We start from the raw sequence: 115,343 nt of genomic DNA on the forward strand, positions 1-115,343 counted from the left end.
GCGCTGCGGCGAGGTCGCGCATTGGTGCCGCAGCGTGGCCTGGCGTTCTCGGCGGACGCCTTCGGGGTCAATCTTCCACAAAACGGGGCGGTCCCAGCGCCTGCAAGCTCCCGTTCGCGCTGGTGGAACCGTGCGGGCGGCCTGGAGTAGATCCGTAGGGAATCGATCCGCTTTCGCTTCAACGGGTTCGATCGTACGGCGCGGCCCAGACAGGACCGGAGACAGGCGCGCCCGGCACCGTGCCGGGGTGTCGGCTCGTATTCACTCCGAATGGCATCCCGACGCCAAGGACACGGGGAGACAGGATGCTGGCCCGGCGCTCGTCGGATGTCCGATCGCCCCCGCAGCCAGGCAGGCAATACACCGGCGATGCACCCTGAAAAAGGCAAAACCACGTACGGTAGGCTGTTGGTCGTATCCGCTTGCGGACCTGTACTGGTGCGCGGCTGCCCACAGCGACGCCCTTCAGCACCGCCTACCCGCTCTGGCCGCCAGGGGGCCTCCAGTCCATGAGGTGCCGCAGTCCGTTTCGAGCACGACCTCACACTCTTACGATGCGCTCGGTCCACGTAAGCCCTCCCGGCCGGTACGCGAGGAGTTCCGGACCGGTGGGAACGCCCGGCTCGTATGAGGCACGCTCGCGAATGTTGACGTCGGACGCTGACCGGCTCGCTGCAGAGGCATTACCGGCTTGATGTACAGGGCGGTCGCTGCGGCCTTCTCCGTTCCCCCGCCGGCGCCTCCCAGGCCTGGCTAGGATGGGCAGCAGTGGGTCGCCAAGGCCAGAGATCGACTGTACATCGGCCAGTGAAGGTCCGTCTAGCGGCTGAGGCTGCACTGTCTCGTTGGCATTCACCGATCGGTTTCACCGAATGCAAAGCGCCCGCCGGCGTTCACTTCCAGCTCCCGGCGCGAAGCCCAGGCTCGACCTGGGAGAAGTTCAGTGCGCAGCATCCGCGGCCAACTCCTACGGAAACAGGCCGCGGCGCTGGAGCCGCAGGACTTCTATGACCGGGTGATGGGCCTGCCTGGACGGCTGGATCCGGCTATCGCAGTGCGCCTCATGCTGGAACGGCGAAGGGGTCACTCGATCACCGACATCGATTGGGTACCACCGGGGGCCGTGTTAAGCTCTGCGCCCGAGCACGGGAATCAGCTTTGGCATAGGCCCGGCGCGCGGTCAGGGAATGCCAGGACACCGGCCTGCGCGGGTTTTCGTCGAGGCTTCGGCGGCACAGGGGAGGCCGCGGGCACGGTAACCGGCTGAGGCTTGCGACGTAAATTGGTTCTTGATCGCCTTGGCGGGTGGGGCGGAACTGCATCGCCGTCCCATGTGGTCATTCGCCTGATTCCAGGTGGCGGCACGCCTGCTGCGATCCGTCTCCTGCTTGCAGAGCTGCATCTGGCGTTTCGGCGACGCAGGTTCCAGGGCGACGAACTGCGGGCGTAGGTGCCGGCCGGGCGGCTGCTGGCGGCGCGGGCGTACTGTTGCAGGCGGCTCGGTGGTGGTCGCCGAGAGTACGAAGACCTTGCGCGTGCCGCGTAGTGCACGCGACGCCTCCGGCGGTCCCAAGGCCAGCGCCCAGAAGGGCAACTTCGTCCGCGCGGTCCCTGCGCGCGGCGGCTCAGCAGGGCGCGAGCGCTGTCGGCTCTCGGGAGGGCGGGGCGGGGCCTGCCGGCTTGGGCCAGCGTATTGGGCGTCGACGACACCGGAATGAGCGCTTCGGTTCTGGCCGCCCACTTGCCTTGGCCGGGGTTTCAGGCCGTGCCTCGGCCAGCGGCCAGGCAGTGCTCGGGCCGGGGAGAGCTTGAGCCGCTGCATGGCCATGGTGCGCGAATACGAACACGTCGTTGCCACGGTGATGCCGGGACTCGGCGGCCAGGGCGTAGGGACTGGAGGTAGTGCGGCTGGGCAGGCCCTGCTGTCCCGCGCGTCCAAAGGCCTTCCAGCCCAGCGGTTGCAACGCCCGGGAGGCGGCCGAGAGCATCTGCGGCGGGCTTCTTCGGTGCGGGAACCGGCCCCGGCACAGGGCGGAGTCGTCTACAGGTACCGGACAAGGGGCGCTGCGGCCGTGCTGAATTCGCCGTGGCGCCTCGTCCATCTCCGACAGAACGCGCCCATGTCCGCACGGCGCGGTGAACGTCGGGCCCCTGCATGACGGTGCGGGGCCGGTGCGGGCCGCTGCGCGGTGCGGGCGACATCTCCCGCACGTGGGAGACGGGCAGGGCGGCGGCGGGCCGAACCGAGTGACGGGCTACGCGGGTTCAGGAAGTTGTGTCGCCCGCTCCAACTCGTGCTGCCACATCGCCAGCAGATTCGTCCACCGGTATCGGCCGGAGTCCAGGCCGATCCGTGATCCCTCCCCGGCGCCGTGTCCGGCAGGCCAAGGTCTTCCTCGGTGGAGGGGGGCCCAGCTTCCGTGGACGAACGCCAGGGCGAGGGTGGGCGGCCGGTGTTCCCGCGGGACGCGCCCCGACAGCCAGTGCCCTGCGACGGGTGGACTTGTGTCGGCCGCAGCCGTCCTCGCCGCTGCGTCGGCGGCCACCGACCCGCACCTGCCTTCGCGACGGGCCGCATAACGTCCACCCGGCCTAGTCGGATTCAGCTGCTTGAGCTGGGTGTTCGGGGTTGTGCGCTTGGCCATAGAGACCGTCCCCGTATACCCGATATACCATCCGCCTCCCCACACCGTAGCGCAGAGAGTGCCTGCCCGGTTGACTGTTTGGTCAGGGCCGAGCGCGCGATCTCGTCTTCTTGGCAGCCGCCTGCCGGCAACGGGTGCTTGCCCCCTCTGCCGGTGCCCGATTCCGGGGGCATCGGGAGGCACGAACCGATAGAGGTTATTGGATTCATGGAGCAGACCGTCACACCCCTCGCCGCCGAGTAGACGGTCGCGCCGCTTTCACACCACGCCGGTGACGGTTCGTCGGGTGGGCTGCAGGCACTGAATTCGCCTGCACTGCACTCCTGAAGCCTTCAAGGGGCCGTCGTCCCCCGCGTGCGGGCGCGTGCTTCACCGAATGCCGGTCCGCGAGGTCCTCCAACCCACGCCGTGGATGGTGGGTCAGCTCGGCCGGTACCCAGCCTTGCGCGTGGCCGCTGCAGCCCGCCTCCTGATCGGTCCCTGGCGCTGGCCCGCCAGAGCCACGTCGGCAGGCGCCACTCCTGGCCTCCCGCTCCCGGCCCGCTTTCAATACTTCACCAGGGAAGATGCCTATGCCCGCCAAGCTCACCCGACGCTGAACGATCGCCGGCGCTGCGCTCCACGCGAGCAGAAGGTTGCCGCATGCTGATTCGCCGGCCCGGCAGCATCCGCCCCGGCAGCAGCCGAGACGCTGGAGTGAAGCGCCCGCATACGGTGACCGGATCACCTGAACTCATCGGGTGGAAAGACGCCACACTACCAGTCATGCGCCAGATCCCCACCGTGGTCCGTCGCCATACGGCAGATTGATCCGCCCATGAGTGGCGCGGCCGGCACCCTCGACTTCACCAGCGCTCGAGCTGCAGTGCTTGCTCCGGCTCGTCGCCGAACCTCCGAGAACCGTCGCATACGCCGCGGCCTCGGGTGTGCCACTGGCGATACGTGAGGCCGGTTGTCTCTGTTTGGTGCCTGCGGTTCATCTGCGGGAGAAGGGCGGGCTGCGAGCACCAGACGCTCACCTGGTCGGCTTGGGCCAGCCTAGGGGGCTATTCGGCCCGGGAACCAGTCGGGTGACGGCAGGCAGACAGCGACGCTCCTCCCACCAGTCCTGAGCGTCACGCCCAGATTGCCAACAGTCCGCTGGCAAAGCGACCGGACCTGCTCAGCCGCCCCCCAGTCTCCCAGCTGCGCGTGCGGGTCTACCGGTGCCGAGGCGGCGCGACGAAGGGAATGTCCCCTGTGCGTTCGGGTTGGTGGGGGACGACACGTGCGTATCCGCGGCCGTGCACTGCTGGGTCCGCACTCGGTCCGGGCTGCTTGCCAGCACTCGACCGGAAACCTGTACACCGTCGCGTAGGCTGGCTCGAACGACCTCGTGGGCACGGAGTGGTCGTCCGCTGGATCTGCGCGAGGGGCGACCGCACGTCGTCAACCCTCGGCCCGCAGGGGAACGCCGTGTGGTGGGGATTCATCGGCAGCCCCACCCCTGTCACGGCTTGATGTTGGATACGCCAGGCGAGACAACGCGGACACCCTCGTGCACACCCGTCTCGAACCACGTCGGCGGGCAACCGGCCCCCCGAAACGGACACCGTCTGGCACGCTGGTCCGCGCCCGGTTGCGTCGCCCCGCCGAGCCGGCCTGCAAGGCCGGCGGACATTCCTCTCCGCACGAGAACGGCAGAGAGGTACTCCGGCGCATGCAGTCCGCCATCGGCACCCGACAGTGCCCCTGCCTTGAAGACGAACCCCCGGCGCGGCCCTACAGGCCGCGGCCCCTCGTGCACCACCTTTGCCGCGCTGCGGGCCGAGCCGCAGCACACTCTCCATCCTGCGTTTCCCCGCCCACGGCTGGCCGGAGCGCACCGCACCGAACGGGACGAAATTTCATGGCCGGCCGCATCCGAGGATTACGCCACTCATCGGGGACATTGGCAGACGCCCCTGGGCTGGCCGGACGGGCTCGATGGCACGGCTGTGTCTGCCCCGGTTCGCACTCGCACGCCGTCCTTCGCCGTGGCTCATGGGCACCGAGGAGACGGCTTCTGGCGCCTGGGGCCCCGCCCTACCCCGCCGGCCAGGAGCCGCGCCTGCCAGCCGCCGCTGCTTACCGGCGGGGCGATTCCCTGGTCTGCGAGTTCCAGGAGGACACCCCGCGCGGGACGGTGCGGTGATCGACTTCGAATGCGCCGCGCGAAGCCTACCAACGCGCCGCAGCTGCATCCCGCATCGTCGGAGGGCGTCCAGCGGCCCGCGGTGCCGATGGCGCTCGGCGCTTGCGGATGGCGGTTCTCCTACGCGCTGGGTGGTGCCGTGGGTTGCACACAGGTGGACGGTCCGACCGTTCCGCCGTCGCCGGCCCCCGATTCCGTGTGGGGTGGACTCCCGCAGGCCCGACACCTAACGGGAGGACCTGACACCTACGCCGACTTCACCGGTCGCGCGGGCCGACGGGTGGCGACTGATCCAATTCAGGGCTGGCAGCCCTCGCACCTAGGCTTCCCCCGGGCGCCGGCGGAGCCCGGAGGCGTCGCCTGACGGCGACCGAGGACTTTGGCGCGACTTGGTGCGCCAGTGCACCTACAGGCCCCTACCGGGAGCGGTGGTCGCTCCCTGATACGGCTCAAGGCGCTCACCTACGCGCCGACGGCGGCATCGTCGGGCCCACCACCCTCGCTGCCCGAAGCACATCGGCGGTGTGCGGCACTGGACTACCGCTTTACCTGGCTGCGGCGACGCGGGCGATCACCCTGTCGTCGCTGCCGCGCACCCGTGCTACCGTAGCGAGCGGTAGGCCTGGCGGCCTGGCTGCAGCGCGCGGTCGCCGGACCCGGAGAACCTGCAAGATCAATGGTACGGCAATCGCCGGCGAGCGCGAGCTGGGCCGAGACGAGCTGTCCTGGCTGCCCGCTACGAGAACGTCCCAGCCGGCTGACGGGCTCGGCAAACGGCCGCCGCCTCCCAGCTCCGATGCTCGAACCGCTCTACGTGCGAGGGTCATCGGAGCCCTGCACCTGGCCCGCCAGGCAGGGCTGAGCCCTCAGGAGACGCGCCGCCGTTCCGCTGCAGACCGAACTCAATCACCTACCTCGATGCAGCACTGGACTGGAGCCGGACGAGGGGAATATGGGAGGTGCGCGGCCCCGCGCCGTTCACTTCGTCCCTCCATGAGGTCATGGCCTGGACGGCGGTGGACCCGCACGCTCCGCCTGATCGAGTCCGGGCGACGCGGACGGCCCCGGCTGGAGCGGTGGCGGCCGCGTGCGCCGACGAGATACACCCGGCGACGTCTGCGAGACCAGGGCTACGACCCGAGCGCAACACCTTCACCCAGTCCTTACGGGTTCCCAAGAGCCTGGACGCCTCCCTGCCGCTTGGAATCCCGCCAGGTGGGCTTCCTGCCCGACGACAAGCGGGTCATCGGCCCTTGATCGACGGCCATCCAGCGGCGAGCTGTCACACCGGACGGTTCGTGCTGCGGCTACAACCCGACCTCGGGCGAGCACGCGGGCTGGAACGGGCCTGGAGGCGACGAGGGCGCCTTCATCCTGGCTGCTCCTTCTGGCTGGCCGCCGACCTGGCGACTGATCGGCCGCGTGGCAGGAGGCCGGCGGCTCTTCGGAAGCTGCTCTGCTCCGCACGACCTGCGGACTGCGCCTCGCGTGACGGAGTGGGACTGCCCGGCTGGGACGCCAGGTTGGGCAACTTCCGCAGGTTCAGGCCCACGTCCCTCCTGATCGATCACGCCCTGCGGCTGACCGCCTCGGGCGCCTACGGAGGAGCACTGTCCTCTCCGCGCTCCTCTCTGCGAAGCGGGCACGTCGGTTCGCGTGAGGCAGCGGTGCTGTTCTTCGAGCATCCCAGGACAGCGTCTGTGCCATCGCCCACGATCTCCGTGGCTCCGGAAATACGGCGCCGAGCGGGAGCCACCGGGCCGTAGGCCAGGGTTTCGACGCGGAGTGCCCTCTGCCGCATAGCTCCCTCACTTCTGTTTGCCGATTTCGGGGCCCGACTCATCGCCTGCCTTTTCGTGGACCGGGCGGTCAGCGAAACACATCCCCCTTCTTTCAACGCAGGAGGTATGACGTGGTACGAACGAGACGGTCGACCATTCCGGTCGGCGACGGCGTGGCGCTGTACGGGCCGCCTGCCCGGACAGCGCCACTGGACGGACCGCCGACATACAGGCGCTGGACGTCGCTGCTGATCGATCCGGCCGCCTGGCGTACCCCGCCTTAGGAGGAAGCAACCCTGCGGCGGCGCACAGGCGGCGCGGGTGCGGTGGCGGGCACGCTGTGACGCGACGTTCTGGTGACGGCTGCAGGAGGCCGGGCGGTGGCGACGGCTGGAGGCGTGCTGACTGCTGTCCGCGCCTGACCGCACGGCACCCGTCGCCTGGCCGGCGGGACCGGCGCCGGGTCGGAGTATCGCCGATCCCCGACTCGTGGGGCCTGTCGCCGGTCCTGCTCACAGACGAGGCGCGCGGAGCGGCCGGAGAGCGAGCCCGGATCGGTGCTGCTGGCCGCGCTCTCACCCACCCCGAGCACCTTTCCCGCTGCCCCGCATTCCGCTGGGATCTCCGATGTGGCGCGGGCCGCGCGGAGCACTCTCATGGGCACGCGTGACCCTGACCGACATGCAGTTAGGCGCCACCCTGGAGGGTCTGGCCGAGCAGATCACCGCCGCCCCGCCGGACATCCTGGGCATCTCGGCGACGTTCGGGCAGCACGATCTGATGACCGCGCTGCTGGATGCGGCGTTCGCGCTGCCGGCCCCGCCGATGGTCGTGGTCGGGGGCAGCCTGACCGCCCGCAACGAGGGCCTGCTGCTGGAGCGCTACCCGGATCTGCTGGTCGCCCGGGGCAGCGGCGAGGCCACCGCCGAGGGGCTGCTGGCCCACTGGCACGGCGACCTCGACCGCAGCGAGGTGCCCGGCCTGGGATTCAACGGCGCCGCACGCGGCGGGGCCCTGGCCATCGGCCGGCCACGCCGGACGGCCAAGCCCGTCGCCCGCGAGACCGCCGATGACATCCTGCCCGAGCTCGATCTGCTGCCCGCCACGTTCGAGCACCACGGCGTCGCCCAACTGGAGACCAGCCGGGGCTGCACGAACTTCTGCAGCTTCTGCCCGCGGGGCCACAAGGGCAGCTGGGCCGGCGCCGCCCCGCAGAAGCTGCCGTGGATGCTGGAGCAGATGCGGGCCGTCTTCGACCGCTACCCCGACGTCTCGCGGACGTTGTACCTGGTGGATGAGGAGATCATCGGCCGCGGCGACGGGGCGGTGGAGCGGGTGCTTGAGCTGGCCCGTCTGGTGCACGGTGCCGGCTTCCGGTGGGAGTCCAGCTGCCGTGTCGACCAGGTGGCCGACCTCGGCCGGGATGAGGACTGGCATGTGGAGCGGGCGCAGATGTGGCGCACACTGCTCGCGCGGGGGCTGCGGCGGATGCTGTTCGGTGTCGAGTCCGGCGTCGACTCTGTCCTGGACCGGTTCAACAAGGAGACCAGCGGCGAGCAGAACGCGCTGGCGATCCGGACGCTGTCCGTGCTGGGCATTCCGACCCGCTACACCTACATCACCTTCGATCCGCTGATGAGCCTGGCGGAGCTGAAGGCCACCTACGCCTTCCAGGGCCGCACCGACCTGCTGCTGCGCCCTCAGCCCGGCCTGCCGGCGGTGGAGGTGGTGCGCGGGGTGCGCGATGCCGCGTGGGTCGCCGAGCACGCCGCCGGGCGGCCGCTGCACACCGGGATCTCCTACATGCTGGTGTCCATGGAGTGCCTCGTCGGCGCCGCCTACACCCGCACTGCGGAGCGGGCCGGGCTGACTGGTGAGGTGGAGCCGCTGATGGGGCGGGTGGCGTGCCGGTACGCCGACTGGCGGATCGGGGTGGCCAGTAGCTGGGCGCAGCGGTGGATCGACCGGCACTTCGCGCTGGACTACACCCTCAAGAGCCTGGAGAAGGTCCTCGACGGCGCCCCCCGGCACGCGGTGCGGCAGGCCCGGGTGGTGCTCAAGGACGCCGCGTACGCGGTGCTCGGCGACATGATCGCCGCCATCGAGGGCTTCGCGCCGGGCCGCCCCGGTGCCGGGGAGCTGTCGAGCCGGATCCAGACGGCGCTGGAGGCGCGGGTGGAGGTGCTGCGCGGCCAGATGGCGCCGGTGGTGGACCGGGTCGGGCGGCAGCTGCGCGGCGACCAGGCGGTGATGCTGCGCCGGGAACACCAGCGGTGGGAGTTGGCCGCGGCGTGGTACCTGATCAACGCGGCGGACCCCTGTGGCACGTGAGCGGGTGCCGGTGCCCCGCCGACCGGGCGGGGCACCGGCTGGATCAGGCTCCGGTCTTCTCCGGGATCGGCACCCAGTTGAACTCGTCGCAGAAGCGGGCGTAGGTGACCAGCTTCCAGGCCGCGTACTCCTCCAGCCGGCCCGAGGAGCGCAGCAGGTGCTTGACCCAGGTGTGGGCGATGCGCTCTTCGCGAGTCATGGTCTGGTCGATCTGGTCCAGCATCCGGCAGGCGACGGTGAAGTCGTCGACCGTCAGGGCGCTGAGGTCGATCTCGATGCCGTCGAGGGTGAAGGAGAAGACCAGGCGGGAGGTGGCAAAGCTGGTCTGGCGCTCGCCGAGGAAGGTGGTGTGGCTGGCCAGGGCCTCCTTGAGCCGGTCGCGGTCTTCGACCGGGTAGCCGATGCCCAGGTCGAGGTCGGAGGTTTCCAGGTTCAGCCGGGTGCCGAAGGAGCCGACGTCGCGGGGGGCGTGGCCGGTCCACTGCTCGATCCGGTCCGCGGCGGCGGCCCGCACGCGGTGCAGCCGCTCGTCGTGGGTGCGCATCGCGTTGTAGAAGGCGGTCGCGCGGGCGAACTCGGCGTCGGAGAAGTCGCCGCGGTCGGCCCAGCCCTTCCGCGTGATCGCGGTCAAATCCAGCTCGGTGGCGGGGTGTTGTGTCTGTCACGTCCGGCACCTTAGCCACTCCCGCTCCACTCTCGCCCCTGTTTGTGATGGAAAGAGAAGAAAGAGGTGATCGTTGTGGGTACTGCGTCACCCGGTGTGCCGCGCCGCACGCTGGCCGGCGGACTGCGCGTGCACCCGATCGGGGTCGGCGGCTGGGCCCTGGGCGGGCCCGGCCACAACCTCGGGCTGCCGATGGGGTGGTCCACCGCCGACGACGCCGCCTCCCGCCGCGGCCTGGAGGTGGCCTACGAGCGGGGGGCGAACCTGATCGACACCGCGGACGTGTACGGCCACGGGCACTCCGAGCGGATCATCGGGGACTTCGCCGCCACCGTGCCCCGGGAGAGCCTGGTGCTCTCCAGCAAGGTCGGCTACTTCCGCGGCACCGCGCCACTCTTACCTGCCTGCGGCGATGCGCCGCCAGCTGGAGACCAGCTTGGAGAACCTGCGCACCGACTACCTGGACATCTACTTCTTCCACCACTCCGACTTCGGCCCCGACGACCGCTACCTGGAGCCGGCCGTTGCGCAGATGCGTGCCTTCCAGCGCGAAGGGCTGATCAAGACCATCGGGATGCGCGGCCCGCACCGCTTCGCGACTGAGCGCCTGACCGTCCCCAAGCAGCAGCGCGACGACAAGTACGCCCGGTTCGCGCACCTGGCCGAGGTGATCCGGCCGGACTACCTGGCGGCCCGGTTCAACGCGCTCACCCCGCCCCCGGCCGGCGGGCGGCCGGACATCTTCGCCCTGGCCGCCTCGATGGGGGCGAGCGTGCTGGTCAACAAGCCCCTCGCGCAGGGCCTGCTGACCGGCAAGCACCACCCCGGCCAGCCACCGGTCTTCGGCGTTGGGGACCACCGGCTGCGCAAGGCCTGGTTCACCCCGGGCGCCCTGGCGATCATCCACGACCACCTGGCGCCGCTGCGGGACCGCTTCGGCCACGCGCCCGGGCAGCTGGCCCGCGTCTTCGTGCACTACTGCCTCCACCAGGCCGACCATGCCGCCGTCCTGGTGGGCTTCACCCGCCCCGAACAGACCGCCGAGAACCTCGCTCCCCTCGACGCCGAGCTCACCGCCGACGACCTGGCCTTCATCAGCCAGATCACCGGCCGCCTCCAGCAGGCCCTGGACGCCCACACCGAGGTCTTCGTCGACGAGAAGGGCACCGAGCGATGACCACCGCAGACCGGCAGCTGTCCCTCCTGAACCCCGGCGCCCCGCCCCGCCCGGGCGCCACGGATACCGCGCAGGTGCTGCTGTTCAACACCCAGCACGCCGCCCCGGCCCGCGCCCGCCGCCAGGTGGCGTGGATCGCCGCCCAGGACCGCGCCGACCTGGTCGTCCTCACCGAAGTCAGCTCCACCGCCGGCGGGGGCGCCCTCATCCAGGCCCTCACCGACCACGGATACGCCACCATGCTCGAACCCAGACCCGCCGCCCCGGACTACCGCACCGTGCTGGCCTCCCGCACCGCCACGATGCGCGCGCTGCCCAGCACGGTGGAGTACCTGCCGCACCGCGCGCCGGCCGCCGCCATCACGATCGGCGGCCACACCCTCGGTCTGCTGGGCCTGTACGTGCCCTCCCGCGGACCGAAACAGCGCCGCAACGAGGCCAAGCGCGCCTTCCAGGAGGCGGTCACCGCCGCGCTCCCCGCCCTGGTGAAGGAGTGCGGCGGACTGGTCATCGTCGCCGGCGACCTCAACGTGGTCGAGCCCGGCCACACCCCGCACCACGCGGTGTTCGGGGCGTGGGAGTACGCCTTCTACGACTCCTTCGCCGCCGCCGGCCTGACCGACGCCTTCCGGCACCTGCACCCGCAGGCGGCCGACCACTCCTGGTTCGGCCGCTCCGGGAACGGCTTCCGCTTCGACCACGCCTTCGTCACCACCGGCCACCGCGACCAGATCACCCACTGCGCCTACGACCACACCCCGCGCCGGGAGGGATTGAGCGACCACGCCGCCCTGACCCTGACCGTGCGCCTGACGCCCAGAGAGCAGCCCGCCTGATGAGCTCTGTCGCCCACACTCCGCCCGCCGTCGCGGCCATCCCGCGCCAGCCCGGCCCCGCCGCGCCCCGGCCCACCGTCCCGGTGCACACCGTCGAGGTCCGCACCCACCCGCAGGACGTCCCGGCCCTGCCCGGGCAGGTGATGGACGCCATCGGGCAGGTGGTGCCGGTCGCCGCGGTGGAGCCGATGCCCGGCGGCCTGACCGCGCACCTGGCCGACGGGGCCCGCCTCCGTGTCCTGGCCGGGCCGCCGGCCCAGCCCCGCTCCCGCCCAGCCGGCACCGTTCAGCTCACCGTCCTGCTGGAGGACTCCGGCCGACTGCCCCAGGAGACCGCCGACCGGCTGATGGGCGCGGTGGAGCGGATACCGTTCACGGCACTGGAGTGCGCGGAGCTAGCCGGGCAGATGCCGCTCACCCACCACCTGCCCGAGCACCTGCCCTCCGGCGCCCTGACCGGTATCGCTCCGGTGCTGACCGTCCACCACATGTCGGATTTCCTGGTGCTGGTCGACGCCGTGATGCGGCTGGGCGTGCCGGCCCAGGCCATCACGGTGCTCGACAAGGGCTACCGCTACCTGCACACCGCCCGGGTCGACGCGCATCTGGCCGCGCTGGGGGTGCGGGTGTGGCCGTGGGAGCAGGCCGCCGACGCGCTGGCAGACCACACGCGGCGGGCCCGGGAGATGGGGCTGCGCGGCCTGCTGGTCGACGACGGCGGCTACACCCTGCCGGTGCTGATCGAGCAGCGCCCTGACCTGCTGGATATCTTCTGCGGGCTGGTGGAGCAGACCATGTCCGGCATCACCAAACTCCAGCCCTACGGCGACCGGCTGCCGGTGCCGGTGTTCTCCGTCGCGCAGTCCCAGCTGAAGGCCACGATCGAGCCGTACGGGATCGCGGACGCGGCCTGGCGCAACCTGGTCCGGCTGCTCCCGCAGGAGAAGTTCGAAGGTCAGGCGGCTCTGGTGCTGGGGTTCGGGCGGATCGGCGCCCAGCTCGCCGAGGTGCTGCGCACCCGCCGCATGCGGGTGGCCGTCCACGACCGCTCCACCGCCGCGCTGGTGGCGGCGATGGAGCACGGGTTCACCACCGGCCCGGTAGTCACCGAGCTGCTGGAGGAGCACCGGCCGCTGCTCATCGTCGGCTCCACCGGCCGGACCTCTCTGTCCGGTGAGCACACCGCCTCCCTGCACCGCGACTGCTACCTGGTGTCGGTCACCTCCCGCGACCGGGAGTTCGCGCTGGAGGAGATGCGGCAGGCCGCCACCGCCGTCAGCGACGCCGGCCGGCTGGGGTTCCGTCTCCACCTGCCGCAGCAGATCACCGCCACGGTGATCGCCGACGGCTACCCGATCAACTTCCACTACGCCGAGTCGCTGCCCAACAAGTACGCCGACCTGGTGCTGGCCTCCCTGATCGTCGGCGCGGCCACGCTCGCCGCCGACGGTCACGGCTTCACCGCCGGGCACAACGTGGCGCGCACCGACCAGGTGCTGGAGGGCAGCGGGCTGCTGGAGCGCTACTACACCCGTTTCGGCCCCCAGGAGGGCAGCCGGTGACCGGCGAGCGGCGCTTCGCCCTGGCCGACCTCGGCCTGATCCTGCGCGATGCGCGGACCGGCCCCGGCTACGCGGTCGCCTGCGACCAGGCACCGGAGGGCGCCGACATGGCCGGGTTCCGGCCCCGTACCGAGACCGCGGTGTGGTGGATCCCCTGCTACGGCGTGGCCGAGGCCGCGCAGCGCGCCCTGGCCGCATCCGCCTCACCCTCTGGTGCGGTGGCCTTCCCTGCCCGCCCCGGGGGAGCGGTCCCGCACGAGATCGGGCTGGCACTGGCCTTCGCCGACCACCTCACCGCCTGCCGCGACGGCCGTCCGGTCGGGCCCTGCAGCCCCGGCCTTGCTCCGCCGCCGGTCCCAGACAAGGCGGTGCGGCTGCCGCACCTGGTGTGGGCCGCCCGGCCGCCCCACGGGCATGAGAGGGCCACCGTGGTGTGGGAACTGCTGCCCCGCCTCGCCGCCGAGCAGTGGCTCGGCGCGCCACTCCCCCGCGATCAGGCCTTTTTCGAGGAGCGTCTGACCGGGCTGCTGCACCTGAAGCAGCGCGCCCGCTACGGCCTGCCCTCAGAAGCAGCGTGGCGGCCGCTGGCCGACCTGCTGGCCGGCGGCCGCTACCTGTCCATCCGCCTCGTCTACCAACACCCCGACCTGTTCCACGACCTGCTGACGGAGACCTCTGCGTGAACTCCTGGACCACCGGCGGCGATCTCGCCGCCTCCTACACCGAGCACAGCGAAGACCTGCGCGGCGCCCTGCGGCACGCCCTGGTCACCCGCGCCCTGGCCCACCACCTGCCCGCCCGGCCCCAGCGGATCCTGGACGTTGGCGGCGGCAGCGGCATCCAGGCCCGCGCCCTGGCCGCGCGCGGCCACCACGTCACCATCCTCGACCCCGACCCGGCCATGCTGACCCGCGCCGAACACGCCTGGGCCGCCCGCTCCGAGGACACGGCCGGCACGCTCCGCCTCCTTCACGGCCGCGGCGAGGACGCCCCCCGCCTGGCCGGGACCGGCTGGGACGCGGTGCTGTGCCACGGGGTGCTGATGTATCTGGAGGATCCCGCCCCGCTGGTGGAGGCGCTGGCCGCCTGCACCCGCCCCGGCGGAATGCTCTCGATCCTGGCCAAATCGGCCGAGGCGATGGCGATGCGGCCGGCACTGGAGCGGCGCTGGGCCGACGCCCGCCGCGCGCTGACCGACCAGGCCGAGACCGGCCGGCTGGGCGCGGTCAGCCGCGGCACCCCGCGCGCCGCCCTCCAGGACTGGCTGGCCGACCAGCAGGTGACCACGGTCGCCTGGTACGGGGTGCGGTGCTTCACCGACCACCTCGGTGAGGAGCCGGTCGGCGCCGACTTCGCCGAGATCCTCGACCTGGAATGGGAGGCCGGACGCCGTTCCCCGTACCGGGACATCGCCCGCCTGTTCCACCTGATCGCCCACCGCGAGCCGTGAGGTGACCGCCCCCATGCCCTTCTCGTTGACGCTGCCCGCGGTCGTGGCCACCGCCCGCCGCCACTGCACCGAGCGCTGTTTCGCCTACCACGCGAGCTGGCGCATCTTCCGCCGTGCCGGGCTGAAGGGGCACCCCGGCTGGCACACCGGCTTCTACCGCCGCGCCCTGACCACCCATCCCCTGCCCGCACACGGCCGGGTGCGGGTACTGATCTGCGGCGCCTCGGATGAGGCGATGCTCGCCACCCTGGCCCGCCTCCTGCCCCCCGAGCAGTTGGAGGTGCACCTGATCGACGCCTGCCCCACTCCGCTGCACCTGGCCGCCGCCTATGCCCGCCGGACCGGTATCACGCTCACCACCGGGCTGGACCGCGCCCCGGCCCTGACCGGATGCGCCGGACCGTACGACGTGATCGTCACCGATGGGCTGCTGTCCCTGCTGCCCACCCCCGGCGACCGCGCCGCCCTCCTGGCCCGGCTGGCCGACCTGCTGGCCCCCGGCGGGCTCGTCCTCTACACCGCCCGGATCGCCGGAGCGGCCGGAGTGCTGGAGTACGACCGCATCGGCCGCCGTCTCCAGGCCGCCACCGCCCGCGCCCTGTGGCCGGCGCCCGCCGACCAGCGGCGCGACCTGGCCGGCCAGATCCTCACCCGCCCCTCCCGGCCCAGCCCCTTCGCTGCCCCCGGCCAGGTCCGCGCCGCCTTCACGGCCGTGTTCGGCGACGTGCGCTGCTGCCTGCGCCGCACCCCGCCCACTCTCGCGCTCGCCCTGGCTCCCACCGTGCGCGCTGGGCAGGGCAGTGCCTGCGTCGGCATCGCCGCCCGAGCTCCCCGGAGCCTGCCATGACCTACCCCGCCCCCCGGCTCGCCGCCTACCGTCCCGGCACCGGCCTGGACGACCAGCTCGCCGCCCTCGGCTACGCCTGCATCCACGGCTGGCCCGACCAGCGCCCCATCACCCCCGCCCTGGTCCGCTCCCGGCTCCGCCCGCCCGGCGAGGCGGCCGCCCCCACTCTGCTCGCCACCGTCCACGCCACCGGTGGGGAACTGATCGCGGCCGCGGCACTGCGCCACCCGCCCGCCCCCGGCGGGACCGGGCGCCTGTGGGGCCCGGTGGTCCACCCCGCCCACCAGCGCCGCGGCCTGGGCACCCGGCTCCTTCACACCCTCGCTGAGCCGCTCGCCGCCTTCCCCGGCACCGCGGCCACCGCCGAGATCCCCGCCCAGCGCACCGCTGCCGGCGCCTTCTTCACCCGCCACCGCTGGCAACCCACTGCCGGCGCCACCCTCCTCAAAGCCACCCTGCCCCTGCCGGCGGCGCCCGCCGGCCCCGCCACAGTGGCCCTACGCGCTCCGTGCCCCGGGGAGGACCTGACCGAGCCACTGGGGCTGTTGTACGCCGCCGCCCGGCCCGAGGAACCCGCCCCGGCGGCCACCGGGGCCTGGGACCGCTGGCAAGCCGACGAGCGCTACACCTCCCACTGCCTGACCCTCGCTCACAACCACGACGGCCGCCTCTTGGCCGCCGCCCTGGTCTATCCCTTGGCTCACACCGCCCCCGGCGAGCCGGCCGAAGCCCTCCTCGGCGACCTCCTGCTCCGGCCACCCCTGGCGCCCGACCGGCTCGACACCGGCCGCCGGGCCGCCGCCCACGCCGTGGCGGCCGCCCACCGCCTCGGCGCGGCCACCGCCCGCGCGGTCATCCCCGACCACCACCAGCCGGTCGTCGACTGCCTGACCGCCCTGGGCTTCACCATTACCGCCCCGATCGGCTACTGGCACGCCCCGACCGCAGCCCGAACCTGGCCGCACCGCGCGACCGCGGCCGCCCTGAGGTCTGCTTCCCGCCAGCCGAAGGACGGCACGGCCACCGGGACAGGAGCGAGGAGCGCCGATGAGTAACCCCACCGACCTGCTGGGCAAGCGACGTCTCATTGCCAGACGCATCGGCGCCGCGTTGAGCGCGGCCGTCCTGGTGCTGCTGCACCTGGTGGCGGTGTACCTGGTCGCCCTGGCGTACGCGGCCGGGCACGCCTCCCCGTGGGAGCGGGACGCCGCCGCCCACTCCAGTGTCCCGGCAGGCCTCACCCTGGTGGCTGCCGCCACCTCCGCCCTGCTGACCTGGTCAGGCGTCAAGAGCCGACGGCTGCGTCGAGGGTGGTATGCCCTCCCCGTCGCCCTGGCCGCCGCCGCTCTCCTGCGGCTGACCCTCCTCGCCCCAGACCCCTGACACCTGCAGCACGGCGGGCGCCGCGCCGAGATGACCCCACCACCTCACGACTTGAATCCGAACACGTGACCGGAGTTGCGCCTCTTGGTGGCGTGACAGGCCCGGACGGACCCTCGTTAACCGATCACCTGCACGAACACGCCGCTCTAGGAGACCCCTTTGGCCATCACCCCCAGTGTCATTGGCGCGCATCTGCTGTTCGAACGCGACGGATACATCCTGCTGGGCAAGCGCGTCCCGGACGCGCTCTACGCCCCCGACACCTGGCATGTACCGGCAGGCGGTGTGGAGTACGAGCCCGCCACCGCCGGTGCGGCCCGCGAAGGCTTCGAGGAACTCGCCGTCACCATCCGTGAGAAGGACCTGGAGCTGGTCCACACCGTCCACATGCTCGACCCCGGCGGCGACGGCGTGCCGAAGCTGCAGATGTTCTTCCGCGTCCATGCCTGGCAGGGCAGCCCGTACATCGCCGAGCCGGACAAGTGCTCCGCGCTGGACTGGTTCGCCTGGGACTCGTTGCCAACGCCGCTGGTGGACTACACCCGCACCGCGCTGGACGGCGTCCGGGCCGGCCGCGCCTTCACCGCACTGGGCTGGCCGGCCGCCGAAGCCCCGTACCCGGCTGTCGCGATGCCCACTTCCGCGCCAGTCGAGGAAGGAACTCGGTGACGGTGCGCGAAGGGAGTACAGCGCCCACCGTTCAGGGAACCGGCCGGTGCGAGATCACCAGGCCAAACACCGGGACGGCCATGCCGCAGGACCTACGCAGGTGGGTGATGGCCCAGTGCGGCCAGGCGGTACAGATCACTGATGTGTCCTGGCCGCGGGCCACCTCGCGGGTCTGGCGCGTGTGGCGCGGCGACACCTCCACCGCGGGCTACGTCAAGATCGCCCCGACCGCCCGCCACTTCCAGCGCGAGATCCGCACCTACCGCAGCGCCCTGGCCGGGCTGCGGCCCGGAGGCGCCCCGCTCCTGCTCGCCGACGAGCCGCGGCTGCACGCGCTGATGATCTCCGCCGTGTCCGGCACCCTGGTCCACCATCTGCCTCCCGCCGGCGCCCACGCGCGCGTCATCCACCGCGCGGCGGGGCGACTGCTGCGCCGGCTGCACGACGCGGCGCTGCACGTACCTCAGGCGCGGCGGCAGGCGGACGCCGTCGCGCACCGCGCCGTCACCCGTTCCGCGGTGCACCTGGAGCGGGCAGGGCAGTTGCTCACCCGCGAGCAACGGGAGCTGGTGCACCGCAGCCGGCAGATCGTGGGCGACCTGGCCGACCGGCTGCCGGTGGCCTGGCGTCACGGCGACTTCCGGCCGCGGAACTGGCTGTGGCAGGCCAGCAGCGAGAGCTTGGGCGTGATCGACTTCGAACGGTCCGAGATCGGGATCGCGGTGGCGGATCTCGCCGCCTTGGCAGCCGGCCCGTGGGCGGCCCGGCCCGGGCTGCGGGAAGTGTTCCTCGACGGCTACGGACGCCCGCTGACCGGCGAGGAGGCCCGGGCGCTGCCCGCGTTCACCACGCTGGCCGCCCTGGACGACCTGCAGTGGGCCGAAGCCTGCGGCACCGCGCACGAGGCAGCCCAGGCCCACGACGCACTGGCCCGGCTGGCGGACGCCCACCGGCGAGCCGCCCCCACCGCACGACACCCCCACGCCCGAAGACGCCCGACCTGACCGCCACACCGCCCCCCTGCCCGCACCCGTTCCTCACCTTGCCGGAGGCCTGCCCGTGCACCCCTGCCCACCACCCGCTCCACCCGCCGACGAGAACCACCCCACCCCTGCGGCTTCAAGCTGCCCGGAGGCCGCAGCCGCCAGAGCCGACATGGTGGCCCGCCTGGAAACCGACGGCCAGTTGCACGACCCAATGGTGCGCGCCGCGCTGCTGGCCGTGCGGCGCGAGGTACTGCTGCCACGGGCGTACGTGCGCCGCAACACCCCCGGCGCGCAACCGGGCGTGTGGCAACTGCTGGACGGCACCCACCCCGAGGACCACGCCGAGTGGCTGAAAATGCTCTACGACGGCGGCTCGGTACTCGTCCAACACGACGGCGAAGACCTGGCCGCCCAGCGGCGCGGGACGGTAACCGGCGGGGCAATCACCGGACTGAGCAGCACGGTGGCCATGACCGCCCACACCCTCCAGCGCCTGGAGCTACGGCCAGGACTGCGCTACCTGGAGCTGGGCACCGGCGCGGGGATCACCGCCGCCTTGGCCGCCCACCTCCTCGGCCCCGGCGCGGTGGTCACGGTCGAAGCCGACCCACACCTGGCCACCGCCGCCCGCCGACGGCTCGCCGAGCACGGCCTTCCGGTACGGGTGGTGGCCGGTGACGGTCTGGACGGCTGCGCCGACGGCGGCCCCTACAACCGGATCCTGTCGACGTTCGCCGTCCCCTCCATCCCACCCGCCTGGCTGGAGCAGCTGGCCGAGGGCGGGCGGCTGCTCACCACGATCACCACCGCCTCGCCCGGCTGGCCCGGGGAGTGCCTGGTGCGGCGCACCGGCAACGACTTCGAGGCGGTCCTGGAGGGGCGGGAGTGCGGGCACCGGCCAGTGGCCGGCCACCGCTGGCTCTCCGTCCAAGACCACCGCCACCTGGCGAACCAAGAGCCCGCTCGGCGCCGCACCACCGACGTGCCCCCTCCAGAGACCGACGCGCATGGCTTCTGGCTGGCTTTTTCTTACCTCGCCCCCGGGGTGGTGCGGGACTTCACCGCCGACCACCTCACCCTGATCGCCCCAGGCGACGCCTCCTGGACCCGGGCCGTTCCTGACGGACCCGGCACCTGGCGCATCGAGGAAGGCGGCCGGCGGGAGATCTGGGCCGAGGTCGAGGAGGCCCACCGGCGGTGGGTGCGCGCCGGGCGGCCGGACACGTACCGGCTGGAGTTCTCTGGCGGTCGCCAGCGCGCCGAGGCCGGGCACGGCACGGACACCATCGGCTGGGACCTGCCGACCGGATCGGTCTTGTCGGCGCCGCGGGACGGGGGCCGGGCATGAGCGACAACGAGACCCCCTCCCCCGCCGCGGAAGCACCCGGCGTTCCGCGTCAGCGCGGCGGGGCGTTGCCGCTGCCTCCGGTCTCCATCCCGCCCGGCCCGGACGGTGAGGGCCTCACCGGCGGCATGAAGGAGGCGTACTGGTCGGTGTACGACGGGGCCGCGGCCCAGGCGAGCGTGCGGCAGCTGCTGGGGCGGCTGCCGCGCATCACCGGCCAGGTCGGCGCTCTGGCCTGGCGGGCCGACCCCCGGGCGATGGTGGCGGTGGTGGCGCTGCAGCTGGCGTCCGCGGCCATGGCGGCCTTCGGACTGATGGCGTCGGTGGCCGTGCTCCAGGAGCTCTTCGCCCACGGACCCACTCCGGAGCGGGTGCGCGCCGCCGCTCCCCAGCTGCTGGTGGTGGTGGCGTTCTTCGCCGCCCGCGGGCTGCTGGAGAGCGGGGTCGCTCTCGGCCAGGCCCGGCTGACGCCGAAGATCCGCACCGCGCTGGAGGCGGAGTTTCTGTCCCTGACCGCGCGGGTGCGGCTGGAGATCATCGACGACGCCGACTGGCACGACGAGGTCTACCGGGCCTATGACCGGGGTCTGTTCTACGCCCGGCAGATCGTCGGCCAGGTCGTCTCCCTGGCCTCCGCGTCCCTGGGCCTGCTGGGCACCGCCTCGGTGCTGGCCGTGCTGCATCCGGTGCTGCTGCCGCTGTTGCTGCTGTCGGTGGTGCCGGTTGGTGCGGCCGCCATCCGCGCCTCCCGCGCCCGGTTCGTCTCCTTCAAGCGGTGGAACGCCATGCAGCGCCGGGTGCGGCTCTTCTCCTGGCTGCTGCTGGACCGCGACACGGCCGCCGAGCTGCGCTCGGACACCGCCGCCCCGGCCCTGCTGGCCGAACACCACCGCATCACGGGCCTCATCGCCGCCGAGGACACCCGTCTGGGCACCGGCGCCGCCGTCACCAACCTGCTCGGCCGGGCCCTGGGCGGGATGGGCACCGGCCTGACCTACCTCGCGCTCGGCGCCATGCTGATCGCCGGCTGGCTCCCTCTGGCCGCCGGCGCCGGGGCGGCCCTGGCCATCCAGACCGGCCAGCGGGCCCTGACCCGGCTGGTCGACGTCGCCCACCTGGTCTACGAGCACGCCCTGTGGGTCGACGACCTACTGTCCACGGTGGAGCGCTGCCGTGCCCTGCTGCCCCGCCGTACCGGCCGGCTGGCACCCCCTGCCGTGCGGGAGATCACCCTTACCGACGTCTCCTACACCTACCCCGGCAAGGACACCCCCGCGCTGAATGGCGTCTCGATGACCCTGCGGGCCGGCCAGACCGTGGCATTCGTCGGCGCCAACGGCTCGGGCAAGTCCACCTGCTCCCGCCTGATCGCCGGGCTCTACAACCCCAGCGAGGGCACCATCGACTGGGACGGCACCGACGTGAGGGAGCTGGACGCCGAGTCCCTCCAGGCCCGCGTCGCCGCCGTCCTGCAGGACCCGGTGCGCTTCCCCTTCTCCGCCCTGGCCAACATCACCGTCTCGCGCGGCACCCTCACCGACGCCGACCCCGAGCGCGCCCACACCGCCGCCGTCGCCTCCGGCGCCGACCAGGTCATCGCCGCCCTCCCCGGCACCTGGACCGCGCTGCTGTCCAAACGCTTCAAGGACGGCCAGGAACTCTCAGCCGGCCAATGGGCGAAAATCGCCGTCGCCCGCGGCCTGTACAAGGACGCCCCCGTCCTGCTGCTGGACGAGCCCACCGCCAGCATGGACCCCCGCGCCGAACACGCCGTCTACCAAGCCGTCCTCCACGGCCGGCGGCACCCGGGCCGCATCACCGTCCTCATCTCCCACCGCCTGGCCTCGGTGGTCGACTGCGACCACATCTACGTCTTCGACGGCGGCCGGATCACTGAATCCGGCACCCACCACGAGCTGATGGCGCTGGGCGGCGAGTACGCCCAAATGTTCGCCCTCCAAGCCGCCGCCTACCAGACCGAAGCCTCTGCCGCCGACCACCGCTGACCATCTCTCGCCTGGGCCTGGTTCTGGGAGCGGCCAGTGGTCAGGGCAGGTCGTACTGAACCGCCCCGGGACCGGCAGCGCCTGCCGGAAGCTGCCCGGCCCGCGGGGAGTTCGGCTCACGCCTTCGGGCGTGGGGACGAGCTGGGAAACGTGCTCGCACGTCACGGCCTGGTCGGCTCGATGGGCCGAGGCGGTGCGGCCGGCGACAATGCGGCCGTGGAGAGCTTCTTCGCACTGTTGCAGAAGAAGGTCCTCGGCCGCCGCACCTGGCGCACCCGGCACGAACTGTGGATTGCGATCGCGACCTGGAGCGAACGCACCTACCACCGCCGACGGCGCCGGAAACGCCCGGCCCGATTGCCCCCGCCGAGTACAGAACCATCAGGACCCCACCCGCGGCGCTCGCTGCGTAAACCCCGACTGTCGCCCGATCATGCAGCAGCCCCTCACGCGCCGTTGTGAACTCGCCGAGCGAGACGATGTCGTGCTTGTGGCTATTGGTGACAGGATATTTACGAGTTGGTGCGTGATAGCGGGTGAGGCGTCGTGCCAGGCAGGTGGCATGATCCGGCTGTGGCGATCACGGTCAATCGGGCGGTGCTGACGCACCAGCTGTTCACGGGGATCACTCGGCGCCACCTCACGCGCCTCGTTGAAGAGCTGGCAGTGCCGTGGCAGGCCGCTGTGGAGGGGCGCCGCCACGAAGCCCGAGGCGGAGCCCGGACGCGGGCCGCGGGTGCCGGCGCCCGCCACCAGCTGGTCTTCGTCGACCGGCTGGTGGCCACCCTGATCCATCTGCGACACGATCTGCCGCACTCGGTGCTGGGCCTGCTGTTCGGCGTGGACCGCTTCACCATCACCCGGGCCATCGGCGAGATCCGCGCCCTCCTGGCCGAGCGGGGGTGCGCGGTCCCCGACCGCCCCGGCCTGCGCCTTCGGACCCTGACGGACGTGTTCGCCTACGCCCAGGCCGAAGGCGTCGAGCTGCGGCTGGACGCCACCGAGATTCAGGTCCGCCGGCCGCCGGCCAACCGCGGCGGACGGCGCGCGTTCGTCTCCGGCAAGAAGAAGCAGAACACCATGAAGGCCACCGTCATCGCCGACCGGCGTGGCCGCACGCTGTGGACCGATGCCCTGCGACCTGGACGTATGCACGATGCCACGGCTGCCCGCAGCGAGGGCATCGCCGTGTGCTTCCAGCACTTCCCCGACGTCGAGGTCCTCCTGGACGACGGCTACCTCGGCCTGAGCCGCGACCACCGCGGCCAGGCGATCACACCGCCCAGAAAGCCCAGGCCGGGAGCACTGCCCGGCAGAGTCCAGCAATGGGAACGCGACCGCCACGGGCACTCCTCCGACCGCATCACCGTCGAACACGCCCTCGCCGACCACAAACGCTGGAAGCAACTGATGCGCTGGACCCACCACCGCGACTGGCTGCCAGACACCTACCGCGCCATCGCCAGCCTCGTATCCGACCGCACCACCAACGCCTGAAGACAGGCCACGACCAGGCCAAACACGGCCCACTCGCTATCACGCACCAACTCGTTACAAGCCATCTCATTTGGTGAGTCGGCGGTAGCAGATGAGGGTGCAGGCGATGCTGGTGAAGGCGAGGAAGTGGCTGGCCTTGCGTTCGTAGCGGCGGTGGAGGCGACGGCAGCCGGCCAGCCAGGACACTGTTCGCTCCACCACCCAGCGGTGGCGGCCCAGCCGGGTGGAGGAATCGACGCCCTTGCGGGCGATGCGGTGGCGGATGCCGCGGCGACTGAGCCATCGGCGCAGGTGGGCGTAGTCGTAGCCCTTGTCTCCGTAGAGCCTGCCGGGCCTGCGGCGGGACCGGATGGGTGGGATACCGCGCACGAGCGGGACGAGGGCCTGGCTGTCGTGGGTGTTGGCCCCGGAGATTCCGACTGAGAGGGGCAGACCATTCCGGTCGGTGATCAAGTGGATCTTCGAGCCGTACTTGCCTCGATCGACAGGATTCGGGCCGGTCAGCTCCCCCTTTTCAGGGCTCGCATGTTCACCGAGTCGATCGCGCAGCGGGTCCAGTCCAGCTCGCCGCGGGCGCCGAGTTCGTCCAGCACCAGGCGGTGCAGCCTGGCCCACACCCGCGCCTGGGTCCACTCGGCGAACCGCCGGTGCGCGGTTGCCCCGGACGGCCCGAACGACGCGGACGGCAGCTGCTGCCAGGTACATCCCGAGGTGGCCACGAAGATGATCGCGGCCAGCACCTCCCGGTCACCGTGCCGGCGGCGGCCGCCGCCCTGCGGTCGTGTCGGAGCAGGCGGTACCACCCGCTGGAACAGCTCCCACAGCTCATCCGGCACCAGTCGTTCCACGATCGTCACGCCCGCAGACTACCGACTACGCCAAATGAGATGGCTTGTTATTCGGTCTTGACCCGCCAGTACGGCTCGCTGTTACATGCCTCCCATGTTCCGGAAAGAGCTTGCTCCGTCCCCTCGTGGCGCAAGAGCGGTCGAGTTGCACTTGGTCGAGTTGTCGAGGATGCAGAGGGCTCTCGACGGAGCGGGGGACGTCCGGCAAACCGATGCCGCACTGGCGGCGGACATCATGCGGCAGTTGTGGGCGTTCTGCCGTGGGATCACGGACCCCGCCGTGGTTCGGTCCTTGGAGGCGATGCCGGAGTACCGCACTGTGCGCGCGGCCCTGTCAGGCCACTGGGCCGCACATCTGCGCCAGGAGGAGGCGGCCGCGAGTCGCCGGGTGCTGTCCGACCCCCTGCGCACCGGTCTCGGGGACACCTCGATGCTCGCGCTGGAGGACTACCGGGGGACGACGGGGGAGTTGGCACTGTTGCGCCGCCGGCCCGCCGTCCGCGCTGCGGTGGTCGGTTGCGGTCCTTATCCCGAGACGCTCGTGGCCCTTCAGACAAGCGGTCTGGCGCGGCGGGCCGTGGTCGGCGTGGACCGGCACGCCGAGACGGTCGCGCTGGCCACCGCAATGGCGGATCGGTTCTGCGCTCCGGAACCCCACGCGCGGATCGTGTGCGAGGATGCCGCCGCCGTCGACTACTCCGGCTACGACTTGGTCGTTGTGGCCAACGGCCTGGTGGGCAAGGCCCGACTGTTGGACCGGATCCACCGGACCGCGCCGATCGGGGTGCGCGTGCTGATGCGCAGCCCCATCCTCATGGGTCGACTGTTCTACGAGCACGTCCAACCCGATCTGCGCCCGGGCTGGACGGTCACTGGCCGCTACCTCGGAACCCCGTTGAGTGAAACCCTGCTCCTGGAGAGAGGTGAGCACGCGTGACACCCAGTGTGACCGAGGCATTCATCCGTCAGGCCCGCAGCGCTCCCGGCGCCGACGCCGTCGTCGACGGAGCCGACCGGCTCACCTACGGTCAACTCCTGGACGCCGCCCGCGCCCTCGCGGCCAGGCTGGGAAGCGGCCCGGAACAGGGCGTTCCCGTGGCCATCTGCCTGAACCGTTCCCCATCGCTCGTGACGGCCGTTCTGGGTACGCTGCTGGCCGGTCGACCGTACGTACCGCTCGACCCCGCCTATCCGGACGCGCGGCTGCGCCACATGCTGGCGGACTCCGGAGCCCGGGTGGTGCTGTGCGACCGTCGCACTGCGGAGGAGGTGCCCGCCCTCGCCTCGGCCGGTGAGCAGGTCCGGCTCCTGCACCTGGACGACGCCGAGCGGCCCGCAGCCGACGAGGACCCCGCCCTGCCCCAGGTTCGGCCCGACGACCTCGCGTACATCCTCTACACCTCGGGTTCCACCGGCCTGCCCAAGGGCGTCGCCATGGCGCACGGCTCGCTGTCCCGGCTCATCGACTGGCACGCACGCACCGACGAGCCGCAAGACGGCCTCGCCACCGCTCAGTTCGCCCCGATCAGCTTCGACGTCTCCTTCCAGGAGATCTTCGCCACCCTCTGTACCGGCGGCACACTCGTACTGGTGGACGTGGAGTCCCGACGCGACCCGGACCGGTTGTTGGCGCTGCTGACCCGGCACAGGGTCACCCGCCTCTTCCTCCCGGCCGCCGCACTCCACCAGATCGCCCAGCGCGGCATACGGCAGAACGAGCAGCCCGCCCTGCGCGACATCGTGTGCGCCGGGGAGCAGCTCCAGGTCACCCAGGCTGTGGTGGACTGGCTGCGCGCCATGCCCGGCTGCCGGCTGCACAACCACTACGGGCCGACCGAGTCCCACGTCGTCACCGCGCACGTCCTCACCGGCGACCCGGACCGGTGGCCGCGACTGCCTCCGATCGGGACGCCGCTGCCGCACGTGGAGACGCGGCTCCTCGATTCCGCGGGCCGACCGGTACCGGACGGCGAGCCCGGGGAGCTCCACCTCGGCGGCCCTTGCCTGGCCACGGGCTACCTCGGGCGTCCCGACCTGACGGCGGAGCGCTTCGGGGTCGCCGCCGACGGGACCGGGCGGTGGTACCGGACCGGCGATCTGGCGCGCCGGCTTCCGGGGGGAGTGTTGGAGTACCTCGGCCGCAACGACCGGCAGGTCAAGATCCGCGGCCACCGCGTCGAGGTGGGGGAGGTCGAACTGGCCCTGACCGCCCACCGGGACGTCGCCGAGTGTTGTGTCGTGACCACGACCGACCAGGCCGGCCAGCAACAGTTGGCGGCCTACCTCGTGCCGGCACCCGGATCAGCGGAGTACGGCACGGCGGAGCCCGTGACGCTGCGCTTCGTACCGAAGTGGCATCACCACCTGAGCGAGCGGCTTCCGGAGTTCATGGTTCCCACCACCTACGTGGTGATGGACCGGCTGCCGCTGACGCCCAGCGGCAAGGTCGACCGGGCGGCCCTGCCCGCGCCCTCCACTGCACGTCCGGCCCTGGCGGTGCCGTTCGTGGCCCCGTCGACCGAGAGGCAGGAACTCATCGCCGCAATCTGGCGGGAGACGCTCCAGCTCGACGAGGTCGGGCTGGACGACAACTTCTTCGACCTGGGCGGAAACTCGTTGCTGGTCACCCACTTGCACACCCGGCTGACCGACGCGATCGGCCGGCGCTTCCCCCTGGTCGCGGCCTTCGACCACCCCACCATCCGTTCCCTGGCAGAGTACCTCGATCACAACGCGGCCGGATCGGCCCGCAAGCGGCCGGCCCAGCGCCGATCCCGTCGTGAGCGGCCCGTCAGGCGTGGCTCCGCCGTCGTGAAGAAAGACACCAGCGCATGAACGACCATCCGTCGCCCGCCCCGGACACCGCCCATGGTGTCGAAGCCGCAGCGGACGCCTCGGACATCGCCGTCATCGGTCTCGGCTGCCGTTTCCCGGGTGCCCCCGATCCGCAGACGTACTGGCGGAACCTCGCCGACGGCGTCGAGTCGGTCGAGGTCGCTTCCGCCGGACCGGGCGGAAGCGACCAGCAGGTGCGCGCCGCCGCCGTACTGGACCAAGTGGAGGAGTTCGACGCTTCCTTCTTCGGATACAGCGCACGGGAAGCCGAACTGCTGGACCCGCAGCACCGGGTCTTCCTCGAATGCGCCTGGGAGGCGATCGAGGACGCCGGCTACCATCCCGGTGGCCTGCAGGGGCCGGTGGGCGTCTACGGCGGTTGCGGGCTCAGCACCTACATGATCAACCACGTCCATCCCACCCGTGGTTCGCGCAGCGACAGCAACTTCCTCGACTCGATGGCGGACCTCCAGATCGCGGTCGCCGCCGACCGTGACTACCTCGCCTCCCGAGTCTCGTACAAGCTCGACCTCACCGGCCCCGCTGTCGCCGTGCAGGCGGCCTGTGCCACCTCGCTCTACGCGGTCCACCTGGCCTGTCAGGCACTGCTGAACGGCGAGTGCGACGCGGCGCTGGCCGGCGCCGTCAGCATCCCGGTTCCCCAGATCGAGGAGTACGCGTACGAACCGGGCATGGTGTTCTCGCCCGACGGCCACTGCCGGGCGTTCGACGAGGACGCCGAGGGAACGGTCTTCGGCAGTGGTGCCGGTGTGGTCCTGCTCAAGCCGCTGCGCGAGGCGCTGGCGGACGGCGACAGCGTCTACGCGGTGATCAAAGGTTCCGCGATCAACAACGACGGCGGTCGCAAGGTGGGCTACACCGCCCCGAGCATCCAGGGCCAGGCCGCCGTGATCGACGCCGCACTCGACGTGGCCGGCGTCGACCCGCACACCATCGGATACGTCGAGGCGCACGGCACCGGGACGACCCTCGGCGACCCGATCGAGGTCGCCGCCCTGACCCAGGCCTACGGGACGGAACCCGACACGCATCGCTGCGGGATCGGCACCGTCAAGACCAATATCGGGCACCTCGGTTGGGCCGCCGGTATGGCGGGCCTGATCAAGACGGTGTTGGCCCTGCACCACCGACAGATCCCGCCGACGCTCAACTTCCGCCGCCCCAACCCCCGGATCGGGTTCGAGGACACCCCCTTCCACGTGGTCACCGAGCTCACCCAATGGCCAGCCGGAGCGGACGCGCCCCGGCGCGCTGGAGTGAGCGCCTTCGGTCTCGGAGGCGCCAACGCCCACATCGTCCTGGAGGAAGCCCCCGAGCGACCCGCGAGCGACGCGACCGCGCCGGCCGCACGGCTGCTTCCGCTGAGTGCCGCCACCCCCGAGGCGCTCACCGAGCTCGTGGGTCGGTTTCGCGACCGTCTGACGGCTGAACCGGAGACCCCCTTCGAGGAGTTCGCGGCCACCGCGGCCCTGGGCCGTCGCCATCTCCCGCACCGGCTGGCCGTCGTCGCCGACGACACGGAGCGAGCCCTGGCCAGGCTCGCCGAGCGGGCCGAGGACGGGCCGGAGTTCACCGCCGGTCCCGGGGGACGTGCCGTACAGCGGGTCGCCGCGCTCTTCAGCGGCCAGGGCGGCGAGTACCTGACCATGGGCCGTGGACTCTACGAGACCGAGCCCGTCTTCCGAGAAGCACTGGACGCGTGCGACCAGGTCCTGGCGGAGTACCTCGGTTCCTCCGTCGCGGAGTTCCTGTACACGACCCAGGAGATCGGGGCCATCCCCCGAATCGCCCACGCCCAGCCGCTGGTCTTCGCCCTTCAGACGGCGCTGTTCCGGCTCTGGGAGTCCTGGGGCGTCGCCCCGACCGTGATGATGGGCCACAGCCTGGGCGAGTACGCGGCGGCGTGGGCCGCCGGCGTCTTCTCCCTGGAGGACGGCCTACGCTTGGTCGCCGAGCGCGGCAAGCTGCTCCAGGGCCTCCCGGAGAACGGCTCGATGGCGGCCGTACTGGCCGGTGAGAGCACCGTGGTGGAACTGCTGCGCCAGGCCGATGGGGTCTCCGTCGCGGCGGTCAACGGGTCGGCCAACACGGTGATATCGGGCCGCTCCGAGGCGGTGGCGGCCACGTGCGAGCAGTTGCGCGAGCACGGGCTGGAAGTCAAGGAACTGCGGATCACCCGGGCTGGGCACTCGGAACTGATGGACCCGGTGCTCGACGCGTTCGAGCAGGTGGTGCGGACGGTCTCACTCCACGAGCCGCGACATCTGCTGCTGTCCAATCTGACCGGTGCCCCGGTGGGCGCCGAGGTCACGGACCCCGTCTACTGGCGCCGCCACCTGCGGGAACCCGTGCGCTTCCTGGACGGGCTGACCACGCTGGCCGGTCTCGGCGTCGACGCCGCGATCGAGATAGGGGCCACTCCCGTACTGACCGGCGTCGCCGCCGCGGCCCTGCCGGACAGCCGGGTGCTCTGGCTGCCGTCCCTGCGCCCCGGGAGCGACGACCGGTCCGAGATCCTGGCCAGCCTCGGCGCGCTGTACGAGCGCGGCGCGGACGTGGAGTGGGGCGCCGTGTACCGCGAGCCCTTCCGGCGCAGGCGTCTGCCGACGTATCCGTTCCAGCGGCAACGTCACTGGATCGAGGCCCCTGCCGCGCGCTCCGCCAGCCGTGCCGCCACCGTCGTCGCACCCGCGTGGGAGGACTGGCTGTACGAGGTCACATGGCAGTCGGCGCAGGCGCCTGCCGACCCCGTCGACCTGACCGGGCTCTGGCTGCTGTGCGGCGGTCCGGACCCCGTCTCCGACGCCCTGGCCGAACACATCCGGCAGGCGGGCGGCCGGGTGGCACAGGCCACCGCCGACGCCGTGGACTTCGGTGCGCGTGCCGAGGTCGCCGGGCTGCTGGACCGGCAGACCGAGCCGCCGCGCGCGGTGATCAACCTCCTGGCGCTGGACCCGCGATACCCGGTCCGCTCCGTGGGCGCGGGCACCCTGCACCTGTTCCAGGAACTGGCCGAGCGGGACATGACCCCGACGCGGATGTGGCTGGCCACTCGCGGCGCCCAGGCGGCCGACGGCAACGTGACCGAGACAGGGGCCGCGCATGCCGCCCTCTGGGGCATGGCACGGACCGCCGCGATCGAGCACCCTGATCTGAACTGCACCCGGGTGGACCTGGATCCGGCGGCGGAACCGGCCGCCGACGCCGCGGCGATGCTGCGGGAACTGGCCGCCGACACCACCGAAAGCGAAGTCGCGGTCCGCGGCGGGCAGCGGTACGTGCCTCGCCTCGTGTCCCGACCGCAGGCGGCGGCTGCCGCACCGGGCCGCGCCATTGCGGGGAACGGCACCTATCTGGTCACCGGCGGCCTGCGCGGAGTCGGCCTGCTCGCTGCCGAGCGGCTGGCCGAAGCAGGGGCCGGACGCCTCGTCCTGGTGGGCCGCAGCGCACCCGACAGCGCGGCGCAGGCCGTGCTCGAGCGGCTGCGCGAGCGCGGCCTCGACGTTGAGGTGATCAACGCGGACGTCTCCGACGCCAGGCAGGTACGGGAGGCGCTCGGTCGGGCGGCGACCGCCGACCGGCCGCTGCGGGGCATCGTCCACGCGGCCGGCGTCCTGGACGATGCCACTCTCGGCCAGTTGGATTGGGACCGCTTCGAGAAGGTCCTCGCCCCCAAGGCGTACGGGGCTTGGCACCTGCACGGGATCACCGCCGAGCGCGGCGATCCCGTGGAACTGTTCGTCCTGTTCTCCTCCACCACCGGTCTCATCGGCAATTCCGGGCAGGCCAACCACGCGGCGGCCAACGCCTGCCTCGACGCACTGGCCCACCACCGGCGCGCCGCCGGGCTGCCCGCCACCACGGTCAACTGGGGAGCCTGGTCGGACACCGGCTTCCTGGCCGGCCGACCGGACACCCTGGAGAAGCTGGCCCGCATCGGCATGGGCGGCATCGACCGCGTCGCCGGGGCGGCCCTCATCGACCGGGTGCTGCACACTGCGGAGACCCGGGTCGTCGTCGCACCCGTGGACTGGCCCGTCTTCCTGGACCGCCACCACCTCGACGGGTGCGGTTTCTTCTCGACCCTGACGGCGCCGGCCCCCGCTGCTCGTCCCGCCGACGGGGACCTGGCCGAAAGGCTCGGGCACTGTACGCCCGAAGAACGGATCGGGCTGATCGGTCGGGAAGTCCGGCGACAGGTGGAGCGGGTCCTCGGAGCCGGCGTCGCGGACGAGGCGGACGCCGACCGCCCGCTGGTGGAGTTCGGCATGGACTCGCTGTCCTCGATCCAGATCCGCAACGGCCTCCAGCGCCGCCTGCGACAGCCGCTGCCGGCCAACTTGTGTTTCCAGTACCCGACGGCCGATCGGTTGACCGAGTTCCTGTCCGGGCTCCCGTATCCGGCCACCGGCTCCACGGACCCCGGCACGGTCCCTGCCGCGGTGACCGGCCGCCCGGCTGCGCCGCCCGCGGCATCGGGCACCGGTTCGTTCGCCGGTGAGGTGCGCAGGGTCTCCCTACAACAGTCCCGCTGGTTGAAGTTGCTGTCGATCGGCTACGGACGCCTGCTGGTCCCGATCCTCTTCGAGACAACCCTCGACCGGCGGGCCCTGAGGACCGCGCTCACCGCAGTCGCGGACCGCCACGACGTCTTGCGCTGGCGGTTCGAGGAGGGCAAGGCCGTGGTCGTCGGGCTCGAAGAGGTGCTGCCGGACGACGCCGCACTCTTCGTCGACCTGCGGGACCTGACCTCCGAGGAGCGGGCTGAGGCCGTCACCCGGCACGCCGAGCGCATCCGCGCGGACATGCCGGACCCGGCCGTCCGGGTGCCCTGGACGGTGACCTGCCTGGAGCTGTCCGACACCTCCTTCCTCGTTGTTCTGGGGCTTCAGCACCTGGAGTTCGACGGTGTGTCGGTGTCGGTGTTCACCGACGACCTGCGCACCGCTTATCTGGCCGCGGTGCGGGGCGAAACGGCCTTCACCGAAGCCGCCCCCCGCTATGCCGACTTCATCGCCTGGCAGTCCGCGTACTTGGAGGGGCCCGTCAAGGAGGACCGGGCGTTCTTCACCGGCCTCTACACAGACAGCCCCGGGCCAACCATGCTGCCGAACGCCGACAACACGGCCGTCTCCCGCGACGAACTCGTCGTGACACGCGGCTACGAATCCGCCCGGCTGACGCCGACCGTGGACGAGGCGCTCTGGCCCGACCTGGTCGCGGTCGCCGGACGCACCGGGGTCTCCCCGTTCTCCCTGTTGACCGCCGTCTACGCACGGCTCGTCAGTCGGATCACCGGCCAGGGCGACGTCACGCTGGGCACCATCGTCACCGGACGTCCGGAGGAGGCCTTCGCCCGGACGGTCGGACCCTTCGTCGCGCCCTTCCCCGTGTCCATACGGACCACCGGCCGCTCGGTGGGCGAGATAGCCGAGCAGTGCACCCGGACCATCGCCGCCATCAACGGGCGCTGTGCCTACCCGCCGGCCGACCTGGTGCGCCACGTGCCGCCGTTCATCGGGTTGCCGGAGGACACATACTTCACCGACCCGTTCATCATGTTCAACAACTACCAGCGTGAGGAGCGCTCCGAGGAACTCCGTGTCGAGGTGCTCGAATGCCTCGCACCGCTGAGCGAGCAGGAGCTCTCGGGCCTCGACGCCCCCACGCTCGTGGAGATCGCGGGTCTGTTCCTGATCATCGACATCTGGCAGGACGAGCCTCGATTCAACTTCTGGTACCACCTGCACCGTTTCTCTCGGGAACAAGTGGCCACCTGGGCCGACTGGTACCTCGCCGAGCTGAGCACGGCGCTGGATGAGCTGTGAACGAACCCACTCGCCATCCCGTTTCAGGAGAGGAACGTTCCGTGACCGACCGACGCAACCGAACCATCGTCCTGGGCGGAGTGGGCGGCGATTCGCACTCCGTCGGCCTGATCGTCCTGTGCCGGGCCCTCGAACAGGCCGGGTTCACCGTCGACTTCCTGTCGACCCAGAACACCACGGCCCAGCTGTGCGAACGGGTCCGCGGCGCGGACGCCGTCCTGGTGTCCAACATGGACGGGCACGCCGCGTACTACCTGCGCGACCTGTACGAGATGCGGCTGTTGCACGGTGCCGAGGACGCCGTCTGGTACCTCGGCGGAAACCCCTCCTTGACCGACGACGAGGCCGCCGTCGACGAGCTGTACGCGCTCGGTTTCCAGCGGGTCTTCCTCGGATACGTCGACCCGGCCCATGTCGTCTCCTGCCTCGACGAGGACCTGGCCGCACGCGCCGCGACTCCGGCCACCGCCGCGGTACGCCGTGACAGGCGCGGCCGGGTCGGTGCCCCGCCGCCCCCGCTGGACCTCGGCTCCTTCGAGGAGCAGCGCGAGGAGGTGCTCGCCCAGTGGCACACCGGGCACCAGGCGCTGAGCTTGGAGGAGAGCGCCGTTGCCTGCGCGGCCCGCGCCAATCTCGCCGCGGCGCAGGACCGGGCGGAGCGGGAGGTGCGGGTGCTCATCCACCCCCGGACCGGGGTCGCCGACGTCGCCGAGCAGACCGAGCTCTTCCGCGTACTTCACGAAGCCGGCGCGGACGTCCTTTCCTTCCAGATCGACTCGCTCACCCGCAACAACCTCCACGACCAGGTGGAGCTGTTACTCAAGGAGTCGAGTGCGCGGCTGGACAGCTTCCACGGGCTGAACGGCTTCCCGCTCGTCAACCACGGGGTCGCCGCAGGGCGCACCATCACAGCCCACTTCCCCGACACCCCGTTCCAGGTCCGCCACTCCACCCGCGATCCGCGGCTGCTGGCCGAGATCACCTACGCCTCGGGGGTGACCGCCTTCGAGGGCGGTGCGCTCACGTACAACCTGCCGTACTACCGCGACTACTCGCCGCGCCACTCGGTGCCGCGTTGGATGTACGTGGACCGGCTGACCGGCCTCTACCACGAGCGCTTCGGCATCACCATCGACCGGGAGTTCTTCGGCGTCCTGACCGCCGCCATGGTCCCGGCCTGCATCGCTGTCGTGTCGTGTGTGCTGGAGGCCCTGCTCGCGGCCGAGGCCGGCGTGAAGTCCGTGTCCCTCGGCTACGCGGAGCAGGGCAACCGCGCCCAGGACATCGGGGCCATCCGGGCCCTGCGTCGGGTCGGGCGCCGGTACCTGGACCGACACGGCCACGAGGACGTCGCGGTGTACTCGGTCTTCCACCAATACATGGCCGCGTTCCCCGGCGACGCGGAGAAGTCCAGCGCCCTGCTGCGCGGCTCGGCCGTCACCGCGAGGCTGAGCGGGGCCACCCGCCTCATGCTGAAGACGGCCGTGGAGTCCAGCCGGATTCCGTCCGCCGACAACAACGCGGAGGGTCTGTTCCTCGTCAAGTCCGCCCTCGAAGGGCCCGGCGCGCCACCGGTGCCGCCGGAGGCGGACGCCGAGGAGGAACTGATCGTTCAGGAATCCTCCGCGATCCTCGACGCGATCCTCGCGCAGGACGCCGCCGACCTCGGCGAGCGGGTCGCGCTCGCCGTCGAGCGGGGCCTCCTCGACGTGCCGTTCTCACCCAACCTGTGGAACGCCGGCCGAGCCATGTCCGTGCGCGACTGCACCGGTGCGGTGCGCTTCGCCGAGATCGGCGCGATTCCTCTTCCGGAGCCGGTCCGTCGCTTCCACGAGCAGGCCATGCGCAGCCGGCTGGAGCGCGACCGCGCCGACCTCGACGTACTGATCGAGCGCGACGTGCTGCGCACCGCCCGTGGCGAGTTCGACACCTGGCCCCTGACCGACTGAGTCACCACCGGCCAGCCCTGTCATCGACCGACCAACCACCCGAGAGGTTTCCCGGCCATGTACCGACTTCCCGAAGATGCCTCGGCCGCTCTGCTGACCCGCGAGATCCCCGCGGACCAACCGCTGGACGCCTGGCCCACCCGCGCCCCGTCCGGGACCGGTGAGGCGCTGGACGCCGCCTGCGCCCACATCGCCCACGAGATCCGCGAGAACCAGGGCTGGCTCATGGTGGACACCGGCCTCGCCGGCCTCGGCGACGAGTTGCTGTGCAGCGCCGTGTGGAACCTGTTCACCACGCTCAGCCGACCCGTGCCGCAGTACCGCACCGGTGAGCTCTTCTACCCCGTCGAGGTCAGCGGCGCGCCCGCCCTCGCGTCCAGCCACTACTCCTCGTCCAACCTCACCGGTGGCTTCCACACCGACGGCACCCTCCTCGACGTGGCACCGCACGTGGCGATGCTGGCGAGCCTGTCCGCGGCGGACGAGGGCGGGGAGACCGTCCTCGTCGACGCCGTCCGGCTCGTGGAGGTGCTCACCGAACGCGCCCCCGAGCATCTTCCCCCGCTGGAGGAGGTGCAGCCGTTCCACTCCGGCGACAGCGCCGAGGACCCGGTGATGCTGCACCCGATCCTGTCTCGTTCCGGGTCCCGGTTGGAGGTGCACTACCTGCGCCGCTACATCGAGCAGGGCCACGCCCTCCAGGGCCGGGCGATGGACGACAAGCTCGTGGCGGCCCTGGACGTCTGGGACGAGTTCATTGCCGACCCCCTGCTCCAGACCCCCGTCCTGATCGACCGTGGGCAGGTCCTACTGTGGGACAACTTCCGGTTCGTCCACGGCCGTACGCCCTTCACCGAGCACCGGAGCCGCCGCCGGCTGCGCCGCGCCTACGGGCTCTTCCCCGCCGCCTAGCGCCAACCGCTCCACCCAGAAAGAGGAGAACCCCGATGTACCACACAGGGGCTCAGCACACCGTCGGGAGCGGAGATTCCGACGCCGGTCCCCTGCTGCTCGTGGGCTCCGGATCGCCCGGTTTCCGGGAGTACGCGTTCCGGGAGATCGCCGCGTCCGGACGCCACAGGATCTGGTTGCTGACGGACACCGAGCCGGGCTGGGAGCTGCCGTACATCACCGGGTGGAGCCCGACCGATCCGCTCGACCCGGACGTCCTGTGCAAGGACGCGGCGGAGGTCGCCCGGGTCCACGGCGTCGCAGGCGTGCTGTGCCTAAACGAGGCGATGGTGTGGCCGGCGGCCTGCGCCGCCGAGGCCCTCGGGTTGCCGGGTCCCGCGCCGGACGCGGTGTGGCGGTGTCGGGACAAGGCGCTCACCCGCAAGACCCTCACCGCCCACGGGGTGACGACGCCGGGCGCGGGTACGGCCGCCACCCGGGAGCGGGTCCTCGAACTTGCCGCCGCCATCGGGTATCCCGTGGTGTGCAAGCCCCGCGCGCTCGGCGGCAGCATCGGCGTACGGCGCGCGGACGGCCCGGACGACATGGCCGCCGCCTTCGTGGCCGCCGGGGCCCAACTGCCGGACGTACCGCAACGGTTCTCGGAAGGCGTACTCGTCGAGGAGTACCTCGACGGGCCGGAGATCAGTGTCGACAGCCTGGTCACCGAGGACGAGGTCCAGCCGCTGGTGATCGCCCGCAAGACGACTTCGTTCGATCCCTTCTTCGAGGAGAGCGGGCATGTCGTCGACGGCGCCGACCCGCTGTACGACGACCCGGTGCTGCAGCGCGAACTCACCGCCGTCCACCGGGCCCTGGGCGTCCACGGATGCGTCACCCACAGCGAGTGGCGGCTCACCGCGCAGGGCCCACGCCTGGTCGAGGTCAACGTCCGGCCCGGCGGCGACCTGATCCCGCACCTGGGCGCACTCGTCACCGGGATCCCGGTGGCACTCCTCGCCGCCGAGCTCTCCGCCGGGCGTCGCCCCGTGCCGGTCCGCAGGCCCAACGGCGTGGCGATCATCGAGTTCCTCTACCCGGACCGGGACACGACCGTGAAGTCGCTCACCCTGGAGGGCGGCCTCCCGGCCGGCGTGGAGGTCGAGCTCACCGCCGGCCCGGGCGACGTGCTGAGCCTGCCGCCGCGCGGCTACAAGGCGCGCTACGGCTGGATCACGGCGCACGGCCGATCCGTCGACCACTGCCGCGACCTGATCGCCGAGGCCCGCGCCGCGATACGGATCGAGGCGGTCGCGTGAGCCGCCCGCTCTTCGCGGCCGCACTCCGAGTCCACACCTGGCGGATGTTCGAGCCCCTGAAGTCCGCCGGTCACGTCCGGGCCCTGGCCGTCATGGCGCTGGTGGACGCGCTCGGCACCGGGTTCTTCATGGCCGGCAGCGCCCTGTTCTTCATCGAGGTCGCCGGTCTGTCCTCGGTCGAGGTGAGCATCGGGATGTCCGTGAGCGGGTTCACCGGCTTCCTCGCCACACCACTGTTGGGGCAGGTCAGCGACCGGTGGGGCGCCCGCCGGGTGTACACCGTGCTGACCCTCGTCCAGGCCGGGTTGTTCCTGACTTACCCGTGGGTGTCCTCGTTCGCCGTCTTCGTCTGTGTCATCTGTGCCGTCGCCGCCGTTGAGTTCGGTGCCGTGCCGGCCTGGGCCAGCCTGGTTGCGACCTGTGTGCCGGCCGAGAACCGAGTGGAGACCAGGGCACAGTTCCGGGCGCTGGCCAACCTCGGCCTCGCCCTCGGGACGCTCGCCACGAGCGTGGTGATCGCGGTGGGCACCGTCACCGCGTACTACTCACTGGTCGTCGTGAACGGCGTGAGTTTCCTCGTCTGCGTCCTTGCGGCACGGCGGCTGCCGCACATCCCCCCGCGGCGGCACGAGCCGGGCACGCCCAGGTTCGCGGCCCTGAAGGACGGACCGTTCTTCTCGCTGGTCGCGGTGTCCTCCGTCCTCGCGTTGCACGGCGCCATGCTGGCCGTGGTCGTACCGCTGTGGATCGTCACGGCCACGGAGGCGCCGAACTTCCTGGTGCCGGTGCTCATGGCGGTGAACACCGTCCTCGCGATCGGACTCCAGGTCCGGGTGAGCGCATGGGCCAGCAGTTGGCGGCCGGCGGCCCGACTGGCCCGTCGGTCCGGGGTGCTCCTCGCCGCCGCCTTCGCCGTCTTCTCCCTGACCGGCACCCCGCGCGGGTGGCCGCTCGCCGGCCTGCTGCTGCTCGGCGTGCTCCTGCTGACGGCCGCCGAGCTCGCCCAGTCCGCCAGTGCCTGGGGGCTCGCCTACGACCTGGCGCCGGCCGACCGACAGGGGGAGTACCAGGGTGCCTTCGGCCTGACCATGGCCGTGCAGAGCACCCTCGGGCCGGCGCTCGGCGCTCTGGTCCTCGGGCCGGCCGGCGGGGCCGGCTGGCTGCTGCTGGGCGGGGCCGCGCTCGCGGCGGCCTGGCTCGTGGTGCCGATCGCGCACCGGTCGTGGGCCCGGCTGAACCGTACGACGGCCCTGGCAGACCCCCTCGTCGGCACCCCACGAAGGACCGCGTCGTGAACATCCTCGTCCTCAACCGGTTCCCCGTGGACCTGGTTCCGTACGACGCGTGGTTCGGGCCCGGGAACACCACGGTGCTCCTCACCCGGCCCGGCACCGCGGACCGGGCCGGTGCCGGGTACGCCGAGATCGTCGAGGTCGACGGGTACTCCGACAGCCCGCTCGTCGAGTACCACGCGCACCGCCTGCACGCGCGGTACGGCTTCGACCGGGTGGTGGCCTACTCCGAGTGGGACTTGCTGCGGGCCGCCAGGCTGCGGGAGGCATGGGGGGTGCCCGGCCAGTCGGTGGAGAGCGCCGTCGCCTACCGCGACAAGCTGGTGATGAAGGAGCTGCTGTCGGCGGCGGGCGTCGCGGTGGCGCCCTTCGCGGCGGTCGACCACGTCGGCTCCCTGCTCGCGTTCGTCGACCGTCAGGGCCTGCCGCTGATCGTCAAGCCGCGCCGCGGGGCGTCGTCCGTGGGCGTCACGGCCGTACGCGACGAGGAGTCCCTGCGCGCCTTCCTGGCGTCCTGCGACGATCTGGCCGGCGACCGACTCGCGCATCTGATGGTCGAGACCTTGGTGCCGAACGAGATGTTCAACGTGGACGGTCTCGTGCTCGACGGCCGGGTCCACCTGTGCTGGCCGTCGTCCACCACGTCCGCGCTGGGCTTCCAGGACGGGCAGTGCCTGGTCGCCGCGACCCTCGACCACGACGACCCGGACCGTGCCCGGCTGACCGAACTGGTCGAGCAGGCGGTGCGAGCCCTGCCCACCCCGCCGACGACCGCCTTCCACGCGGAGGTGTTCAAACTCCCCGATGGTTCCCTGCTGCTCAACGAGATCGGGTCGCGGATGGGCGGCGCATACGTCCAGGACCAGCTGGTCCACTCGTTCGGCGTCGACCCGCTGCGGGCACAGTCCGCGTGGCTTGTCGGCGGTGACCCGCCGCGGCTTCCGGACCGGCCCGTGACGAGCTCGGGTTACGCTCTGATCCCGCCCGCGCCCGGTCGGCTGGTCCGCGCCCCGCGCACGTGCCCACTGCCCGGGATCACCCTGTTCGAGGTCGCGGTGCCCGACGGGACGGTGGTGACCGAGGCGCGTTCGAGCGTCGACTCGCTGGCCGCGTTCGTGGCGGTGGGCGCCGGTCGTGCCGAGGTTCTGGACACGTTGTGGCGGGCCGTCGAGTGGTTCACGGCGGAGTGTGAGTTCGAGGCCGGGGAGCCGCACGAGGCCGAGGAGAAGGAGGCCTGATGAGTGTCGACGTGCTGTTGGTCGGCAGCGGGAACATGGGGCGGGGCTACTTGGAGGCCGCCCGCCGCCTCGGCCTCCGGGTCGCGGTCGTGGAGACACCCGCCCGGCTCGACGTGATCCGGGCCGAGTTCGGTGACGTGCTGGCCGGTCAGGAGTCGGTGGACCCTGCCGCTGCCGATCACGACGAGGCATGGGTCGGCCCCGCCGCGGAACTGGCCCGGTGTACTGCCCCCCGCGGTGTGCTCGGTTTCTCGGAACCGCACGTGCTGGCGGCGGCGCTCGTCGCCGAGGCGCACGGGCTGCCCGGCCCCGGGCTGTACGCGACCCAGGTGTCGCGGAACAAGGCCCTGCAGCGCGTGCTCTACGGCGCGGTCGGCATCCCCCAGCCCGCCAGCCGGCTGGTTCCCGACCTGTCCGAGGTGACGCCGCGCTTCCCCCTGGTGGTCAAGCCGCTCTCCGGATCGGGGAGCAGCGGGGTCGAGCAGGTCCCGCACAAGGCGGCCTGGGCGGACGTCGCAGCCCGCCGGGCCGGTGACGGGCCGCTGCTGGTCGAGGAGTACGCGGCCGGCGACGAGTTCAGCTGGGAGGCGCTCGTCCGGCGGGGCTGCCCCCTGTTCACCAATCTGACGGCCAAGACGACCACCGGGCCGCCCGCTTTCGTGGAGCTGCTACACCGGCCCAGCGGGAGTGCGGCGGAACGGGAGATCCGAGACCGCGGGGACCGGCTCGGCGCCGAGGTCGTCTCCGCCCTGCGGATGCGGGACGGCATGGTGCACCTGGAGTTCCGGCTCGCGCCGGACGGGCGGGCCGCGGTCCTGGAGGCGGCCGTCCGCACTCCGGGCGACTTCCTCATGGACGTGGTCTCGCAGGCCCACGGCGTCGACCTGTACGCGGCCTGTCTGCTGCTCGCACTGGGACGCGAGCCGGAAATCCCCGACGGGGAGCGGGGTTTCCGGCACACCGCCGCCTTGTTCCTGGCCGCCGATCGACCGGGTACGGTCGTCCCCGACGACACGGCCGCGTTGGACGCCGTGCCGGGTGTGTTCCGCAGCGGGCTGCGCCAGGATCCGGGCCGGGTCGTGGGGCCGCCCGAGTCCTCCGCGGACCGGATGGCGTTCGCCCTGCTCGATCTCCCCACCGAGGCGGCCCTGCGCGAGGCCGTATGGGAGACCCGCAGGGCCTTTGGCACCGCCGGTTGAGACCCGGTCCGGTCCCGCGGCCCACCCTTACGTTCGCCCTTACGGAGAGTTGGAAGTTCCATGTCACATGACGGCAGTGCCCGGGCCACCCCGCACATCCTGGTGGTCGGTGGTGGCCGGGACATCCCGGTCCGGTTGCGCGCGGCGGGCGCACGGACCACCTTTCTGTGCCGCCTCGAGGTCCTCCCCAGCATCCGCGAGGTCGAGCAGGCGGCCGGGGCCCACGGCCTGGCGCACACGGCGCCGGTCGAGGCATGGGTCGAACTGGCGCGGCTGCTGCACGCACGCCACCCCTTCACCGCCGTCGCCTCGTTCAGCGAGAAGGACCAGGACAAGGCGGCGCACGTGGCCGAGGCCCTCGAGCTGCCCTGGCACTCGCCCGAGACGGTCACCCTGGTCCACGACAAGCTGGCGATGCGCGAGCGGCTGCGGGCGGTGGGGGTGGACCCGACACACAACGCCCTGGCCGGTTCGGTGGCGGACATCATCGCCTTCGGCACCGAGCGCGGCTGGCCGGTCGTCGTCAAACCGGCCCAGGGCACGGGTAGTTCCGGCGTCACCGTGGTCGCGGGCCCGGAAGAGGCCGAGGCCGCCTGGGCCTGGGCTGGCGGCGCGCAGTGGGTGGAGAATCCACTCGTCCTGGTCGAGGAGTACCTGACCGGCGCGGAGTTCAGCGTCGAGACGATCTCGGAGGACGGGGTCCACCTGCCGGTGGCCGTCGTCGCCAAGCACGCGTTGCCGACGCACTGCGTCGAGGTGGGCCATGTCGCCCCGGCGGGAATCCCGGCCGAGACCGAGGCCCGCGTCCACATCCTGGTCAAGGAGTTGCTGACGGCGCTGGGTGTCCGTCAGGGTGTCACGCACACCGAGCTGAAACTGACCGACGACGGAAGCGTACGGGTCGTGGAGACCCACCTGCGGCCCGCCGGGGACGACATCCCGACCCTGGTCCGGGACGCGGTGGGCATCGACCTGATCGACCTCCTGGTCGAGCAGACCCTGGGCCGGTCGGTCCTGGACGGGCTCCGTGGCAACCGCACGGCCGTGGCCGAGGCGGCCGGCGGAGCGGCGGTCTGGTACGCCGTCCCGCGGTTCCCCGGTCGGGTGGTGGAGGTGGCCGGCGTGGACAAGGCCCGCGCGATGCCGCACGTGGTCGCCGTCGATCCGGCGATCGCACCCGGCGAGATGGTCACCGAGGTGCGGGATTCCTTCTCCCGCGTCGCGTCCGTACGAGCCGTGGCCCCGACGGCACAGGCGGCGCTGGACGCCGCGAAGGCCGCTGCCGCGCTCGTCGAGGCCGTGGTCGAGCAGCAGGACGAGAGGGCCGGGGAATGACGCCGACACAGCCGATGAAGCGGGAAACGACGACGGACCGGACGCCGGAAACGCGTACGCCGCGCACCTTCGACGCGGCCGTCGACGGCTTCGGCGGTTTCGTGGCCCCCGGCTTCGAGCGGGTGGCGGAGGAGTTCGCCCGCAACCTCACCGAGCGCGGCGACACCGGTGCCGCCGTGTGCGTCTACCACGCGGGGCTTCCGGTGGTGGACCTGACCGGCGGCGCCCACCGTTTCGACTCGGTCCAGGTGATCCGGTCCGCGTCCAAGGGCGTGGTGGCGATCCTGGCGCACGTACTGACCCACCGCGGTCTGCTGGACTTCGACATGCCGGTCGCCGAGGTGTGGCCGGAGTTCGCCCAGCAGGGCAAGGACAGGATTCCGATCAGGTGGATCTTCACCCACCAGGCGGGCGTCACCGCCCTCGACCGCCGGTTGACGGTGGAGGACATCCTGGCCTGGCAGCCTGCCGTCGAGGCGGTCGCGGCCCAACGCCCCAACTGGGAGCCGGGCACCGCGCACGGGTACCACGATCTGACCTACGGTTGGCTGACCGGCGAGATCATCCGACGGCTGACGGGCCGGACCGTGGGCACGCTCGTGCGGGAGGAACTGGCCGGACCGCTCGGCCTGGACCTGTGGATCGGGATGCCCGAGGAGGTCCGCCCCAGACTCGTCGACCTGCTTCCCGCTCCGCCCCCCTCGCCCGAGCTGCAGCAGGACCCGCGGGCCCGTGCCCTGCGCAGCGCCCTCCAGGACCCGGCATCGTTCGCCTCCAAAGCCCTGCTGAACCCGGACATCCTCCCGGTGGAGCACAGTCGGGCGTACCTCTCGGCGGAGGTTCCGGCGGCCAACGGGGTATCCGATGCTCGTTCACTCGCCCGGCTCTACGCTGCCTTCACGGGCGAGGTGGACGGCGTACGGCTGCTCGACGAGGCGGCCGTGGAGGCCGCACGCGCCGAGCAGGCGGCCGGCGTGGACCGGGTTGTCGGCTACTACCGGCGCTACGCGACGGGGTTCATGCTCCCGGAACCGACACGCCCCATGGGCGGGCTGGACACCGACTGTTTCGGCCACTACGGCATGGGCGGTCCGCTGGCTTTCGCCGATCCCGGACGGCGGGTCGCCTTCGGCTACATCACGGTCCAAGAACAGTCGCACGTGAGTGCCGACCCGCGCAGTCGCGCACTCGCCGAGGCCGCGATCCACTGCGCCGACCGGCGGCTCGGCCGAGGGAGTGGCGAATGACCGATCGGGAGCGGGGTGTGATCGTTGGGTGACGGTCGTCTCGGGGCGGCCTGCGCGAGGATCACCGACATGTGTGTCGGCACGGGCAGGACTGACCGGCACGTGATGGGACCGTGTCCATGCCGGAGGCCTGTCGTGTCCCGAAGGAGCAGGCTGGAGCAGTGTCCGACCACCCGCGTCCCGCACACCGTCCGGCGGAGGATCTCCGCGGGCGGTGCCGTGGGATGTCGCCACCACAACGGGACGCCGCCCGACCCGGCACCCGGCGGCGGTCGCTCGTCCGTCGCCGGCGCACCGGCGAACTCGCCTTCCACGTGCCGCGCAACCGCACCCGTGGCACTGCGCGGGTCGGCGCGGACGGTCGGACGGCGCTGGAGCGTGGGGAGTCCTTCCGGGCGGGAAAGGTCCTGGTCGAGCCGGACGAACACCAGGTCCGTCCGTCCGCGATGTTCCCGGAAACGCCGGGCCACCCTGGCCGTGCTCGCCCGCGCTTCCGTCATCGTGGCCCGCGAACGCCCCCGGTACACCGGTGGCGAGGAGCCGAGACCCCTTGCCTGCCACGACGTCCGGCGCCTGTCGCTCACGGTGCCCCGTCGGTCGGCCCCGACCCGGGCCGACGCCACCGCCGGACGCTCCGGCGACGCGTCACCAAGCCCGAGCCCGCTTCAACCGCTACAGACGCCGGACAAACCGATGAGTACGAAGATCGTGAGCCACGGCCGGAGCCCTGACACGAGCACACGGTGCCAGGGCACCGACGCCGCCCGGGATCCCGCCACCTCATGAGTGCGACCACTCCCGATCGATCATGAAACGGAGAAGGGGGGACAATGATCACGAGAGAGTTGGTCAGGTTCTCTTGCCATGACGGGACCGACCTCGAAATCCCGGTCGTGGAAGCCCACGGAGCCCGCCCCGGGCCGGTGCTGACCCTGCTCGCGGGCGTCCACGGGTGCGAGTACGCGCCCATGACGGCACTGCGCACGTTCATGCGCACGCTCGACACCGAACACCTGTCCGGCACAGTGCGCGCCGTTCTGATCGCCAACCCCACGGCGTTCCGGGACCGGACGCCCTTCGTCACTCCGGACGACGGCAAGAACCTCAACCGCTGTTTCCCCGGCGATCCGGCGGGGAGCCACTCGGAGCGCCTCGCCGACTTCCTCTTCAGCCGCTTCGTACGCGGTAGCGACGCCCTGATCGACCTGCACGCGGGAGACCTGGTGGAGGCGCTGAGTCCCTTCACCCTCCACGACGACTCCCCGGTCGCCGACCGGGCCAGGGAATTCGCGGTCGCCTTCGGTTTGCCCTTGGCGATCCGCCAACAGCGTGTCGGAGCAGCGGTGTCCGGCTCCACCAGCAGTGCGGCGGCCCAAGCTGGGATTCCCGCGATCATCGCCGAGGCGGGCGGATGCGGCCTGGTGACGGCCGACGCGGTGGCCGACCACGTGAGTGGGCTACGGCGGACACTGCGCCACCTGCGGATGCTGCCGGAGCACGGCCCGGACACCGCGCCTGCCGCCGGCCGGATCCGCCACATGAGCCGGTTCATCTGGTTGCGCAGCCCCGTCCAAGGCTGGTGGCAACCCTCCCTCACGACCGGCGCGGAGGTCGACGCGGGTGCCCGGCTGGGATCGGTGCTCGACCCCTTCGGGGAGGAACTGGCACAGATCACCGCTCCGGAGAGGGGTGTCCTCGTCTTCCTCACCTCCAGCCCCGCCGTTGTGCACGACGGCTTGCTGCTCGCGCTGGCCGGCGGAGAGGAGAGCGTGGAGGACCCCACGTGACACGCGAATCCAGCACCCGGAAGGTCCTGCGCACACGATGCGCGTCCCCCGGGTGAGCATGGCCGGGCCGGAACCGCCCCACAGCCACCGCTCGTGCGTCGAAGCGGGCGAACGGCTCCCGTCCGGCCGGGCACCGGCCCTGGTCGCCGAACGGTCACATTGTGACGCGAGCATGCCGCACAGGACGGCGGCCCACGGCCTGCACCCGGCCGCACGCGAGTCCTGCTCCACCGCCCTGAACCGACCGATGCCGCTGAGGTCCGGCTCATGTCGAGAGAACGAGAACGCGCCGTCGACGCACGGCGCTTCGGATGCGCGCTCCCCGGCGCCGCCGGTCCACTGCGCCCTGCGGCGGACCGGACACCCGCGTCGGCTCCCCGGCGCGCCCACCCGTGCATACCCCCAACCCGTCGTGCCCGAGCCGGGGCGCGAGTGACATACCACGTGCCCCTTGCGCGCGTGCCGATCCCGAACGGTGATTGACCCCATGGAAGAACTGCTCAGCGCCATCCTCAGTAGCGACGCGACCGCAGCGGACTTCGCCCACCTCGCCCTGCCCGAGTCCTACCGCGCGATCACCGTGCACAAGGACGAGGCCGACATGTTCGCCGGGATGCCCACCCAGGAGAAGGACCCGCGCAAGTCCCTGCACCTGGACCAGGTGCCCGTGCCGGAGCTGGGCCCCGGCGAGGCCCTGGTGGCGGTCATGGCCTCCTCGGTGAACTACAACTCGGTGTGGACCTCGATCTTCGAGCCGCTGCCGACCTTCGGCTTCCTGGAGCGCTACGGCCGCACCTCACAGCTGGCCAAGCGCCACGACCTGCCGTACCACATCATCGGCTCCGACCTGGCCGGCGTGGTGCTGCGCACCGGCCCCGGCGTCAACGCCTGGCAGCCCGGCGACGAGGTCGTCGCCCACTGCCTGTCGGTGGAACTGGAGAACGCCGACGGCCACAACGACACCATGCTCGACCCCGAACAGCGCATCTGGGGCTTCGAGACCAACTTCGGCGGCCTGGCCGAGATCGCCCTGGTCAAGTCCAACCAGCTCATGCCCAAGCCCGCCCACCTGTCCTGGGAGGAGGCCGCCGCCCCCGGCCTGGTCAACTCCACCGCCTACCGACAGCTGGTCTCCCGCAACGGCGCCGCCATGAAACAGGGCGACAACGTCCTCATCTGGGGCGCGAGCGGCGGCCTGGGCTCCTACGCCACCCAGATGGCCCTGGCCGGCGGCGCCCACCCCATCTGCGTGGTCTCCTCCCCCCAGAAGGCCGACATCTGCCGCGCCATGGGCGCCGAGTCGATCATCGACCGCAACGCCGAGGACTACCGCTTCTGGAAGGACGAACACACCCAGGACCCGCGCGAGTGGAAGCGCTTCGGCAAGCGCATCCGCGAACTGACCGGCGGCGAGGACGTGGACATCGTCTTCGAACACCCCGGCCGCGAGACCTTCGGCGCCTCCGTCTACGTCACCCGCAAGGGCGGCACCATCACCACCTGCGCCTCCACTTCCGGCTACATGCACAGCTACGACAACCGCTACCTGTGGATGAGCCTCAAGCGCATCATCGGCTCCCACTTCGCCAACTACCGCGAGGCCTGGGAGGCCAACCGTCTGATCGCCAAGGGGAAGATCCACCCCACGCTGTCCAGGACGTACACGCTGGAGGAGACCGGCCAGGCCGCCCACGACGTGCACCGCAACGCCCACCAGGGCAAGGTCGGCGTGCTGTGCCTGGCCCCCCGCGAGGGCATGGGCGTGCGCGACGGAGAGACACGCGAGAAGCACCTCGACGCCATCAACCGCTTCCGGGAACGCTGAAGCCTCACGACGGAGCCGCCGGCGGACGGTGTCGCGAACGGCGTCGACCGTCCGCCCGGAGCCCGGCGACTCGGCCCAGGAAACCTCGTGGTTCCGCTGCCGGCGGGATGGGGAGGTCGTGGCAACCACACGGCACCGGCACCCGACGCATCGACGTCGGTCGCCGGGATCTGCTTGATCTTCTCCCTCGCGGGCTGCGGCGTCGTTCGGGCATCGACTTCCCGCGTCGTCGTGACCGGAGCGAAGCTCCATTCGGGTTTCACGGTCGACGAACGTTCGCGGACTCGTCGGAGGTCGGAAGTATTCCGATGGTGATGTGGGTCGAAGACCCGATCGCCCTCCGAGCTTGGTCGTCTTGGGCGGTCGTGCGGTCGTGAAGCGCCACACGGTTCGGGGGTGGCTTCCGGACCGACAGCGACGGAGCGGCCGACGTGGCGGAAGAGAAGATCCGCGTCGGCCGCTCCGTCGCTGTGACCGCCAGTGTTCAGTAGGCCCGGGCCATGACGGCGATGGTGCCGGGGGCGTCGTCCGACGTCGGGACCGAGCCGTCCTCCGCGACGAGGCATCGGACGGTGACGCCCCGCTCGCCGAGAGCGGCCTCGCCCTCGGGGCCGAGCTTGGCCCACGGAATACGGGCCCAGCCGTTGGCGGCGGCCTCGACGGCTTCGTCGAGGGTGTTGACGTCCATCGTGCGGGCGTTGCGGTGCTCCTCGGACTGCCGCAGCAACAGTGCCTGGTCCTCTTCCAGCAGCTCGGGCACCTTGGTGGTCAGTGTGGCAAGCTCCAGCGGGTGCTTTCCGCCGGCGATCCGGCGGGCCAGCATACCGGTGCCGTTCTCCAGGTCGCGGGGCCCGATCTCGAGGCGCAACGGTACGCCCTTCAGTTCCCAGTCCACCGCCCGACGGCCGAAGGGCACGTCGACGCGGTCGTCGACCCAGACCCGAACACCCGCCGCTTCCAATTCCCGGCCGAGCTCCCGCACCCTGGCCACGACGGTCTCGTCGTCCTTCACGGCCACGATGACGATCTGGATGGGCGCGAGACGCGGGGGTACTCGCATGCCGTGGTCATCGCCGTGCACCATGATGAGGCCACCGACCATTCTGGTCGTACTGCCCCACGAGGTCTGCCAGACGTGCTCGCGCCCGCCGGTGTCCGTCAGGTAATCGGTATTGAAGACCTTGGCGAAGTTCTGACCCAGCTCGTGGCTGGTGGTGAGCTGGAGCGCTTTCCCATCGCCCATCATGCCCTCGAGGGTCAAGGTGTTGATGGCGCCGGCGAACCGCTCACTCGGAGTCTTGCGCCCTGCCAGGGTGGAGATGGCGAGTACATTCACGAGGAAGTCCTCGTAGACGTCGCGCTGGATCATCGCGGCGTAGTCGCGCGCCTCCTCATAGCTGGCGTGGGCGGTGTGCCCCTCCTGCCAGAGGAACTCGGTGGTGCGCAGGAAGGTGCGCGGGCGCTTCTCCCACCGGACGACGTTGGCCCACTGATTGATGAGTAGCGGAAGATCCCGGTAGCTCTGAACCCACTTGGAGAAGTATTCGTTGATGATCGTTTCCGATGTGGGTCGGACGACGACGGGCTCGTCCAACTGCTTGCCACCACCGTGAGTGACGACCGCGAGTTCCGGCGCAAACCCTTCGACATGCTCGGCCTCCCGCGTCAGATACGACTGCGGAATGAACATGGGAAAGTAAGCGTTCTGGGCGCCGGCTCGCTTGATCCTGGCATCCATCTCCTGCTGCATCCGCTCCCACAGGCTGAAGCCGTACGGTCGAATGACCATGGTGCCGCGCACAGGACCATTGTCGGCCAGTTCGGCCTTGTTGATCAGATCTTGGTACCAGCGCGGGAAGTCTTCCGCCTGAGGGGTGAGAACAGGTGCCTTAGCCATGGAGCGTATCCTACGGGGTGGCAGGGGTGCCAAGTCCTCGGCGTCTCAGCACGTCACGAGCCCCGTAATGATGTTGCGGCAGTGCGAACTGACTCCGCAAGCGGTCTCGTGGCCTTCGTGCATCCGACTGCCGGCGTTGCCGGTGAGCGACTCCGTCGGAGGCCTCGAAGTTCCGCGGACGAGGGTGCCGGCGGTCCGGGATGCTTCGGCTGGTCCTGTACAGCCCTCCTTCCCCGGGCGGCCGGCGTCCGTTCGCCCCCTGTCCGGTGTGGTGGTGCCCGAGTTCACGGCTCGGATGGCGCGGGCCGGCAGTCTCCGCGGGGACCACGGCCACGGGGGTGCGTGACCACCTCGACGGACCCCGGGACGACGAGGACGACGAGGACTTCGTCTCCCGGTGTCCATGCGATGGCCGTCCCGGTCTCTCCCCGGCTCGGCCGGCCACCGTGTGGGTGCTGCGGTTCCTGCCCCAACCTCTCCACCCGGCAGGCGGCCGAGGCGTCTTACGCCAGGACTTCGGTCAGCCTTCGGCCGGGTAGGGGTGCCCCGGTCGGAGGCTGGGGGAGTGCCCCGGCCGGGGGGAGCAGGGCGCCGTCGACGATGACGAACTCCTCCGGCGGCTCGCGCAGCGCGGCACGCAGGGCGGGGGCGTGCTCGGTCAGGAGGCCGACGGTCTCGGTCACGTATCGGCCGGCGGTGGCGGTGGAGCCCCCGAACCCGGCGGCCACTTGGGCGAGCGTTCCGTTGGCGCGCAGGTGGACCAACACCAGCAGGACCTGGTGGGAGCAGCTCAACCGGCGCCGGCGGGAGTGCGGTTCCCGCCTTCGGGCGTAGCTCGGCCGGGAAACGTGCTCGACGACCTCGTGTGGGACGTCGAGCACGGCTCGGTACGGGAACCAACGAGGCTCCTGCGTGAAGTGCTGATGGGTGGGATCACCAGCACAACGGTCAGGGGCCTCGTCCCGTTGCGCCTCCGCCCACCGACCACTGTCCCCCCGAGCACAGGGTGAGAGGGGTTCAGCGTCGTCCAGTTTGGCCACCAAAGGGAAGGAAAGGTGAGATGGCGCCGATTATATTGAGGCGAAAATCCTGGATGGTTTTTCCGTACTTGTCGTCACGGGAACCGGAGTCGGAACGCTCGCGGCCGTGGTTAACGTCACCTCAGTGAGCGGATTCCGAACCGGATGGCAGGGGGTGCCGGTATTTTTTGCGCTGGCAGAACTTGTCGGACGGGTCGCAAATTGCAAGGTAGTGTCGCTCGGCGATGAGCTCTTCGTAATCAATCCTCTGCGCACTACTGTCGTTCCGAAGGTGATGATTCGGAGTGTCTCGGTCGGCGATGACGAACGCTGCAAATGCAGATAGGTGACGATCAAGTCATCCCGGTTTTCACTTTTGGCGGCTCTCTCGTCGACCGCTTCAAGGGTACAAGCGACGAAGCAGTGCGAATAATCAACGATCGGCTTCGTTCAAGTCACCCGGTGAGTGGCGCTCGGGTCGCTTCGCGGGTCCGTTGGACATGGTGTGCGAGCGCTGACCTGTGTCTCGTCCTGTGTGCCGTAGTTTCAGGCGCAGGCGCGCTCTGGACAGTCCTCGGCAACAATAACTGAAATTGCTGAGCATGCCGAGCGTGGCACGGTGAGGCACCGCCGACGGCCGGCAGGAGACCTTCGCCTACGACGAGGCGGGCACCACCACCGCCCGCACCGGAGGCACCCGCACTCAGGACCTGACCTGGGACACCGAAGGTCACCTGGTCACCGTCACCGAGGACGGCAAGACCACCGCACACCTCTACGCCCCCGACGGCAACCGCCTGACCGCTCGCAATGCCGACGGCTCCACGACCGCCCACTTACCCGGCCAGGGCTTGATCAAGTTCCGGAGTGGTGCGGTTGGTCGGGCGACGACCGGTTGGGGTGCATAGCAGAGCAGGCACGGGCTTCGTGATCATTGGGGTGTCTAAGAGGGCGGTTCGTGAGTGTTTGAGTGGTTCCGCCGTCGCCTGATGGTGTGAGTGTGAGCGGAACCTGTCGGCCCGAGGCCGCTGATCTGTTGATGTGATGAGGTGAATGGACGCAAGCCGTACCCGAGTGACTTATCGGACGAGCAGTGGTCGTTGATCGAGCCGGTGATCACCGCGTGGAAGGACCGGCACCGCTCGGTCAGCGGCCACCAGGGCAGATACTCGATGCGGGAGATCGTCAACGCGATCCTCTACCAGAGCCGGACCGGCTGTCAGTGGGCCTACCTCCCGCACGACCTGCCGCCGAAGAGCGCGACGTACTACTACTTCGCCACCTGGCGCGACGACGGAACCGACCAGGTCATCCATGAACTGCTGCGCTGCCAGGTCCGCGAGCGGGCCCGCCGGTTAGAGGACCCGACCCTGGTGGTGCTGGACACCCAGAGCGTCCACGTGGCTGCCGGGGTCCCCTCCTCCACGACCGGCCTCGATCCGGCCAAGCGGGTGCCGGGCCGCAAACGGGGCCTGGCCGTGGACGTGCTGGGTCTGGTCATCGCGGTTGTCGTGCTGGCCGCGAACACGCACGACAACGCCGCGGGTATCGCCCTGCTGAACCAGGTCGCCGCGCACACCGGCGGCACCGTCGAGAAAGCCCTGGTCGATCAGGGCTTCAAGAACCAGGTCGTCGCGCATGGCGTCGGCCTGGGCATCGACGTGGAGATCGTCGAGCGCAACCCGCAGGACACCGGCTTCGTGCCGCAGCCGAAGCGGTGGAGGGTCGAGCAGACCTACGGGATCTTGATACTGCACCGGCGCCTGGTCCGCGACTACGAGCACCATCCCGCTTCCTCCGCCTCCCGCGTCTACTGGGCCATGACCCACGTCATGGCCCGCCAGCTCACCGGCGCGAACACTCCCACCTGGCGCGATGCGCAGGCGGTGACCGCGTGAACCTCCGGCCCCTGCTCGACGCGCTGGACCTCCAGGAGGATGCCGCCCGGGCCCTGGCTGACGACCTGCGAGGACAGATCGGCGAACTGCAGGGCCGGCTGCGGGAGGCCGAGACCCACCTCGAACACCTGGCGATCACCCGGAAGACCGTCACCGGCCTTGCCGACCGGCTCCCGGCCGGTCCACCGGACCTGCCCGAGCACCCGGACTACCCCCGCATCCTCGCCGTCTTCCACGAGGCCACCGGCCCGCTGCGGGCCCGTGACGTCTGCGAAGCCCTCGATCATGAGCTGCTGCCGAAGAACGTCGAAGGCACCCGCGCCAAGCTGAAACGTCTGGTCAAACTCGGCATCCTCACCGAGATCGACGCCGGCAGCTTCGCCAGGAAGCAGTAGCCGACGAACACGTGATCAGCAGCCCTGCCCTAACCTCACTTCGAAACGGACATCAACTCACGAACTGCCCTCTAAGCTCAACGATCACGAGGTGGCCCGTGCCTGCCGCTGTATCTTCTCCCATCCCGCCGGTGCTGGTGAAGCTGGGTCCGCTGGACGCCGGTCAGGTCGCCGGCCTGCGGCCTTTCCTGGACACCGTGCCCGACCCGCGCGGACGGCGGGGCCGCTGGTACTCGCTGACCGCGATCCTGCTCGTCTGTGCGTGCGCGGCCGTGTCGGGAGCCAGGAGCGTGGACGAGATCGCCGAGTGGGCCCAGCGGGCCCCGGACACCGTGCTGACGGCCGTCGGAGTCCGCCGGCATCCGCTGAAGTGGCGCCGTGCTCCCTCGCGGACCACGATCGGCCGGGTGCTGGCAGCTGTCGCCGGTGACGCCCTGGACCGGGCGGTCGGTGCCTGCCTCAACGACCGGCACGTGGCAGCCGGGGACAGGGCCGGACAGCGTCGCGTGATCGCCGTCGACGGCAAAGCGCTGAAGGGATCAGCCCGCCTGGCCGCTACCCGCAGGCACCTGCTGTCCGCGGTCACCCACCACCGTTCCGTGACTCTCGCCCAGGCGGAGGTCGGAGCCAAGACGAACGAGACCGCGCACTTCAAGCCCCTGCTCGAGCCGCTGGACCTGGACGGAGTCCTGGTCACCTTCGACGCGCTGCACTCGGTGAAGGCGAACGTCACCTGGCTGGTCGGGACCAAGAACGCCCACTACATCGCAGTGATCAAGGCGAATCAGCCGACCGCACACCGGCAGCTCGCCGCCCTGCCCTGGTCAGACGTCCCGGTCCAGCACACCACAACCTCCACCGGACACGGCCGCCGCGAGTCCCGTTCCCTCAAGATGTGCGGCATCGCGGACGAACTCGGCGGGATCGCCTTCCCCCACGCCCGCCTCGCCGTCCGCGTCCACCACCGCCGCCGCCGGCCAACCGGCCAGCGCGAGAGCCGCGAGACGGCCTACGCCGTCACCAGCCTCGACGCCCACCAGACCACCCCGGCCGAACTCGCCGCCGCCGTCCGCGGCCACTGGACGGTGGAGGCCCTGCACCACATGAGAGACGTGACCTTCGCCGAGGACGCCTCCACCGTCCACACCGGCACCGCACCTCGCGCCATGGCCACCTGGCGCAACCTCGCCGTCGGCCTGCTCAAGACCCTCGGAGCCGACAACATCGCCAAGACCACCCGGGCGATCCGCGACGCCCCACAACGAGCACTCCCCATCCTGGGCATCACCAACAACCCGGACATCTACGGAACTTGATCAAGCCCTGGCCTGGAACCGGTCGACGAGGCGCTGGCCGCGGCCTTGCAGGAGGAGGGCGAGGCGGGGGCCCGGGCGCTGGGTCTGCTGCGGGATGCGTACCGCATGCTCGGTGATGACCGCTACCAGCAGCGGGCGGAGATCGCCGACTCGTGCCTGCGCGGTGCAGCCGACGCCCTACTGAAGTTGCCCGGCGCCGCCCCGGAGGGCTGGAAGCCGATCGGGCTGAAGGGCGCGGCTCGCGGTTTGCTGAAGGCGGTCGACGCTTACACTCCGCCTGCGCCGGACGCCGCTGACGGAGCGGGGCCGGCCTCGCCCGGCCGTCGGCGGCGTGTGCGGTATCCGCAGGCGGCCTGGGAGCGGATCCGCGAAGCTGCCGAGGTGATGCGCCAGGAGCTGGAGAACCCTGGTGGCTATCACCGCCGCCGGGCGACGAACGTGGCCGAACGGGTTCTGGAGGTGAAGCTGGGCGCTGCGCAGCACAAGGCCTTGGATATGTGGGGCGAGCTGTACGGGAGCGCCTCGACTGTGCTGCACGGCACCGGATCGGACCTGGACCGCGCCGCCGGCCGCTACGGTCGGCTCCTGGCCGCAGCACGTGAGGTGTTCGTGCCGCTGCCCGGCCGGGCCGAGGAGGTCCTGGCCCTGACTGGTCTGGAACAGCCCACGCGGGCCGATGCGCAGACGCTGTCCGGCTGGGCGGACCCGCGCGCCACCAGCTACTTCTTCCGCTCTCGCCCTTCTGCGGCCTGGCTGGAACTGCTGGATGAAGTCCTGCTGATGCCTGATACCACCAGCGCGGAAGACCACTGGCCGGCTGCCCCCTACCTCGATCACCTCGCCGCCGCCGCTCCGGATCGGGCACGGGCGTGGCTGGCCGAGCACGCCGATCGCATCACCGCGGCCGGACCGGCCGCCACGGCTACGTTCCTGCGACTGGCCGCCCGCCCCGGTATCGGCCTGAACCCCCAGGTCCGTGTTGCGGTCGCCGACCTGACGCGCCGCGGCCGCCCAGGTGGCGCCATCGACGATTGGACGCTGCGGCTGGCCGCCGACTGGGCGCTCAGCATCCCCCTGACCGGCCGGGACGAGGACTGGATCCACACGGTGCAGGCACTGCGGCTCGCCGCGGTCCGCGGCGAGCACGCCGCCACGGGGTGGCGCCGCGCTCCGGCCGGGGAGACCGGGGAGATGATGCCCGAGGATGTCACCGAACCCGGTGAGCCCGCTCCGGCGCGCCTGCCCGGCTACGAGGTGAGCAGGCTGTTGACCGAACTGCTGCGCACCGCCCATCCGCCCGCGTCGGCCACCGGTGATGCCGCGGCCACCAAGGCGCATCCGCAGGTGATGACCATCCGGTACGCCTTCGCCCGCGCGCTGGAGGCGGATGCGCGCCTCACCAACGCCGCCACCTGGCACATCGTCTTCCAAGAGGACCTGGCCGAGGTGTCGTTGGCCGATCCGTCCGCGTTCCTCGGGCCGCTGCTGGCCCGTGCCGTACTCGACCTGGCCGCTGCCGACGCCCGTGCCGGTGTGCCGCTGGACGAACGGGTTCAGGCGCTGGACGGTCCCGTGGGAAGGGCGGACGCGTACCTGCACGACCGGCTGCTGGCCGGCCACCTGGACCAGGTCCCGCCCGCGCCCGGGACGGCCGATGCCGCGGTGTGGTGGGAACGGGCGGCCGCGCTGGTGCCCGCGCTGCTGGCCCACCGGCCCACCCCGGAGGCGGCCCGCTTGGTCGACCGCGTGCTGCGCACCTGCCCGCCCGAGTCGGCCGCCGCCGTGCGCGCCCAGGCCGCCGCCGCGCTCGGCGCACCGCCCACCGACCAGGAACTGGCCGCCTGGGAGCCGGGCGGGCAGCACCGGCCACCGCACACGTGGCTGCGCGTATGGGACTGGTCCCCGGTGCTGCCCACCCCGGTCATCTCCGCCTGGGAGCCGACACTGGCCCGGCTGCGCCGGGCCGCGCCCGCCGGCCCGGACGACCCGCGTACCTCCACCCCGCTGGTAGCGGTCATCGATGAGCCCGAGCCGGCCGTGGGCGGGGAGCAGGCGGCGGCCATCACCGCCGACCACGGACCTGAAGCCGCCGCCGCCGCCGCCCTGGCGGCCGCACCGGACGCCGGGGCCGCCGGTTATCTGATGGTGCTGCGTCACCTGGTGGAGGACGATCCGCAGGCCTGGACCGAGACCCCGGCCTCCATCTGTGCGGCCCTCCGCCTGCCGGTACTGCGCGCCTTCTACCTGGCCGCGATCGCCGACCACGCCCGCCGACGCGCCATCCCCCTTGCCGCGCTACCCCAGGCCGCTTCCGAAGCGCTCTCCCTGAGCCGCAGCCTGCACGCCTCCGAGAGCGCCGGGGGAGGCACAACGGCCGAGGCCTCCGACCGCAGGGCCGGCTCTGCCGCGAACGATGCCCTGGACGAGGCTCTCGCCGACCGCGTAGCTCTCATCGACCAGGCCCTGTTCGACCTGCTGACCGCTGCCTGGCGCGCCGACGCCGACCTCGGCCCCGTCCTGCCCACCGCGCTGGACCACCTGTACGACCTGACCGCCCCTCTGACCCAGACAGTCAGCTCGCCCGGTGGTGCCCTGCCACACGGCGACGATATACAGCCGTCCGACATCGTCGGTACCGACCTGGCAGGCCGTGCGCTGCAGTGCCTGCTGGCCCACGCCCGCCACCGCACGCCCGCTTGCGGACCTGGCCTGCCCGACCGGCTCCGTAGCCACCTGGAGACGGTCGTGGAAGCCACCGGCCACCAGGGACGGACTGCGGCCGCGCTCGGCCCTTACCTCCCGCTGCTGTACGACCTGGCCCCCGACTGGGTCGAAGGCCACCGCTCGGTCCTGCTCTCCCTGCCCACGGACAGGCCGTCTGCCGCCTCGGCATGGTTGCGCTGGGGAACGATGTCCTGGTCCCCACTGCTGGCCAGCCTCGACCGAGCCGAGTTGCTGGCCCGGTTGCGCGAGGACACCCTGCCGGATGCGGCCACCCACATCGCCTTCGCCCTGCTGGACCGACGACGCCTTCTGGGAGACCCGGCCGAGCTGATCGCTCAGGTTGCCGGCGGGGACGGCGGCCCGGCCGCCGTCTCCCGCCTGCTGGAGGTCCTGGCCCACCACACCGCTCGCGCCGCCGACCCGGACACCACCGCGGCGGCGGTGGAGGTGTGGCGTGCCGCAGTGGGGGCCGGCCTGCCCGCCGGCGCCCTGGCCGGTGCCGGGGCCTTCGCCGCCGCGGACAGCCTCGACGACGACACCTGGCTCGGCCTCACACTCATCTCCGCCCGCCACACCTCCGCTCTCCGCGGCGCCGACCAGGTCGCCCGCCGCGCGGCCCACCGCCCTCAAGACCCCCGGGCTGCCCAGATCGCCGCCGTGCTCGTCGCCCGTCCCAGTGTCGACCCCTGGCGGGACGCGACCGTCCGCGACCAGGCCCGCCAGCTGCTGGCCGCCGCCGGTCGCCTTCCATCCACACAGCGACCCGTCGAAGCGCTGGAGGAACTGCGCGGCGCCCTGATCACCGCCGGCGACATCGACGCCCACCGGCTGTGAGCACCCCTGCCGTCCTGTCCTGTCCACGCCCGGCTACGCCGCGGGAGCGGTGAACAGCGCCCACTGCCCGTGTCCGGCCCGGCCGTTCTCGGCTCCCCATTGCGGGCCCAGCATCTGGTGCATCCGCTCCGGGGACACGTACAGCGGTGTTCCCTCCCCGAAGGAAGTGCACCACAGCAGTTGCCCGCCGGGCACGAGGACCCTCGCGAGCTCGGCGGGGTAGAACACGCCGTTGAGCGACACCACCAGGGGGACCTGCCCGTTGTCGAACGGCAGCGACCGTACGTCGGCCACCATCCACTGGACCCCGTGCGGGGTGCCTGCGCGTCGGCGCAGCATCTCCGGGTTCAGGTCGCAGGCGGTCACCGTCGGCACGACCTCGGCGATCGCGGCCGTGGCCTCGCCGGTGCCGCAGCAGATCTCCACCGCCCATGGTGCCGGGCGGGCGCGGCGCAGCCCTTCTCGCACGGGCAGGTCGTATCCGGGCTGCTCGTCGGTCCATTCCCGCCAGCTCTTGGCCATGTACTCGTAGGAGGCACGCAGGCCCTGCCACGCCCGGCGGTCCTCGGGGTCCTCCAACAGGCGCTCCTGAAAATGGCGGCTGGGGTGGACATCGGCCTTGAGGTCCGGCGGGGGTGGGAGTTCCTTCCCCGTGCCGGACCGGTGTCCCGTCGGGCAGGGCCCGGCCGGATGGGGGGAGAGCGGTCGCGGCGGTCGGCAGGCGTCCGGTTCGTGGTGAGTGACAGGGGCATCCAGGTGCTGTTCAGAAGCCATGCCGGGATCTTCAGGCCGTTTGCCTGTGGATAGATTTCATCCGCCACCCTGTCCTGCTCGCTACCGAAGGGAGGGAAGTCCACCGGCTTCTGGGCCAGGGACGTCGCCACCGTTGGCGGAGTGGCACTAGCCACCTGCCGGTCCCGTCGATTCACCCACTCGGCGGATGCCCTGCTGCCGGAGCTGCTCGCGTGTGTATCGGCGGGCGACAGCGGAGCCGTCCCACAGGATGAAGTAGCGCCCCCCGGTGGTGGATTCCCAGCTGACGCTGCTGACGGTGCCGAGGACGACGCGGCTGCCTCCGACCGGCCGCTGGACGCGGTCGCCCTGTGACAGGCAGATGTGGATGTAGGGCACGAGGATCGATTCCTTTCGGCTGCGAGGCATCCAAGACACTCAACGAGTCTTAAGACATGACGCAGACCATCATTTGCCGTATAGTCTTAAGATGCAAATAGTGAACCCTGGGCGACCTCGCCCCGTCACCCCTGGAGGAGCATGAATCCCGCCGCGCGCGGAGCGGCGCTCATCGACCGGTACCGCAGCGAGCACGGAGCACTCGACGAACCCGAGATATCTGCCGCCGACGTCGTCGCAGACCTGCAGGTCTGGGCTGCGGCTCACGGCCTCGACTGGTACGAGATCCTCGACCGCGCCGAGAGGTGCGCCCGCGAGGAACTGCACTGCTCCGCCTGCGACCGCCTGGACCCCGCAGCGCTCGACGACGACCTCCTATGCCCGGACTGCGCCCCCTGAGCGACCCGGCGCCCGCCTCCACCGCGCAGGCCTCGACGGCGAGCGGGCCCGACGAACTATCGACTCTTAAAACTTGCATCGCGCACGCCACGCATGTAATGCTTTAAGAATCGATTAGATGGTGGACAGTGGAGGAAGGCCATGCGCAACATCCTCAAGCCCGGCACTCCGGCCCTGCACCACGGCAGCCTCGTGAAGTACCACGGCCTCCGGGTGGCACTCCTCTGCGGCTGCAGCCACTGCTTCCAGCGAGTCCTGGCAGGCCTGCCCGCCGTCCGCTACGACCTGCGACCCGCCGACGGTCGCTACCCGCGCACCGGCTTTCCCGAACACGCGTTTCCGGCCTCGATCCCCCCGGCGGTCTCTCGCTGACCGGGCGGGCGGAGCCGCCCGCTGGCAGGGCCGCAAGCATCACTAGCCATCCCGCCACAGACCATCCACGACAACAGCACCCGGAGGGCCGAACCATGAATCCGATGACCGCGGTAGGCGGGTATGCCCATGCCGCCGACCGAGTCCTCACCGAAGCGGGCGCCGGGAAAGCGCCGAGCACGCGCGCCACCCAGGACCGGGAGCTCGCCGAGTCCATAGCCGTCATTGACCTGGCAGGCCTCAGAGGGCGGTTCGTGAGTGTTTGAGTGGTTCCGCCGTCGCCTGATGGTGTGAGTGTGAGCGGAACCTGTCGGCCCGAGGCCGCTGATCTGTTGATGTGATGAGGTGAATGGACGCAAGCCGTACCCGAGTGACTTATCGGACGAGCAGTGGTCGTTGATCGAGCCGGTGATCACCGCGTGGAAGGACCGGCACCGCTCGGTCAGCGGCCACCAGGGCAGATACTCGATGCGGGAGATCGTCAACGCGATCCTCTACCAGAGCCGGACCGGCTGTCAGTGGGCCTACCTCCCGCACGACCTGCCGCCGAAGAGCGCGACGTACTACTACTTCGCCACCTGGCGCGACGACGGAACCGACCAGGTCATCCATGAACTGCTGCGCTGCCAGGTCCGCGAGCGGGCCCGCCGGTTAGAGGACCCGACCCTGGTGGTGCTGGACACCCAGAGCGTCCACGTGGCTGCCGGGGTCCCCTCCTCCACGACCGGCCTCGATCCGGCCAAGCGGGTGCCGGGCCGCAAACGGGGCCTGGCCGTGGACGTGCTGGGTCTGGTCATCGCGGTTGTCGTGCTGGCCGCGAACACGCACGACAACGCCGCGGGTATCGCCCTGCTGAACCAGGTCGCCGCGCACACCGGCGGCACCGTCGAGAAAGCCCTGGTCGATCAGGGCTTCAAGAACCAGGTCGTCGCGCATGGCGTCGGCCTGGGCATCGACGTGGAGATCGTCGAGCGCAACCCGCAGGACACCGGCTTCGTGCCGCAGCCGAAGCGGTGGAGGGTCGAGCAGACCTACGGGATCTTGATACTGCACCGGCGCCTGGTCCGCGACTACGAGCACCATCCCGCTTCCTCCGCCTCCCGCGTCTACTGGGCCATGACCCACGTCATGGCCCGCCAGCTCACCGGCGCGAACACTCCCACCTGGCGCGATGCGCAGGCGGTGACCGCGTGAACCTCCGGCCCCTGCTCGACGCGCTGGACCTCCAGGAGGATGCCGCCCGGGCCCTGGCTGACGACCTGCGAGGACAGATCGGCGAACTGCAGGGCCGGCTGCGGGAGGCCGAGACCCACCTCGAACACCTGGCGATCACCCGGAAGACCGTCACCGGCCTTGCCGACCGGCTCCCGGCCGGTCCACCGGACCTGCCCGAGCACCCGGACTACCCCCGCATCCTCGCCGTCTTCCACGAGGCCACCGGCCCGCTGCGGGCCCGTGACGTCTGCGAAGCCCTCGATCATGAGCTGCTGCCGAAGAACGTCGAAGGCACCCGCGCCAAGCTGAAACGTCTGGTCAAACTCGGCATCCTCACCGAGATCGACGCCGGCAGCTTCGCCAGGAAGCAGTAGCCGACGAACACGTGATCAGCAGCCCTGCCCTAACCTCACTTCGAAACGGACATCAACTCACGAACTGCCCTCTCAAGAGCTCCCCTTGACACGGTTGTTCTCCAGGCCGACTGACGCGAGGCCCGCGGCCCCGTGATGAGCTCGACCGGAACATCGCCCTGGCGCGACTGCAGGAGCTGCCGGTCTCGGCGCGCGGCGCACGTACGGGCACGACGGACTCGCCCACGTCCGCCGACCGGCTGCCGGGCGGCACGCAGGGGTGTCGTTGCGAGGACGCCACGCCGGCGCGACCGCAGTTCGCCGGCATCCACGTCTACCCGGTTCGCCAGGCCCTGGTGCCAGAAAGGAAGTGACCATGCCCCTGACTGCCGTATCCTCAACCCCGCCGCAAGCTATAAGAGACAGGAAACTCGTGATGGCCAGCACGGATAACGAGCACATCGACCTGACCAAGAGGACAGAACCACTCAGCCTCAGTGACATCAGTCGTGCGCTGGGGCTCAAGTCGCGCAGCACCGCGCAGAAATGGCACAAGCCTCCGATGCAGAAGGCGATGGCGGGCAAGGCGCCGAGGAACGTGCCGGCCCTGCACGCCGTGGTCGACGCGATGGCTGAGCAGCTGGAGTCCGCCGGCCAAGGAGTGAGCCGCGAGACGCTCGAGAGCGCCCGGCCGATGTACCCGCCGCAGGTGGTCCTCGCCCTGGGCAAGGCCCTCGGTTACCTCGACTCCAAGGGCCGCATCGTCGAGGAGATCCAGAACAAGGGCCGCGGCCGCTGGCTACCGGTGGAGCCGACCATCGACCCGGGCTCCCAGAAGAAGCGGGTGTACATCAACCACCTGGCCAAGAAGCTAGGCATCAAGAACGAGTCGATCGAGGTGGCGCTAACGCGAGAGAGGTTCACGAAGCCGGACGGGACGGATGAGATCGGCCGCAGCTTCTGGTGGGTGCCCACCGCGAACAAGATCCTCAAGGAACACAACATCGAAGACCGGTTCTGATTGCCGGCGCCACACCGCATCGCCCCCGGGCCCGGAGCACACCTCCGCACCGGGGGCGAAGTCGTAGGGGGCGGCAGCGGCGCCGGCCACTCGAAGCCGACCCGAATGGGATGCCCGCCAGGCACACAGCGGAGCATTCTGAGCTGCGAAGACACTGGATCGGTGGTATAGTTTTAAGAGTCATAAGGCGTTGTTCCCGGTACCGGTGCGACTGGACATCCCTGCCGGTACCGGGACTCGCTGGAACACTCACCGACTGGTTCCCGGAGGGACCTTGACGGATACCATCACGCATCCTCAGCCGGAGGCTTCCGCCCCGCAGCCTAGCCCCACCGACCGCTTCCGCTTCACCGCGGCCGTGCGCCAGCAGCGGCCCGCGCGGATCCTTCTGGACGGCCCGCCCGGAGCGGGCACCACGTACACCTCCCTGGCCCTGGCCACGTCGATCGGCAACCGCGTTGCCGTCATCGACGCCCAGCGTGGCCGCGTCAACACCTACGCAGACAAGTTCACGTTCGACACATGCCCGCCGCTGTCCTACTGCTCGCCGGACACTCTGGTCACGCTGCTCGCGCACTGCGCCGCCCAGGGGTACGACACGGTCGTCATCTCCCCGCTCTCCGCATTCTGGAGCGGTCCCGGAGGCGTGCTCGAGCAGGTCGACCGGGCCGCCAAGCGCGGTTCCTCCGGAAGCTGGAGCGGGTGGCGGGAAGTCCGCCCGGTCGAGCGTCACATGCTCGACGCGCTGTTGGGCTACCCCGGCCACGTGATCGCCACCGTGCGGGACAAGCTGGAGTACGTCGCCGAGCCCGACGAGAACGGGCGTGTCACGCGCCGGATCATCGGCCTGGCTCCCGTCGGCCGCGACGGCATGGAGTACGACTGGGACATCGTGGCCACGATGGACCACTCTCACACCCTTGTCGTGGTCAAGGCGCCCACCGACGACCTCTCCGGTCGCGTCGAGCCCAATCCCGGCGCCCGGTTCGCCACCGACATCAAGACGTGGCTGGACGAAGGCGAACCCGTCCAGCCGCCCTACGACCTCGCCGACGAGGCCCTGCAGCCGAGCCTGACCTTCGAGGAACTCGGCGACCTCATGCACCGCGTCCGGCTCCGCCAGGCCGAAGGCCACCCCTTGCTCCTGCCCAGCGGCAAGGGCACCACCCTCGGCGCGTACATCACCCAGCGCGGCAACGAGCTGCGCCGCGAGGGCTGACCAGCTCTTCGCCCCTCCGGCGCCGCTCCCGGCCCCGCCCCGCGGCGGCGGTCCGGCCTGCCCGACTCCAGGCCGCCGCCGCCCTCACCGAAAGGCACTGATGCCGCAGACCCTCCGCCAGGACGACCCACTCGTCCACCTCTTCCTCTCCTTCGGCTCCATGTCCGACCGCCACAAGGCGGCAGTGAGCCCGTACCTCGACGTCGAGGGCTACGTCGAGGACGACCACAGGCGTGCCCACACCCGCCGTGATCGCACCAACGCGGTGGAGGCCCGGCAGCTCCTGGAACGCGCCATGGACGTCCTGACCGAGCGCTTCATGCTGCCCGACGGCCTGACCGTCACCGTGCCGGGCACCAACGGCGACAGCCACACCCTGGTCACCGGACAGCTCGACGACTCCGCCCGCATGACCTTCCTCCACGGCCAGTGCCACGCCTTCGCCCGCGCCCTGTCCGACCACACGGGATGGCCGATGGCCATCATCGTCAGCGACGACTGCTCGCTGGACCCGGACGTGTGCGCCGTCGACTCCGTCGTCCGGAACGTGTGCACCTGCCAGTTGGAGCACGCCGTGGCCGTCCGGCCGGACGGCGCACACGTCGACATCACCGGCGCTCACCTTCCCGGCACTCTGCCCGGCCACGAGGGGCAGGAGGCCATCGCCGTAACCAGCGCAGTGTGGTCGCACATCACCCGCTCGCCCCTGTGGCGCAGGCCCGCCGTCGACGTGGCGCGTACCTTCGTTGTGCCGCTGCTGGCCACGCTCGGCCAGGAAGGGGCCGCCGCGTGAAGCTCACCCCCCGCAGCCGCGCCGCTCTTAGCGGCGCGGCGCGGCTCCTGGCCCGTCTGCGTCCGGCGGCGCCCGCCGGCCCCGACTCCGCCTCGGCCCTGGATGCTGTCCGGACCGTGCAGCGGCTGCTGGCCGAACACGACGGTGCCGAGTTCCACGAGGCAGTGCGGGAGCAGCTGCTGGCACGCGGCTTCCCGCCGCTGCCGCCCTGCGAGCGCTGCGGCGTCGCCCCGCGCTCCCGCGAAGCCGACCCCCTGGACGACCTGGTGGACGTGCTCGGCCCTCTCGGCGTGCGCGGAGCCGTACGCTCGGCCGTCGAGCTGTACGGCACCTACGGCGACCCGAGCGATGTCCTCAGTTCCACACAGGTCGACCAGCTGTGCGCGGCTGCCGAGCACTTCGACACCGAGTGAATCTTAAAACTTGCGCCGCCCCTTGCCCGTGACGTAGTGTTTTAAGAGGCGAATGTGCTTTCGGTCCTCCCCGAGGCCGGTGGGGCGCGTCCGTGGCTCATCCGGGGAGATCCCGGCCACACGCCGGAGACGCTGGTTCGAGACCCGCCGGACGCGCCCCCGCCCATCCCTGACCACGCCCATCTCCACAGACAGGACATCTGTGCCCAACGAACTCGCCCTGCTCATCGAGCACTCCGACGCCGCCGGCCGCGCTGTCGTCCAGGAAGCCGCCGTCACGGCCGGCCTGATGTGGAAGTGCCGCGCCCGCTCCTGCCCCACCACCTACAACCGGATCGGCGAACCGCTGTGCCGGGGCTGCGGCCGCGACCGCAAGGGACGTTTCCTGCCCGACTTGCAGCCGGGTCTGTACGCCGTGCCCGACGAGCTGTGGGAGCAGCTGCGCACCGAGGTCGTCCAGCACTTCGCGGGCGAGCAGGGCACCCCGACGCCGGACGCCGTGACGTTCCTGTGGGAATGCGAGTCCCGCACCGAGCCGTGGTCGTTCACCGAGGTCGTCCTGCATTACGGCGGCCGCCAGGAGAAGTACCAGACCGCGTTCGCCGGCACCGAGATCGCGGAGCTCCTCAAGGAGATCGCCCTCGCCGTCGAGCCCAACTACCTGGACAACCTGCGCATCGGCCTGCCCCGCTGATCACCCGCACACCACCGTGAGGAGGACCGCAACGACCGTGTCCACCACTTTCCCGCTCGTACTCGACCTGCCCAAGCGGCTGTCGCTGTCCGTGGAGGCCAGCACGCTGGAGCACGGCCGGGCCCGGTACGCCGTGCGCGGTCCGCGTGTGAAAGGCACCTTCATCGTCGTTCCGGGCACCCCGTACGGCGGGCCGCTCGCCCCGCATACGGTGCGGGTCCACTTCGGTGACGGCCCCGAGCCGGTCAAGTCCTACACCGCCCGCCCGGACGAGCCGGTCGTCAACGGCGTCCGGATTCACGGCGCCACCGAGGCCATCGACCCGCGAGAGCTGCATGCACAGCCGCACTTCCTGGCCTCGCGCGCGGTTGTTCTGGCCGACGACTTCGCCACCCGGCGGATCCCCGTCGGCGCGCGGGCGCTGATCGAGGCCGTGGTGACGGCCGTGGTCCGCCATTGGCAGCAGCGCCCCGACCGCGACGAACTCATAGCCGCCGCCGTACGGCACCGGGCCGCCGACCACGTGGCCCATGAACGACGTGAGATCGCCTCCCTGGAGGCGGAACTCACCACCGTCCGCACCGAGCGGGCGGCCACCCGCCGACGCAGCTACCAGCTCGCCGGCCTGGTCCGGCGCCGCCAGCCCCCGCTGAAGGCCCCGCACACCCACCCGGCCGACCTTCCGCTCACTGCCGTCGACGGCTCGACGCTCGGCGTGGTGACCGTGCGGGAGCGCGAGGTCAGCAACGGCCTGCCCGGGCGCGTGGTGTACGAGATCAGCGGGCCGCGTATCCGGCCCGGGCTGGTCACCTTCGGCCCGGACATCTACGGCCGCTCTCCCGTCCCCAAAGGGTTCTACGCCTGCTGGGGCAGGCCGACCAACAGCGCGTGGTTCACTCGTGAGCGCACAGGCATGCCGGCCATCAACGGCGTGGTGATGGCCGGCGGCTGGAGCTACGGCAGTAGCAGGGGCGTCTGCACGGCGCCCACCCCCGTGCGCGGGCCCGGCCCGACCGCCGAGCGCGCCAGCGCCGTCCTGCGCACCCTGGCCGTCCACTTCCTGGCCCGGCCGGATCTGACCGCGCTGCGTATCGCGGCGGGCAAGCAGCATGCCGCGTGCAGCCGCGCCACCGTCACCCGGGAGCTGGACCGGCTCCGCGCGCAGGAAGCACGCCTTCGCCGTCGACTGCGCACCCACCAGGCCCGCGAGGAGCACTTCGCCGCCCTCCTCGCTCCGTCCCCGGCGGAGGCAAGCGCCCGTGCCGCATAGCCGCCGTCGGCCAGCGCGCCCCCGGGCCCCGCCCGCCCCGCCAGCCCCGAGACCTGACCGAGCACGCACACGAAGGACACGACGCATGACCTCTCGCCCCTACGTCGAGATTCCGCGGCCGTACGAATGGAGCCCGTCCCGCTTCGACGTCGAGCTGACCTTCCCGGCCTCCAGCCGCAAGCGCGCCGAGCAGCACCAGCGCATTGCCTGGGAGCTGGCCCGCATCCACGACGTCGAAGCCCACACGCCCTACAAGATCAACTCTCGCTGGAGCGTGTACGAAGAGAACTGGGGGAACGGCGAACGCCACGGAGGACCCGACTACCGTCGCCTGAAGGTGCACGGCAAGCCGCGCTCCCTGGCCCGCTACCTCGCGGCCTTGCCGCGAGTGCTGACTGCCGTGGAGCGCCTGGCCACCCGGGCCGCCCGCACGTTCGGCTCCTGGCGCCGTTCCTTGATCGCGCAGCTGGAGGGCCACCTCGAATACGAAGACCCCACAACGCTGCGCATCCGCGCGCAGGACTTCCGCAGCACGGTCCTGACGACACTCACCGGCTTCCTCGCCCAGGGCGCCCCCCGGGCCGGCCACCGCGATCCTTCCCGGCCCCTGTGGGAACAGGCCGACACGGTCGCCGCCGAGGTATGGGCGGAGACCGGCGGCGTGAACGCCTGGGAGGCGCCGGAGGAGGAGGTCCAAGAGCAGCTGCGGCGCATGCTGCGCACCGACCTGTCCGTCGTCCAGGAGCAGGAGACTCCCCAGACGCCGCAGGTGCCGGACACAGTGGAGGAACTGCTGGACCTGTCCGGCCCTGCCGAGCACGCCCCCGTCGAGCATGCCCCCCAGTCGCTTCACACCGCCAAGGCGGCCGGGGCCGCGCGGCCCGCTGTGGCCAGCGTGCCCGTTCTCGTCCCCGGCCGCTCCTCCGCTCCCTCCATCTCGCCGCCCTCCTCGGCCGCCCGGCTCGGAACGGTGCCCTGGCCGTACGGAGGGCCTCCGGTGCCCATGCCGCGCAGTGCCCTCAAGGTGCCACTCCGGCACCCCGAAGGCACTACACCGCCGCGCGAGCCTGCCGAACGGCTCGTAGCCCACTGACGCCTCTAGGGGTGGGGTCGGCACGCGCCGCGCCTGCCCCACCCCTCCCGCCGACCTGGGCAGCGCGCTGCCCAGACCCTTTCGAAAGGACTCTGTTGGCTCCTCTGAGCCCCACGGGCGCCCGCATTCTGGCCGCACACGTCGGCGGCGCCGTCTCCGGGCACGACGCCGCGATGGCCCGCCTCGAAGCCCACCGGCTGGTCGAACCACATCCCAGCGCCCATGGCACGCACCGGATGACCAAGGACGGTTGGGAGGCTCTGGAGGAGTGGCGCCTGCAGCACGCCGAGGCCTCCGCCCCGGCCTCTGCCCCCGGCATACTGCCCAAACTGCCCGGCAGGCAGCACGAAGCGGTGCTCACCGCCGCACGGCGCCCCGACCAGCTCGTCGCCGGGCGCGACGACGAGGCGTACCGCCGCGGAGAGCCGTGGTTCCTCGGCACGACGCTGCGCGCCGTCCACCGGGCCGGATACGCCGGCATACGACCTCAGCCATGGGACGACGGCCCGGTGACGTGGGAGGACACCCGGCGGTCCCTGTATCTCACCCCGGCCGGCCGGGAGTACGCCCGGCAGCGCGGCGGCATCGACGTACGGCGCCGCCGGGTCGTGATCATCGCGTGCGGCTCCGAGAAGAGGCCGGACCCCGGGCCCACTGAGTACGGCACTCTGGGCGCGGGCTGCCCGGCCGGCGAGCTGTATACCGGCCAGTACCATCGCTCCCTGCGGCTCGCCGCGGACTCCCTGACCGACCAGTCCCTCATCCGCGTCTTGTCCGCTCTCCACGGGCTGGTGGAACTCACCCGCCGCCTTCGGCCATACGACGTGACGATCGGTCACGAAAGGGCCGTCACCGCGGATAAGCTGGCCGGCCACACCGCGGCCCTCGGCCTGAACGATGCGGACGTGATCTTCCTCGGCGGTCAGGAGTACGCCAAGCTCCTCGCCCCGTCCGTACCGCACCTGCTCACCCCACTCACCGGCGGCATGGGTGGCCACCGCGGCCTGTGCCGACAGGCGAGCGAAGACGCCGCGCTGCGCAATGCCTGGTGGAAACAGGCCTCCCATCTCCACGCCCTGCGCCACCCCGCACCCTGAGGTAGCCGCCGACGGTCGGCACACCGGCAGGACATCTCGTCGGACCCGGCAGAAGCCGCTCGGCGCGTGCCGCGGTGGAAAGGCGTGCCCAGCCCTACTCGGTGGCGAGCAGGGCCGGCCGCCCCGCAGCCGGGCTCCGTAGCGTCTGAACCGCCGATACTGCCCACCACCGCCAAGCGGCACGCAGGGACACAGCCCACCCGGGGCCCGCTGCCGTGCGGGGCAACGGGAGCGATTCGACCCGTCCGACAGCTCGCGTACCGCACCTGCGCTCCGGCCGTCAGCAAGGGGCCATACCGTGTCAGCTCATCGGTCACCCTGCTGATTCGCCGCTCGCCGCCCGCGCCCTCTAGGCTCCGGCCGTGGTGGATGTGATTGACCTCCCGGCCCCGGCGCTGACGCGCAGTGAGAAGGCCGTGCTCGCCGCGCTGCGCCAGCGCTGCGGTCGACCGACCAGCGTCGCCGAACTCGCCCGGATCAGCGGGTACAGCGAGGCCGCCGTCACCAAGGCGCGGCGTCGGCTGAAAGCGGTGAACCTGCTCGACTACACCCCTGGTACGGGCCGCACCTACACCCTGTACCGGTTGCCGGACGATCTCCCGCTCGAACAGGCCCCCGCAGTGCTGCGCGAGTACAGCCTGGGTCGCACGGTTGCCTCCGGAGTGCTGCACCTGCTGGAACTCGGCGGCCCGCCGTTGCCGCCGCTGCCCGATGAGTTCCGGCTCGACACCGTGTGCAGGCCCGCGCCGAAGACCGGGCCGATCATGGAATTGGCCCTGGGCCCGGTCGACTGGTCCCGGATGTGCCGTCCGTGTCTGGCCACCGTCTCCGACCTGCCGGACATCGGGCAGAGCACCACCGTCGCCACCACCTGGCACCTCCAGGTTCAGGAACACCACGGCGAGGAGTGGGTGGCCGTCGGTAAACCGCACAGCACCGAGCCCGCCGCCCGCAGCGCGCTCACCGCCTATCTGGATCGGCACCCCGGTGCACGCGGCCGACTGGCAGTACGCACCACCACGGAGACACCGCTGCCATGAGCAGTACGGTCGTGCCTGGGTGCTCCGCCCGGGACGCCTCTGCGGTCCTGATGGGAATGCACGGCGGGACAGGCAAGCGGGAGCGCGGGGCAAGACGTCACAGGTCAGGGTGTGGGGGTGAACTGTGCAAGGAGGCGTTCCTTCTGCCGGGTTCCGAGGCCTTGGATGCGGCGCTCCCGGGAAACGGCGAGTTCCTTCATGATCTGGTCGGCCCGGATCTTGCCGATACCGGGTAGCGCTTCCAACAGCCGACGCACCTTGATCTTGGCGATGACCTCGGAGTCAGTGGTCAGCACCTCCTCCAGCGTGCGCTTGCCCTGCTTGAGGTCGTCGAGGACGGCGGCACGCTGCTTGCGTACGGCAGTGGCCTTCTCCAAAGCAGCAGCCCGCTGTTCAGGAGTCAGGGACGGCAGGGACATGATGATCCTCTCGTCAGGTGTGGACTCTCAGTCGGTGCGGTACCGGGCACCCCGGCCTCCTCTCGGACGGCGGTCAGCGTGCTCGTCCTCCTCTCCCGGCTCGTACGCTGCGATGAGATCGGGGTCGGTGTACTTCGGCTCCAGGAAGATACGCCGGAAGTCCGGCTTGGGAGCGACCGGCGGCCGGCGCCGGGCCGGGACCGTCTCGACCCGGCGGCCGCGGGGTATAGAGGGCAAAGAAACTCCTGGTGTAGGGCGTACAAGGGTGTTGCGAGCTGACTCAGAGCGTCGTCTGTGCCTTTCCCTCTGCGGATCACATCACGCCGTGGAAGCGGTGTGATGACCGGCCCGGACCGAAGGGCAGCCAGCCTCTTTCAGGTCGTGCCGTTTACTGATGGTGTCCGAAGAGACTCGGCGAAGGCGGTTACCTGGTCGGCAGCCGCGCACAGGCCGTCGGAGGCGCCGAGTTCCAGCAGGGGCCGCACCACAGGTGTTCCGATCACGACCCCGTCGACCAGGTTCCGGATGCTCGCCGCTTTCTCGGGGGTGGAGACGCCGATGCCGGTGACGACCGGCGTGGGTCCGGCCGCGCGCAGCCGTTGGGTGAACGCGTCCAGCGCGGCGATGTCGAGCCGGCCGGTGTAGCCGGTCAGCGCGTGGGCGGCCGGGGCATACACCCACCCGCTTGCGGTCCTGGCGACCTGGTGCAGAAGGTCGTCATCGGCGTGGCGCGAGACCAGCTGCGGAGTGTGGATTCCAGCGGCTCGGGCAGCGGATCGCCACCGGCGGCTCTCCCCGGCGGGCAGGTCGACGATCATGGCTCCGGCTGCACCGGCAGCAGCGAGTTCGCGAGCGAACCGGCCAGTTCCGTACTGGCGCACCGGGTCCCAGTACGTCATCACCACGACGGACGCGGAGGTGTTGGAGGCCACCTGGTGGACGGTGGTGAGCGCGGTAGAGACTCCGGCGCCCTGTTCCAGCGCCTGCGCGTACGCGGAGGCGATCAGCGGGCCGTCGTAGACCGGATCATGGTGCGGAATGCCGACCTCGAGGATGCCGGCGCCGCGGGCGGCGAACAGGCGCAGCGCGATGGCGTCGATACCTGGTGAGGGAAAGCCTGCTGGGAGGAAGACGCCCAGTTGCGGGGCGTGGCGGATGAGGCGTTCGGTGAGCCAGGCTGCGGCGGGCGTCCGTACAGGGTGCTTGAGGTGAGGGACTGGGGCGTTCATGCGGCCTGCGTCAGGGGCGTACGGACCTCGACGACGGCCCGGGCCAGAATCTCGTCCAGGTGTCGGCGGGCGGCTTCGGCGTCGTCGCCGGTGGTGATCGCGAAACCGGCCCGGATGTTGTTCGGGGTGTGCGGGGAGGGGGCGAGGGTGACACGGTCGCCGATGTTGCACAGCCAGTGCAGCTGCTCCAGATGCTTGTCGTCGCCCGGTCGCAGCATGCGGTGGGTCACGATGCCGTCGGCGGGGGGATAGATCATGCCGATCGCGGCGCTGCGCGCGCGGGTGGCTTCCAGGTTCGGGCTGCGGCCACAGGCCAGAGCCGCCGCGGCTCGGGCCAGGTCGACGCCGGTGGCGTACCGGACGAGCTCGCCGATGCGGTCGCCGCCCAGTCGCGCGTTGACCTCGATCAGGCGGGGGCCGTCGCTGGTGAGCTTCATCTCGACGTGGCTGACGCCGTGGGTGATGCCGACAGCCCGCAAAGCGGCCGCTGCGATCGGTGCGACCTCACCGAGGAGCGGGTCGTCGGCGCTCACGACGTGGCTGGTCTCCATGAAGTACGGAGCGAAGCCGACGGACTTGCGGGTGACCGCGATGGCGGTGGTGACGCCGTACTCGGTGACGGTTTCCACGGAAATCTCGGGTCCGTCGAGGAACTCCTCCAGCAGCACGCCTTGGCCTTCAGGGCCCTGGTGAGCGGCGCCGGCGCTGGCGATGGACCAGCCGGCGGACAGGTCGGCGATGCTGTCGACGCGGACGACGCCGATGCTGCCGGCGTGCGCGGTCGGTTTGAGGACGACGGGGAAGCCGCCGAGCCGTTCGGCCGCCGATGCTGCCGCGTCCAGACTGTGCACCCAGGTGAAGGCGGCCGAGGGCACGTCGGAGGAGAAGAACCGCTGGCGGCTGGTGGCTTTGTCACGGGTGGCGCCGACGGCGGCAGGGGCGTTCCCGGGGACGCCGAGGAGTTCGGCGAGCCGGGCGGCGGCCATGAGGTGGTACTCATCGAAGGTCAGGACACCGGCGATGGTCCAGTGCCGGGCCAGCGAATCGGCGGCCAGAGCCACCGATGAGAGGTCGCCGAGGTCGGTGACCTCGTAGTCGACGATGTAGGGCGCCTGCCAGGTGGGCTCCTTGTCGTCGATGAGGAGCAGTGGGGTGTCGGTAGCGGCTGCCTCCAGCATGTAGCGGCGCATCAGCTCCGGGCCGGAGCCGATGACGAGCAGCATCGGATTCGACATGAGTTCTCTCCTGAGTACGTGATCAAGCGACGTTGCGGGCGTCAAGGACTGGTGCGGTCAGCTCCGGTACTGGCCGGGTCGCCGTGAGGCTGTAGGAAGCGCGGTGACGCCTCAGGCCTCGGAAGGTCAGGGCCATGGCGATGCCCTGCAGGGCGGAGCAGGTCAGCAGCAGGGCGGGAAGCCCGGTGGGCGGCAGGACGGCGACCAGGGCACCGGCGAGCGGCATGGGGATGACGATGAGGACGATCGTCACGCTCAGGGTGCTGCCGAACACCTCGGCAGGGATCAGCCGGGCCCGCAGGGTGCGCAACACCACGGTCAGCGCGCCCTCTCCGGCCATCATCACGCCGACCGCTGCCGCGTAGGTGACAAGACCGGGAGCGAGAGCGATGGCGAAGCAGGCCACACACGCGGTGGCGGCCGCGGCAGCGCCGACAGGCCACAAGCCATGGTGGTCGACAAGCCGGCGGCTGGCGGCAACAGCAGCCAGCGAGACAACGCCGGCGGCGCTCCACACGATGCCCACGGCCAGGGAGGAGCCTTCGAAGTCGTGCAGCACAGTGATCGGGGAACTCGCCTGCGCGACGGCCACAGCCAAGTTACTGGCGATCAGCCCGGTGACGAGCCAAACCAGAGCTGGTATGCCCCGCATGGTGCGCCACCCGATGCGCAGGCTCGTCAGGACCGTGGCGGGGCCGGTCCGCTGGGCGGTTGGCGCGGCCTTGGTGGCTGCTGCGGCGGCCAGGGAGAGGACAGCGATCGTGACCAGGAGGCAGGAAGGGCCGCCCAGCAGGAGAAGTCCCCCCAGCAGCGGGCCGACCAGAAGCGCTCCTTGGTCGATGCCGATCTGAACGGATTGCACTCGGTGGGCTTGGCCGCCTGCAGCCCGGCTGACCTCGGCACCGATCGTCTCCACCGCGACGAACGAGGCCTGGGCCAGCAGACCGCTGAATGCGCCGACGACCATGACGGCCGTAGTGGCCGCTGTGCTGCTGCTGGGCAGCAGGGCGAGGGTGAGGGCGGCCGCCGCCAGGAGGACGGCACGGCAGGTAGTGGAGGCACGGAAAACTCGGTCAGCGCGATAGCGGTCCACCAGCGGGCCACCGATGGTGAATGCGGCCAGCCGCGGAGCCCACTCCAGCAGGAACGCCACCCCAGTCAGAGCAGTGGAACCGGTCGTGGTCAGGACCAGCAAGGGAATGGCGTACGTGGTGGTGGAAGTGGCCAGTGCGTCACTGGCTCGCATCAGGGTTGAGCGGGCACAGAGGAACCGGGTATCCGGAGACATAGCCGCAGCGGTGTCGGCCAGCACGGCAAAACGGCGCGCAGCCATGCGCACACCTCCACAAAAGGGATGTCCGGGGAAAAGAGAGTTCGAAAGCGATCCCGCGCGGGTGGCCGGCTCGGCATGAGGAAGCAGCCAGCGAAGCATTCGGGCTGCCGGGGCAGGCCAGCGCTGAAACGACGCAGCCGCAGCATGCCGATGGACTGGCCGTACGCGGCCGCGCCGCTTCAGCGCTGGGTGGCCGACTACCCCTGTTGCCGCGTCCTGCGGCGCGAGTACGCGCTGGCACCGACCGCCGCAGCGCCTACCGCGATCATGGTGCTGGCGACGTAGGCGAGTTCGCCGTCGCTCGATGCACCGGTGTGGGCCAGCGATCCACTACCTGCCGGCTCGACGGTGTCCTGCTGGAGTGATGCCGCCCGGCTGGCATCGTCCACTTGCGAGGTACGGCCCTCCTGCCCGGAGCCGTCGCCGCCCCTGTCGTGGTTCGAGCCGCCGCTACCGGGATCGGTGGTCTCCGAAGAGCCGGGGTTGGTCGGTCCGGGGTCCGTGCCGGGATCGGTCGGCTCGGGATCGGTCGGCTCGGGGTTGGTCGGTCCAGGGTCCGTGCCGGGATCGGTCGGCTCGGGATCGGTCGGCTCGGGGTTGGTCGGTCCAGGGTCCGTGCCGGGATCGGTCGGCTCGGGATCGGTCGGCTCGGGGTTGGTCGGTCCAGGGTCCGTGCCGGGATCGGTCGGCTCGGGATCGGTCGGCTCGGGGTTGGTCGGTCCAGGGTCCGTGCCGGGATCGGTCGGCTCGGGATCGGTCGGCTCGGGGTTGGTCGGTCCAGGGTCCGTGCCGGGATCGGTCGGCTCGGGATCGGTCGGCTCGGGGTTGGTCGGTCCAGGGTCCGTGCCGGGGTCCGTGCCAGGGTCGGTTCCGTCACCCGGGTCGGTCGGATCCGTACCGGGCTCCGGGTCGGTTCCGTCCCCCAGTTCACCGCTCGATCCGGTGCTGGCCTGAGCCGATGCCGATGCGTCGACGAGCGGCAGGTCCGGCACGCTCGCAGTCGGCTTGTCCTCTGACGGCTGCTCCGCCGCCGACGCGGCAGAAGCCGCGAGCAGACCGGCCGCGGCCACTACGGCAGCCGTCGCCGATGCACGCCGCAGCAGGCGTACGCGAGTTCTGAACATGGAAAATGACCTCTCCACAATCGGGACGCAGAACGGCAGCAACATCCGCTTCTACGGCGGTGTTGCGCACCGGGACCCATCGTCAGCCGATCTGCCTGTGGATAGATTTCGCCGAGCGAGCGAGGTCACAGACTCTGCTATTCATGGGCAAAACATCCGAAATTCTTGCGGAAGTGGGCGTCGGGAGGCGCTGATGAACGTCTCAGGAAACAGGGACCGGACGGTTCTCGTCCGGCTGAGGAAGCGGTACGGGCGCCCCGGCCAGGGCCCGGCGGCCAAGGAGTAGGGGCGCGACCGCCAAGGCGGCGCCGGCCAGTGCGGTGACAGCTGGCAGGAGCGGCCCGGAATCGGCTACGGCTGCGCCCAGTCCCGCGCCGGCGGCTTGCCCCAGGCCCAGTGCCGCGATCATCCACGCGGAGGCCTCGCCCAACGTGCCGTTGGGAGCCAGGTGTTCCAGGCTCGCGAACACGCTGATGAGCAGGGGCGCGAGGAACAGTCCGGGCAACACGGCTGCGGCCACGGCAATCACGGGGCCGGGCGTGAGCAGGAAGGGCACCAGTCCGACGGTCATCCCGATCGCGGTACCGCGCAGATGCCCGGTGCTGGACCCGGGAAGCCGCAGTCGGCCGAACAGCAGCCCTCCGGTGAGACTGCCCACGGCCAGGGCGGCCTGGACGAGCGTGGACACGGCCGGCACATGGTGGTGCTCGGCGAGTGCCAGGGCCACGACGTTCAGCGTGCCGAGCGCGATACCGGCGCCGATGAGGGCGAAGGCCAGGATGCGCGGTCCTCGGACGCGCAGCGGGCCCATCCAGTCCACGCGGCGCGGCGGTATCGGAAGCCAGCGCCGGGACGGCGGGGCAGTGGCGAAGGCGAGGGCGCCGACCAGGCCGAGCAGAGCTGCGGCGCCCAGAGCCGCCGCGGCGCCAGTGGTGGCGTTGCACACCAGGACCAGGAGTGGGCCTGCGATGAAGACTACTTCCTGAGCGGACGCGTCCAGGCTGAGTGCGGCCCGTAGTTGTGGACCGGTGGCGGTGAGGGTAGGCCACAGGACGCGCAGGGCTGCTTCCAGGGGCGGGGTGGCCAGCCCGGCGGTGAGGGTCAGCAGTACGGCAGCGACCGGGTGGTCGGCCGTGGACAAGGCGGCCAGGGCAGTGAAGGCGCCGGCGGACACCACGGCGGTGGCCAGCAGGGTCGGAAGGTGTCCGTGCCGGTCGAGCATCCGCCCCCACCAGGGCTGCCCGAGGGCGGCGCTGACGCCGTACGCGGCTGCGAGGAGTCCGGCCTGGCTGACGGTTCCGCCGTCCGCGCGGACGGCCAGCAGAAGGGCGAGCGGCGCCATGGCGACCGGGAGGTGGCCCACGACGGCGCCGACCAGGAGGCGCAGAACGTGTGGGGTGGTCAGGAGATGGCGGTAGCTGGGTGTGGAGCGCAGGTCGAGGGCAGTGGTCATCGTGGCCGGACCCTTCGTTCTCGAGCAAGGTGAGGGGAAGGCGTGGTGGAGAGGAGGGCCCGGCGGCCGGCAGCCGCCGGGTGGGGTCAGCTGGCCTTGGGGAAGTACGGCGGCGTCCAACCGACGTACTTCGCGCGCCATTTGGTCTCGAAGGCATCGGCCTTGACGATGTCGATGTGGCCTTTGCGTTCGATGTCATTGCTGGCCACCAGGCCGTTGCCGAGGTAGACGGCTATGTGGCCGGCCCTGCGCCCGGTGTCCCAGTACATGAGGGCGCCGGGAGGCGGGTGGCGGTCGCCGTCGTGGCGCATGTCGGCGGGGACGACCTTGTAGTGGTCGATGGCGTAGTACACGCCGCTGACGTTCCAGCCGTAGACCTGCGCGACGAAGGCCAGGCACAGCCGGTACCACCCGCCGGTGGAGTTGGGACCGGCGTGAGCACGCGCCCAGGCGATGGCTTCTTCGACCGACCGCGGGTTGGTCAGCTTCCAGGTGGCCTTGCCGTCGGTGAAGGTGCCGCCCTTGCCGCTGGCCGGGGAGCCGGTGTCCTCGCAGACGCTGGGGATCTCACCGGAGGCTGCGTCCTCGTCGGTTCCCGGGCTGTTGTCTGCGCTGGTGCCCTGGCGGCCGAGGTCGATTCCGGCCTCCCTGGCCAGGGCCCGCATGGCGGATTCGTGACCGGCGTACAGGTCGGGGTGCGCGCTGCGCTGGACGGCCTGAGCGACGTCCCCGGGCGGCCGCGTCTGCCAGTTGGGGATGTCGACCAGCCCCTTGTTGCCGCCGCGGCCGGTGAAGAAGGACGTGGCCGCGAACTCGGGCTGCATGATCTGCTCCTTGGTTCCCCAATTCATCGAGGGCCGCTGCTGGAACAGCCCAATGCTGTCGGCGTGGCCGTAGTTCAGGTTCTGCAGGGTGCTCTCCTGCATCGCCGTCATCAGCGCGATGAGGGTCGCTTTGCCGGGCAGGCCGAGCTTCTGCGCGACCTTGTCGATGGTGCGGGCGTTCGCCAGCTGCTGTGTGCGCACGCTGCCGGCGGCCGGCGGGCTGGTACCGGCGTCCGGGGCGGAGACTCCGGTGCCCGGCCCGGTGTCCTCGCAGCTGAAGGCCTGAGCGGACGGCAGCGGCGACAGACCGCCCAGCAGCAGCAGCCCGATCAGGAAGAGCACGCCGGCGATCACGCCGACCTTGAGCATCAGCCCCTTCTTCGCGACGCCGGCCGCCTGCATCGCGATCTGGGTGGCATCCCGCTGATCCATGGCTACTCCTGGATTCCGAGAACGCGGGTGACCTGCCAGGGCTGGCCGATGTCGGCACGGGAGACCTCCACGGTCAGGCGCCGGGTGTAGCTGTAGTCCTCGGTGCCCGTGACATCGATGCGGGTGGTGGCCTGGCGGTAGACCCGCACCGAGGTGTCCGGCGGCAGCTTCTGCTTGGCGGCCGGGGTGGTGATGGTGACCTTGGCCGGTGTGGCGGTGAGGGCCTGCGCGGCGATGAGTTTGTTCCAGTCCAGGTCGCCGTGCTTCTTCAAGTTGCGGATCAGGGCATCGGAGGCGTACGGCGCGGCACGGGTGACCGCGTCGACGTGGCTGGTGTCCTGCATCGGGTTGCGGGTGCAGTAAGCGGTAACGAAGGCTTGCGCGACGCCGTCGGGTGTGTCGGGCAGCTCGACCGTGGCGCTCGGTGTGGGGGCCTGTTCGGGCACGGTGGTAGCGGGTGAGGCGGGCGCGGTGGTGAGCGTGCTGTGCGGCTTGGTCCGCACCGTGTCGCTGTCCTTGCCCGGCCACAGCCAGGAGGCGGCGGCGACCAAGCCGGCCAGCAGCAGCGCGATGATCGGCACGGTGATGGGTGTGGGTACGTTCCTGCGCTCGCGTTTGACCCACTGAGCGCGGGCGTCGCGGCGGGCTGAGCGCCAGGCCTTGCGTGCGCGGCGTCGCTGGAAGTACGGGAGTTCGTCCAACTGTTCGGGCAGATCCTCTTCGCGCAGGAGTTCGCGCCACTGCTGCGGGGTGCGCGGCTCGGACGTGCCGTGGCGGGTGCGGGCGCCTGAGGTGGTGGCCTCGTCCGCGGGAGCGGTGCTCGGGGTCTCGTCACGGTGGTGGTCGGGCATGTGGAGCTCCGGGTGGGTGTGCCGCAGGCGGGCATGACGGCATGGCGGGATGGCCCCGGGGCGGTCCGGCCGATCAGCGGCCGGACCGCGGGGGTCTCACGAGCGGAAGAGGGGGGAGGTAAGGCGGTCAGGAGCCGCGTCGTCGCGGCGAGGGCGGTTCGCTGCGGCGAACGACCTCACTGCGTACAACCGTTCGGCGGCTGGCCGGTGGTGCGGCCGTACGTGCCGTGGGGGGCCGCTGAGCAGGCGCCGGCGGGTAGGAGCGGAATCTGGCTCCGACCGGGTTCGGCGGGTCGACCACTGTGCCCTGCACGACCTTCGGGCCGCTCTGGCGCGGGTGGTGTGGCACGCCGGGGCGTTCAGGTGCCCCAGGCCGCACCGGGTAACCGGTGCGCGCGGTGGTCGCCTTCTGCCGGGCGGCGCCGGCCTTGGCCGCGTGGGCGGCGGCGAAGTCCGGAACGGGCTGATGCGGCACGCCGGGATGCGGAGGACCACCCGGACGGCCCGGGCCGTCCGGGCCGCCGGGGCGGCCGGGGCTGGGAGGTCCACCGGGGCCGCCGGGCAGGCCGGGCCGGGTGGCGGCGTGGTCTCCGTAGCCGCCGGCGGGCAGCCTCGGGTAGCTCGGTGGCTGCGGGTAGGTGCGGGCGCGGGTGACTCGGATGGTGCTGCCGTTGTCGGTGCCGCTGCCAGCCGGTGAGGACGACGACGCACCACCGTGCTGTCCCCACCGGTCGCGCGTGGCACCCCAGTTGACGCGCCGTGTCCAGCCCACCAGGCCGCCACCGCCGCCACCGCGGCCCGTGGCGCCGAGGGCGTTGTTGATTCGCCGGGTGGCGGCCAGGTGCCCGACGGTGTTCAGGACGCCGCGGCCGGCGAGCTGGGCGCCGCCGGCGGAGACGATGCCGTCAAGCCGTCCCTTGATCTTGAGCGCCATCGCCGCTGCGGCGATGTTCAGCATCGACACGACGAGCCAGCCATAGACCTGCAGCGCGGACAGCAGCACCGTGTTCATGATCATGACGCTGCCGAGCAGCATCGTGGCGGTGCAGGACACCAGGATCAGGCCGATCAGGGATTCGAACCAGGACACACCCCACTGCCTGGGCCGGCCCGGGATGCACCACAGAGCGGCGAACACCACCCCGCACACCAGCAGCATCAGCGCGCCGAGCAGGCTGGCGACCATGGCGGCCGCGAGCACGATCACCAGGGCGCAGAAGATGGCGGCGGAGATCAGCGCGGCCAGCAGGACACCGATGCGCCCGGATGGGGTGTGGCCCTGGCGCCACTGCACCGCTTCGTGACCGGCGTTGTCGGTGTTCATGTTCTCGGACAGGTAGTCCTCGCGCTTGTCCATGTCGGTGCCGCGCTTGAGGACCTCCGGCCCCCACCGCTTGCAGGCCTCGATGGATCCCAGGTCGGCGATGCACCAGGGGGTGGCCACGTACGTGCGCCACACGGCGTCGCTGGCCTTGCGGAGGGCGTTGTCGCGGCCGCTGTCCGACCAGGCGGGCGTCGGGGTTCTGAACGGCATCGCGGTGGATGTGTCGCCGGACAGGCCGCCGTCGATTGTGGTCATGGCGACGGTCGAGCCGGCCTGGCGGGCCTGGTCGATGCCCTTGACCCAGGTCTGAGGCGAGGTGAAGAACGTCGCGGCGAGGGCTGCGGAGGCGGCGACCCAGGCCATCTGCCCGAGCATGCTGTGGTCGGAGCGGCGGGCCCAGGCGATGAACATGCCCAGCGCGAGCGCCATCGGCAGGAACATCTTTGCCATCGGGGTGGCCGCGGCGCCGATGGCCTTGGAAATGGCCGGCTCGATCTCGGGCAGCGAGATGACGTTGAAGCACCACTGCGTGATCGTGACGGCTGCGCGGCCCACCATTGCCACGGCCACCATGAGCATCGAGGCGATCCCGTGCAGGCTGCCGTCGATCAGGTCGCCGCCGGTGATTCTGTCGGAGAGCTGCTTGTCGAGCCGGTAGACCTCGGCCGGGTACGTCTCGAACAGCGTGCCTTGGCCGGGCGGAGTGATCGGGGAGGGCATCAGGTCGCCGATGCCGCCCGGCTTGTACTTGTCGGTGTCGTCGGCGGCCGCAGCCGGCCCGGTGACCATCACTGTGGTCAGCAGGCCGACGGCCCACAGCAGGAGGGTGCGCAGCCGCGGCGGCCGCACGGCGCGGATCCGGCGGCCGGCGCGGCGGATCAGTCCATCGCGGCCAGTACCGGTGCGACGGGATCGGCGGTGTGCGCGTAGCGGTCGCCGACGTCGCTCGTCTGCTCGATGAGCCACTTGTCACCCTCCTTCACAAGGCGTAGTACGTAGCGGAATTGGTCCTCGCCGGGCCGCTGCATGGTGGCCAGCGCTCCCTTGCCGGCCGGGTGGCTGGTGGAGGCGGGGACGTCCTGGATGTTGCTGATCTTGATGTCGAGCGGGCCGCGGTTGCTGTCCGCTTCGTCGGAGCTGTCGCTCTGCCGCTCCTTGATGCAGCCGGCGAGGGTGCCGCCGTCCTCGTCGAAGTTCGGGCGGGCGGCCTTCGTCTGCAGCTCGCACATCGTTGCGGCGTCGGAGGGCTCGACCGCCATCCACGCGTGCATGTAGTCGTGGGCGGCCTTGGTCACCAGCTCGGTGGTGGCCGGCCCGGAGGCCGGCTTGTCCGAGTCTGAGCCGGAGTCGGAGGAGCAGGCCGGCAGGGCGGTGAGTACGGCAGCGGTCAAGACGGCGCCGGCGGTGCGGCGGATGCGCGGGTTCATGCACGCTCCCTGGTCGGATACGGGTGTTCACGCAGCCTCCGATCCTGCCGTGCTGCGGTCGACGCCGGCATCCGGCCCCTCGCCCTGGTCCTCCAACGGCTCCTGGTCGCGCTCGCTCTGCTCGGCTTCGGTGTCTTCTGCCTGGTCCTTGGGGTTGGTGGACAGCGCGCGCAGGAGCTCGGCGCTGGGGGCGTCCCACTGCATCGTGGCCACCCGGTCGAACCGGTCGCGGATGATGCAGTGGCCGTGCCTGATCACACCTCGGGCCGTCTTGCCGACGCCGTGGATCAGGGCACGGCTGGCGTCGCCGACCGGTAGCCGCAGCAGCTCGGCGAGCGCGTCCTGCTGCACCTTCGTCGACTGCTCGAAACCGAAGACGGTCGTGATGGCCTCCAGCACGCCGTCCAGGCCGAGCAGGGAGTGCGGGTCCTGGCTGTCGATGGCCAGGCTCGTGTCCAGCGCGCGGCCCATGCGGGCGACCAGGTCCAAAAAGCGCCGACCGTCGTCGGTGCCGGTCAATACGTGCACCTCCGGCACGCTGATGACCTTCGGCAGGTTCCGCAGATCGGCACGGGAGGCGGTGTTGAGGGCGTAGGCGATCAGGCCGCGCATCAGCGCCAGGGAGACGCGTTCGTTCATCGTCATGTCCGCCGGTTTCGTTCCGGCCTGCGGCATGGTCAGGCCCGGAACCTGCACGAGCCACAGGCCTGGCTCCGGCCGCAGGGGTGAGGCCCTTTCTTGGGGCCTGCCCAGCACCGGAGCGCCCAGCTGCGTGCGGGCGACTTCCGCCAAGGCCTGCCCGGCGTCGCGGGCGAGTTCGTGCTCGTCGGCGCTCAGCAGCTCCACCACGCGCCAGGACGCCGGGTCGGAGTGTGCGCCGACGGTGTTCGCCGCGCGCAGCAGGTGGGTCTCCACACCCTGGTTACGCATCTGCTCCGGCAGCATGACCAGCATCTGTGAGACGACCTGCAGGGCGGCCTCACCGTGCGGCAGGACGCGGAAGAGGTCGGCCACGCCGGGGGTGTTGGTGCCGCAGGTGACGTGGTGGGAGTCCAGGCCGAGGTACCGGCCGGCCTTGATCAGGCCGCCCTCATCGCCCTTGAAGCCGAGCATCAGCGCGAAGGCGCCGCGCATTGCCGCGGTGAGCGTGGCGAGCTCCATCGAGGTGGTCTTGCCGCGCCCGGAGCGGCCCAGGAACGCTGTGGTGGTGGCGTCGCCCCGCGCCGAGCCGGCGGTGATATCGAACCTGCAGACGCCCGGGGTGGTGCCGGTCAGCAGCCCGGCGATCGGTCCTTCGTCGTCGCCGGCCTCGGACCCGCCCCAGAACATGGACGCGGCCAGGGCGTCGGTCTCACGGATGTGCCCCAGGTCAGTGACGCGCAGCATGTCCCCGATCTGGCTCTCCAGCCACATCTCCCGCTGCTCGTCGGCGGCCACGCGCACGTCGATGGACAGGCCGGCGTAGTGGGCGATGACCGCGTCGCAGCGCGCCTGGAGGTCTTCCAGGGACTCGGTGGAGGCCACCAACAACCGGGGGTGGTCTTCCAGCAGCGTCATGCTGTCCCGCGACATCCGCTGCCGCAGGCCCTCCATGACGCTCTCGGTCTCCTCGATCTCGGCCAGGGTCTCGCCGGCCGTCCCCTCCGCAGCCGAGCGGCGCTGCTCCTTCGCCGACTGGCGGACCTTGTCGACGGCCCGGATCGCGTTGCCCTTGCGCCAGACGCTGAACCGCACGGACGCCTCGGGGCATACCAGCAGCTCGCCACCGGAGGCGTGGGTGTAGCGGATCTCCGACAGGCAGCGCAGCCACTCCTGTTCCCCCGGGGTGTAGAGCTGCTCGGGAAAGGTGGGCATGGCCAGCACGGCGACCCAGGCCGCGGTGTTGCCGCGTGCGTCCAGGAGCTCGACGTGGTCGCTGTGCGGGACCGCGCGGGACTGGCTCAGCCGTACCAGGGAGGCACCGGTGATGACCGGAAGGTTCGGCGGTGCGGGCTGGGGCCGGTAGGACTCCCGGCTGATCGCCCACGCCAGCAGTTCGGCCGGCGCGATCCGCGCTCGCCACGGGGTCGCCTCCAGCCGGCGTTCCAGTCGGCGGGCGGCGGCGTCGAGCTGGGCGAGCTCGCTTGAGGGCAGACCGGTGTGGCGCAGGCCGAGCGCGGCGGTGGCAGTGTCCTTGACGGTCGCGGTCGCCGCGGTGGACCGCTCGGCGATCTTCACTCCGAGCAGCAGATGGCGCTGGGGCAGGTCCAGGCCATCCAGCCGGTTGGCCCACATGTCGGCGAACGCCTCCACGTCGCCGGCGGTGAACAGCTCGTGCGCCTCGGCCCGGTAGACCTCGCCGTCGAGCTGGGACCACAGCACCTTCAGGTGGCAGTCGTAGCCGGACAGCACCTTGCTCAGCGCCAGAGCCGCAGCATCCTGCTCCAGGTCCTGGCCCTGCTCCGGCATCAGGTCCGTGTTGGCGCTGGATAGCACAAACCACGCCTCCGCGGTCGTGGTGGTGGCCACCAGGCCGTCGGCGACCGCGACCAGCTGCGGGGCCGGCATGAACCGCTCGGCGCCCAGGCCCAGAAGCCGGCCGATGCGCGAGACTCCCTTCTTCGGTTTCGTCTTCGCTGCGCTCATCGGTACTCCTTCGGGACGGTGCCACGGGCCCAGGAGCGGGCCTGGGACTCGCTGAGGTACAGGGCTTGGAAACGGGTGGCGCGGCCGTGCTGCACCGCGTGCATCCGGCCGGGGATGACGGAGTAGGGCGGCACCGGCCACACCTCTGGTGCGATGCGGGTCCACAGGGTCTGGCCGGCATAGGCCAGGACCCGGGTGGGGAAGGCGTCGCCGACGGTGGTGCCGAGGTAGGGCGGGATACCGCGGGTGCTGCCGACGGCCAGCTGGATGCCGATGCGGTGACCGGCCGCCAGCAAGGCGCCGAGCGCTTCCACACCGGGGGCGTCCTCGAGCTGGCTGTCGGGCTGGGTCAGTGCCCAGTGCTGGCGCAGCCCGTACAGCAGGCGCTCGGCGTGTTCGATGACGATGAACCGGCGCGACGACCAGCCGTCGCCGGGTCCGGTGTCCGCCTGGCGCAGGCGGTGGGACATGTCTACGAGGAAGGCGTGCACGTCGCCGATGCGGCTGTGGGTGGCCGCGCCGGGCAGGGAGGTCGCCCAGCTGTGGGAAGGGCGCCGGGTGTCGATGTCGAGGATGTCCACGCGCGCGCCGTGGTGCAGGGCTTGGGCCGCGATGGCGCGCAGCACCGTGGTGGTGCCGCCTCCACCGCCGGTGGCGACCAGGACGTTGCCCGGCTCGTTTGGCAGACGGACGGGCTCGTCGCCGTCAGCGAGACCGAGTAGCACATGGTCGCTGTGCTGCAGTGCGCGGACCGTGTGCGTGTCGGTCAGGTGCACGCTCTGGCGCAAGGCCTCGATCGGCATGGTGATCTGGGCGCTGCTCATCTCACGTCTCCTGGGGGTGGGCGGGCGCGCGGCGCTTGCGGCGGCGCAGGCGTCGGCGGGACTTGGCCACCGCGTCCGGCCCGTACAGCCGCACCCGCGGACGGATGCGGACGGGCTTGCCGGTGGAGCGGGCGGGATCCGCGCCCCGGTCGGCGAACAGATGGCCGACGCCGGGTACCTGGGGCAGGTGGGGGAACCGTTCGCCCAGGCGACGCATCCGCAAGCGCAGGCCGAGCCGGCGCACCGGGATGCGGCCGCGGCCGACGACGGGCTGGACTCCGCGCAGCAGGTACTGGGCGTGCACGCCCCACACCAGGAGGTTGGTGCGCCGCCAGTAGGTCAGGGAGCGCTTGGCCCCGGCATAGGTGAGCCAGCCCGGTGGGAGCAGGAAGAACGGCACGGCCGACTGGGAGGGGAAGCCGGCCAGCAGCAGCCAGCCGCCCCACCAGACACCGAAGAAGACGAAGCCGTAGCGCAGCATCGTGCGCGGGATGCCCTCGCCCAGGTCGATCCCCAGCAGCTCGTGCTGTCTCGTCTCCAGGTCCCAGTGCCGGGTGTAAGTCCTCGAAGCTCGCATCACGTCTCCCGCTCTCAGCTGAAGACGCTGGCGATCTTCGTCCCCAGGGAGCTGAGGATCTCGATGGCCTGGTTGGTCCTGAAGATGCAGAAGGCGGCGACAGCGGCCCCCAGGAAGCAGGTCACGAGCTTTCCCCACTCGCTCCTGCCCCAGTGGGCGAAGATGCGCACGGCCAGAACCGCTCCGAACAGTGAGGCGACGATGGCGATGATGTAGGACGTCAGCTCGTTGCCGCCCATGGCTCTCCTTGAGGTTGGGGTACGACGGTTGGGTGGGTGCTGCAGCCGTTGAGGGGCGGAGCGCGGTGTGGCGCGTGCGGGCTCACTGCGCCGTCACCTGCCAGACCTGCCACCGCGAGGCGTTATTGGCGCTGACCTGGGCGAGCGTGACGCGGTAGGTCTGCTGCAGCTGGGCGCCGGCGATCTGCCAGCTCACGGTGGCGATACCGGTGCGGTGGGCACCGGATCCGGCCCGTACCGCCCAGCTGTCGAGGGAGTGCAGCCGCACGCCGGAACCCAGTGGCGCGATCGTCGCGCCGGGTGCGGTGGTCTGGTCTTCCGTCCCGGCCGCCCAGGCCTTCAGGAAGTCCTCGACAGCCGTGCGGGTGGCCTCGGTCATCGCGGTGTCGGTGTCCGGATCCTCCGGGGCCTTCCACTCCACGGGCTCTTCCAGGCCGACCAGGGCTGGCTGCCCCGTCACCAGGACGCGGCCGCCGCTTTCAGCGACAGGCACCTCCAAAGCGCGCCACGAGGACACGGTGCGGGCCTTGGCCCCCTTGCCGACGGTGGTCGACACCCGGACATCGACCACGACGCGGGCCTGGTGCGGGCGGGTCTGGGTGACCTCGCCCGGGATGGTCTGCGCGACGAGCTGGTAGCCCTCCCCGTTCCAGCCGGCCTTGGTGTCGGCCCCTTGGGGCAGGTCTCGCGCAAGCTCTTCCTCGCGTGCCTGCGGACTGTCCTCGGACCACGTCAGGTAGGACCGGGCGAAACGGGCGGCAACCTGCTGCGCGGCGGCTTCGGGAACGTCGTCCTTCTGCGCCTCGACCCGGGGATCGGCTTTCGGCGCCGTTTCCTGCTGCTGCGGCGGCCAGAGGATGGCCCGCACGCCGGCGAAGGCGAGCAGGCCGATGACGAGCCACACAATGCCGAGGCCGGCCCGGCGCGCTATGACACTTCCCGACCCCTCATCCTCCTCCGCCCACCCCAGTGCCTCCGATGCCTTGCCCGGCGGTTTCCGATCGGGTTCTTCGGCAGCGCGCCGTGTCCGGCTGGCAAGCGCATCGGCAAGCTCATCACCCCCCGATGGTTTTCTTCCAGGAAGGCCTAGAACCTTCCTCCACCACGTCATCTCGGTCTCCTCGGCCGTCTTATGATCCGGTCGTCCGCCCAGGCGGGCACCATGAATGGACGGGCCTCCACGCGTGCTGCGGAAAGCTCACACCGAAACGTTAAGCCGGATGACCTGTGGATAGATTTTCCCGCCGGATGCGCAGCCGGATCCCACCGGACACAAGAAAAGGCCCGCACCGAGTGCGGGCCCTTCCAGGAAGACGAGCGGGGGTCAGGACGCGCCAGCTTCCCCGTCGACCGTTGTTCCCATGCCTCCCTTGGGGCGGTTACGCGCCCACTTCAATAGATCATCAGGCCGATACAGCATCTGAGTTCCTTTCTTCCCTGCATTCTTGGGGAAGTCAGGATCGTCAGTCCGGGCCTTGCGCAGAGCAGCCAGGGTGAGGTGCGGGAAAAGCTGCTCCTGGGCTTGGCGCAAGGTCAGCACCTCCGCCTCGGCGACCTTGCCGGGCACCTCCTGCTCGCCTGCGGCCGCCTCTCCGGCGGCGGCCGCAGGCGGCTCCGACACGGTGCCCCGCTGGGGGCGGCCACCCTCCTCGGCAGCTGCGGCAGGCACGGCCTCCAGCTGGGAGGTTCCACCTCCCAGCTCGGCCGGTATGTCCGTTTCTCTCAGGGGAGCTGGGAGGTGGCCCCCCTGTTTCGCCTGGTGGGCAGGCTCATCTGGGAGTCTGGGAGTCTGGGAGGTTGCCGCCTTCTCCGGCGTCACAGCGGGCGGGCCGGAGGTGCCGGCCATGGCCCAGGCGCGGGCCTCGGCGTCGCTCATGAACATCACCTGCGTCTCATGGGCGACGCCTCCCAGAACGACCTGGGCGCGTCCGATGTGCCGGGTGCTCTTCGGGGCTGGCTGGACCTCGGGGACCAGCATGCGCCAGGCGTTCTGCGTGTACCGGGCGAGAATACGGGTGGCGAAATTCTCACGCATTTCCGGACCGCCCAGCGCGCGGGCCGTGGCCGACTGGGCGACGAGCAGAACGTGCAACCGAACGGCACGCCCCATGAACAGGATCTCAGCGAGCGCGTCGACCGCAGGAGAGACCTTCGGATCACCTTTTTCCTTGATCTTCTCCCAGTAGCGCGTCAGCTGCTTCATGGTCGCGTTGATCTCCTCCAGGAGAATCACAATACGCGGCCCGACTTCGGACGGGTCAGCGTCGTCGCCGAGCTGTTCCGCCGCATGGATCCTTCGCCGCCCTTCGGCCCCCAGGCGAATCAAAGCGTCATGAATGTCGGCGATATCCCGGCAATACTCAACGTTCTTCACGCCGCGTGCCCACAGGTGCGATACCCGCTTGAAATCCAGGATGTAGGCGTGCGCGCCGTGGTGGATCAGCTGAGAGGCGATGGTGCGGAGAATGACGCTCTTTCCGCCGCCGGTCCCCGCCGAGACGAGAACATGCGGCGATTCGGCGTCCAGGTCGACGGAGACGACCTTCTGCCCGCGCTCCAGGCCGATGAGTGGCGCCGACTCGGGGACCTTCTGTACGAGTTCTCTGACTTTCGGATCGGTGAAGACGACCTTGCTCGGAGGCCGGTGGACTTTCTTCACCGTCACATGCGGCTTGCGGCCGTCGTACTTCCAGCTGAAGGACACGCCCTGCAGGGCGAGCTTCTTGATGACCATCTCGGCCACCACCTGCTCGTTGAACGTCAGATCCACCGGCAGGTCGATGCGGATTTCGGCGTCGTCGTCGGAGAAGTTCGCCGGGATGTGCAGGTAGGAACGCGGCCGCGTCGCTGCGGGGATGCCGAGCGGACCGGCCAGGGCTAGGTGCAGTGGCTCGATCCACTCCCGCATCAGCTCGCGCTGCCCGCGGTTGCGCACCGCGTGCACCAGGCCGCCGGTCAGGAGCAGCCCGCCGGCGGCGCCGACTCCGTACTGGAGCACCTGGAGGGTCTGCTCGGGGTCGGTCCAGTAGGACCAGCCGCCTGCGCCGATGGCTCCCAGCCCGGTGACCCGGGCCGCAGCCCTCTGCCATCCGGGCCGGTATGCCCACGGGCCCACCCGCCCGTCGGCACCGTCGAGAACGCGGCTCCCGCGTTTGAAGAAGGTGGCGTCCGTCCGCTGCACGCCGTCCATCTCCCGTCCGGACAGCAGCCGTCCGATGCCCGTGATGGCAGCCTCGATGCTCTCCTCGATCTGCCGGTCGAATTCGCTGCGCGCCATTGCTCTTTTCCTCCAGTGCGCACGGTCGGTGCCCTCCGCACAGCGCGGGCAGTGCTCTGCAGAGACGCTAGGCCGGTCCGCCTGTGGATAGATTTCGCCGGTGCAGCACCCTTGTGCAGTGCAGTCCTGCACGGGGTGCTGCACCGTGCAGGATCCGGCTTCGCATGGTGCAGCGCCCACGGCTGCGCTCCACTGCTTCCGCGCTCCTGCATGCAGCAGTGCCGCCCGGCGGGCCGCACTGCACAAGGGTGCTGCACCGGAGCTACTTGTCCAGCAGCAGAGGCGCTGCTCGCCCGTCACGCGATGGGCGAAGAGGCCGGGCGAGAACCCGCTGTGCTCCGGCCCTGCCGACTGCGGCCTCTTGGGCGCCGCGGCCGGCAGGGCCGGAGCACAGCGGAGAGGCCGGCCGTCTGCGGATGCACGATGCTGCACGCCATGAACCATCGGCTCTGCGCCGAAGGCACGGCTGCTCCGGCCGCAGCAGTGCACGGGTCGCGGAACGACGGGCAGGCACCCGGCCTTGCCGCTGCGCCGCTGTGATGCACGGACAGCGCCTGCCGCCGCGGGGCAGCGCTGCACTGCATCCGTGCAGTGGTGCAACGGGAGGGGTGTGCAGTGCCGGGGCGTACTGCAGCGGGGCATCAGGCAACGGCTGCGGTCTTCGACGAGGCAGGACTGCTCTCGCTTGCCTTCGTGATGCTGCTCTCCTTGGCCTTCTGCGCGATCCGCCAGACCTGGCCGCTGTTGACAGGCTTGCCGTGCTCCTTCAGCCATCGGGTCAGGGTCGGGGCATCGGCACTGCCCAGAACCCGGATCGCGTACCGCACCGCATCCGCCGGCTTGAGCCCGGCGATCGCCTGAGCATGCTGGCCGACCTCGCGCTCCGGCCTACCGGCCTCACCCTGCTCGGACTCAAGAGCGCCACCTGGTTCGCCGGCCCCGCCCGGCACGGGAGCCGGCGCGCTACCGCGCGGCGGCGCGACCGCGCCGACGTCGGGCTGTCGGCCCTCCTCACACTCGCCAGTCGGCGGGGAGGGGGCCACTGCCGGTTCCGTTTCCGGCCGTGGCGAGTCCTGCCGGCCAGAGACGATCTGAGGGGCTGCCTTGAGCATCCGGCCGCCCGGTGGCGCCGAGGTGCCGGTATCGCTGAAGGGCACCTCGGCCGGCGCGACGGGCAGCAGACCGGGCTCGATACCGGCGGCGGCCAGACCGGCCGGTGCCGTCTCGCTCAGCGGTACCCCATAGCGGGCCAGACGCAGAGGCATCAGCGACTCCACTGGCGCCTTGCGCCGCCAGCCGCGCCCGTACCGGGACTTCAACCGGGCCCGGTAGACCAGACGCTCCTGCTCCAGCTTGATCACCGCGTCATAGGACCTGAGCTCCCACAACTTCATCCGCCTCCACAGCAGCGCAGTGCTCAGAGGGGCCAGCAGCCACCGCGAGACACGCACACTGTCCATGCGACGGTCCTCGGAGAGGCCGGCCAACCGGCTGATGGCCCGCCGGCCGGCCTCGACGGCCGCGAGGAAGGCCACCGGGATCGTGCCGTGCATCGCCATGCCCAGCGGATCGGGGTAGGCCGCCATGGAGTTGAAGACCATCGTGGCTGCGGACAGGAACCAGGCCGTGTACCGCAGCAGGACCAGCGCCATCCCGAAGAAGTCCAGCAGCAGGTCCAAGGCGAGCAGCATGATGATCGACACGTCCACGCCGATGGGGAACCACGGTGCGAAGGCACCGAAGCCCTTTCGCTCAGCCAGCTCGCTGACCGCGGAGTAGGACCCGGCGAAGCCGATCCCTGCGACGGTGACCGCGCCGAGGACCACCACAGCGATCAGAACGCGGTGGGTGAGCGTGAGCTGGACGCGGCCGCGGCTGGTGGTCAACACCGACTCCTTCCCTTGGTTACCGCGAGTCTGACCCAGGTCGCCTGTGGATAGATTTCACCCGCACCGGCCCCGCCCCGGCCGGATCCACCAGTGCAGCCCCGACATGGGGGGAGGGCCCCGACTGCCCCCTTGGAGAACAACCGCGCCACCCGGCCACCACCGGCGACCATCTACTGCGTTCGAGGGCGGCTACCCCTTATCGCGCCGATCCCGAAGCGGCGGCCTCCAGCGGCTGGGCAGCGAGCTCGGCCAACCGTTGCGACCACGGCCGCCGAGCCGGGCGGGGAACCGACTCGGACCGGAAGCGGCGCAGCTTGGCCAGGTGGCCGACCAGCAGTTCGTGCGCTACCCGGGCCCGAGCCTCGTGCGCGGCGCGTGTGGCATCCGCTCGGGCCTTCTCGGTCACCGGCCAGATGTGGCGAAGAGCCATCCGCTGCACGTGCAGGGCCTCAGCCCTCGCCGCCGGAGATTCCCCCAGCGACACGAGCGCCTCACGGCGGCGCTGCTCCAGCAGTCGCCTGGCGCGCTCGCACTCGGCATCGGCGCGCACCACCAGATAGTCACAGGACACCTCGACCCGCCGAACATCAGCCCAGGTGTCCCGCTCGATCTGTTCAGCCAGGGAGGCCACGGCCTGGGGATCGGCGAAGTCGGCGCGCAGCGCGAGCACGATGTCGACCGCTTCCTCGACCACCTTGCGGGTGCTCTCCTGCAGCGTGCACCCCAGGCAGAGCCCGCCCGCTTCGGGCAGACCGCACTGCCGACACGGCACCATCGCTCGCGCGGCCTCCTCCTGCGCGATCCGGGCACGCTGCTCCTCGACCGCCTGCTGGCTCTGAGCCTGTTCCCGAGCCGCCCGCTCCCGGCGTGCGAGGTCGTGCGCGGCCTGGAGCTCGACCCGGGCCCGCAACTCCTGCTCATACAGCGGCCGCCGGGCTTCGCGAGACAGCTGAGGGTGACGCGCCGCGATGTCGGCGGCCACCGCCTGCCGCAAGCTGCGCCGGTCACCGACCCGGCAGGCACAGCTCTCACACGCCCCGCCGGTGTCCATCCGCACACCGTCATCGCACACCTCCGACCAGCACTCCGTGCGCTGAGGAAGGCCCCGGTGCAGCAACCAGCCCGCGAGATCCTGCACCGGCTGAGCACGCTGCCGGTCCAGCCGCCGCTGCAGCCGCTCGGTCAGCGCCCGTTCGGCAGGCCCGACCCCAACGACACCCCGCAGTCGGCTCAGCTCCAGGCGTACCGCCCGCGCCAGCCACCGGCTTGTGGACTCCCGCTCCAGGCCAGCCCACAGCCACGCCACCGGCGCCAGCACTTCGCGCAAGTCGTCGGGCACACCCACTCGGCCCACGAACGCCGACCGTCCCGAGCCATCACACATGGGCGGGGGAGAATCGCGCTCCTCCCCGCGAAGCGGGACCTCCCCTGCCCCAAGTGCAGCCGCGGAGCAGGGATCGACCTGATCCTCGCCCGCGCCCGCGCGTTCCCGGTGATCGTCGCAACCCAAGACGGCAGAGCCGGAAAAGCAGTCACGATCAGCCGCACCAACTCCATGAACATCAACCACAGGTGAGTGGTCCGCGTGGGGTTCTGCACAACCGTCAGCAGTCGTAACCCCGCCCAGACCCGACCCCACCTGCGAAGATGCCTCACCAGTCCCCTCCTGATCCCGGAATGCACCTTCCAGGCCCCAGGCCAGAACGTCATCGAAGCTCTCCTGAGCCCAGCCGTCGCCGGCCAGCACCAGCTCCGGACCCTCGCCGTCGGCTTCGGCCGCGCCGCTGCTTCCCGCACACCGCGGGCACCCACCAGCACCCCCCTCGCCGACCTCGCACTCCTCGGAAGCCTGTGGAACCGAAGACATCCGCGCCCGGGCGTAAGCCTCTGCGACCGCAGGCACCCGCAACCGGCCCCGGCCCCACCGCTCCGGCCGCTCGAAATCCACCACCCCCATGCCGACGAGCCGCTCGACCACTTTGGCCCCAGCCTCGACCGGGCAGCCCAACAGCCGTGCCACCGTCGCATCCGCGCGGCCAAAACCCTCGGCAACCCGCCCAGGCGCCATCCGAACGCGCCCGTCGCTGCGGGCGTTCAGCACGAGCAGCACCATCGCCAGCCGGTCGGTCGCGGCATCCCGCCCCCGCCGGAAGGCCATGAAGCCCGCCGGGGTCTCCGGCCCGCCCACCGGCGACCACCCCGGACACGTCACCACCTCGCACAACCGCAACAGCGTCGCCAGATCACGCCGGTTGAGCAACGCCAGCGGATGAGTGGCCGACGCCGCTCGAGCTTCCCGCAGCGGCAGCAGGTCCAGCACGACCGCCGATGTGCGGCCCCCTTTGTCGCGATCCGCCTCGCCCGTGACCACCCCGGCTTCCTTCAATGCGGGAACCACCGTGTGGCCGACATATGAGATCGAGCAGCCCAACCAGCCGGCCAAGTCCCGGTAGCGCACCAGCACGCGTGACGACGTCGCCGGCGCCTTCGCCAGCAACACCACCACGGCCAGGCGCACCACATCACGGGCACCAGCCAGGCGCGGATCTTCCAACAGCGCCCGCACAGCAGAAAGGAGAGCGCCTCGCATCGAGCGGGTCAGCAGCAGAGACTCACCCGCAGCCAGGACGGCCGTGGGCGGCATCGTTGAAGTGTTCGGAGAACGGGCCGGCGGACGATTCACGCCACCATCAGGCACGACTACGCCAGCCCTCGGACGGGTAGCTATGATTTGCTCCTGTCGAGGAGGTACGAGGACGACACCCATCGCCAACCGGCACTGCCTGGGGAGGTAGGGAAGCCGGCCGCGCGACGGTATTCAGTTAGAGATGTGGGTAGCGCTCACCTCCTCGACAGGGCTGGCCCGGGACTCCGCAATCCCGGGCCAGTTGCGTGTGTCGCGACAGCCCGACAGACCTAGGCCGCGGGACGGCGTTGAGTGCGGCTGATTCGAGTCGTTGTCCTCCTGCGCGGTTCCCGCTTGGGAGTGCGTGCGAGAAGGGACGGCAGCTCGTCGATCCACCGTCCGATGGGGAGACGAAGGGCTACCTGAGCGTCGAGCAAGGATGGCTCGTGACCGTCGGCAGCAGCCGACTCCAAGGCTGCTCGCTCTGCACGGGTATGGGCGACTTGCACCGAGTCTTGCATGATCCAAAGGGTCGTCTCAGGAGTGGTCCTTGGGTCGGTTACCGCATCACGGGCAGCATGGAGGGCGGAGAGCTGCCAGGTGTCGATCTCGTGTTTCCTGGAGCGTTGGCGAGGCCTGTCCGGCCACACGAACTGCGAGATCACCCGGTAGACCTTGATAACGATCACGTCGGCTTCGAAGTGCTGCTCCGGCAGTACGCCGTTCTGTACGGCTCGGTAGACCCAGTTGCTGTCTACGCCAGCGGCGACGGCAACAGCGTTGGCGCTGAGGCGACCTGAGGGCATCGATACTCCTGGAAGAAGATCAACCTGGCGACGTCAGCATACCTGAACCCGGAGAGTTATTCCCCTGTCAGGGGCATAGGTGCGTAGCGGGGTGCGCGTGATGACAGATGCAGCGGCGGTAGAGGCTGTCGACAGCTGGATCGTTCATGTTCTTGGTATAGATCAAGGTGTGGACACCGGTAGGCAACAAGGAGTGCATATAGGTCTAAGCATCGGTATACACGCTGATCACCGCCGCGCAGAGCGGAGAGGGGGTGATCAGCGGCAGGGGCGCTAGAGAGGGCAGGGGGCGTCGGTGAAGTCGCCGCACGAAGTATGGGCCCGCAGATGCACCTGCTCCGAAGCGGCATGTACCGACCGCAATCCAAGAGGCGAGGAAAAAATTTTGCCCCTCTTTGCCAGGATGGGGCTTTTCTCTCTAGGCGTGTCGCGGGCAAGCGAGAGGGGCCACCCAGACCGGGGTGACCCCTCTCGATAGAAGACGCACGCCTCAGACAAGTGGTGCGGGTGCCGGCTTCGGGAGCGGGCCCTCCGCCTCCAAATCACGGAGCAACTGCTGTACGAGAGCCGAGACGACGTCTTTGCCCTTGCGGGCGTAGTCCGCAGCCTCCAGCAGCTCCAGAATCTCGCTGAAGTTCCTTATAGCCGCAGGGCTGAGGCTAAGGGTGGTCTTCTTGCCCTTCGGGAGGCCCATCTGCTCGGCCTGCAGTCTGTCTGCGAGTCCGACCAGCTTGCCTTGGTCCAAGGGCGCGGTGCGCAGTGCCGCGTCCAAGTAGTGCCCGAGCGTCAGCTCAGGGCGCCCAGTGGACTTCCGATCTCTCTGGACCCGCCCCTTCAGAAGAGGCCACAGGCCAGGGATCAGGTTTACGCCCTGCGTATCCCACTGGCGCGAGTGAACCCTTGAGTCAATGAAGCTGTTCCAGACCTCTTGCTGCACGCGTCCGTACTCTGGATCCTCCGGACTTTGGGCAGGCCGCTTACGTGTCGAGGTAGCGACTCTCTTACCTGTCCGGCTAGGAGCGCTCTCCCTCTTCTCGGTGGCGGTGGTGGCTGGTTGTGGGGCGGCCGGTGCCGCCTGCACGGTCTCTTCCTGTTCTTCCTGAACAGTGGCAGTACCAGGTGGCTCGGTGGGTGTGGTGGCCGGTTCGGTGGCGGTGGTGGCTGGTTGTGTGGTGGCCGGTTCGGTGGCGGTGGTGGCTGGTTGTGTGGTGGCCGGTTCGGTGGCGGTGGTGGCTGGTTGTGTGGTGGCCGGTTCGGTGGCGGTGGTGGCTGGTTGTGGGGCGGCCGGTGCCGCCTGCACGGTCTCTTCCTGTTCTTCCTGAACAGTGGCAGTACCAGGTGGCTCGGTGGGTGTGGTGGCCGGTTCGGTGGCGGTGGTGGCTGGTTGTGGGGCGGCCGGTGCCGCCTGCACGACCTCGCTCCCGCCGGGGGAAGGCACTGCTGTGGAAGTAGCCAGTGTGACAGCAGGCGACGAGGGCTCCACCGTCCCTCCACCTTGCCCAAGGAAGGAACTCGCGGCGACGCTATCAGCGTTGGACAACAGCTCCGCTGCTGCAGCCGCGCGATTGGTGCTTCCTCGCCTCCGCGGGCGGCGAGTTCTGACTACCGCGAAGTCGCCGGCAGGGTCGTCGGACTGGCGGCTCTTACCAGCTTCAGACACCGGAAACCTCCTTCGCCTGCGGTGGTACGGCGGCCTCGGCGGCGTCCAACATCTCGTCAGCGCTCGGGGCGAGCTCCCACTCCTCCTCAGGGGTGTCCATCCTGTCCAACACCTCTTGCAGGAACTTGGCGTAGCGCTTACCGGGAGCTGCTCGGGCATAGCCCAGAACCGCTGGCACTCCCTTGGCGTAGCTGCCGGAGATTCGGGAGTCCTCGCGAATCTCCGTAACGAACGGTAGGAGGTTGGCGTCAACCATCTGGTTTCGGACGTCGATCTCTTCCGTGCTCCACTCTCCCATGGGCTTGGCCATGTTGAGGACCACGCCGAGGTACTTGGGATCAGCGAGGCCGCGGGTCCGGTCCTTGACGTGCCGGATGGTGGAGCGCATCGTCACGGCTCCCTCGACAGTCGCCCCCTTCGGGTTGCACAGCGTGAGGGCGTAGTCGCTAGCAGCGAGAGCGACGCCGTTGAGTGACTGGACGGCAGGCGGAGTGTCGAACACTGCGAAGTCGTACTCGTCATCAAGCTCCTCCAGCAACGTACGAAGGACATGCACCTTCTCCACGCCAGCTGCATGCAAGATGTGCTGCGCGTTGCTCATCGTGGCCTGCTCAGATGCGAGTAGGTGAAGGGCACCCTTCGACTTGCGGGCTTGGAGTAGTTCGCTGCGGTCGATGATGATGTTTCGCAGACTCGAGGGAACGCCTTGGGCAAGCTGCTGCAGAGGGAGCGCCAGCGACTTCGCGACATCCCCTCCCTTCAACCGCACCCCGAGAGCTATCCCGGCCTGGGCCTGCGGCTCGATGTCGGCCACCAGGACACGGAACCCTGCGAGAGCAAGTCCCGCGGCGAGATTGACCGTCGTAGTGGTCTTGCCGGGGCCGCCCTTCTGGCTTGCTACGGCGATCTTCTCCATGGAGAACTCTCTTCCTGCCGGAGGCCAACTCAACAGGCTGCCCTCTGGGCGACTTGCTCGGGTTTGAGGCGGAAAGGCGCTACTTGCACCTCAACAGCAGGGGCAAGCTATGCCCCTGTCAGGGGTGTTTCCGACGTGACTTTAACAGTCCCAGCGTGACTCGTGGGTCTCCGACGCAGCATTGGGTTGACAAAACTGCATGGGTCCTGCTGATCGCGGCTCAAGCGATGCCCGGAGGGGCGAGGTGGGACGGCTCCCTAAGCGGTCCGGTTGTGTGCTCGGCCGGTGAGCTCGGAGGTCGACGAGTGAGGGTGGCTGATCGCTGGCAGAAAGATCAATCTCAACGGGTGGCTGCTGGGGTGGAGGTGAAGAGGTGTGGAGCCAGAGAGGAGCGAAGAGAGGCGGGAACTAGGGGCGGCAGGTGTGCAAAACGGTGAGCTGGTCGGGGGAGAGGGGTGCGAGAGAGAGGGGATGGAGAAGGTGACACAGAAGATCGGCAGAACAAGTGAACAGCAGCGTAACCAAGTGAGAAAGAAGGAACGGAAATTGATGCGTGAGTCTGCGGACAGGAAGGCGTAAGTACATATCGCTATACATCTATTAATTACGGTAGGGGAAAAGGCAGCAATGGAGCAAGTGACGGATAGGGGTAAGGGGTAAGGTAACTCAATAATCATGGATTAAGTGAGAAAGTAGAGAGGGGAGCAAGAAGGGGGTGGCTAGATGAACGTAAAAGATTGAGCATAAGGAACGTTAAGGACTTAGTAGATAAGCTAGCTAGTAACGTAGGTAAGTCACTATAAAGTAAGTGATAGAGATTTTGATGAAGGTGTCGATATCGAAGAAGACTAGGGTGGCTATAAAGAAAGTGCTAGAGATGGGGATTAGAGAATTCTTAAAATTGGTCATGAGGTTATCTATATGGGTAGTCGCATCGGTAGTCATAAAAGAACCACCCAAAGATCAAGGTAGCGAGTATATGTAGGCTCATTAATGGCAATACCGATGCGCATCTGATTAGGTATGCACATGTCTATCTGCATGGGCGTAGAGCTGGGAGCATGTAGAGTCATATGCGTAGGCATAGCTATAGGTATATGCCCTGGTCAGAGCGCCTCTATGTCTGGCGTTCGCAGGGGTCGATGACCAGGGTCAAGTTGATTACTTTCGTTCTTCAGTCCTCACCGTGATGAGTGCAGGTTCGATGTGGAGTGAGCAGTGCTGTGTAGCCTCTTTGAGGGCGTTGAGTCCAACGGCGCAAGCCTCCTTGAGACCGCTTGATTCGATGGTGAGGCGTGCGGACAGGTTGCCGCTGGGGGCCGGCCCGACCGCTCCGTGTACGTCCTGGAGGGCGTCGAAGAGGTCGGCGTAGGTGTCGGGGGAGGCGTTGGCGTTGTCGAACTCGACGTACACGCAGTACGGCCGCACGGGGCCTCGCGTACTGACGGAAGGGGGCTGCGACTCCTCTTCCTGCTCGCCTTCCGCCAAGCGGCGATCGCGTTCCGCCTCGGTGATCACCTCAACTCCGGTGACGTTGCTGGGGGAACCCTGCTGGCCGGTGATTGCACTCTGGGTGCGTTCGATGCCGAGCGTGGCGGCCTGGAGGACGCTGTCGGCCTCGATGGTGAGGCGTGCGGACAGGTTGCCGTTGGGGGCCGGCCCGACCGCTCCGTGTACGTCCTGGAGGGCGTCGAAGAGGTCGGCGTAGGTGTCGGGGGAGGCGTTGGCGTTGTCGAACTCGACGCACACGCAGTACGACGGCACGGGGTTTCTTCCTTGTCTTCCGGGGTGGTGGCTGAGCCGGGCCGCTGGGGGTTCCCAGCGGCCCGGCGCTCTCAGGGCTTGTATCCGGCTCGCTTGAGGTAGGACAGGCAGTTTTTCAGGCTCCGGTGATCGGAGGGGGTGCCTGGGAGGTACGTGACGAACGCTCCCTTCCTCGACACCTTGTAGTGACCCTTCCGCGTCGCCTCCACCGTGAAGCCCTGGCTTTCGAGCTTCTTGATCAGCTGCTTGACTTCCTTGCTCGCCATGCTCTCCCCTACCGGGGGCTTCCTCCCCCCCTCGACTCTTAAGACTATACATGCGGGTTTGTGGCATTGCAAGTCTTAAGAGTCGATATTGGGGGTTGGGTCGCAGGTCAGTGCATGGGCTGTGACCGGCTCGTCAGGGACTTGGGCTGTGGGCCGCGGTCGGAGAGGCCGGGGCGGGTGAGGAAGTGGCGCAGTTCGTTGTCGAGCAGCGTCAGGCAGGTGTCGCACAGGAAGAGCGGTTCTGCGAGGGTGTCGGTGCAGGGGCCGCAGGCGGCGCACGGACCGCCGCCTGCCTGATGCTCGAAGGCGGGGTCCTTGTGGTGTGGGTAGCCCTCCGGGTGGTGGGTGGCACGGGCGTGCGCATCGGTGAAGGCGTGGTCGCGGGCGCCGTCCGGATGCTCGCCGGTGCTCTCGCCGGTCATCACGGTGTGCACCGGGGTCGTGTTGAGCGCGGAGATGGTAGTGCTCCCTTCGTCGGCGTGGTCAGCGGGAGTGCCGCGCTGCGGCGCGGGCTGCGGCTTCCCGGGCGAAGTGGGCGCGTACGAGCGCGGTGGCCGCGCCCTCGGGGGAGTGGTACGGCTCGGTGATGTCCGGGCCGGTCCAGCCGTCCTGACCGGTGCGGTGGATGAGGCCGATCTCGTGGCGGCCGACCTGGACGGGCCGGTTGCCGTCTGCACTCTCCGGGCCCAGTTCGGCGCGCTCCAGGTCCTGGGTGATCGTACGGACCGTGCCGAGCCGGCCGGTGTCGGCCAGGAGGCGGGCGGTGGCCTCCAGGCGCTCACTGCCGTCGACCGCGAGTGCCTCCAGCTCCCGCACGAGGCCCTGCAGCTTCTGGGGCGAGTCGGGGATGCCGGCCGCGCTGGTGCGGGCCGCTGCGGCGATGGCGTCCAGCGCCGCGGCGGTGGCCCGGCAGTCCCGCTCGGTGCGGGCGCAGGGCCTGCTCGGCAGCTTCTCGACGGTGCTCCGGAGCGTCTCCAGGGCACGGGAGAGCGAGGCCGGCGCCGCGGGGGAGTCGGGGATGCCGGCCTGCAGCTCGCGCCAGGTGCGCTGGAGGGTGTCCAGCAGCCAGTCCGCTGCGTGCGGGGTGGGGAAGCGGCCCAGTAGATCCGCCGGCGGCCGGTCCGTGGTCGCCTCCAGGCGCGTGATCGACTGCAGTGTGGTGGTCAGCAGCCGGGCGAGAGGGAAGGCCATCCACTCCCGTGCCTCGCCGGTGATCTCCGACAGCAGTGCGTGTGCGGGAGCGCGGACCAGGTGCAGGAGGCGGGCGACGCGCCGGCAGCCGGTGCGTGTGCCCACGGACGAGGCTTCCTGGGCGACGGCCTCCAGGCCGTCGAGGACGGCGGCCACGTGGGGCTGGCGCAGGGCGTGGAAGTAGAAGGCGCGCGCGGATGTGTCGACGATCTCCTGGCGCTGCAGAGGGATCAGGGCGACCGCGGCGCGTGCCTCGGCGACGCCGGGGTAGGGCTGCCGCTCCTGGGCCGGCAGGCCGTGGAGCGCGATGTGGAACATGACGGTGTCCTCGGCCGCGGCGGACGCGGTGTGGCGCCGCGGGCCGGTGTCGCGGCCGGCCCGGCCGCGGAAGCCGCTGGTGGTGTCGACCTGGCCCACGACTTGGTCGTCGGGGCCGACGACGTCGTGCGCGGCGCCGGGCCCGGCGGTCGGCAGGAGACGGAAGGGCGGGAAGGACGGCAGGTCCAGGGCGTTCATGCTCTTCTCCAGGGGCGGGCACGGGGTGTGTGGGCGGGAGCGGACCGGGAGGGTCAGGGGCGGCACAGGCCGTCGTGGCCGGTGGCCAGGGCACATCCGTCGCGGCAGGGGTGCCCGTTGGCCGCCTGACGGGTGCCGGCCTCCTCGTGGCAGTCGACGCACAGCGCGGGCCGGCCGGGGGCGTCCTCGTCACGGGCGAGGAACGACTCGTCGCCGCACCGCTCGCAGGCCATGGACGGGTAGCAGTCGCAGCGGCCCGCACGGTGGTGCTCGGCCCGGTCGCCGTCGACGACGTCGTGGAAGCGGCCCGCGGTGTCGACGACGAGCGTGCCGGTGAAGGGGCCGGGGTCGGACACCCAGGTCGCCTCGGCGGTCAGGGTCCGCCGGTGGCGCCGGGCGATGTCCTCCAGCAGCCGCTGCGCACGGGCCCACTCGCCGGTGTGCCCCCAGGCGTGGTGCTCTTCCGCGGTCAGGCCGGTCAGCGCACGGCCGTCGCCGGTGAAGGAGAGGGTCAACAGGTGCCCCAGAGCACGCAGTTCCGCCAGCTCGTCCTCGATCTCGGTGGTGGGGACGGGCTCGCCGAAGCCGATGCGGCCGAGGTAGTGGATCTGGGCGCCCATGGGCGGGCCTCCTTCGTGGGGTTCGGTGTTGGCGGGGAGGCCCTGCTGTGCGCGCCCGGCGGGGCCGGGCGCGCACAGCAGGGGGCTACTGCACATGGCAGCAGGCGGCGGGGACGCCGGTGAGCTGGTAGCGCTCGACGCCGTCGGGGATGGGGCGGGCGCTGGCCATCCGCAGCGTGGTGGTGGACTCGGGGTCCAGCTCAACGGTGACGAGCGTGCGGGTGCGGGACTGGGAAACGTCGGTGACCGTGCCGGTCAGCCCGGAGAGGTATTTGGGCTTGATGTTGTCGATGCGGACGGTCACGCCCTTGGTGACGGCGGCCGCACGGGCTTCGCGCAGTACCTTGGTGCGCTGCTTGGCGGCAGCGTAGATACGGTCCAGGTCGTCCTGCGAGGCGTGCAGGGAGACGAATCCGATGGCCGCTTCCAGGGTGGGGGCGGGCTGCTCCGGGACGGTCGCGGGCAAGTGCTTGTCCTCCTCGGTAGGGATCGACGGGAAGCCCCGTTTGACTCTTAAAACAATACTCTCGTGCGCGGTTGTTTGCAAGTCTTAAGATGCGATTCGGTCAGTGCTGTGTACGCGTCAGGCGGATCAGCTCGTAGGCCAGGTCCACCGGTTCCTCGTACAGCGTCACCTCGGCCCGGCCGAAGGAGGTGCGGGCGAACCCGCGCTCCTCCCCGTCCCGGTAGGTGATCTCGGAGGCGTCGCAGCCCGTCTCCAGCTCGGTCCACGCCGCCCAGGGGGTGTCCAGGCAGTCGCACGCGTCGTCGTGCGGGCACGTGTCGCTGTCCAGGCAGCGGGCGCGGATGCTCTCGTATGCCTGCCGGTTGAGGCCGGTGAAGCGAATCTGTGCGTGGGTGCCCGGAGCGTCCTCCAGCAGGTGAGCCTGGAGGCCCGGCGCGTTCACCCAGCACCACGAATCCGGGCCCTCGCCGCGCCAGGCGCGGTGCAGCGTGCCCTCGCCGTCCGTGGCAGCGACGAAAGCCGAGGCCGCGATGTGCGCGGACGCCGAGGCTGCGGCGCGTGCCGCCTGCACGGCCGCGTGCAGGGAGGTGGCGAGCGCCTCGGGCAGGGAAGAGCGGGTGTCGATCACGGGCGTCCTCGAGTCGAAGGGGAGTGGCTGGTCAGGTATTCGGCGCCTGCGGGCGCAGCGCCCTGCACTTCAGGCAGCGCGTACCACGCTCCGTGCGGAGGAAGAAGATGTGTCCGCCGTCGGGAGCGCCGTCGTCGGCGTTCAGGCACCGCTCGGGCACCGGCAAGCTGTCGAGCAGGTCCAGCGCCGTGCGGTGCGCGGCCGCGTCCAGCGCCATGGTCCGAGGGTTGTCGGCCGCGAGTCGGCGGATGAACTCGGCCAGCCGGTCCCGCTGCGCTCGCAGGGACTCCAGGGACTCGGGGGCCGCGGCGCCAGTGGGCGCGCTCAGGTTCTGCGTGGGCACGTAAGTTCCTGTTCTGGGTGGAGGGCCCGAAAGCCGTTTGACTCTTAAGACAATATTGTGGGGGTGTGCGCGCCGCAAGTTTTAAGAGTCGATAGTGGTGGAGGTGCGGGCGGCGCAACAGGACCGGGGCCCGAAGGCCGTACTCCGGCCCGCTGAAGCGTTCCCGCAGACGATGAACTCGGACGGCGCTATAACAGGGATCAGGGCGCGCCGCCCCCACCTGCCGTGACCCGCTCCCATGCGGCGCGGGTGGGGCAGAACCGGCCGTGGCCAGCCGGCACCCGCCCGACACCTCCCGGCCGAGAGCGGAGAAGCACAGCGTGGACGAGGTACAGGAGCTGCTGGCCGAGTACGGCCAGTGGGCCAAGGACGACACGGCGCCCCCTGCGGAGCGATCACGGCGGCTCGCGGACTTCGTCGCCGAACTCCTGTGGCGGACCGTGCCCCTCGCAGCAGTCCAGGTGCTCGATGTCGGTGGGGTACCGGCAGTTTCCTTCGACCACGAGGGCCGGGACTACCTCGTCAGCTGCGCCGTGGGGAACGCCGCGGTCCGAGCGGGGACGGTCTCGCGCATCGTGGAGGCTGCCGGTCTGACCGGACGGCCCGGTGATGCGCGATGGGCCCTGTTGTCCTGGACGCGGGAGCCGGCGTCGGTCGAGCAGCTCGTCGAGGGCGTACGCGGTTTCGGTGTGGTGCTGGACCGCACGCACGTGGACGCCGCCGTCGCCGACCTGCTGCCGCTGGCTGCCCTCATCGGCGGCATCTTCCGCCGGCGCGAGACCTACCTGCCGCTCATCGAGCTGGTCACCGCGCCCGTGCAGGACGACTCGCCCCTGCCGATGACCGCGGCCGCGCGGCTGAGCAGCCCCGTGCACGTGCCTGCGCAGACGTGGGCGGGCGCCACATCCGAGCTGCTCCTCATCGGGGACGCGCAGGACATCCGGCCGACGGGGATGGCCTGGCGAGGCCCCACTTCGCTCCTCGTCACATGCGAAGACGGCGTCCTGGACCTCGACCCGATCCGCGGCCGCACCCGGTGGCTCCTGACGCTGCCCGGCTGCCACGGTGCGCCGCTCATCGAGCCGGACGGCGCCGTGGTGGTGATGTGCGGTGGAGCGGTCGTGCGGTGGCGCGACGGCATGCTGAGCGCCACGGCGGGAGGGTTCGAGCCCGGTGCGGAACTGCTGGCCGACCCCGGCCAAGAACCGTGGGTGCTGTCGGGTTCGGGTGTCACGTTCGGCGCCGGCGAAGGAACCCTCGCACTGACCCGGGCGGCGGGGATGGCCGGCGATCAGATGCGGTACCCGATCGCGTTCGAGGCCGTCGTACGGTCGGCCGCCTGGCTCGGCGGCCGCCAGTTCTTCCTCGCCGCCAGCGGGCACAGCGCCGTCGTCGATCTCAGCCGCACCACGGGACTTGGCCGCCGGGAAGACTGGATCCCCACGGCCGGCCACTACCCGGGCCACCTCCTGGTCACCGGGCCGGACAGCGTGCTGAGCGCCTCGCCGGACGGCTCCGGCAACCGCATCACCCTGCACCGCACCGCGGTCGGCGAGCGATCCAGTGAACCAGTGGCCGAGCTCCGGCTCGATCGCATCCTCGGCCTGGCGCAGGAGCCGGGAGCCGGTCCGGCCTACCTCCTGGCATCCGTTCCGGACAACGATCCCGCACGTACCCGGCCGGTCCTGGTCCGCATCTGCGGTCACCGCACAGCGGCCGCACCTGACACGGGCCGTGCCCCAGCTGAACCGCCGGCAACCGGATACAACCTGGTGAGTCAGTCAGCCAGGGGAGCAAAGAAGGACTACCGGCTCGAACGGATACCGATCGCCAGCGAGGGCCAGGCCGACGTCTTCCAGGCCACGCACAAGAAATCTGGTGCCGTCGTCGCCTTCAAACGGCGCCAGAAGAAGAGCTCCGCAGCCAGGCGTCGCATGGAGCGCGAGGTATGCATCGCACAGCTGCTGGGGGGACACCCCCACGTGATGCCGGTGCTCGACTTCAGCCCCGCCTACGACTGGTTCGTCATGCCCATGGCCCAGGCGACCGTCGAGGACAAGCGCACAGAACTGCAGGACGACACTGCACTGCGCTCCCTGGTGGACGCCGTGGCCGCCGCTCTGGCCGAGGCGCACGGGCACGGCTGGATCCACCGGGACATCAAACCGCCGAACATCCTGCTCCTGGACGGCCGATGGACCGTGGCCGACTGGGGTATCGTCCGGCGCCCCCGCGGACAGACCAGCGCCGGCGGAGCCCTCACCGGCGACGAGATCGGCACTCTCGGCTTCGCCGCCCCGGAACTGTCCACCGACCCCCACCACGGCGCCACCGCCGCGAGCGACATCTACAGCCTCGGCCAGATGATCGGGTGGATCCTCACCGGCACGTGGCCTCAGCCCAACGTCCCGCTCCTGCCTCCCCCGGGACCATGGCGCGGCGTCGTACGCCAGGCCACCTATCCGGACCCGACACACCGGCCTCAGGACATAGCTGCCTTCCTCGCTCTCGTCGAACGAGAGACCGCCCCCCAGACCGCTTTGCCCATCACCCGGGCGCAGACGCTCCTGGAAGCCGCCGGTGACGGTGACGAGGATGCCGCAGCCCACCTGATCGCCCTCGCCGTGGACCAGCCCGACAGCTACGAGCTCTACCTCGACGCCGTCGCCCGCCTGAACATGGAGACCGCCGAACCCGCGCTTCTCACCAACCCCGGCCAGTCCATCGCCCTTGTACGCGCCATGGCAGCCCAGGTCGCCGGCGACCGCGGACAGTGGCCCACTTTCTCGGAAATCAGCCGGGCGATCCGGTGGCTGCTGAGCGTGGCCAGGGCCGCAGCCCGGCAGGAAGAGTGGGACCTGCTCGAGGCGGCAGCCCAAGGCGTGTGCACCTGGGACGATGCCTTCGACCGGTGGAGGCCGCAGGACTTCATCAGGAGCTGGCTGCGCTCGCTGTCCGGGCACGCGGCGACCGTCGTCGCCTCGGTGCTCCGGGAGCACCCGGGCAGCGCCGGGCACTTTTGGGAACTGGAGGACGATCGGCGCGTCGATGCCGGACTGCGCGACGCTGTACGAGTCGCCCTCGCGGTGAACCGGACCGAACAGGAGTAGCGGTCTACGGCAGCGCGAGAGACGTTGCGAACGCCGCAGGGGCTGCGCGTCACGTGCGGCCCCTGCTATCGACCATCCGCTGATGGTCGCAGAGACCCTGCCGCGCAGTCAGCGGTCCGTGGGAACAGGCCAGAGGGGAGGCCGGCGGGCTCCGGGTCGTACACGGCGCCGATCGCCGAGGGCGGGAACAGGTACCCGCCGTACTCGGCGTACCGCACGCGGGCGCTGAGGCCCGGCATCCAGGTCGCTCCTCCGTCGATGCTCGACATGGTCGGCCCGACATAGGTGATCGGCTGACCGGACGGGTCGGTCACGGTGCCGCCCGGCCGGATCTCCTCGCCGGTCGCCCGGTGGCGCAGAATCCGAATGGGCTCGGCCGGATTGTGCAGCTCGCCGCGCAGCGGGTTGCGGGTCAGCGTCACCTCCAGCGCCTTGGCGGCGGCGTTGCGGCGCTCGTAGTCCTCCAAAGCCTGGCGGCCGGCGGCGGTGAGCTCCAGGCGTACGCCGTCGTCGCAGGCCAGCCAGTTCGCGGCGAACAGCTCGGCCGGCGGCGGAGCGAGGTAGGAGGCGAGCGGTCCGGAACGGTCGACGAGATAGCGCACCGCGCCGTACTCGCGCACAGCGGTCAGCGCGCCCCTGCGGGCCGCCTGCAGGTAGCGGGCGTTCCGATCGGTGACGGGATGCCGGTGAATCGGTTCCTCCGAAGTCGTCAGAGGCGACGGCGCCCCCAGGCGCGAAGCGCCGTGCCAGGAGCTGATCAGGACGGCGCGTGCAGCGGGATGAGGTCCTGCGGGTTGCGGGGATAGGGGCCGGTGAAGCTGGGGTGGTCGACGAAGACGTTGACCTTGCCGTGGGCGCCCGGGGCGGTGTGCATCACCGTACGCAGGCAGCCCTCCCAGGTGACGAGGTCGCCGCCCTTCAGCACCGCGACGGAGCGCAGCGTGTACGCCCGGGGCGCCCAGTCGCCGTCGTAGTAGAGGTCGACGTGGTTGTAGGTGGCCGGGCCGCCCACCTCGGAGCGAATCCCCGGGAGGTCCAACAGACTCGGCCCCATGGGGTCGGACCAGCAGACCCTGCGGGTGACGGTGTCCACGGCGAAGAACACGCCGTCGAAGTCCAGGTGAACCCACCCGCCTCGGTCATCGAGTACACGCGGAAGCCGCGCCATGGTGAAGCCTTCCTCTTAGTGGTCGAGTTGCCGTACCAGCCGCCTGAGGAAGCGGTGGTGCGGGCCGTGGTGGTCAGGCAGACAGAAAGAGCAGCACGGGGGGCTTTCTCTCTCAGTCCAGGGGCGTGAAGCGGGTCGTGGTGCGCTTGCGGTTTCGGCGGTCGGTGTAGGAGAAGGTGGACGGCTGGCCTTCGGTCTGGGTGACCTTGCCGTCGTAGGTCCACCGGCCGACCCGGGCTCGGGCGTAACGGACGTGGACGCGGAAGATGGGCAGCCCGGCGGCCTGGCCCACGTGGGCGTTTGCGGCATCCTGGGGAGTCGCGGCGCCGAGCTCGGCAGAGGCAGTGGGGCGAGGGGCGGAAGCGGGCAACAAGAGGACCTTTCCTCGGAATGTCGGGGCAGGGTCAGCCGTCGCACTCGGGCTGCGGGCAGTACCGGCTGCGGTGGTAGGCCTGGGCGAGCACGGTGATCTCGGAGCGAACCGCTACGGGTACGGCGTCGTCGAGGTCGACCTGGCTGGCGAGCCATTCGTGATCGGCTTCGCCTCTGCCCGGGTCGAGGACGTGTACATGCACGCCGGGGCCGGTGGCCTTGGCACCGTTGATGTAGACGGTCACCCCGGTGTCGTTGTCGGGGTCGCGGTCGACCACTACGTCGATGCGGTGCCCGGATCCGGCGGCCGCCCGGCGCAGCTCGTAGCGCAGCCGACCGTTGACGCGCAGCTCGTAGACCCCGGCGCGGGCGTCGAGTTCGCGCAGGAGCGGCCGGTCGCCGCGGGTGTGTCCATTGTCGAAGTGCTCCCAGGTCTCGGCGGCCGGGGCGGGGGTTCCGTCCACGTCTCGGAACCCGTTGTGGCGGGTGGCCTGGGTGAGGGTGCCCCGCAGCTGGGCGAGCACGGTGGTGTGGTTGCGCGGAATGGTACGGATGCCTGTGTCCTTCCTGGTGCGGGTGACCGGGCCGCGCCGGGCGGGCGCGGCCCGGTGCGGTCACTTCTCGTCGGCGGTTGCCAGTCGGACGGTCTGGTGGATGGCCCGGTCGTAGCGCTCCAGGACCTCGGTGCAGGCGAAGTAGGAGTCCTTGGTCTCGCCGGTGGCCATGTCGCGGCCGGTCAGGCGCCAGCCTCCGACCCAGAAGTTGCCCATGGTGCTGGGCCCGTACGGCGTGACCTCGGTGGCCGTGCCGATGTACGAGGTGGTGCGGCCGTCGCGGCCGGTACGGGTGACCACGATGCGGTCACCCTCGGACGGGAAGAACATGCAAACCTCCGGGGAAGGGGATCGGGGCGCTTGTCCGGACCTGGTCGGGCTGCTGGCGCCGCGCCTTGCGGTCGTGCAGGCGGCCGCGGAGCCACAGCGAGTACCACCTGCGAAGAAGCTGGAGGCGAGGCCTCCGAGCGCTTCGAGGAGCACACGGACTTTTGCTTTCTGCGGCAGGGGAGGTCGGCGCCGTCCCCGGCCGTGCCGGGGACGGCGCCGACCGCTACGCGTCCTGCGAGTTCTTCTCCCGCCGGATGCGCACGTAGAGCACCGCGAGGGCGGCGACGGCGCTGCCGAGCGCCGTGCTGATCACGGAGGCGGGGGTCAGGTCGCCGGTGAAGGCACCGGCGACGGAGCCGCCCGCGATGCCGGACAGGGTGAGGAACAGGAACTGGACGAGCACCGAATGCACCCTTCGGATGGCGCGGGGCCGATCCCCGCTGACTCTTAAAACTATACAGAGAGATGCAGGGGAACGCAAGTCTTAAGATTCACCCAGGGCGTGGGGTTCGAACCCTTCTGCTTCGTCGACGAGTTGCACGCCCTCGTCTCGCACGTACGTCTCGTAGGCCATCTGTACGGCGTCGCTGTGGCGGTCGACCAGTAGCTCGCACCACCACAGCGCTCCGTCGTCCTCGTGCGGCGCGACCAGGGCATCGATGCGCGCCTGGTCGCCGTCCTCGACGGTGTGGGACTCCGTGATCACCAAGTCGGCCTCGGCGCCTCCCTCCCACCGGCCGATCAGCAGAACCGACATGCGGGCCCCCTCCCCGTCACTAGTGCGTCGAGCGGGTCGCACGCCCGGTGCGCTCCCACCGGCCGAGCAGAGCGATCACGCCGTCGAGGGCGGTCCGCATCTCCGCCGCATCCGGATCCTCGAAGCGCACGAAGCCGCTGCGGTCGGCCGTCCAGACCAGCTTCCCGGCTGCGTCGCGCTCGTACTCCGCCGGCTGGTCGATGCGGGCGCGGGCGCTGCGGGCGCGGGACAAGACGGTGCGGACCTCGGTGAGGGCTACGCCGGCGTCGCGTCCCCTGGCGGCCTCGGGAGTCAGGCCGGCCGCTGCGCGCAGCAGCAGCAGCGCGGCGGCCGTGGCGGGGTGGTCGGGGTCGGCCTGGGCGGCGGCAGCGCCGAGCTCGGCGTTCCGATCGAACGGTTTGATGGTCACGGAAGCTCCTTGCCGATGCGGTCATCAGTGGTCGAGGTGGCCGGTGCGCAGTTCGGGAAAGACGCGGCCCGGCGGTTCTGCTTCATCCGCCGACCGGGAGGGCGCCTTGGGCAGGTCCTTGGCCGCTCGGAGCAGCCGTGGCGCCACCGGTCAGCGTGGAGCCGGCGGCGAAGGCCGGGCGGCGAGTACCGTGCCGCGTACCTGTTCCCAGGCGGCAAACAGCGCGGGCAGGGCCGGGAGCCAGGCACCGGTGTCCCACGTGCCTTCCGTGTAGCCGCTGTGGCAGCGGTCCGGCCACGTGTCGCAGCCGCACTGATCCCGGTGGTATGCGTTCAGCGCCTCGTCCGCCACGGTGGCCAGCGCAACGGCCGTCGCCTCCTCTAGCTGCAGCGGGCCCAGGCGGGGCGGGTGTCCGTCGACCGGAGTGCCGTCTGCGTGCCGCACTTCCACACCCAGGCTCCCGGCTCGCGCCTGGTACTGCCCGCTGAGCGGCCCCACCTCGTCCTGCCACCTCAGTGCCAGGCGGCCCAGTCGGCAGCGTGCCGGGCAGTCATCGGGGTGGGCAAGCGACATGGACGGCTCGTTGCTGCCGTTCGACACAGTCAGGCGGTGCCATCGGCCCGGCAGCAGGTGGTCCGTGTCGAGGGCGGTCATCGCGGTCCTTTCCGGGGTTCAGGGAGGCGCAAGGGCCCTGCGGGCGCGGCTTCGCCTGCAGGGCCCACAGGAGAGCCGGCGGGGCCGGGCGGTGCGTGCCCGGCCCCGATGGGGGCTACCGGGTGACGCCCTGGGCGGCGGCCTGGATGACGACCGCGAGGCTGTTGAGGGCGCGGGCGAGGTCGTCGCGGGTGACCTCGGTGTCGGCGGGTGCGGTGGCCGAGGCGGGGGCGTCGAGGCCGTTGAAGACGAGCAGGAGCTTGCGGATCAGGTCGCGGGAGTCGTCGCTGTTCGGCGGCTCGACCCCGGCCGACCGGGCGGCAGCGGCCATCTGGTGCTGAGTGAGGGAGTCGATGTCGGCGGCGGTGAGCACGCCGTGGTGGCTGATGTGCAGGTAGTACGCGGTCGCCAGCGCCTTGCGGACCTGGTTGAAGCGCTTGTAGACGGTCGAGGCGAGGCCGGAGGGGAGGATGTGCTGCGCCAGGGGCAGTTCAACGGAAGCGGGAATGGCTGTTCTCCAGTGGTTGTCGGTTCTGGGCCGGTGTTCCGGCGCCGGGTCTCAGGCGGGTGTGATCAGGTCGTGCAGCAGCGCCCGCAGGGCGTTGCGGGTGCAGTCTTCGGCCAGAAACGCGAGCTGAGCGGTTACGCCGCTGTCGTTGACGCGCGACGCCTGTGCGTCGGCTTCGTCGTGCAGCCGGTCGTAGGCATCCCAGAAGTCCAGTTCGGCCAAGGCGCCGCCGTTGAAGCGGTCGGCGGCCCGCTCGTGAGCGTCTTCCTCCACGGCTGCGTTCAGCATCCCCTCACGGATGCCGAACTCAGACGCGATGGACTCGAGTTCGGCAGGACCGAAAGGCTTGCTGTCCGCCGCGTGCACGTTCCTCCCTCGTTGGGAACTCCACCCTGTATGACTCTTAAAACTATACATGAAAGGCGAGGGAGTGGCAAGTCTTAAGAAACGTAGAGTTGTCGTTTCGGGCTCTCCCCGCAGGCCAGCGAAGCGCTGTGCTTCCAGAGCTGAGAATCCATACGGACGTCGTCACCCCGGTGCGGATTTCCGCCGCGCATACAGGCGTTCTGCCGCACGGTGGTGGAAGGCGGTAGCCGGCTGCCTGCCGCCGAGGACCGACAGCAGGGCGCGTCTGCTGCAAGGAGATCAACGGCGCAGCCGGAGTCCCCGCCTGCCACTGCCGCCCCACTTTGTGCGCGGGGGGCGAAGCGGTGGACGCTGCGGCGGGGCGGGAGCAGTCGGGGAACGGCGCTGCGAGCCGAGGCGAGGACCAGGCCGGCGACGGCGTCGGCCGTCACGGCACTGCCCGGCAGTGGGCGGCCGGGTACGGGTACGCGCGGAATGAAGCGGACCGCGTCGGACTCGTCGGGGTGCCACAGCCGGCCCCGCGCCTGGGCGTCGGTGAAGAGGTAGGTGATCCGCTGGCCGCTCCACCGGCGCCAGACCCGGCGGCCGTGCACGGCGGCCAGCCGGTCGCCGTCCCAGAAGCGCAGCGGCTCCGGGCAGGTGGCGGAAGTGGTGTCGGACATCGCTCCCCCTTCGGGAGCGGCGGATGCGGGGACGGGCCCGTGTGGAGGCCGCGGTCACAGGCCAGAGTCACGGTGTGCTCGCGCGAGCACACCGAGGCTTGCCAGGCGGGCAAAATAGACGCGCAGACACCCGCGCGACGCGGGCCATCCGCGCGCCAACGAGCCGAGGTCGCTCCGGTACACCAGGTCTTGGCCGGAGGTCTCGGTGCGGCGGCGCGGCGCGCGGCAAGCCTCCGGGGAAGTCACGCAGCGCGCCCTGCTGCGGCGCGAACGGCCGGGTTGGGGGCGGTGCGCTCGTCGAGCGCGTCCACGGCGGCCAGGACGGCGCAGGCCGTGGCGAAGGCGGGGTCGTCACGCAACAGCTCAGAGGCGCTGGTGGAGGCGGACAGGCCGGACAGGTGGCCGATCAGGTCCCGCACCGCCAACTGAGGCTTGCCGTCGACGTCGCAGGGCGCCTCGTAGGTGCCGACGCCGGGGACGTGGGCGATGTAGACGCCGTTGGCGGTGTAGTGGGGGTCCTGCCAGACGACGAAGGCCGCCGAGGGGGCCGTCGCTAGCAGCTGCGCAGCCAGCTCAACGGCGCTACCGAGCGGCGTCTCGTCCGTTCCGTACAGCTCGCCCAGCGCCAGAGCGGTGGGGGACGCCTGACCGCGGTCCCAAGGGCAATCGAGACAGGCGTCCTCGATCGCCTGCACGACGGCGGGAGCGTCCTCGGGACTGACGTCGTAGACGCGCAGCTGCATCGGTGAGCGGTCGGACAACGAGAAGACCTCCTCGGGTGGGGCGGGTTACTGCGACCAGGGCTTCAAAGTGGTGGCGTCGACAGGCTCGATGCCTGCCGCACGGAGGTCGGACGCCTCTGCGGGACCGGCGGCGAAGTCCCACGCGTTGTAGCGGGCGTCCAAGGTGCACACTGCCGCCAGGCGGGCGCACCGTGAGGCCGACGGCTCTCCGGCCGGTGCGGGTTCGTCCGTCGGCGGCGCCGTGTCGGCCAGTTCGCGCGGCACGGCCAGGACCAGGGCCTCGGGCGGGTAGACAGTGCAGCCGTCCAGGACGGTGTAGCCGGCGTCCGGGTCGATGCACAGGTAGAACTCCGAGGCCAGGCAGTCGTCGCAGTGCGCGGCATCGAACGGGCGCGCGCCTTCGCGCTGCGGTGTGGGAGCGCCGGCGAAGTACCACACGAACTGCGCCCGGTCGGTGAGCGGCTCCAGAGTGCGCCGGTCGTAGCGCGGCTGGCAGGTGCCTACCAGCACGTCGCCGGGCCGGATCTCGGCAGCCGGAACGACACGGACAGCAGCCGGGTCGAAGCTGCCGGGGGCGGGAGCACCCACATCCGTGCTCGTGGTCGGGCCGGTGGTGAAGGAGGTGATCGGGTGCTTCACATGGACGCGGTGCAGGGGAAGGTCCTGCGGGTGTGCCATCAGTGCTCTCCCGGTCGGAGCGGCGGTGGGAGACGTCGGCGACATCACCGTAGGTGGTGGCTCCTGCCTGCTGCACGACGCACAGGACATCGCTGTTGCCCAGGCCGCCGCGATGGCGGAGCCAGACGATCAGATCGCTGACGTGCTGCTGTCGGGCGGCGGGCGGGCTTCAGCCCGCCGCCCTCTTGACTCTTAAAACTATATTATAGGTGATGGGGTGATGCAAGTCTTAAGAGCCGAAGAGAAGTGAGGGGTGGAGGCCGCCGGTCTGCCGGGGCGGCTGCCCCGCGCCAGTCCGGCCCTCGCGGGATCGCCTCCGGGATCGGAGGCGTTCGCTGCCGATGAGCGCCTTCTCGAGCTGGGAGGTGCACCTCCCAGCTCTGCCGATATGTCCGTTCCTCTCAGAGGGCGGTTCGTGAGTGTTTGAGTGGTTCCGCCGTCGCCTGATGGTGTGAGTGTGAGCGGAACCTGTCGGCCCGAGGCCGCTGATCTGTTGATGTGATGAGGTGAATGGACGCAAGCCGTACCCGAGTGACTTATCGGACGAGCAGTGGTCGTTGATCGAGCCGGTGATCACCGCGTGGAAGGACCGGCACCGCTCGGTCAGCGGCCACCAGGGCAGATACTCGATGCGGGAGATCGTCAACGCGATCCTCTACCAGAGCCGGACCGGCTGTCAGTGGGCCTACCTCCCGCACGACCTGCCGCCGAAGAGCGCGACGTACTACTACTTCGCCACCTGGCGCGACGACGGAACCGACCAGGTCATCCATGAACTGCTGCGCTGCCAGGTCCGCGAGCGGGCCCGCCGGTTAGAGGACCCGACCCTGGTGGTGCTGGACACCCAGAGCGTCCACGTGGCTGCCGGGGTCCCCTCCTCCACGACCGGCCTCGATCCGGCCAAGCGGGTGCCGGGCCGCAAACGGGGCCTGGCCGTGGACGTGCTGGGTCTGGTCATCGCGGTTGTCGTGCTGGCCGCGAACACGCACGACAACGCCGCGGGTATCGCCCTGCTGAACCAGGTCGCCGCGCACACCGGCGGCACCGTCGAGAAAGCCCTGGTCGATCAGGGCTTCAAGAACCAGGTCGTCGCGCATGGCGTCGGCCTGGGCATCGACGTGGAGATCGTCGAGCGCAACCCGCAGGACACCGGCTTCGTGCCGCAGCCGAAGCGGTGGAGGGTCGAGCAGACCTACGGGATCTTGATACTGCACCGGCGCCTGGTCCGCGACTACGAGCACCATCCCGCTTCCTCCGCCTCCCGCGTCTACTGGGCCATGACCCACGTCATGGCCCGCCAGCTCACCGGCGCGAACACTCCCACCTGGCGCGATGCGCAGGCGGTGACCGCGTGAACCTCCGGCCCCTGCTCGACGCGCTGGACCTCCAGGAGGATGCCGCCCGGGCCCTGGCTGACGACCTGCGAGGACAGATCGGCGAACTGCAGGGCCGGCTGCGGGAGGCCGAGACCCACCTCGAACACCTGGCGATCACCCGGAAGACCGTCACCGGCCTTGCCGACCGGCTCCCGGCCGGTCCACCGGACCTGCCCGAGCACCCGGACTACCCCCGCATCCTCGCCGTCTTCCACGAGGCCACCGGCCCGCTGCGGGCCCGTGACGTCTGCGAAGCCCTCGATCATGAGCTGCTGCCGAAGAACGTCGAAGGCACCCGCGCCAAGCTGAAACGTCTGGTCAAACTCGGCATCCTCACCGAGATCGACGCCGGCAGCTTCGCCAGGAAGCAGTAGCCGACGAACACGTGATCAGCAGCCCTGCCCTAACCTCACTTCGAAACGGACATCAACTCACGAACTGCCCTCTCAGGTGATCTGGGAGATGGCCCCCCTGTTTCCCCTGGTGGGCGAGGCGATCTGGGAGGTTGGGAGGTTGGGAGGTTGGGAGGGTGCTCTTCGCTTTCGGCGCCGCGGGATGTCGCCAGATGCCGGCCGCGGCGCTCAGCCCCGGTCGTCCTGCCGCGTCATCACGCCCAGCTCGACGAGCGGTCCCGCGATCTCCGATCGGCGATCCTGCAGGTCCTCGGCTGCCAGCCCGAGCGCGCGCCACAGCGCCCACTCGGTGCCCTCTCCGTTCTCGAAGTCCGCGTACGGCTCGACCCGCTCCCTGGCCGTCATGAGGAGCGACACGAACTGCTCCAGCAGGCCGTACTCACCGGCCACCTCCTGGGCGAGGATCCGCAGGGCGTCCGGCATGTCCGGCGTGCTTGTCCTTCAGCTTCCGCACGGTGTCGGCCGTGTCGGCCGGGCCGACTGCTTCGTTCTGCCCGCGGGTGGCTGTGGACACGGCGCGGGTGGCGTCGGCGGACGGGTGGGGACCCGTGGTGCTCTGCACGGTTGAGAACTCCTCGTCGATGGGGTGCGGTCCGGCCGTGGACGTGGCTGCGCGGGGTCGCGAGGGCTTCCGGTGAAGCCCGGCTGTGCGGTCAGGCCGATGTCGGCACGGCCGGGGTGGCTGCACGGGCGATCTGTAGCCCGCGCAGCCTGTGAGATGCGGTCGGCGGCCGTGAAAGCGTCAGCGGGCGGTGCTCCGGCGCCATGCGCGGTGCAGGGCTTCGGCGCTGGGAAACGGGCTGCCGAAGGGGGAGCGGGTGACGGCGCTGTCGCGGCGGATGTGGACGGTGGCCCCCAGTTCCCGCGCGATCTGCGTGCAGGCGTGCGCGAGTTCGGCGGGGTCGGTCCGCCAGGGGAGGTTGGGCCTGTAGCAGACGGTGAGGGTGTAGCCGCCGCCCTCGGTGGTGTGGCGGGGGGTGGGAGTGAGGCCGTAGCGCATCCGGAAGGCCTTCTGGTAGGCATCCGCCGCCGCTGCGGGGTGGCCGGTGTAGGACTCGCGGACAAGCGTGACGTCATCGGCGAAGGCGAGCGGGATGGCGCGGTACGCCTTTGCGTTCAGTTCGTTGTCCAGGTCCTCCCGGCGCGGGGTGGTGATGGTCCACACCTCGTCATCGGCCCACGGCCAGGGGCGGCCATCCC

At 70.6% G+C, this 115,343-nt stretch carries 98 protein-coding genes and 1 pseudogene (1 of these 99 running past the window's edge); 48 read left to right on the forward strand and 51 right to left on the reverse strand.

Features of this window, described 5'->3' with window-relative positions:
- Positions 1–7,265 precede the first annotated feature (7,265 nt).
- Positions 7,266–8,930 (forward strand): B12-binding domain-containing radical SAM protein, encoded by a 1,665-nt coding sequence (locus ACGRHY_RS28685; RefSeq protein WP_394638575.1) that lies wholly within the window; start codon positions 7,266–7,268, stop codon positions 8,928–8,930.
- Between the two features lie 43 nt (positions 8,931–8,973).
- On the opposite strand, the gene ACGRHY_RS28690 is transcribed toward ACGRHY_RS28685, so the two are convergent.
- The gene (locus tag ACGRHY_RS28690) at positions 8,974–9,561 is read right to left on the reverse strand and encodes a hypothetical protein (protein WP_394638576.1); all 588 of its coding nucleotides are present in this window, start codon (positions 9,559–9,561) and stop codon (positions 8,974–8,976) included.
- Positions 9,562–9,786: 225 nt separating this feature from the next.
- Here ACGRHY_RS28690 and ACGRHY_RS28695 point away from each other — a divergent pair.
- From ACGRHY_RS28695 to ACGRHY_RS28760, 14 genes and pseudogenes are all read left to right on the forward strand, one after another.
- A pseudogene (locus ACGRHY_RS28695) lies at positions 9,787–9,903 on the forward strand (aldo/keto reductase); the annotation flags it as partial.
- 103 nt (positions 9,904–10,006) lie between these two features.
- Positions 10,007–10,771, forward strand: a complete 765-nt coding sequence (locus ACGRHY_RS28700; protein ID WP_394638577.1) for an aldo/keto reductase — start codon at positions 10,007–10,009, stop codon at positions 10,769–10,771.
- Positions 10,768–11,607: an endonuclease/exonuclease/phosphatase family protein gene (locus ACGRHY_RS28705; protein WP_394638578.1), complete on the forward strand. Its 840-nt coding sequence runs from the start codon at positions 10,768–10,770 to the stop codon at positions 11,605–11,607. The genes ACGRHY_RS28700 and ACGRHY_RS28705 overlap by 4 nt, the downstream gene beginning before the upstream one ends.
- Positions 11,607–13,169 (forward strand): Rossmann-fold NAD(P)-binding domain-containing protein, encoded by a 1,563-nt coding sequence (locus ACGRHY_RS28710; protein ID WP_394638579.1) that lies wholly within the window; start codon positions 11,607–11,609, stop codon positions 13,167–13,169. Before ACGRHY_RS28705 ends, ACGRHY_RS28710 begins: the two co-directional genes overlap by 1 nt.
- Positions 13,166–13,852 carry a hypothetical protein gene (locus ACGRHY_RS28715; protein WP_394638580.1) on the forward strand — a complete coding sequence of 229 codons (687 nt, stop codon included), beginning with the start codon at positions 13,166–13,168 and terminating at the stop codon, positions 13,850–13,852. The genes ACGRHY_RS28710 and ACGRHY_RS28715 overlap by 4 nt, the downstream gene beginning before the upstream one ends.
- Positions 13,849–14,619 (forward strand): methyltransferase domain-containing protein, encoded by a 771-nt coding sequence (locus ACGRHY_RS28720; RefSeq protein WP_394638581.1) that lies wholly within the window; start codon positions 13,849–13,851, stop codon positions 14,617–14,619. Before ACGRHY_RS28715 ends, ACGRHY_RS28720 begins: the two co-directional genes overlap by 4 nt.
- Positions 14,620–14,632: 13 nt before the next feature.
- The gene (locus ACGRHY_RS28725; RefSeq protein ID WP_394638582.1) at positions 14,633–15,466 is read left to right on the forward strand and encodes a hypothetical protein; all 834 of its coding nucleotides are present in this window, start codon (positions 14,633–14,635) and stop codon (positions 15,464–15,466) included.
- Positions 15,463–16,521: a GNAT family N-acetyltransferase gene (locus ACGRHY_RS28730; protein WP_394638583.1), complete on the forward strand. Its 1,059-nt coding sequence runs from the start codon at positions 15,463–15,465 to the stop codon at positions 16,519–16,521. Before ACGRHY_RS28725 ends, ACGRHY_RS28730 begins: the two co-directional genes overlap by 4 nt.
- Positions 16,514–16,849 (forward strand): hypothetical protein, encoded by a 336-nt coding sequence (locus ACGRHY_RS28735; protein ID WP_394638584.1) that lies wholly within the window; start codon positions 16,514–16,516, stop codon positions 16,847–16,849. The genes ACGRHY_RS28730 and ACGRHY_RS28735 overlap by 8 nt, the downstream gene beginning before the upstream one ends.
- A gap of 159 nt (positions 16,850–17,008) precedes the next feature.
- Positions 17,009–17,518, forward strand: a complete 510-nt coding sequence (locus ACGRHY_RS28740; protein ID WP_394638585.1) for an NUDIX hydrolase — start codon at positions 17,009–17,011, stop codon at positions 17,516–17,518.
- An 80-nt stretch (positions 17,519–17,598) separates the two neighbouring features.
- Positions 17,599–18,522, forward strand: coding sequence for a phosphotransferase (locus ACGRHY_RS28745; protein ID WP_394638586.1), 924 nt, complete (start codon positions 17,599–17,601; stop codon positions 18,520–18,522).
- Positions 18,523–18,673: 151 nt separating this feature from the next.
- Positions 18,674–19,852: a protein-L-isoaspartate O-methyltransferase family protein gene (locus ACGRHY_RS28750; RefSeq protein WP_394638587.1), complete on the forward strand. Its 1,179-nt coding sequence runs from the start codon at positions 18,674–18,676 to the stop codon at positions 19,850–19,852.
- Positions 19,849–21,855: an ABC transporter ATP-binding protein gene (locus ACGRHY_RS28755; protein WP_394638588.1), complete on the forward strand. Its 2,007-nt coding sequence runs from the start codon at positions 19,849–19,851 to the stop codon at positions 21,853–21,855. The genes ACGRHY_RS28750 and ACGRHY_RS28755 overlap by 4 nt, the downstream gene beginning before the upstream one ends.
- Before the next feature lie 573 nt (positions 21,856–22,428).
- Positions 22,429–23,352, forward strand: coding sequence for a transposase family protein (locus tag ACGRHY_RS28760; RefSeq protein ID WP_394638589.1), 924 nt, complete (start codon positions 22,429–22,431; stop codon positions 23,350–23,352).
- A gap of 66 nt (positions 23,353–23,418) precedes the next feature.
- Here ACGRHY_RS28760 and ACGRHY_RS28765 read toward each other — a convergent pair.
- A protein-coding gene (locus tag ACGRHY_RS28765; protein ID WP_394638705.1) for an IS5 family transposase occupies positions 23,419–24,200 on the reverse strand; the annotation gives its coding sequence in 2 pieces (ribosomal slippage) (positions 23,419–23,865 and positions 23,868–24,200; 780 coding nt in all).
- 301 nt (positions 24,201–24,501) lie between these two features.
- Here ACGRHY_RS28765 and ACGRHY_RS28770 point away from each other — a divergent pair.
- The 13 genes from ACGRHY_RS28770 (at position 24,502) to ccrA (ending at position 46,966) form a co-directional block, all read left to right on the forward strand.
- Positions 24,502–25,137 (forward strand): hypothetical protein, encoded by a 636-nt coding sequence (locus ACGRHY_RS28770; RefSeq protein ID WP_394638590.1) that lies wholly within the window; start codon positions 24,502–24,504, stop codon positions 25,135–25,137.
- A complete protein-coding gene (locus ACGRHY_RS28775; RefSeq protein WP_394638591.1) occupies positions 25,134–27,035 on the forward strand; it encodes a non-ribosomal peptide synthetase in 1,902 nt (633 codons plus the stop codon). Before ACGRHY_RS28770 ends, ACGRHY_RS28775 begins: the two co-directional genes overlap by 4 nt.
- Complete coding sequence (locus ACGRHY_RS28780) at positions 27,032–32,884, forward strand: SDR family NAD(P)-dependent oxidoreductase (RefSeq protein ID WP_394638592.1); 5,853 nt, start codon at positions 27,032–27,034, stop codon at positions 32,882–32,884. The genes ACGRHY_RS28775 and ACGRHY_RS28780 overlap by 4 nt, the downstream gene beginning before the upstream one ends.
- A 41-nt stretch (positions 32,885–32,925) precedes the next feature.
- Positions 32,926–34,833, forward strand: coding sequence for a cobalamin-dependent protein (locus ACGRHY_RS28785; protein WP_394638593.1), 1,908 nt, complete (start codon positions 32,926–32,928; stop codon positions 34,831–34,833).
- Positions 34,834–34,890: 57 nt separating this feature from the next.
- Entirely contained in the window at positions 34,891–35,745 is an 855-nt protein-coding gene (locus ACGRHY_RS28790; RefSeq protein ID WP_394638594.1) for a TauD/TfdA family dioxygenase, read from the forward strand.
- Between the two features lie 35 nt (positions 35,746–35,780).
- Positions 35,781–37,043, forward strand: coding sequence for an ATP-grasp domain-containing protein (locus tag ACGRHY_RS28795; RefSeq protein WP_394638595.1), 1,263 nt, complete (start codon positions 35,781–35,783; stop codon positions 37,041–37,043).
- Positions 37,040–38,338 (forward strand): MFS transporter, encoded by a 1,299-nt coding sequence (locus tag ACGRHY_RS28800; RefSeq protein WP_394638596.1) that lies wholly within the window; start codon positions 37,040–37,042, stop codon positions 38,336–38,338. The genes ACGRHY_RS28795 and ACGRHY_RS28800 overlap by 4 nt, the downstream gene beginning before the upstream one ends.
- Complete coding sequence (locus ACGRHY_RS28805; protein WP_394638597.1) at positions 38,335–39,573, forward strand: ATP-grasp domain-containing protein; 1,239 nt, start codon at positions 38,335–38,337, stop codon at positions 39,571–39,573. Before ACGRHY_RS28800 ends, ACGRHY_RS28805 begins: the two co-directional genes overlap by 4 nt.
- Positions 39,573–40,772 carry an ATP-grasp domain-containing protein gene (locus ACGRHY_RS28810; RefSeq protein ID WP_394638598.1) on the forward strand — a complete coding sequence of 400 codons (1,200 nt, stop codon included), beginning with the start codon at positions 39,573–39,575 and terminating at the stop codon, positions 40,770–40,772. The genes ACGRHY_RS28805 and ACGRHY_RS28810 overlap by 1 nt, the downstream gene beginning before the upstream one ends.
- Positions 40,773–40,832: 60 nt before the next feature.
- Positions 40,833–42,107, forward strand: coding sequence for an ATP-grasp domain-containing protein (locus ACGRHY_RS28815; RefSeq protein ID WP_394638599.1), 1,275 nt, complete (start codon positions 40,833–40,835; stop codon positions 42,105–42,107).
- A complete protein-coding gene (locus tag ACGRHY_RS28820; protein WP_394638600.1) occupies positions 42,104–43,354 on the forward strand; it encodes a serine hydrolase domain-containing protein in 1,251 nt (416 codons plus the stop codon). The genes ACGRHY_RS28815 and ACGRHY_RS28820 overlap by 4 nt, the downstream gene beginning before the upstream one ends.
- Positions 43,355–44,247: 893 nt before the next feature.
- Entirely contained in the window at positions 44,248–45,141 is an 894-nt protein-coding gene (locus ACGRHY_RS28825) for a succinylglutamate desuccinylase/aspartoacylase family protein (RefSeq protein WP_394638601.1), read from the forward strand.
- Between the two features lie 487 nt (positions 45,142–45,628).
- On the forward strand, positions 45,629–46,966 hold the full coding sequence (gene ccrA / locus ACGRHY_RS28830) for a crotonyl-CoA carboxylase/reductase (RefSeq protein WP_394638602.1): 1,338 nt from the start codon (positions 45,629–45,631) through the stop codon (positions 46,964–46,966).
- A 484-nt stretch (positions 46,967–47,450) separates the two neighbouring features.
- Here the strand turns inward: ccrA and proS are convergent, their stop codons facing one another.
- Positions 47,451–48,863: a proline--tRNA ligase gene (gene proS, locus ACGRHY_RS28835; protein ID WP_394638603.1), complete on the reverse strand. Its 1,413-nt coding sequence runs from the start codon at positions 48,861–48,863 to the stop codon at positions 47,451–47,453.
- Positions 48,864–49,366: 503 nt separating this feature from the next.
- Positions 49,367–49,744: a helix-turn-helix domain-containing protein gene (locus ACGRHY_RS28840; RefSeq protein ID WP_394638604.1), complete on the reverse strand. Its 378-nt coding sequence runs from the start codon at positions 49,742–49,744 to the stop codon at positions 49,367–49,369.
- 1,187 nt (positions 49,745–50,931) lie between these two features.
- Between ACGRHY_RS28840 and ACGRHY_RS28850 the strand changes: the two genes are divergently transcribed.
- From ACGRHY_RS28850 to ACGRHY_RS28865, 4 genes are all read left to right on the forward strand, one after another.
- A complete protein-coding gene (locus ACGRHY_RS28850) occupies positions 50,932–51,780 on the forward strand; it encodes an IS5 family transposase (protein WP_394638454.1) in 849 nt (282 codons plus the stop codon).
- Positions 51,777–52,175, forward strand: coding sequence for a hypothetical protein (locus ACGRHY_RS28855; RefSeq protein ID WP_394638453.1), 399 nt, complete (start codon positions 51,777–51,779; stop codon positions 52,173–52,175). Before ACGRHY_RS28850 ends, ACGRHY_RS28855 begins: the two co-directional genes overlap by 4 nt.
- Before the next feature lie 131 nt (positions 52,176–52,306).
- A complete protein-coding gene (locus ACGRHY_RS28860; RefSeq protein ID WP_394638605.1) occupies positions 52,307–53,491 on the forward strand; it encodes an ISAs1 family transposase in 1,185 nt (394 codons plus the stop codon).
- Between the two features lie 45 nt (positions 53,492–53,536).
- Entirely contained in the window at positions 53,537–57,049 is a 3,513-nt protein-coding gene (locus ACGRHY_RS28865) for a hypothetical protein (protein WP_394638606.1), read from the forward strand.
- 33 nt (positions 57,050–57,082) lie between these two features.
- Here the strand turns inward: ACGRHY_RS28865 and ACGRHY_RS28870 are convergent, their stop codons facing one another.
- Positions 57,083–57,628, reverse strand: coding sequence for a class I SAM-dependent methyltransferase (locus ACGRHY_RS28870; protein WP_394638607.1), 546 nt, complete (start codon positions 57,626–57,628; stop codon positions 57,083–57,085).
- Positions 57,629–57,949: 321 nt separating this feature from the next.
- On the reverse strand, positions 57,950–58,180 hold the full coding sequence (locus ACGRHY_RS28875) for a hypothetical protein (RefSeq protein WP_394638608.1): 231 nt from the start codon (positions 58,178–58,180) through the stop codon (positions 57,950–57,952).
- A 141-nt stretch (positions 58,181–58,321) separates the two neighbouring features.
- On the opposite strand from ACGRHY_RS28875, the gene ACGRHY_RS28880 reads away from it, so the two are divergent.
- From ACGRHY_RS28880 to ACGRHY_RS28940, 13 genes are all read left to right on the forward strand, one after another.
- Positions 58,322–58,579, forward strand: a complete 258-nt coding sequence (locus ACGRHY_RS28880; protein WP_394638609.1) for a hypothetical protein — start codon at positions 58,322–58,324, stop codon at positions 58,577–58,579.
- 141 nt (positions 58,580–58,720) lie between these two features.
- On the forward strand, positions 58,721–58,951 hold the full coding sequence (locus ACGRHY_RS28885) for a hypothetical protein (RefSeq protein WP_394638610.1): 231 nt from the start codon (positions 58,721–58,723) through the stop codon (positions 58,949–58,951).
- Between the two features lie 345 nt (positions 58,952–59,296).
- Complete coding sequence (locus tag ACGRHY_RS28890; RefSeq protein WP_394638454.1) at positions 59,297–60,145, forward strand: IS5 family transposase; 849 nt, start codon at positions 59,297–59,299, stop codon at positions 60,143–60,145.
- Positions 60,142–60,540 carry a hypothetical protein gene (locus ACGRHY_RS28895; RefSeq protein WP_394638453.1) on the forward strand — a complete coding sequence of 133 codons (399 nt, stop codon included), beginning with the start codon at positions 60,142–60,144 and terminating at the stop codon, positions 60,538–60,540. The genes ACGRHY_RS28890 and ACGRHY_RS28895 overlap by 4 nt, the downstream gene beginning before the upstream one ends.
- A 415-nt stretch (positions 60,541–60,955) precedes the next feature.
- Positions 60,956–61,540 carry a hypothetical protein gene (locus tag ACGRHY_RS28900; RefSeq protein ID WP_394638611.1) on the forward strand — a complete coding sequence of 195 codons (585 nt, stop codon included), beginning with the start codon at positions 60,956–60,958 and terminating at the stop codon, positions 61,538–61,540.
- A 274-nt stretch (positions 61,541–61,814) separates the two neighbouring features.
- Positions 61,815–62,759, forward strand: coding sequence for an AAA family ATPase (locus ACGRHY_RS28905; protein WP_394638612.1), 945 nt, complete (start codon positions 61,815–61,817; stop codon positions 62,757–62,759).
- A 100-nt stretch (positions 62,760–62,859) separates the two neighbouring features.
- Positions 62,860–63,552, forward strand: a complete 693-nt coding sequence (locus ACGRHY_RS28910; RefSeq protein WP_394638613.1) for a hypothetical protein — start codon at positions 62,860–62,862, stop codon at positions 63,550–63,552.
- Positions 63,549–63,965, forward strand: a complete 417-nt coding sequence (locus ACGRHY_RS28915) for a hypothetical protein (RefSeq protein ID WP_394638614.1) — start codon at positions 63,549–63,551, stop codon at positions 63,963–63,965. The genes ACGRHY_RS28910 and ACGRHY_RS28915 overlap by 4 nt, the downstream gene beginning before the upstream one ends.
- Positions 63,966–64,167: 202 nt before the next feature.
- On the forward strand, positions 64,168–64,659 hold the full coding sequence (locus ACGRHY_RS28920) for a hypothetical protein (RefSeq protein WP_394638615.1): 492 nt from the start codon (positions 64,168–64,170) through the stop codon (positions 64,657–64,659).
- A gap of 37 nt (positions 64,660–64,696) precedes the next feature.
- Positions 64,697–65,929 carry a hypothetical protein gene (locus ACGRHY_RS28925; protein ID WP_394638616.1) on the forward strand — a complete coding sequence of 411 codons (1,233 nt, stop codon included), beginning with the start codon at positions 64,697–64,699 and terminating at the stop codon, positions 65,927–65,929.
- An 85-nt stretch (positions 65,930–66,014) separates the two neighbouring features.
- Positions 66,015–67,022 (forward strand): hypothetical protein, encoded by a 1,008-nt coding sequence (locus tag ACGRHY_RS28930; RefSeq protein ID WP_394638617.1) that lies wholly within the window; start codon positions 66,015–66,017, stop codon positions 67,020–67,022.
- 95 nt (positions 67,023–67,117) lie between these two features.
- Positions 67,118–68,119 carry a DUF6884 domain-containing protein gene (locus ACGRHY_RS28935; protein ID WP_394638618.1) on the forward strand — a complete coding sequence of 334 codons (1,002 nt, stop codon included), beginning with the start codon at positions 67,118–67,120 and terminating at the stop codon, positions 68,117–68,119.
- Between the two features lie 362 nt (positions 68,120–68,481).
- Positions 68,482–69,159 (forward strand): LexA family transcriptional regulator, encoded by a 678-nt coding sequence (locus ACGRHY_RS28940; protein ID WP_394638619.1) that lies wholly within the window; start codon positions 68,482–68,484, stop codon positions 69,157–69,159.
- Positions 69,160–69,263: 104 nt separating this feature from the next.
- Here the strand turns inward: ACGRHY_RS28940 and mihF are convergent, their stop codons facing one another.
- From mihF to ACGRHY_RS29085, 29 genes are all read right to left on the reverse strand, one after another.
- Positions 69,264–69,578, reverse strand: coding sequence for an integration host factor, actinobacterial type (gene mihF, locus ACGRHY_RS28945; RefSeq protein WP_394638620.1), 315 nt, complete (start codon positions 69,576–69,578; stop codon positions 69,264–69,266).
- A gap of 27 nt (positions 69,579–69,605) precedes the next feature.
- Positions 69,606–69,815 carry a hypothetical protein gene (locus tag ACGRHY_RS28950; protein ID WP_394638621.1) on the reverse strand — a complete coding sequence of 70 codons (210 nt, stop codon included), beginning with the start codon at positions 69,813–69,815 and terminating at the stop codon, positions 69,606–69,608.
- Between the two features lie 137 nt (positions 69,816–69,952).
- Positions 69,953–70,807 (reverse strand): tryptophan synthase subunit alpha, encoded by an 855-nt coding sequence (trpA, locus tag ACGRHY_RS28955; RefSeq protein WP_394638622.1) that lies wholly within the window; start codon positions 70,805–70,807, stop codon positions 69,953–69,955.
- Positions 70,804–72,042, reverse strand: a complete 1,239-nt coding sequence (locus ACGRHY_RS28960; protein ID WP_394638623.1) for an ATP-grasp domain-containing protein — start codon at positions 72,040–72,042, stop codon at positions 70,804–70,806. Before ACGRHY_RS28960 ends, trpA begins: the two co-directional genes overlap by 4 nt.
- Positions 72,043–72,064: 22 nt before the next feature.
- Positions 72,065–73,375, reverse strand: coding sequence for an MFS transporter (locus tag ACGRHY_RS28965; RefSeq protein WP_394638624.1), 1,311 nt, complete (start codon positions 73,373–73,375; stop codon positions 72,065–72,067).
- Positions 73,376–73,572: 197 nt separating this feature from the next.
- Entirely contained in the window at positions 73,573–74,499 is a 927-nt protein-coding gene (locus ACGRHY_RS28970; protein ID WP_394638625.1) for a hypothetical protein, read from the reverse strand.
- Between the two features lie 202 nt (positions 74,500–74,701).
- Positions 74,702–75,952 (reverse strand): MFS transporter, encoded by a 1,251-nt coding sequence (locus tag ACGRHY_RS28975; protein ID WP_394638626.1) that lies wholly within the window; start codon positions 75,950–75,952, stop codon positions 74,702–74,704.
- A gap of 86 nt (positions 75,953–76,038) precedes the next feature.
- Positions 76,039–77,208: a peptidase M23 gene (locus ACGRHY_RS28980; RefSeq protein ID WP_394638627.1), complete on the reverse strand. Its 1,170-nt coding sequence runs from the start codon at positions 77,206–77,208 to the stop codon at positions 76,039–76,041.
- A 2-nt stretch (positions 77,209–77,210) separates the two neighbouring features.
- Positions 77,211–78,059, reverse strand: a complete 849-nt coding sequence (locus ACGRHY_RS28985; protein ID WP_394638628.1) for a hypothetical protein — start codon at positions 78,057–78,059, stop codon at positions 77,211–77,213.
- A gap of 127 nt (positions 78,060–78,186) precedes the next feature.
- Positions 78,187–80,232 (reverse strand): hypothetical protein, encoded by a 2,046-nt coding sequence (locus tag ACGRHY_RS28990; protein ID WP_394638629.1) that lies wholly within the window; start codon positions 80,230–80,232, stop codon positions 78,187–78,189.
- 29 nt (positions 80,233–80,261) lie between these two features.
- Positions 80,262–80,810, reverse strand: a complete 549-nt coding sequence (locus ACGRHY_RS28995) for a hypothetical protein (protein ID WP_394638630.1) — start codon at positions 80,808–80,810, stop codon at positions 80,262–80,264.
- Positions 80,811–80,837: 27 nt separating this feature from the next.
- A complete protein-coding gene (locus ACGRHY_RS29000; RefSeq protein ID WP_394638631.1) occupies positions 80,838–83,435 on the reverse strand; it encodes an ATP-binding protein in 2,598 nt (865 codons plus the stop codon).
- Positions 83,432–84,259: a cell division protein FtsK gene (locus ACGRHY_RS29005; RefSeq protein ID WP_394638632.1), complete on the reverse strand. Its 828-nt coding sequence runs from the start codon at positions 84,257–84,259 to the stop codon at positions 83,432–83,434. Before ACGRHY_RS29005 ends, ACGRHY_RS29000 begins: the two co-directional genes overlap by 4 nt.
- Position 84,260: 1 nt before the next feature.
- Positions 84,261–84,836: a hypothetical protein gene (locus tag ACGRHY_RS29010; RefSeq protein WP_394638633.1), complete on the reverse strand. Its 576-nt coding sequence runs from the start codon at positions 84,834–84,836 to the stop codon at positions 84,261–84,263.
- Between the two features lie 14 nt (positions 84,837–84,850).
- Positions 84,851–85,075, reverse strand: a complete 225-nt coding sequence (locus ACGRHY_RS29015; protein ID WP_394638634.1) for a hypothetical protein — start codon at positions 85,073–85,075, stop codon at positions 84,851–84,853.
- An 82-nt stretch (positions 85,076–85,157) separates the two neighbouring features.
- Positions 85,158–86,186, reverse strand: a complete 1,029-nt coding sequence (locus ACGRHY_RS29020) for a conjugal transfer protein (protein ID WP_394638635.1) — start codon at positions 86,184–86,186, stop codon at positions 85,158–85,160.
- A 213-nt stretch (positions 86,187–86,399) separates the two neighbouring features.
- Positions 86,400–88,352 (reverse strand): pRL2-11, encoded by a 1,953-nt coding sequence (locus ACGRHY_RS29025; RefSeq protein ID WP_394638636.1) that lies wholly within the window; start codon positions 88,350–88,352, stop codon positions 86,400–86,402.
- 641 nt (positions 88,353–88,993) lie between these two features.
- Positions 88,994–90,238 (reverse strand): DUF2637 domain-containing protein, encoded by a 1,245-nt coding sequence (locus tag ACGRHY_RS29030; protein ID WP_394638637.1) that lies wholly within the window; start codon positions 90,236–90,238, stop codon positions 88,994–88,996.
- A gap of 199 nt (positions 90,239–90,437) precedes the next feature.
- Entirely contained in the window at positions 90,438–92,885 is a 2,448-nt protein-coding gene (locus ACGRHY_RS29035) for a hypothetical protein (protein ID WP_394638638.1), read from the reverse strand.
- A 1,278-nt stretch (positions 92,886–94,163) separates the two neighbouring features.
- Positions 94,164–95,084: a hypothetical protein gene (locus ACGRHY_RS29040; protein WP_394638639.1), complete on the reverse strand. Its 921-nt coding sequence runs from the start codon at positions 95,082–95,084 to the stop codon at positions 94,164–94,166.
- Between the two features lie 241 nt (positions 95,085–95,325).
- Entirely contained in the window at positions 95,326–96,249 is a 924-nt protein-coding gene (locus ACGRHY_RS29045; protein WP_394638640.1) for a ParA family protein, read from the reverse strand.
- 1,161 nt (positions 96,250–97,410) lie between these two features.
- Positions 97,411–98,013 carry a hypothetical protein gene (locus ACGRHY_RS29050; RefSeq protein WP_394638641.1) on the reverse strand — a complete coding sequence of 201 codons (603 nt, stop codon included), beginning with the start codon at positions 98,011–98,013 and terminating at the stop codon, positions 97,411–97,413.
- 71 nt (positions 98,014–98,084) lie between these two features.
- Positions 98,085–98,279, reverse strand: coding sequence for a hypothetical protein (locus tag ACGRHY_RS29055; protein ID WP_394638642.1), 195 nt, complete (start codon positions 98,277–98,279; stop codon positions 98,085–98,087).
- A gap of 107 nt (positions 98,280–98,386) precedes the next feature.
- Positions 98,387–98,713: a hypothetical protein gene (locus tag ACGRHY_RS29060; RefSeq protein ID WP_394638643.1), complete on the reverse strand. Its 327-nt coding sequence runs from the start codon at positions 98,711–98,713 to the stop codon at positions 98,387–98,389.
- Positions 98,714–98,762: 49 nt separating this feature from the next.
- The gene (locus ACGRHY_RS29065; RefSeq protein WP_394638644.1) at positions 98,763–99,986 is read right to left on the reverse strand and encodes a hypothetical protein; all 1,224 of its coding nucleotides are present in this window, start codon (positions 99,984–99,986) and stop codon (positions 98,763–98,765) included.
- A 53-nt stretch (positions 99,987–100,039) separates the two neighbouring features.
- Positions 100,040–100,606: a hypothetical protein gene (locus ACGRHY_RS29070; RefSeq protein WP_394638645.1), complete on the reverse strand. Its 567-nt coding sequence runs from the start codon at positions 100,604–100,606 to the stop codon at positions 100,040–100,042.
- Between the two features lie 85 nt (positions 100,607–100,691).
- On the reverse strand, positions 100,692–101,072 hold the full coding sequence (locus ACGRHY_RS29075; RefSeq protein ID WP_394638646.1) for a hypothetical protein: 381 nt from the start codon (positions 101,070–101,072) through the stop codon (positions 100,692–100,694).
- A 100-nt stretch (positions 101,073–101,172) separates the two neighbouring features.
- Complete coding sequence (locus ACGRHY_RS29080) at positions 101,173–101,700, reverse strand: hypothetical protein (protein ID WP_394638647.1); 528 nt, start codon at positions 101,698–101,700, stop codon at positions 101,173–101,175.
- 31 nt (positions 101,701–101,731) lie between these two features.
- Positions 101,732–102,043 carry a hypothetical protein gene (locus tag ACGRHY_RS29085; RefSeq protein WP_394638648.1) on the reverse strand — a complete coding sequence of 104 codons (312 nt, stop codon included), beginning with the start codon at positions 102,041–102,043 and terminating at the stop codon, positions 101,732–101,734.
- A 320-nt stretch (positions 102,044–102,363) separates the two neighbouring features.
- On the opposite strand from ACGRHY_RS29085, the gene ACGRHY_RS29090 reads away from it, so the two are divergent.
- Positions 102,364–105,153: a protein kinase domain-containing protein gene (locus tag ACGRHY_RS29090; protein ID WP_394638649.1), complete on the forward strand. Its 2,790-nt coding sequence runs from the start codon at positions 102,364–102,366 to the stop codon at positions 105,151–105,153.
- Positions 105,154–105,218: 65 nt separating this feature from the next.
- On the opposite strand, the gene ACGRHY_RS29095 is transcribed toward ACGRHY_RS29090, so the two are convergent.
- The 14 genes from ACGRHY_RS29095 to ACGRHY_RS29160 all read right to left on the reverse strand — a co-directional run bounded on the left by ACGRHY_RS29095 (position 105,219) and on the right by ACGRHY_RS29160 (position 112,354).
- Positions 105,219–105,773: a hypothetical protein gene (locus tag ACGRHY_RS29095; RefSeq protein WP_394638650.1), complete on the reverse strand. Its 555-nt coding sequence runs from the start codon at positions 105,771–105,773 to the stop codon at positions 105,219–105,221.
- Positions 105,774–105,910: 137 nt separating this feature from the next.
- The gene (locus ACGRHY_RS29100) at positions 105,911–106,321 is read right to left on the reverse strand and encodes a hypothetical protein (protein ID WP_394638651.1); all 411 of its coding nucleotides are present in this window, start codon (positions 106,319–106,321) and stop codon (positions 105,911–105,913) included.
- 112 nt (positions 106,322–106,433) lie between these two features.
- A complete protein-coding gene (locus ACGRHY_RS29105; protein WP_394638652.1) occupies positions 106,434–106,613 on the reverse strand; it encodes a hypothetical protein in 180 nt (59 codons plus the stop codon).
- Positions 106,614–106,725: 112 nt separating this feature from the next.
- Positions 106,726–107,217 carry a hypothetical protein gene (locus tag ACGRHY_RS29110; protein ID WP_394638653.1) on the reverse strand — a complete coding sequence of 164 codons (492 nt, stop codon included), beginning with the start codon at positions 107,215–107,217 and terminating at the stop codon, positions 106,726–106,728.
- Positions 107,218–107,307: 90 nt separating this feature from the next.
- Positions 107,308–107,577 (reverse strand): hypothetical protein, encoded by a 270-nt coding sequence (locus ACGRHY_RS29115; protein ID WP_394638654.1) that lies wholly within the window; start codon positions 107,575–107,577, stop codon positions 107,308–107,310.
- Positions 107,578–107,800: 223 nt separating this feature from the next.
- Positions 107,801–107,980 carry a hypothetical protein gene (locus tag ACGRHY_RS29120; RefSeq protein ID WP_394638655.1) on the reverse strand — a complete coding sequence of 60 codons (180 nt, stop codon included), beginning with the start codon at positions 107,978–107,980 and terminating at the stop codon, positions 107,801–107,803.
- 81 nt (positions 107,981–108,061) lie between these two features.
- Positions 108,062–108,334 carry a hypothetical protein gene (locus ACGRHY_RS29125; RefSeq protein ID WP_394638656.1) on the reverse strand — a complete coding sequence of 91 codons (273 nt, stop codon included), beginning with the start codon at positions 108,332–108,334 and terminating at the stop codon, positions 108,062–108,064.
- A gap of 19 nt (positions 108,335–108,353) precedes the next feature.
- Positions 108,354–108,743, reverse strand: a complete 390-nt coding sequence (locus ACGRHY_RS29130) for a hypothetical protein (protein WP_394638657.1) — start codon at positions 108,741–108,743, stop codon at positions 108,354–108,356.
- A gap of 150 nt (positions 108,744–108,893) precedes the next feature.
- Positions 108,894–109,397 carry a hypothetical protein gene (locus ACGRHY_RS29135; protein ID WP_394638658.1) on the reverse strand — a complete coding sequence of 168 codons (504 nt, stop codon included), beginning with the start codon at positions 109,395–109,397 and terminating at the stop codon, positions 108,894–108,896.
- Between the two features lie 115 nt (positions 109,398–109,512).
- Positions 109,513–109,770 (reverse strand): hypothetical protein, encoded by a 258-nt coding sequence (locus ACGRHY_RS29140; protein WP_394638659.1) that lies wholly within the window; start codon positions 109,768–109,770, stop codon positions 109,513–109,515.
- A 186-nt stretch (positions 109,771–109,956) separates the two neighbouring features.
- Positions 109,957–110,271, reverse strand: coding sequence for a hypothetical protein (locus tag ACGRHY_RS29145; RefSeq protein ID WP_394638660.1), 315 nt, complete (start codon positions 110,269–110,271; stop codon positions 109,957–109,959).
- Positions 110,272–110,345: 74 nt separating this feature from the next.
- Positions 110,346–110,933: a hypothetical protein gene (locus ACGRHY_RS29150; protein ID WP_394638661.1), complete on the reverse strand. Its 588-nt coding sequence runs from the start codon at positions 110,931–110,933 to the stop codon at positions 110,346–110,348.
- Between the two features lie 242 nt (positions 110,934–111,175).
- Positions 111,176–111,694: a hypothetical protein gene (locus tag ACGRHY_RS29155; RefSeq protein ID WP_394638662.1), complete on the reverse strand. Its 519-nt coding sequence runs from the start codon at positions 111,692–111,694 to the stop codon at positions 111,176–111,178.
- Between the two features lie 27 nt (positions 111,695–111,721).
- Entirely contained in the window at positions 111,722–112,354 is a 633-nt protein-coding gene (locus tag ACGRHY_RS29160; protein WP_394638663.1) for a hypothetical protein, read from the reverse strand.
- Positions 112,355–112,860: 506 nt separating this feature from the next.
- On the opposite strand from ACGRHY_RS29160, the gene ACGRHY_RS29165 reads away from it, so the two are divergent.
- Together ACGRHY_RS29165 and ACGRHY_RS29170 are read left to right on the forward strand one after the other, a co-directional pair.
- Positions 112,861–113,709, forward strand: a complete 849-nt coding sequence (locus tag ACGRHY_RS29165; RefSeq protein ID WP_394638454.1) for an IS5 family transposase — start codon at positions 112,861–112,863, stop codon at positions 113,707–113,709.
- Positions 113,706–114,104 (forward strand): hypothetical protein, encoded by a 399-nt coding sequence (locus tag ACGRHY_RS29170; protein WP_394638453.1) that lies wholly within the window; start codon positions 113,706–113,708, stop codon positions 114,102–114,104. The genes ACGRHY_RS29165 and ACGRHY_RS29170 overlap by 4 nt, the downstream gene beginning before the upstream one ends.
- A gap of 207 nt (positions 114,105–114,311) precedes the next feature.
- Here the strand turns inward: ACGRHY_RS29170 and ACGRHY_RS29175 are convergent, their stop codons facing one another.
- Both ACGRHY_RS29175 and ACGRHY_RS29180 read right to left on the reverse strand, forming a co-directional pair.
- Complete coding sequence (locus ACGRHY_RS29175) at positions 114,312–114,566, reverse strand: hypothetical protein (RefSeq protein ID WP_394638664.1); 255 nt, start codon at positions 114,564–114,566, stop codon at positions 114,312–114,314.
- Between the two features lie 319 nt (positions 114,567–114,885).
- Positions 114,886–115,343, reverse strand: the 3' portion of a protein-coding gene (locus ACGRHY_RS29180; protein WP_394638665.1) for a hypothetical protein. 268 nt of this gene lie beyond the right edge of the window; only the last 458 of its 726 coding nucleotides appear in the window; its start codon lies beyond the right edge, outside the window — the gene reads right to left on this strand; its stop codon occupies positions 114,886–114,888.

It is taken from the genome of Streptomyces shinuiensis (genome assembly GCF_043660855.1).
In the GTDB taxonomy this organism is placed as follows: domain Bacteria; phylum Actinomycetota; class Actinomycetes; order Streptomycetales; family Streptomycetaceae; genus Streptomyces.

Bases quoted from the DNA above. Each gene is read 5' to 3' on its own strand.
- ACGRHY_RS28700 (WP_394638577.1), top strand. From the start codon at position 10,007: ATGCGCCGCCAGCTGGAGACCAGCTTGGAGAACCTGCGCACCGACTAC.
- ACGRHY_RS28705 (WP_394638578.1), top strand. From the start codon at position 10,768: ATGACCACCGCAGACCGGCAGCTGTCCCTCCTGAACCCCGGCGCCCCG.
- ACGRHY_RS28710 (WP_394638579.1), top strand. From the start codon at position 11,607: ATGAGCTCTGTCGCCCACACTCCGCCCGCCGTCGCGGCCATCCCGCGC.
- ACGRHY_RS28725 (WP_394638582.1), top strand. From the start codon at position 14,633: ATGCCCTTCTCGTTGACGCTGCCCGCGGTCGTGGCCACCGCCCGCCGC.
- ACGRHY_RS28730 (WP_394638583.1), top strand. From the start codon at position 15,463: ATGACCTACCCCGCCCCCCGGCTCGCCGCCTACCGTCCCGGCACCGGC.
- ACGRHY_RS28735 (WP_394638584.1), top strand. From the start codon at position 16,514: ATGAGTAACCCCACCGACCTGCTGGGCAAGCGACGTCTCATTGCCAGA.
- ACGRHY_RS28745 (WP_394638586.1), top strand. From the start codon at position 17,599: ATGCCGCAGGACCTACGCAGGTGGGTGATGGCCCAGTGCGGCCAGGCG.
- ACGRHY_RS28750 (WP_394638587.1), top strand. From the start codon at position 18,674: ATGGTGGCCCGCCTGGAAACCGACGGCCAGTTGCACGACCCAATGGTG.
- ACGRHY_RS28755 (WP_394638588.1), top strand. From the start codon at position 19,849: ATGAGCGACAACGAGACCCCCTCCCCCGCCGCGGAAGCACCCGGCGTT.
- ACGRHY_RS28770 (WP_394638590.1), top strand. From the start codon at position 24,502: ATGCCGGAGTACCGCACTGTGCGCGCGGCCCTGTCAGGCCACTGGGCC.
- ACGRHY_RS28780 (WP_394638592.1), top strand. From the start codon at position 27,032: ATGAACGACCATCCGTCGCCCGCCCCGGACACCGCCCATGGTGTCGAA.
- ACGRHY_RS28790 (WP_394638594.1), top strand. From the start codon at position 34,891: ATGTACCGACTTCCCGAAGATGCCTCGGCCGCTCTGCTGACCCGCGAG.
- ACGRHY_RS28795 (WP_394638595.1), top strand. From the start codon at position 35,781: ATGTACCACACAGGGGCTCAGCACACCGTCGGGAGCGGAGATTCCGAC.
- ACGRHY_RS28810 (WP_394638598.1), top strand. From the start codon at position 39,573: ATGAGTGTCGACGTGCTGTTGGTCGGCAGCGGGAACATGGGGCGGGGC.
- ACGRHY_RS28815 (WP_394638599.1), top strand. From the start codon at position 40,833: ATGTCACATGACGGCAGTGCCCGGGCCACCCCGCACATCCTGGTGGTC.
- ACGRHY_RS28820 (WP_394638600.1), top strand. From the start codon at position 42,104: ATGACGCCGACACAGCCGATGAAGCGGGAAACGACGACGGACCGGACG.
- ccrA (WP_394638602.1), top strand. From the start codon at position 45,629: ATGGAAGAACTGCTCAGCGCCATCCTCAGTAGCGACGCGACCGCAGCG.
- proS (WP_394638603.1), bottom strand. From the start codon at position 48,863: ATGGCTAAGGCACCTGTTCTCACCCCTCAGGCGGAAGACTTCCCGCGC.
- ACGRHY_RS28880 (WP_394638609.1), top strand. From the start codon at position 58,322: ATGAATCCCGCCGCGCGCGGAGCGGCGCTCATCGACCGGTACCGCAGC.
- ACGRHY_RS28885 (WP_394638610.1), top strand. From the start codon at position 58,721: ATGCGCAACATCCTCAAGCCCGGCACTCCGGCCCTGCACCACGGCAGC.
- ACGRHY_RS28900 (WP_394638611.1), top strand. From the start codon at position 60,956: ATGGCCAGCACGGATAACGAGCACATCGACCTGACCAAGAGGACAGAA.
- ACGRHY_RS28910 (WP_394638613.1), top strand. From the start codon at position 62,860: ATGCCGCAGACCCTCCGCCAGGACGACCCACTCGTCCACCTCTTCCTC.
- ACGRHY_RS28930 (WP_394638617.1), top strand. From the start codon at position 66,015: ATGACCTCTCGCCCCTACGTCGAGATTCCGCGGCCGTACGAATGGAGC.
- mihF (WP_394638620.1), bottom strand. From the start codon at position 69,578: ATGTCCCTGCCGTCCCTGACTCCTGAACAGCGGGCTGCTGCTTTGGAG.
- trpA (WP_394638622.1), bottom strand. From the start codon at position 70,807: ATGAACGCCCCAGTCCCTCACCTCAAGCACCCTGTACGGACGCCCGCC.
- ACGRHY_RS28960 (WP_394638623.1), bottom strand. From the start codon at position 72,042: ATGTCGAATCCGATGCTGCTCGTCATCGGCTCCGGCCCGGAGCTGATG.
- ACGRHY_RS28965 (WP_394638624.1), bottom strand. From the start codon at position 73,375: ATGGCTGCGCGCCGTTTTGCCGTGCTGGCCGACACCGCTGCGGCTATG.
- ACGRHY_RS28970 (WP_394638625.1), bottom strand. From the start codon at position 74,499: ATGTTCAGAACTCGCGTACGCCTGCTGCGGCGTGCATCGGCGACGGCT.
- ACGRHY_RS28975 (WP_394638626.1), bottom strand. From the start codon at position 75,952: ATGACCACTGCCCTCGACCTGCGCTCCACACCCAGCTACCGCCATCTC.
- ACGRHY_RS28980 (WP_394638627.1), bottom strand. From the start codon at position 77,208: ATGGATCAGCGGGATGCCACCCAGATCGCGATGCAGGCGGCCGGCGTC.
- ACGRHY_RS28985 (WP_394638628.1), bottom strand. From the start codon at position 78,059: ATGCCCGACCACCACCGTGACGAGACCCCGAGCACCGCTCCCGCGGAC.
- ACGRHY_RS28995 (WP_394638630.1), bottom strand. From the start codon at position 80,810: ATGAACCCGCGCATCCGCCGCACCGCCGGCGCCGTCTTGACCGCTGCC.
- ACGRHY_RS29000 (WP_394638631.1), bottom strand. From the start codon at position 83,435: ATGAGCGCAGCGAAGACGAAACCGAAGAAGGGAGTCTCGCGCATCGGC.
- ACGRHY_RS29005 (WP_394638632.1), bottom strand. From the start codon at position 84,259: ATGAGCAGCGCCCAGATCACCATGCCGATCGAGGCCTTGCGCCAGAGC.
- ACGRHY_RS29010 (WP_394638633.1), bottom strand. From the start codon at position 84,836: ATGCGAGCTTCGAGGACTTACACCCGGCACTGGGACCTGGAGACGAGA.
- ACGRHY_RS29015 (WP_394638634.1), bottom strand. From the start codon at position 85,075: ATGGGCGGCAACGAGCTGACGTCCTACATCATCGCCATCGTCGCCTCA.
- ACGRHY_RS29020 (WP_394638635.1), bottom strand. From the start codon at position 86,186: ATGACGTGGTGGAGGAAGGTTCTAGGCCTTCCTGGAAGAAAACCATCG.
- ACGRHY_RS29025 (WP_394638636.1), bottom strand. From the start codon at position 88,352: ATGGCGCGCAGCGAATTCGACCGGCAGATCGAGGAGAGCATCGAGGCT.
- ACGRHY_RS29035 (WP_394638638.1), bottom strand. From the start codon at position 92,885: ATGCCGCCCACGGCCGTCCTGGCTGCGGGTGAGTCTCTGCTGCTGACC.
- ACGRHY_RS29045 (WP_394638640.1), bottom strand. From the start codon at position 96,249: ATGGAGAAGATCGCCGTAGCAAGCCAGAAGGGCGGCCCCGGCAAGACC.
- ACGRHY_RS29055 (WP_394638642.1), bottom strand. From the start codon at position 98,279: ATGGCGAGCAAGGAAGTCAAGCAGCTGATCAAGAAGCTCGAAAGCCAG.
- ACGRHY_RS29065 (WP_394638644.1), bottom strand. From the start codon at position 99,986: ATGAACGCCCTGGACCTGCCGTCCTTCCCGCCCTTCCGTCTCCTGCCG.
- ACGRHY_RS29070 (WP_394638645.1), bottom strand. From the start codon at position 100,606: ATGGGCGCCCAGATCCACTACCTCGGCCGCATCGGCTTCGGCGAGCCC.
- ACGRHY_RS29100 (WP_394638651.1), bottom strand. From the start codon at position 106,321: ATGGCGCGGCTTCCGCGTGTACTCGATGACCGAGGCGGGTGGGTTCAC.
- ACGRHY_RS29115 (WP_394638654.1), bottom strand. From the start codon at position 107,577: ATGTTCTTCCCGTCCGAGGGTGACCGCATCGTGGTCACCCGTACCGGC.
- ACGRHY_RS29125 (WP_394638656.1), bottom strand. From the start codon at position 108,334: ATGTCGGTTCTGCTGATCGGCCGGTGGGAGGGAGGCGCCGAGGCCGAC.
- ACGRHY_RS29135 (WP_394638658.1), bottom strand. From the start codon at position 109,397: ATGACCGCCCTCGACACGGACCACCTGCTGCCGGGCCGATGGCACCGC.
- ACGRHY_RS29150 (WP_394638661.1), bottom strand. From the start codon at position 110,933: ATGTCCGACACCACTTCCGCCACCTGCCCGGAGCCGCTGCGCTTCTGG.
- ACGRHY_RS29160 (WP_394638663.1), bottom strand. From the start codon at position 112,354: ATGGCACACCCGCAGGACCTTCCCCTGCACCGCGTCCATGTGAAGCAC.
- ACGRHY_RS29175 (WP_394638664.1), bottom strand. From the start codon at position 114,566: ATGCCGGACGCCCTGCGGATCCTCGCCCAGGAGGTGGCCGGTGAGTAC.